We start from the raw sequence: 110,421 nt of genomic DNA on the forward strand, positions 1-110,421 counted from the left end.
AATGGTCCCTGAGCCTGCAGACCTTGATGCTGCTCAGCGCCATGGCCTTTCTGCCGGCCGTGCTGCTGATGATGACCGGCTTCACCCGCATCATCATCGTCCTTGGCCTGCTGCGCACGGCCATCGGCACCACCACGGCGCCGCCCAATCAGGTGCTGCTGGGGCTGGCGCTGTTCCTCACGTTCTTCGTGATGTCGCCGACGCTGGAGCAGGCTTATCAGAAGGCGTGGGTGCCTTTCTCGAAAGACGAGATGGGCGTGGAGCAGTTTCTCGATCAGGCCAGCCAGCCGTTTCACAGCTTCATGCTGGGGCAGACGCGCCAGACCGACCTCGCGCTCTACGCCCGTCTGGCGAAAGTCGGCGATCTGCAAAGCCCTGAGACGGTGCCGATGCGTGTCCTGCTGCCGGCCTTCGTCACCAGCGAGCTGAAGACCGCGTTCCAGGCCGGTTTCCTGATTTTCATCCCGTTTCTGATCATCGATCTGCTGGTGGCCAGTGTGCTGATGGCGCTGGGCATGATGATGGTGCCGCCCTCGACCATTTCCCTGCCCTTCAAGCTGATGCTGTTCGTGCTGGTGGACGGCTGGCAGTTGCTGCTGGGCTCGCTGGCCCAGAGTTTCTATCCAGGCTGAGCCTGCGAGGAGTGCCGTGATGACCCCGGAAATGGTGATGGACCTGGCCTACAAAGGCATGCGCATGAGCATGACCCTGGCGGCACCGCTGCTGTTGGTGACCCTGTGCATCGGCCTGCTGGTGAGCCTGTTTCAGGCCGCGACGCAGATCAACGAGTCGACCCTGTCGTTCATCCCGAAGATCGTCGGGGTGTGCCTGGTGCTGATTCTCGCCGGGCCCATGCTGATGGAAATGCTGGTGGACTACACGCGGGCGCTGTTCACCAGCCTGCCGTCGCTGATGGGCTGAAGCGCGTTGATCGAAGTCGGCTGGGACCAGTTGCAGCTCTGGGTAAGCGCCTTTTTCTGGCCGTTCTGCCGGCTGCTGGCGTTCTTCATGAGCGACCCGATTCTTGGCCACAAGAACGTCTCCAGCCAGGTGAAAGTCGGCCTGGCGATGTTGCTGGCCTTCCTGCTCACGCCCAACCTGCCGCCCATGCCGGATATCGCCTTGTTCTCCTGGGCGGGGCTGGGGGTGATTGTCGAGCAGGTGCTGATTGGCGTGACGCTGGGGATGGTCATGCGCATCACCCTGGCGGTGGTCGAAATGGCCGGGGAAATCTGCGGCATGCAGATGGGCCTGGCGTTCGCTTCGTTCTTTTCCGCCGACACCAGCACCAACAGCCAGGTGCTGTCGCGGTTTCTGAGCCTGGTGACGATCCTGATGTTCCTCGCACTGGATGGTCACCTGATGGTGCTGGAATTGCTGTCATCCACCTTCGTGCGCCTGCCGGTGGGGCAGGTTAGCTTCGACCCGCGGGCCTGGAACGCCGTGGCGCGCCACGGCTCGACCATCTTCCTCACCGGCCTGCTGCTGGCGCTGCCCATGGTCGGCGCCCTGCTGATCATCAACCTGGCGATGGGCATCCTCAACCGCGTCGCCCCGCAGCTCACCGTGTTCTCCGTCGGCTTCCCGGCGACGCTCAGCGTGGGCTTGCTGCTGCTCATGGTGCTGGTGGGCGACCTTGGGCAGTTCCTCGCCGGGTTGCTGTACCGGACGCTGGAGTTCATGGAGGTATTGATTGAGCACATGGGCCGGCGTTGAGCGCCCTGTGGGAGCGCTCAGATGTACTCGAACAACGACAACTGCTGCACGCTCGCAAACGTCTGCTGCGCCGCCTGCATCGAGACCTGCAGGGTCACGTAGCGGGAGACGGACTCGGTGTAGTCGGCATCCACCAGCCCGGACAAGCGCTCGGTATAGCTGAGCGCCAGGTCGTCTCCGATGGTGTCGAGCACTTCCACCTGGCTGAGCCGCGCGCCCACCGAGGTGATGACGGTCAGCACATTGTCCTGGGCATTGCTCAACTGGCGGCTGGCGGTGGACAGGGTGTTGCTCAGCGCCGCGCGGTCGGCCTCGTCTTCCACCGGTGTCTGCAAGGTGGAAATCAGATTCTTCAACGTGGCGAACAGATCAGGATCCGCCTCGGCAGCCGCGCTGACCGTCAGGCTGTCACCGTCGGCGGGCGTGCCGTTGAGCGTGAGGCTGAGCCCGTTGATGTCCAGGGTCTCGCCCTCGGTGTACGCCACCGGGTCCGCGCCGTCGATGCTGTACTGCGCAGTGCCGTCGGCGGCGGTGCTGAAGGTCAGGGTGAAGCCGCTGCCGTAGTTGGCATCGCCGGTGTCGGCAATATCAGGACCGTCGAACGTCAGGGTGCCCGCGTTATCGCCAGCCTCGGCGATAAAGCCGGCCGTGCTGCTCACCGACAGAAAGACCGTCGCGCCGTTGTCGCCGCTGGCCATGCTCTGGGTGGCGCTGACCTGCTGCGTCACCACGTTGCTGTCGCCCTGATAGACCATCTCGCCGTCGGCGTTCGCGGCGAAGGCCGGGCTCTGGCTCTGGTAGCCGGAGAACAGGTAGTTGCCGTTGCTGTCGGTGCTGTTGGCCAGGGTAACGAGGGTGTCGTAGATACCCTGCAGCGAGGTGGCGAGGGAGCCGCGGTCGGCATCGCTCAAGGTGCCGTTGCCCGCCTGGACCACCAGGGTCATGGCGCTGGTAATGGCGTCGTTGACACTGTCCAGAGTGCTTTCTTCCTGGGACAGCGACGTGGTGATGGCGGCCCGCGAATCGGCGTATTGCGCGTTGGCGGCGATCGACTGGCGCACAGTCACCGCTTGTGCGGCGGCGAGGGAGTCGTCGGACGGGTTGACCACCCGCGTGCCGCTGGACACTTCCAGCGCCGCCTTCTGGTACTCGCTCTGCTGGGCGAGCATGGAGTTGAGGTTCTGGTTGTAAATGGTCGCACTGCTCAGGCGCATGTCGGCTCTCCTTGGGCGGGCATCAATTGATGTCGAGAATGGTGTCGAGCACCGTGACGCCTACTTCGACGATCTTCGCGCAGGCCTGGTAGTACTGCTGGTAGACGATGAGGTTGGCCGCTTCTTCGTCGAGGTTCACCCCCGACTCCGATTGCTGCAGGGTGGTCAGTTGCTCGGTCAGCGCCGACTGGGTCGCCAACTGCCCGGCCACCCGGGTCGCGGTGCTGCCCACGCTGCTCACCAGCGAGGCATAGGACTCGCTCAGGGTGGACTTGCCGCCGACGATATCGCGGGTCTGCAGGTTGAGCATTGCCAGGGCGTTGGTGTTGTCGCTGCTGCCGCTGGAGGTGCCGGCGGCGATCTGCTCGCCTTCGCTGATCAGGGTGCTGAAGCTGCTGGCCGCGTTGCGGGTGGGCTGCACCAGGAAGCTGTCGCCGTCTGCGGCGGTGCCGCTGATGGTCAGGTCCATGCCGGCGAAGCTGAGGGTGCCGCTGCTGCTGTCGTAGGTCGCGGTCACGCTGGCGCCGGTGTCGTTGCGGCTGACGCTGAAGCCATCGGTGGCGGAGTAGCGGATGGTGTAGTCGCTGCTGCTCAGGGCGCTGACGTCGTCACTGAAAACGGCGCTGATGGTGGCGTCGCCGGTATTGCCGGTGCTGCCGTAGACCACCGGGTCCGCCACCGCGAAGAAGTCGGTGCCGGTATCGCCATTGAGGTCGATGCCCTGCGCCTGCAACGTGTTGAAGGCCTGGGTCAGGGACACGGCCATCAGGCCAAGCTGGTTCTGGGTGTCGGCCAGGGTGGTGTCGCGAAAGTCCAGCAGGCCGCCGAGCGAACCGCCGTCCAGCACGCTGTCGCCCAGAGCCACGCTGTTGCCGGCGGCATCGATGTAGCTGATGGCGGTTTTGCTCGGGTCGCTGGCCGAGGCACCGGCGGCGAGTTCAAAGCTGTCGTTGCCCGCGACCAGCGCCAGGCCGTTGCCGAGGGAGACGGTATAGCTGCCGTTGCTCTGGACCTTGACGTCCACGTCCACCAGTTCGCTGAGCTGGCTCACCAGCAGGTCGCGCTGGTCCAGCAGGTCGTTGGACGCTCCGCCGAGTGCTCCGGCCAGGCTGATCTTCTGGTTCAGCGTGGCGATCTGCGCGCTCAGGTCGTTGACCTGGGTGACCTGATCGTCGATCTGGGTGTTCACATCGTCAGCCATCTCGGACAGGTAGCCGCCCAACTGGTTGAACTGGCTGACCAGGGTTTGCGCAGCGCCCACCACTTCTTCGCGGGCGGCGGTGTCGCTGGCGTCGGAGGTGAGGGTCTGGATCGCCGAGAAGAAACTCTGCAACAAGGTGTCCAGGCTGGCGTCGCTGTCGGCCAGCAGACTGTCGATCTGGCTGACCTCGGTCTGGTAGGTCGACAGCGCGCTTTCGGCGCTGATGGAACCGTTGAGCTGGGTGGTGACGAACTGGTTGTACTGGCGGGCGACGCTGGAAATCTGCACGCCGCTGCCCGAGGTGGACTCGCTGAAGGTGGCCACCTGACGGGTATACCCGTCGGTGTAGGCATTGGTGGTGTTGTTGCTGCTGGTGCTGAGGGCGATCTGGGCCGCCGTGAGGCCGCTGACGCCAATCGAAACGATGCTCATCGGAATGCTCCTGGGCTACATGGTGCGCACTATCGGCCCGGCGCCAGGGCATCTTTACCGCAACCGCAGATTGTTTTGCGCTATCGGTCTTCGGCGAGTGTCACGGCCCCGCGCGGCGGCAAGGTGCCGATGGTGGCCATGACCGCGATCAGCTTGTCGGCATAGCGCGGATCGGTGGCGTAACCGCCCTGCTGCAAGGCCACGGCCGCCTGCGCGCTGTCGGCAGCGGTGCGCGCGGCGGCATAGCCGGGGCGACCGCGGATCAACCGTGCGTAGTCGTCGAACGCAGCTTGCGCGTTCGGGTAGACGCGGAAGCTTTCCTCCTGTTTTTGCGCCTCGCCGGCAACGTATTCGGTGGTCATTACCCGCGCCGTCTCGCCTTGCCAGCGTCCGCCAGCCTTGATGCCGAACAGGTTGTGGCTGTCCGCGCCGGTGGCGGTGGTGATACGCCGGCGCCCCCAGTCGGTTTCCAGCGCCGCCTGGGCCAGAATCAGCTCGGCAGGCACACCGCTGCTGCGCTCGGCGCGGCGGGCTGGGTCGGCGAGGCGGCTCACGAAGTCCTCGACATGGTCGGCGCGGTCCGGCTCGTCACCACGGACTTCGTGACGCTTCCAGGATTCGAAGGCGGGCGTCTGCCGGGTCAGGCTGCCAAAGGGTGATTCAGCGGCGGAATGCGCGGGCGTGATGTGCCCGGTCAGGCTGCGGGTCAACTGGTCGGCCAGGCCCATGCCGCGCCCCGCCAGGGTCTGGGCCCATTGCTGGTCCAGCAGTTCGGTGTAGAGCTGGGTCTGCGAGTCGCTGGACATCTCCGACTTGGGAATGGCCTCGCGCATGCTCTTGAGCATGGTCTGCAAGAACAGCGCCTCGAACTGCCGGGCGGCCTCTTTCAAGCCCGCCTCGCCATCGCGACCGGCCTGGCTGCGCAAGCGCTGCAAGCCCTGCACATCAAGGGCGAACCCGGCTGCACCTTCGGCCACGCTCATCAGATGATCTCCAGTTCGGCGCGCAGGGAGCCGGCGGCCTTGAGGGCCTGGAGAATCACCATCAGGTCCTGCGGCGTGGCGCCAAGGGCGTTGAGGCCCTTGACCACTTCCATCAGGTCGGCGCTGCCTTCCAGTACGCGCAACGCGCGGGATTGGGTCTGGATGGAAATGGTGCTGTTGGCGGTGGCGGCGGTCTGTCCGCCACTGAGGGCGCCGGGCTGGCTGATGATGTTGGTGGTGTCGATGGTCACCGAAAGATCGCCATGGGCCACGGCGGCGCGGAACAGTTTCACCGAGCCGTTGAGCACCACCGAGCCGGTGCGGGAATCGAGAATGACCTTGGGTCGCGCGTGCATCGGCAGCACTTCGAGGCTGTCGATGCGGGCCATGAAGTTGACCCGCTCGTTGGCCGAGAACGGCCCCTGGACCTGCACCAGACCGCCGTCCACCGCCGAGGCCACCGTGCTGCGCATTTCGCTGTTGATGGCGAACACCACCCGCTGCGCGGTGGCCGGGTCGGGCTCGCGCAGTTGCAGCTCGAGCACGCCGTGCTGGGCGCCGAGGTCCAGCGGCACGCTGTGCTCCACCACCGCACCGCGGCTGATTCGCCCGCCCGCCAACTGGTTGATCTGCACACTGCTGCCATTGGCCGAGGCGCCCGCGCCACCCACCAGCAGGTTGCCCTGGGCCATGGCGTAGACATCGCCATCAGCGCCTTTCAGCGGGGTCATCAGCAGCGTTCCGCCGCGCAGGCTGCGGGCGTTGCCGATGGACGACACGACCACGTCGATCTGCTGGCCGGGCCGGGTCAGGGGCGGCAGGTTGGCGGTGACGATCACCGCCGCGATGTTGCGCATCTGCATGTTGGCGTTGGCCGGCAGGGTCACGCCGAGCTGCGACAGCATGTTGGTCAGGCCCTGTTCGGTGAAGGGGCTCTGGGTGGTCTGGTCACCGGTGCCGTCCAGCCCGACCACCAGGCCGTAGCCCACCAGGTTGTTGGTGCGGATCCCGGCGAAGTCGGCGATGTCGCGGATCTGCTCGGCCTGGACGGCGCCGCCCAGCAGCAGCGCGCAGGCGCCGAGCAGGAGGCGCAGGAAGGTGGACAGGGACTCAGCCATGATTCACTCGCTAGAAAGGTGACAGGTTGAGAAGGACGCGATGGAGCCAGCCCATGCGTTGCGCCTCGTTGATATAGCCCTCGCCGACGTATTCGATGCGCGCCAGCGACACCTGGGTCGACAGCACGGTGTTGTCCCCGGTGATGGTGCGCGGGTTGACCACGCCGGAGAAGCGGATGAATTCGGTGCCTTGGTTGATCGCGATCTGCTTGTCGCCGCGCACCCGCAGGTTGCCGTTGGACAGCACCTGCATGACCGTCACCGAGATGGTGCCGGTGAATGAGTTGTTGGCCCGCGAGCCGCCGCTGCCGGCGAATTCATGTTCGGTCGAAGCGTTCAAGCCGTAGTTGCCGACCTTCGAATCGCGGTCGGAGGTTGTGGCGAACGCCAGGCCCATGCTGCCGGCCCGGTCGGCATTGGACGACGAGGTCTTGCTGGCGCTGACCTGCTCGTTGAGCTGGACGATCAGGGTGTCGCCCACCATGCGCGGACGGCGGTCCTCGAACAGCGGCTGCGAACCGCGTCGGCCCTGGTAGATCGAGCCATTGGCCACGCGCTCCGGCAAATACGGCGCCTCCATCGACTCGTCGGGCACCACCGGATCGCGTATCAACGGTGCACAACCCGAGGCCATCAGCATGCTGCTCAGCAGCAGCGCCACGCCGCCGCTTTTCAGGGGATGCCCGGCCATCAGAGCTGGGTCAGGCGCTGCAGCATTTCGTCGGAGGTCTCGACGGACTTGCTGTTGATTTCATACGCGCGCTGGGTCTGGATCATGCCGACCATTTCCTCCACCACGTTGACGTTGGAGGTCTCGACGTAGCCCTGGCTCAGGCTTCCGCCGCCGTTCAGGCCCGGCGTGGTTTCGGTCGGCGAGCCCGAGGCGTCCGTTTCCAGGTACAGGTTCTGGCCGGCGCTCTGCAGGCCCGCGCTGTTGACGAACAGCGCCAGGTTCAACTGGCCGACCTGGGTCGAGGTGGTGCTGCTGGGCTGGGTCACCGAGACGATGCCGTCGCTGCTGATGCTGATGGACGTGGCATTGGCCGGAATGGTGATGCCCGCCGTCAACTTGTAGCCGTTGGCGCTGACCATCTCGCCGTTGGCGTCGAGCTGGAAGCTGCCGTCGCGGGTGTAGGCGGTGGAGCCGTCGGGCATGTCGACTTCGAAAAAGCCCAGGCCATTGATGGCCAGGTCCTTGGAGTTACTGGTTTCCTCCAGGTTGCCCTGGGTGTGCAGGCGCTCGGTGGCCACCTGGCGCACCCCGGTGCCGACCTGCAAGCCCGAGGGCAGGCGGGTATCGGTGCTGCTCTGGGCGCCCGGCTGGCGCACGTTCTGGTAGACGAGGGCTTCGAACACCGCCCGTGAGCGTTTGAAGCCGTTGGTGCTGACGTTGGCCAGGTTGTTGGCAATGACGTCGAGCTGCCCTTGCTGGGCTTCGAGGCCGGTCTTGGCCGTCCATAGTGATCTGATCATCGAGCGGTTATCTCTTCATTCGGCGCCGGCTCAGCCCTGCAGGGAGAGCAACGCATTGGCGGTCTTGGCGTTTTCGTCGGCGGTGCTGATGGCCTTCATCTGCATCTCGTAGCGGCGGGCGTTGTCGATCATCGCGACCATGGCGCCGGTGGGGCTGACGTTGCTGCCCTCCAGCGCCCCCGGCGTCGGGCGCGGGCTGTCGTCGGCCGCCAGCGGCTGGCCGTTGCCGTTGGCATCGGCGGGCGCGCGGAACAACCCGTCCGTGCCCGCCTCAAGGGCGCCCGGCAGCGCCGACACCATCTTCAGCCGCCCGACCGGGCTGAGGCCGCGCGGCTCCATGCCCAGTTCGCGAACACTGAGGGTGCCGTCGCTGCCCAGGCTGACTTCACTGCCCAACGGCACGCTGATGGGGCCGCCATCACCGATGACGGGCAGGCCGGCCACCGTCACGGCGCCACTGCCGTCCACCTGCAAATCGCCGCGGCGGGTATAGGCTTCTTCGCCGTTGGCGGTCTGTACCGCGAGCATGGTGTTCTCGCCCAGGGCCACGTCGAGGTTGCGGTCGGTGTGGGTGATCGGTCCTTCGGTCCAGTCCACGCCCACGCCGCTGGCGTTGACCGACACCCGCGTGGGCAGGCCCTCGCCCGCCACCGGCGACGACTCCATTTGCACCAGTTGCGCACGGAAGCCCGGCGTCACGACGTTCGCCAGGTTGTTGGCGACCACCGCCTGTTGTTCCAGTGCCTGGTTGGCGCCGCTCATGGCGGTGAAGAGCATCCGGTCCATGGCGTCAGGATCCGATGTTCACGGCTTGCTGCAGCACTTCGCTCTGGGCGGTCACCGACTTGGCGTTCGCCTGGAAATTGCGCTGGGCGATGATCAGGTTCACCAGCTCGGCGGTGAGGTCGACGTTGGAGTCTTCGGTGGTGCCACTGAGGATCGAGCCCAGCGAACCGCTGCTGGCAACGCCCAACAGCGCCTGGCCCGACGAGGACGTCGCCAGCCAGGTGTTGTTGCCGTTGGATTTCAGGCCGTTTTCGTTGGCGAAGGTGGCGAGCTGGATCTGGTCGATTTCCTGGGTCTGGTCGTTGGAGTAGGTCGCGATCACAGTGCCCGTGTCATCGATGGTGAAGCTCACCAGGCTGCCGGAGGTGTAGCCGTTCTGGGCGATGCTCGACACCTCGGAGTCGTTGCCGAACTGCGTGGTGCCGGTCAGATCCAGCGTGAGGTTCATCTCGGCGGCGCCGTTGGCCGGGTCGTAGGTGTAGGCGCCGGTCGCGCCGCTGGTGATCAGCCCGCTTGAGCTAAAGCTCACCGACTGGGTTTCGCTCAGCAGGTTGCCATCGATGGCGGTGTGCACGTCCCAGGTGTTCACCGCGGACTTGGTGAAATACAGCGTCGAGGTGTGGCTGTTGCCCAGGGAGTCGTAGACCGTGGCCGTGGTCGAGTAGGAATAGGTCGACGCATTGGTGGCATCGAAGGCGGCGGTGACGATGCTCTCGCTGGCGTCGAGGTTCAGTTCCGCATCCAGTTCGGTGCTGGCGCTGGCCTGCATGCCGCTGGTGGGAATCTGGATCACGCCGTTGACGCCGAGCAACTGGTCGCCCGCCGCGTTCACCAGATAGCCTGCGGCGGTCAGCGTCAGTTGGCCGTTGCGCGAATAGACGGTCTGGGTGCCGTCGCTGAAGGTGAAGAAACCATCGCCGTTGATGGCCAGGTCCAGGCTGTTGTCGGTGGTGGTCAGGCTGCCGGCGCCGAAATTCTGCACGACGCCCGACACCGAGGTGCCCAGGCCCACATCGGCACCGGAATAGACGTCGGCGAACTGCACCGTCGAACTCTTGAACCCCACGGTCTGCGAGTTGGAGATGTTGTTGCTGACCACGTTGAGGTCGGTGGACGCGGCGGACAGGCCGCTCAGCGCTTGGGAAAAGGCCATGGTTGTTCTCCTGTTGAGCGAGCGAAGACGGCGCCGAGGGCGCGCCGGCCCGGCGTGAATAAGGTTCAGAGCACCAGCTTGATGTCGCTCAGGCCAACGTTGTCGTTGACCCCGCCGAGGTCGAGGGCGACCGCGTTGCTGCTGTCGGTGGTCACGCCGGTCACCCGCGCGTACTTCAGGGCCGTGGCGCTGACGGCCACGTCTTCGCTGGTCGCGCTGATGCTGAAGGTGTAACTGCCGTCGGCGGCGGTGCTGCCATCGGTCTGCACGCCATCCCAGTACAGCGACTGGGTGCCGGCACTCATGTCGCCGGCATCGAGGGTGGCGACCACGCTGCCGCTGCTGTCCTTGATGGTGACGGTGACGCTGTCGGCTGCACTGGCCAGGGTCACGCCGAAGGCGGTGGCGACGCCGCTGGCCACCTGGATGCTGTTGCCTTCGATCAATACACCGTTGCCCACCAGCGCCGAGGCCTGCAGGGTTTCGGCGGCGCTGATCTGGCTGGAGATGCCTTCCAGAGTGCTGGTCACGCCTTCGATGCTGCTGATGGTGCTGATCTGCGCGAGCTGGGTGACCATCTCGCTGTTGTCCAGCGGGTCGGTGGGGTCCTGGTTCTGCAACTGGGTCGTCAGCAGCGTGAGGAACTGGTCCTGAAGCTCTTGCGCACTGCTGCTGGAACTGTCGCTGGTACTGCTGGTGCTGTTCATGGTCGAGAGGACCGAACTTGCGATGGTGCTGGTCATGGTTACGCCTCGCCCAGGGTCAGGGTCTTGAGCATCAATTCTTTGCTGGTGGCCATGACTTCGACGTTGGCCTGGTAGGAGCGCGAGGCGGAAATCATGTTCACCATCTCCCCCACCGGCTCGACGTTGGGCATGGTCACGTAGCCCGATTCGTCGGCGAGCGGATCGCCAGGGCGGTATTCCTGGCGCATCGGCGAACCGTCCTCGACCACCTGGCTAACCCGCACGCCGCCCACGTCGCTGCCGTCCTGATACTGGGTTTCGAACACCACCTGACGGGCCCGATAGGCCTCGCTGTCCGGGCCGCTGGCGGTGTCGGCGTTGGCCAGGTTGCTGGCGGTCACGTTCATGCGCTCGGACTGGGCGCTGAGCGCCGAGCCGGCGATTTCGAAGATGCTGAACATCGACATGCTGTGTTCCCCGGGTTATTCGGACTGCATTGCGGTCTTGAGCGACTGCAGGCGGTTGGTCAGGAAGGTCAGGCTGGCCTGATAGCGGACGCTGTTGTCGGCGAACTGCGCGCGTTCGCGGTCCATGTCCACGGTGTTGCCGTCCAGGCTCGGCTGGTCGGGCACGCGGTACTGCAACTCACGCACCGCGCTGCCGCTGGACGAGGCCTGCAAGTGGCGATCGGAGGTGGTGGCCAGCGACAGGCCACGGCTGCCCGAGCGACCTTCGCCCAGGGAGCTGGCCAGTTCGGCGGCGAAATCGAAGTCACGGGCGCGGTATTCGGGCGTGTCGGCGTTGGCAATATTGTTGGCCAACACCTGCTGGCGCTCGGCACGCAGGCTCATCGCGTCTTGCTGAAAGCGCAGTTCGTTGTCGAGTTTGTCGATCATGCCGGCGGGCCCGTGCGTCTGTTGAACAGCCAGCAGAGTAGTGGCCGAGAACCTGCGGCAAAGACCGGAACACACCGCTATTTGGCGAGCAATTCGAGCTTTGCCCGCTCGACGAGCGCCCTAGAATGCTCCGCCTGAAACCCATCAAGCGGCGTCTTCCGGATGAAAGGTTCTCTCCCTCTTCATGCGCTGTTCGTGCGGCGTTGCCAGTCGCTGGGCGTGCTCTGCTGCCTGTTCCTGTCGAGTGTTGCCGGCGCTCAGGCCGACCTCTTGCAGGAGCGGGTCCGGGCGTTGGTCGAACAACGCCTGCCGGCTGACAGCCGCTTGAGTGACCTGATCGTCGGCCAGCCGGCGGCGCGCATCCGCGCCTGTGCCGAGCCCCGGCCGTATCTGGTGCACCCGCGCCGGCTGGCGGTCGGGCGCGTGGCCGTTGGCGTGCGTTGCGCCGACCAGGAGGAAGTGCTCGGTTTTTTGCAGGTCATGGTCGGCGCGCAGGGTTCCTATGTGGTGAGCGCCCGCAAGATCGAGGCGGGTGAAATCATTCAGGCCGACATGCTGGTCAGCAAGCGTGGCCCGCTGCAGGAACTGCCAAAAGGCAGCGCGTTGCGCGCCGATCAGGTGATCGGTCGGCAAGCCGCTCGCAGCATCGAGCGCGGCGCCGTGCTGGCGCTGAAGGCGGTCCGCGAGCGCTGGCTGGTGGAGCGCAACCGGCCCGTGGTGCTGCGGGCGCAAGGCACGGGATTCAGCCTCACCCGGGAGGGCAAGGCGCTGGACAACGGCGGCCTGGGCAACACGGTGCGGGTGGTCAGCGCCGACGGCCGGATGCTCAGCGCCCAGGTCATCGGCCAGAACGAATTGCTGCTGCGTTACTGATTTTTTCGTCGAAAGCCTATCGCCGGCCAAAGGTGGCCCTCACGAATGCCGATAGTGTTCCCACCACAGCCAACGAAGCCTCTATCGTGAAAATCATAAGCGCCCCGCCCAGCAGCCTTCTTCCCCAGACCGATAGCAGCCTGGCCGGCACCACCCCTTCGCGGGTCGCGCCCCAGGACCTGGAAATGCTCCCGGAAGACGCCGTGCAGATCTCCCGGATCAGCGACCTCAATGAGTCCGACCCGACTGCGGACGTCGACCTGGAAAAGGTCGCCACCCTGCGTCAGTCCATCGCCGATGGCAGCTTCCAGGTCGATTCAGAGGCGATCTATACCAGCCTGGTCGCCGAGGCCAGGGAAATGCTCGGCAGTGCGCCGACCTGAGCGCTGGCCAAGCCGGCGAGTCCTGAAAGTGGAGTGTTTATGAGTCTGGACAGGCACCTGGAGGTGCAACACCGGGTGGTTGAGCAGTTGCTGCAATTGCTTGAGCAGGAACGCGTCGCCCTGGCCCACGCCAGGGTCGACGCCGAACGCCTGCGTGAGCTGGTCGCCGGCAAGCAGGCGGCGTTGCTGCGGCTGGAGCAACTGGAAGCCATGCGCGCCGGTGCGCAACTGAAACTCGGCTACGGCCCAGGCCGGGAAGGCGCGGCGCGGGCGGCACGGGATGCCGACTGCCTGGCCACCTGGCGCCGCCTGCTGCAATCGGCGCTGCGGGCCAGGGCGCTGAATCGGGCCAACGGTGATGCGCTGAGTGTGCGGATGAAAGGCAATCAGCAGATTCTCGACTTCCTCGACCGCGTCACCGCCGACAGGCTGTACGGGCCGAACGGTCGGCCCTTGCCCAGCCTGTCCTGAAGCACGCAGCGCTGCCGTTCACTCGACCCGCTCGCCTTCGATCAGCCGCTCCGGGCCTTTGCCGTGCAGCGCCATGTAGCTGGCGAACTGGCCCAGCCGAACGTCCAGCGCCTGCAACAGACGGTTGCGGGTGGTGGTGACTTCGTTCTGGTTGAAGAAACCCGGCTCTTCCAGATAGATGCCGAACAACTGGTTGATCTGCACCGGATCGTGGATGACGAAGTGCTCTTCGGCGTTGTGGTTGTACAGCCCGATCATCTGCCCGGTCTGGGTGCCCGCCGGGTGCATGAAGACCATGCTCCCCTGCTGGCCTTCGCGCAGCCGCAGGCTGGCGTTGTTGATCTGGTAGCACGACTCCTTGCCGGTGTCGTCCCGGCGCCCCCAGAACTCATGCTCCTGCGGGCGGCTTGAGCTGATGTGCATGGACGACGACCTGCCGCTGATGTAGCCGGAGCCATTGGAAACATAGCCGCCACCGCCGCTGTGATGGTGGCTGGCGTTGAGCTGGGTGCTGGTGCGTTTCTCGGTGTCGAGCACCTGGCCGGTGATCATGAAAAAGCCGAACTGGCGATCGAAGTGATGGAAAGGCTCTTCGATGAAGTTGACGTCGCCGGGGCTGAGGGTGGTGTCGTACATGGTGCGGATCATTTCCGCGCGGGCCGCCTTGTCACGCTTGGCCTGCTCGCGCAGCTCGGCGCGCTTGACCTTGGCATCGTCGATCGCCTTGAGCGCCTGGGCCTTGAGGATCGGGGTCTTCTCCTGGGCGTAGGCTGCGGCCTTGCCGCCGGCTTCCTTGAGGATCGGCGCCGCCTTCTGACCGGCTTCCACCGCCATCTCCTTGGCCTTTTCCAGCGCCTGGGCAGCCTTGGCGGCCAGTTCCGGATTGGCGTCGATGGCTTTTTTCTTCAGGTCGTCCCACAGACTCATGGTTGTTGCTCCTTGCTCGGTGTGCCGCGGCACGGGTGGCGGCCGGGAAATACTGGCAATTTAACCTGCGATGCGTGCAAGCGCGAAGTGTACGTGGCGAATGCGGTCATTGCCTCGTGACACCTGAGCCACCCCCTGCAAACTTGCTGGAGGCGGTGGACCGTGCAGAAACGTTGATCCAGCGGGGGTAAGGCGACAAAAAAACCGGCGATGACGCTTTTCAATCGGGTTCATGCCGTTTTCGGCCTTGCCCCCTTGCCCCGCGTGCACGATTCTTGAGGGTATCTGGCGTTCCTACACCCAACCCCCATGCAGAGGGCGCGCAATGAAAACCGTGGCACAGCTATTGAAGTTGAAGTCCCAGCACGTTCAACAGGTCTACACCATCAAGCCTCACCAGACGGTGCTGGAAGCGCTGCTGGTAATGGCCGAGAAGAACGTCGGTGCGCTGCCGGTGGTCGAGGGCGGCAAAGTGGTGGGGATCGTCAGTGAGCGCGACTACGCGCGCAAGATGGTGCTCAAGGGCCGGTCCTCGGTCGGCACGGCGGTCAGCGAGATCATGAGTTCGCCGGTGATCACCGTGGATTCCCACCAGAACGTCGACACCTGCATGAACATGATGACCGACAGTCACCTGCGGCACTTGCCGGTGGTCGAAAACGGTGAACTGCTCGGCCTGCTGTCGATCGGCGACCTGGTGAAGGAAGCCATCGCCGAACAGGCCGACCTGATTCGTCAGTTGGAGCAGTACATTCGCGGCGAGTGAGCGCCCTTCAGCGGTATTCGCCCTCCAGCTCGTCGAGCTGGTGGTCGAAGCTGCGCAACCGCGCCGACCAGGTGTACACCAGCACTTCCAGGTCGCGGTTGAGCACCGCGCCGCCGCGCCGCTGGCTCTGTTGCGAATCGCACAGGTCGAGCTGGTAACGCTCGCGGGCCATGGCCGCCGCCACGCTGGACAGCTCGCGGGCATTGTTCAGCCAGTGGCGGTGGTGGGCGGGGATTTCCTGATCGAGTTCCTGGCCCTGCGCCTTGAGGGCTTCCAGGCTGCGTTCGAGCGGTGTGCCTTCGAGTTCGCCCATGACTTCCTGGAAAGTTCGCCCAGGTTGCCAATAACTCCCCCAGAAATAGCGATCGAACACGGTTTCGACCCGCCGCAGCGCCACCTTGGTGTTCCAGATGGCGACCATCGTCCGGCCCTGCTCCAACTGGCGTCGGCGCACCTTGAGCAGTTGCCAGCGAATCCAGGCCAACGCGCTCAAGGCGAGGGCCGCAATCAGACCGGCGGATCCGTAGAGGAACTGCCGGGCCTGATCGAGCTGGTGGACTTCCCTGACCCCGTAGAAATAACCGGCGGTCAGCAGGCCCAAGGCTGTCACGGCAGCCCAGAAGCCAACGGCGTAGGGGTCTTTCATTGGCGCTGTCCCCTTGTTGTTTTTTTCTGAGCATAGCAACGCCAACCGGGGACATAGGGTGCCGCTCAGCGTTTATTTCTGGCGCGGCCGTTCACGCCTCAGCGCCTCGTTGAGTTGGTCGACCATAACGATCCAATCGGAGTCCTGAATGAACTGTTCCTTGAGGAATTGCCGCTGCGACGGCGTCCAGAATGGCGCGTCGACCAGCTTGATTTCGTTCTTCAGCGGCGAGTGACTGGTGATGAACTGGTCGATGCCCTTCGGGTCATCGGGCAGGCCAAGCTGCTTGAACAGCTCGTGAAATTCGTGATTGGTCAATTCCATGGGGCACTCCTTGGGCTGGGGGGTTAAGGGATTGATCGCCTTGGGGAGTGAAAGTTTAGGTCAGGGAATGGTCGGTGCTGTTTTGCGGCTCAGAGGATCTGGTTATGGCACACCAAGTGCTAGCCGATAGTTCTTCAGCGCTTTCAAGATCGAGCGCCGCCGGCGCATCGCGAGCAAGCTCGCTCCTACGGAGGTTTGCAACGTACCTATGTCTGTCAGGTCATGGCACTTTGCATTCACTGTAGGAGCGAGCTTGCTCGCGATGCGCGGGCGGCGCTCGATCTCAAGGGCGTTGAAGACACCCCGCAAATCACCAAACCCCAATCTTCACCACACTGTCCTCCCGCGGTTCGCCATATCTGAACCACTGCCCCCGCCGTTCGATTTCGGCATGGCTGATGGTGGTCCGGCGTTTCAGCCCGCGCAGCCACTCCCACAGATACCCCTGATGTTCCTCGCGCACCGCCGCATAAGCCGGGTCACCCCCAAGATCATTCAATTCCCCCGGGTCATTTTCCAGGTCGAACAACTGCGCCCTGAAGCCGTCATACGCCAGGTATTTCCAGCGCTCGCTGCGCACCATGTTCATGCGGCAGCGGTCGATCGGCTGGCCCAGCCGCTCCCGCGCCGGTGACTGGAAGGCGTAGTCGTACTCGGCAATCGCGTAGCGCCGCCAGCTTTGTGCGGTGCCATGCAGCAGCGGCACCAGCGAACGGCCCTCCAGCCGGTGATCGGCAGGCGGCAAACCGAGGGCGTCGAGGAAGGTCGGCACGGCATCGATGGTTTCCACCAGCCGCTCATCCACCGTGCCCCGAGTGATATCCGCCTGCGCGCGCGGGTCGCGCACGATCAGCGGCACGCCCACCGCCGGCTCCAGCAAAAACTCCTTTTCTCCCAACCAGTGGTCACCCAGGAAATCCCCGTGGTCGCTGGTGAACACAATCAGCGTGTCGTCCCAGCGCCCGCTGCTTTGCAACTCATCAAACAGCCGGCCGAGCTGGTCGTCGATCTGCTTGATCAAGCCCATGTAGGTCGGGATCACCTTCAACCGCACGTCGTCGCGGGAGAAATTCACGCTTTCCTGATGCTGGCGAAACGCGGCATACACCGGGTGATCGCTGAGCTGCGCGCCCTCGGCGCGCACCGCCGGCTGCACCTGCGCGGCGCCATACAGCGCGTGATACGGCGCCGGGGCGATGTAGGGCCAGTGCGGTTTGATGTACGACAGGTGCAGGCACCACGGCTGCTCGCCCTGTTCGCGGATGAAGTCGATGGCGCGGTCGGTGGTGTAGACGGTTTCGGAGTACTGCTCCGGCAGCCGGGTCGGCAAATGGGCGTTGCGCATGTGCCAGCCGCTGAGCACCTCGCCGTTTTCGCCCTCGGCGGCGTTGGCCCAGGTGTGCCAGGGGTTGTCGCCGTCGAAACCGTGCTCGCGCAGGTAACGGGTGTAGGGCGCTGTCTCGCGTTTGTCGCTGAACAGCGGGTCATCGGGAAAGATGCCGTCATGCCGCACATAGGGCTCGAAACCCACCTCGTTGAGCTGCTCGACGGCCGCGCTGGCCGGGTCGAGGTGCAGGTGCTGCTGGGCGTCGAGGTTGGGCGTGGCGTGGGTCTTGCCCACCAGCGCGGTGCGGATGCCGGCCGGGCGCAGGTAGTCGCCGAGGGTCAGTTCTTCCAGCGGCAACGGTACGGCGTTCCACGCGACCTGATGGCTGCTGACATAGCGTCCGGTGTACGCCGACATCCGCGACGGCCCGCAAATCGTGCCCTGGGTGTAGGCGCGGCTGAAGCGCACGCCCGCCGCCGCCAGGCGATCGATGTTCGGCGTGTGCAGGTGCGGGTGGCCGTAGCAGGACAGGTAATCGCGACGCAGTTGGTCGCACATGATGTACAGCACGTTGCGCACGGGGGAAGGCTGGGGCATGGCAGTCACCGGATGAAAAGGCAGGCGACTGTTTTCGCCGCCACGGCGCCCGGCGACAAGCGCATTTGCCGAATACCGGTGATGCGTGCGGCGCAACGCCTTACACGGCCAGGCGCTCCAGGGCGGCGGCGTCGAGGTCTTCGTCGTTCTGGTCGGTGCGCACGATCTGCTCGATCATCGCCTCGGCCAGCGGCGCCAGGCGTTGGCGCGCGCGGCTGACGATGCCGTAGCGGGTGTAAAGCTCTTCACAGTCGTCGTTCAGGCCATCGATCTTCAGCCGCACCAGCGCGCCGGCCGCGCTGCGCAGGCTGTCGCTGTAGGTGCCGCAGATGCCGATGGCGTTGGAGTGCAGGACCACGGTGAGCAGGCTGTGGCTGTTTTCGCATTCGACATTGGCTTCCACGTCCGGGTGGCCGCTGAGGTCGGCGATGACCTTGCGCAGGTTCGGCGGGCGCAGCGTCACCGCCAGCGGGTACTGCAGCAGTTCCTCGGCGCTGACGCTGGCGCGCGCGGCCAGCGGATGCCCGGCGCGGCAGCAGAAATACCAGCGGCGCGGTTTCAGGCGCAGGGTCTGGTAGGTGGGATCGGCCTCGAAGCTACGGGTGTCGGCGACGAAGAACTCGAAGTCCTCGGCCAGCAGGCGGCGGTTCAGGCTCTGCCAGTCGTCCACTTGGAACTGCACCCTCGCCTTCGGATACCGCTCGATAAAGCCAGCGATGGCCCGCGGCACCAGCCCCGCAGCGGGCGCGGGGCCACAACCAAAGCGCAGTTCACCGGCTTCTAGGCCGTTGAACTGGCGAATCTCGTTGCTCAACTGACACGCACCGCTGACCAGCCGCCGCGCATGTTCCAGCACCACCAATCCCTGCTTGGTTGGCGGCAATTCCTTGTTCGAGCGATCCACCAACTGACACCCGGCACTGTGCTCCAGCGCCTGGATGCTGCGGCTGAACGCCGATTGCGAAAGACTCACCGCGCTCGCCGCGGCGACGAAGCTGCGGTGCTCGGCAAGGGCGATCAGATGGCGGAGTTGGCGAAGATCTATATGCATTTTTCACATGAAAAGTATCGGGCAAATGCATTTGCTCTGCCTCGGTTGCACTCCTTATAAAGGCAATCACTTATTCGGTAAACATATGTAAAAACATAAATAAATAACTTCAGGGAATAACGATTTCCTGAACAGGAGCCGCTCATGAGCCTGTCGTCTTCCGCTGCACCCTTGTCTTCACGGCGGCTCAAACGCCTGCCCCTGGCCTTGCTGCTGGCGGGGAGCGCGCACTGGCTGCCGGCCCAGGCCGCTGATGCGAGCCGCGCCGAATCCACCCCCGCCGCCAAGTCCGACAGCCAGTTGAAAACGGTCACCGTCACCGCTCGCCGCCGCGAGGAAAGCGCCCAGGACGTGCCGACCCCCATGAGCGTGCTCGACGGTCAGGCCCTGGAAAGCCAGCGCATTTACCGCATCCAGGACCTCCAGCAACTGGTGCCCAGCGTCAACGTCGCTTATATGCATGCGCGCCAGTCCAGCGTGTCGATCCGCGGCCTGGGCAACAACCCGGCCAGCGACGGCCTGGAAGGCAGCGTCGGGCTTTATCTGGACAACGTCTACCTCGGGCGTCCGGGCATGGCGGTGTTCGACCTGATGGACATCGAGCAGCTTGAAGTCCTGCGCGGCCCGCAAGGCACCTTGTTCGGCAAGAACACCACTGCCGGCGTCATCAACATCAGCACCCGCGCACCGAGTTTCACCCCGGAACGCAGCATCGAAACCTCGGTGGGCGAGGACGGTTATTTCCAGACCAAGGGCACGATTTCCGGCCCGCTCAGCGACACCCTCGCCGGGCGCTTCTCGGCCTACCGCACCCGCAACGACGGCGACATCAAGAACGAATACGACGGCCACACCCTCAACGGCGGCTCGCGCCAGGGCTTTCGCGGGCAACTGCTGTACAAGCCCAACGAGCGCTTCAACCTGCGCTGGATCGGCGACTACAACGAGGAAGATTCCAGCGCCGGCACCCGCGTGCTGTTCAGCACCGGGCCGACCATCAACGGCGTCAACCGCTACGAAACCCGCGCAGCGGCGGCGGGTGCGACGCTGGTCGACGGCAGCAAGCGCAAGGTCAACCTCGACAACGACCAGCACGTCACCGTGTTCCAGGGCGGCACCTCGCTGGAAGCCAACTGGACCCTCGACAACGACTTCACCCTGACCTCGGTCAGCAGCTACCGCTGGTGGGATTTCACCCCGCGCAACGACGACGGCCTCAACGTGCCGGCGGCGTACAACGCCGGCGTCTCGGTGCGGGATAAACAGTGGTCGCAGGAATTTCGCCTGGCCTCGCCCACGGGCGGTTTCTTCGATTATGTGCTCGGCGCGTACTACTTCGGCTCCGACCTGGATAACCGCTCCTTCAACTACTACGGCCCACGCGCCGACATCTGGAACGGCACGCCGACCGGCGCCCTGGCCAACGTCACCACCATCGGCAAAGGCCATATCGAGACCGACAGCTTCGCGCTGTTCGCCCAAGGCACTTGGCACCTCAGCGACCGCCTCGACTTCACCGCAGGCGTGCGCGGCACCTATGAAGAGAAGAGCGCCTGGGTCAACCGCAACGCCCCGCAGGGCGGCGCGGCCGTCGCCGGGGCGGTGGCCACTGCGCGCCAGGGCCGGGTCGGCGCCTACGAGTCGGGCGACCTGAACCAGTACAGCTCCAGCCCGTCGGGACTGCTCAACCTCAGCTATCGCTTCACCGATGACCTGCTCGGCTACGCCACCCTGTCCCACGGCGAGAAGTCCGGCGGGGTCAACCTCACGGTCGCCACCGCGCCCGTCGCCGGCGCCGACTCGCTGCTGGTCGGCACCGAGCGCGCCAACAACGCCGAACTGGGCTTCAAGAGCACGCTGTGGGACAAGCGCCTGCAACTCAACGCCAACCTGTTCTGGACCCAGGTCAACGCCTACCAGACCAACGCCTACGACGAAGCCAACCGCGTGCAGTACCTGACCAACGCCGGCTCGGTGCGCTCACGCGGGGTGGAATTCGAAAGCACCTTGGTGCCGGTGCGCGGGCTGACACTGAACGTCAACGGCTCCTACAACGACGTCCGCTACCTCTCCTACAAAGATGCCCCGTGCCCGCCGGAAGTGTCGCTGCAACCGGGCGCCCCGGCGTCCTGCGACCTCACCGGGCACCAGGTGGTCGGCGCCTCGAAATGGATCGCCAACGCCAACGGCCAGTACCAGTGGGACCTCGCCAACGGCCTGCAGCCCTACGTCACCGCCAGCTATGCGTTCCGCTCCAAAGCGGTGGGCGTGGTCGAGGATTCGGACTACGCGCGCATCCCCAGCTACGCCGTGGTCAACCTCTCCACCGGCCTGCGCGGCGACCTCGGCCAAGGCCAGTGGGATGTCTCGCTGTGGCTGAAAAACGCCTTCGACAAGACCTACTACACCACGCTGTGGAGCGCGGCCAACGGCGGCTATGAAGGCCTGCTCGGCACGCCGCGCACCCTGGGCGTGACCGGTCGCTACGACTTCTGAGGCGGTTTCCCCATGCCTTTGAGGAATATTTTTTATGCCGCAAAAGCATGGCGAAATGCCCGCATCGCTACAGCCCTTTAAATCCGTGGGCTGTAGCGATTCGGCAAAACCGCATATTCGAAAAAGTTCTATCCATAACTTTAAAGATTACTTTCAGAGATAAGCGTCTCGCCCCGATCATCCACCGCAAGCGAAGGCGCTTTTCATCCATAACCGACCGCCTTCGATGGAAATGCATTGAACCCCCAGGAGTCTATCAATGGGTAATGTCCAGACCGCCGCCAGCGCCCTCGATGTGCTGTGGCGCCCGGCGCCGGGCGAACTGGTCGATCTCGGCCGTCCGCACCGTGTTCCGCTGGCGCAGCAGCGCTTGCAGCGCACGCCGCGCAGCGCCCTGAACCGTCGTGAGAAAGTCCTGCTTGGGGTGTTTGCCCTGGTGTTGCATGGCGCGGCCGCGTACTGGATCAGCCAGGCGCCGACCCCGGTTCTGCCGGTCGTGCCGCCAGAAATTCCACCGATGACCATCGAATTCTCCCAGCCGGCGCCGCCGGTGGTAGAGCCGCCGCCGCCCGTGGTCCAGCCACCGCCGCCGGTCGAGCCGCCACCACCGGTGGAAGACGAACTGGCCGTGAAGCCGCCGCCGCCAAAGCCTGTGCCCAAGCCAAAACCTGTGCCCAAGCCCGTGCCAAAGCCGGTACCGCAGCCGCCGGTGCAGACACCGCCACCGACTCCGGCCCCGCCGGTCGCCGCGCCACAACCGCCGGCACCGCCCGCGCCCGCCCCGGTGACCCCGGCGTCGGCCAACGCGGCATACCTGAAAAACCCGGCGCCGGAATACCCGTCGCTGGCCCAGCGTCGCGGCTGGGAAGGCACGGTGCTGTTGCGGGTCAAGGTGCTCGCCAACGGTAAGCCGGGCGAGATCCAGATCCAGAAAAGCAGCGGACGTGAGCAGCTCGATGACGCCGCGCTGGCAGCGGTAAAGCGTTGGAGCTTCGTCCCGGCCAAGCAGGGCGATGTCGCCCAGGAAGGCTGGGTGAGCGTGCCCATCGATTTCAAGATTCGCTAACCCAAATTCGCGTAACCCGAGAGAGAACACATCATGAGCGTATTGGCCTCCCCACTTGAATCCATCGAAAGCGCGGTGATCTGGCTGCTGGTCGGCTTCTCCGTCGTCACCTGGGGCCTGGCCCTGGTCAAGACCGTGCAGTTTGTCCGCCTGAAGAACCAGGACAAACGCTTTCACAAACAATTCTGGGCCGCATCCAGTCTCGACTCGGCCGCCGACCTGGCGCAGACCCAGCCGGGCTCTGCTGCCCGCGTTGCCCAGGCCGGTTATGCCGCCATCGCTGTTGGTGAGCCAGGCCATGCCGCTGACCTGAGCCAGTCGATCAACCACCAGGACCGCCTGGAACGTGCCCTGCGCCAGCAAATCGTGCGTGAACGCCGCTCGCTGGAAACTGGCCTGGCTGTGGTCGCCAGTATCGGTAGCACCTCGCCGTTCATCGGTCTGTTCGGTACTGTCTGGGGCATCATGGAAGCCCTGAAAGGCATCAGCGCCGCAGGCTCGGCGAGCCTTGAAACCGTGGCCGGCCCGATCGGTGCGGCACTGGTCGCCACTGGCGTGGGTATCGCCGTCGCGGTCCCAGCGGTGCTGGTTTACAACTACTTCCTGCGCCGCCTGAAACTGACTGCGGCTGACCTGGATGACTTCGCCCACGACTTCTACAGCCTCGCGCAGAAGAGTGCCTTCCGCGTCATCGCCCACCCAACGCTGCACAAGGCCAACACCCAGGCCGGCCAGCCCGTGAAAGAGGCGGTGTGACATGGCTTTTTCGACCCAGGACAGTGATGAAGTACTGAGTGAGATCAACGTCACCCCGTTGGTGGACGTGATGCTGGTACTGCTGGTGGTGTTCATCGTGACCGCGCCGCTGCTGACCAACGCGATCCCGATCAACCTGCCCAAGACCGAGGCCGTGGCCCCGGTGGAACAGAAAGACCCGCTGGTGGTGAGCATCGATGGCGCAGGCAAGGTGTTTATCAACAAGGATGAAATCCAGCCGGATCTGCTGGAGATCAACTTGCAGACGGCCAAGGCCAAAGACCCGGATGTGCGGGTGCAATTGCAGGCTGATGACGGTGTGAATTACGGAGAAGTGGCCCGCGCCATGGCTTCCATCGAACGTGCGGGGATTACCAAGCTTTCGGTGATCACCGCCCGCTGAGCAACACGCAACTCAGGCAAACTTGAAGGCCGGTCCTGTGGCAGGGGCTGGCCTTTTTTTATTGTTGCAAGCGGCAGGTTCCACGAAGCCTTTGACCATCTGCTCGTGCAGGCGCTCGATGGCCGACCGAGATGATGGCGTCGAGTTATTGAATTGGTCGGTTTGGTAGAAAATTCGGAAATTCCGATTTTTCTCTTCATGCAGAGGAATCAGTTTGCCTTCTTCAAAGACGTTCCTGATGCGCTCGTTTATGGTTTGTGGCCTGCACACAAGGCCCGAATAACCCCGCGACGTATTCGATGGCTGTCACAGATTTCCAAACACAAACTTGCTGGCCGGGATCCGGAGTTGAGGGTTAGGGTGCGCGTTGTTCAGGCCCGCCCTTTATGGCGGCTGTGTGCGTGAGGCGTAATGGCCTGCCGGGTTTCTCCTTTCCCTCGGTTTTCCACCGCGCATGCAGCCGCCACCCTTTGTTGGATATTGGTATTTCGCGGCTGCATGCAGGCGATGAGGTGCATGCCGACGGGTTTTCAGGGGTCTCAAGATCGAGCGCCGCCCGCGCGGCGCATCGCGAGCAAGCTCGCTCCTACAGACAGAGGTTTGTAACGTACCTATGTCTATCAGGCCATGGTCTTACGACGCGGTATTGAGCCGACCTCAACAGCCTCCATGCGATTCATCGCCAACCGCCAAGGGCGGGCAACACCTCTCCGTCAGGCCATGGCACGTTGCAACCAATGTAGGAGCGAGCTTGCTCGCGATGCGCCGCGCGGGCGGCGCTCGATCTTGAGAGCGATAAATACTTTTCGGCATGCGCCTGGTGGCCCCGACGCGACCTCCAGACAGGCCCATTCCAGACACCTGCAAACACAAAGTTTGTGGAACCAAAAAATCCTAGGACGTACCCTACGCGGTCTGTCGGTCCTAGCTTCCTTGCCCGGGAAACCCACACCTTCTAGGCTTGCCCGGTCGCTGAAAATTCAGCGGCCGGGTGTGGAAACCCGAGCATTTTTGAGTAGCGACCGCTTTATGGCCGCTGTGCGCGGGAGGCTTTCGGGCCTGCCGGGTTCGCTATTCGCTCGGTTTTCCACCCCGCGTACAGCTGCCACCCTTTTGTGTGGAAACAGAGAGGTGGCGGCCCAACAGAGTAGCAAACCGATGAAAAAAATAGTCCCCGACCCACCCCATCCCCCACCTGCACCCGCCACTTCGGCGAATGCCCCGCCGACCACCCTCCGCTGTTTTCCGTGAACGCCGGCATCGACCCCCACAGCACCCTGGTTCACGCCTCGATGTTCTTGCGCTGCGCCTACTACTCCGCCCAGGAAGCGACCGGACAAGACGCCGGCCGAGCGAACTTCGTGTGGCTGGCGATGCACGGTGTGGAAGCCGCCAAGGCGCTGATCGATGCCCTGATCGACGGCATGGAAAAGGCCGAATGGCAGCGAGCCGCCGACTAAACGCGACCGGGACCGCACTGCGGTCCCTATCTATTTTTGGTTATTAACAAATAGCTTCTTATTCCTTTACGGATATAACCCCAGCGCTAATACTTGCCGGCATGCACGCAACCGCAGCAGGAGGCAATTCCCCATGCGCAACGAGTCGATCCGTTACCTGATTGTTCCCGGCTGGCAAGGTTCGCCAGACGAGCACTGGCAAAGCCATTGGCACAGCACGCTGCCCAATAGCGCCCGTGTCGAGCAGGCCGACTGGCTGACGCCGAAGCGCGAGGATTGGGTCGCCGCGCTGGAGCAGGCGATTGCCGCCGACGACGCGCCGGTGATCCTGATTGCTCACAGCCTCGGTTGCATCACGGTTTCTCACTGGGCCGCCCAGGCCAGCCCGGCATTGCTGCGGCGGGTACGCGGGGCGCTGCTGGTTGCGCCAGCAGATGTCGAGCGCCCAGCCTGCGCGCCGGCCCTGCGTAACTTCGCACCGATTCCCATGCAACAACTGCCGTTCCCGAGCCAGGTGGTCACCTCGGACAACGACCCGGCCGTCAGCGCCCCACGGGCGATGCAACTGGCCCGCGCCTGGGGCGCCGAAGCCGGCGTACTCGGCGGTGCCGGACACATCAACGTCAAATCCGGGCATCGCCGCTGGGAACAGGGTTTCGCCTACCTGTACCGCCTGCAAAGCCGTCTGGAACAAGGCGCCCTTCGCCGCGCCTGATTCCACCGCACCTTTTTTCTTTTTACTGCTTAACGCCCGGGCCAGGAGTGCCCGGGCGGGAGTTTTGCCATGACTGCACAAGACACTTTCGGCCAGCCGCTGCTGACCTTCCCCGAACTCGACAAGAGCCCACTGAGCATCCGCGCCAAGGCGCTGGTGTTCGTCGATCCGCGTTCGCGCCAGTTGCGCGAGGAGCTGGAGATTCTCGCGCCGCTGGCGCTACCCGTGCTGATCCGCGGCGAAACCGGTACCGGCAAGGAATTGCTAGCCCGGCAGATCCACCGCGCCAGTGATCGCAGCGGCCTGTTCGTCTCGGTCAACTGCGGGGCGATCAGCCCGACCTACGCCGATGCCGAGTTGTTCGGCTACGCCGCCGGGGCCCACAGCGGCACGGCCAGCAGCCGCGCCGGCTGGTTCGGTTCGGCCAACGGCGGAACCCTTTATCTCGATGAAATCGCCGACCTGCCGCTGGCGATCCAGGTCAAGCTGCTGGCGGCGCTGGAGAACCGTGAGGTGACCCGCGTCGGCGCGCAACAGGCGCATTCGGTGGACGTGCGCCTGGTCGCCGCCACCAGCATCGACCTGGCGCAGGCCGTGGCGGCCGGGCGCTTCCATCCGCGGTTGTACGATTACCTGCACGAAGGCCGCCTGGAACTGCCGGCGCTGCGCGAGCGGGTCGGCGACATCCTGCCGCTGGCCGAGTACTTCATTGGGATCTACAGCCCGCGCCTGAACCTGCCGGTGCCGCTGCTGAGCGAGGCGGCGCAGCGGGTGCTGGAACTGCACGACTGGCCGGGCAATACCCGCGAGCTGGAGAACGTCATTCACTTCGCCCTGTTGCTGGGCAGCGGTGACGAGATCCTGCCGGAACACCTGAATCTGCCGACGCCACTTTCGGCGCTGGCCGAACGGCTGGAGCACATCAGCAAACAAGGCGACGCCGCAGAGCGTCGTGCCTTGCAGAGCCTGCTGGAGAAGACGCTGTTGCGCCTCACGCAAGCAGCAGGCTAGAGCGTTGCGCGCCCTGCATGACGGGGTGCGAACAAAAAGGCATAACCAGCTAAGCAAAAGATATTGTTACGGAATAAAAAATCTCGGTATTGTCCGCCTCACGCCGGGCAATACGGGCCCGGCCAACCAACACTTACCGAGGCCCACGAGGCGCGGATACCAATAAGGACTGCACATGAAAAAGACGTTGTTGATGACTGCCCTGGCCGCCGCGCTGTCGGTTGCCGGTTTTGCCCACGCCGGTGAAAAACTGGTGGTTGCCGCGACTCCGGTTCCGCACGCCGAGATTCTCGAGCTGATCAAGCCGACCCTGGCCAAGGAAGGTGTGGACCTGGAAATCAAAGTCTTCACCGACTACGTGCAGCCCAACGTGCAGGTTGACCAGAAGCGTCTGGACGCCAACTACTTCCAGACCCTGCCGTACCTGAAGAACTTCAACGAAGGCAAAGGCACGAACCTTGTGACCGTGATCGGCGTTCACGTCGAACCGTTCGGTGGTTACTCGAAGAAGGTCAAGAGCCTGAGCGAGTTGAAGGAAGGCGCTACCGTGGCTATCCCGAACGAAGGCAGTAACAGTGGTCGCGCCCTGCTGCTGTTGCAGAAGGCTGGCCTGATCACCCTGAAGGATCCGAAGAACGCCCTGGCGACCCCGAAAGACATCGCCGAGAACCCGAAAAAACTGAAATTCCGCGAACTGGAATCGGCCATGCTGCCGCGTGTGCTGGACCAGGTGGACCTGGACCTGATCAACACCAACTACGCGCTGGAAGCCGGTCTGAACCCGGCGAAAGACGCGCTGGTGATCGAAGGCAGCGACTCGCCTTACGTGAACTTCCTGGTGGCCCGTCCGGACAACAAGGACAGCGACGCCATCCAGAAACTGGCCAAGGCCCTGACCTCGCCTGAGGTGAAGACCTTCATCGAGAAGAAGTACAGCGGTGCGGTATTGCCGGCGTTCTGATGCGTTGAGGCGCTAGGTCCGCGGCGGGGCTGCGAACCTAGCGCTAAGACCTCGAAGTTGAATTGAAAAAACCGCCTTTACGGTAGTGCCAGTCAGTTAGCGTTTCAGTACCTATGTTGGGGCTGCTTTGCAGCCCTTCGCGAGCGAGCTCGCTCCCACATGTGTCCCATGATTCAGGACCCTGTGGGAGCGAGCTTGCTCGCGAAGGGCCGCAAAGCGGCCCCAATCGGTTCAACTGACAGGCATTGCCCCAACGGCGGTTTTTCATTGCCTGCGAAAACGCTCATTCGGAAGGAAAATACTTCTCGACCAGCGCATACAGGATGGCCGCCGTTTCAGCATCCAGCAGCCCATCGTAATTGCGTTGGCGAAAATGCAACTGGAAGGCGCGGATCAGCACGCGGTATCCGCTCTCCGTGCTTGCCTGAGCAGTGTCGTATCCGTATTGGCCCAGCTTGGCGATCACCTCCGCCGGGGTCGGCAATGCCTTGATAAATTGCGCCAGATACCGCTGCTGGGTGGCGGTGTCGTACCAGGCCCCGATTCCGGCTTCGTAGAGTGCCTGCCAAGGGAACATCGCCCCCGGATCATTCTTCCTGCCGAGAGCGATATCGCTATGCCCAACGACCTGCGTCGGCGTGATATCCGGATAGCACCGGAGAATGTCCGCAACCAGTTCCTTGAGCACCTCGATCTGCTGCGGGTTATAGGCCACAAAGGTCAGTGTTCCCTCGTGATCGGTGGCCTGGTTGACCAGTTCGATGCCGATCGAGGTGTCGTTGAGGTTGGTGCGACCCGCCCATTGGCTGAGCCCGGCATGCCAGGCGCGCTCGCACTCATCGACCAGATTGAAGACCCGCATCCCGATGAAACCCGCCTGCTGATAACTCTGATCCGACGGATCGGGAACGAGATAGTGAGCGCTCGCGGCGCCCGTGAGCGCGCTGACCGAGGCCTGGAAATCCAGAGCGGTGTAGTGAATCACCAGAAAACGCACGCGCCGGTTGAAGCTTGTCGATCGATAGGTTTCACAGTCGAGTTCATACATGGAGATAGCCTGTTCAGAGCGAAGGGCTGTGAAAAATATCCGTCTGCGTGTCCCGGCTACCCATACCTATGTAGGTGACATGTAACTGAAAACTCCGCCCGGGATCCCCAGCGATTTCAGCAATATTCATATTCGATAAAAGTATTTAAATAATTATTTTTATACCTTTAGAGTCTTTCCCGAATGAGGCTTACCCGCCTCGCACTTGTCGTCAGCATCCGCCCGTCTACCCTCGGGCCGGTTCGGAAAAGACCCCGCGTTCATGACCTTCGATATCCCTTTCATCCTCAGCACCTTGCCGGCGTTTCTCAAAGCCGTCGGCGTGACCCTGCAGGTTGGCCTGATCGCTATCGCCACCTCGCTGGTGGTTGCGGTGATCAATGCGGCGATCCTGCTTTTCCGCACGCCGGTCCTGCATCGCCTGGTTTCGCTCTACGTCGAACTGGCCCGCAACACGCCGCTGCTGATCCAGTTGTTCTTCGTCTACTTCGCCCTGCCGACGCTCGGGGTGAAAATCTCCGGCTTCGCTGCGGCGATCATCACCATGACCTTCCTCGGCGGCGCCTACCTCACCGAGGTGCTGCGTGCCGGCGTCGAGGCGGTGCCGGCGGCGCAACTGGAATCGGGCCGCTCAATCGGTCTTTCCGAAGGCCAGTTGCTGCGCCATGTGATCCTGCCGCAGGCCGGCATCCTCAGCCTGCCGTCGCTGTTCGCCAATTTCATTTTCCTGCTCAAGGAAACTACCGTGGTCTCGGCGGTGGCGGTGCCGGAGATTCTCTACACCACCAAGAGCTACATCGCCCTCTACTACAAGACCTACGAAATGCTCGCGGTGATGACGCTGATTTGCGTCTTGCTGTTCCTGCCACTGTCGCTGCTGCTCAGCCGCCTGGAAAGGAGGTTGCAACATGGCCAGTTCGGGTCTTGAGCTGTTGCTGGTGTCCTTGCCGCAACTGGGCAAGGGCGCCGCGCAAACCCTGTCGATCTCGGCATTGGGGATTGTTTTCGCGACACTGGGCGGCGTGCTTTACGGCGTGCTGGCGACCCTCGGCAAACGCAGCGTGAATGTGCTGTTGCGCATTTACCTGGAGCTGTTCCGCGCCATTCCGGTGCTGGTGTGGTTGTACCTGTTGTTCTTCGGTCTGCCGATCTTCCTCGGTATCAGCCTGCCGAGTTTCTGGTGCGCGGTACTGGTGCTGGCGCTGTGGGGCGCCAGCGAGGTCGGCGAAGTGGTGCGTGGCGCGTTGCTGTCGCTACCCCGTGGCCAGCGCGAGGCGGGACTGTCGATCGGCCTGTCGGGCTGGCAGTTGTACGGTTACGTGCTGCTGCCTCAGGCGCTGAAGCGCATGACCCCGCCGACCATCAACATCTACACGCGGATCATCAAGACCAGCTCGCTGGCGGTGCTGATCGGCGTGGTGGATGTGATCAAGGTCGGCCAGCAGATCATCGAGCGCACCTATGAATCGGTACTGATCTACGGCGCGCTGTTCCTGTTTTTCTTCTTCATCTGCTACCCGCTTTCGGCGGCCTCCAGGGCCCTGGAACGACGCTGGACACACGCATGAGCGCATTGATCGAGTTTCAGGGCTTCAACAAATTCTTCGGCGAGCAGCAGGTGCTCAAGGACGTGGACCTGTCGGTGGAGACGGGCGAAGTAGTGGTCATTCTTGGCCCCAGCGGCTGCGGCAAAAGCACCTTGCTGCGCTGCCTCAACGGCCTGGAAAGCGCCCACAGCGGCAGCTTGCGGCTTGAGGGCCGCGAGCTGCTGAGCCCGAAGACCGACTGGCGCGAAATCCGCCAGCAGGTCGGCATGGTGTTCCAGAGCTATCACCTGTTTGGCCACATGAGCGTGATCGAAAACCTGCTGCTCGGCCCGCTCAAGGTGCAGAAGCGCGAGCGCAACGAAGCCCTGGCCCAGGCCGAGGCGCTGCTGGCGCGGGTTGGCCTGCTGGACAAGCGCGATGCCTATCCGCGCCAGCTTTCCGGTGGCCAGCAGCAACGCATCGCCATCGTCCGTTCGCTGTGCATGAACCCACGGGTAATGCTGTTCGACGAAGTCACCGCGGCCCTCGACCCGGAAATGGTCAAGGAAGTGCTGCAAGTGATCCAGGGCCTGGCCCGCGACGGCATGACCCTGCTTATCGTTACCCACGAAATGGCCTTCGCCCGCGCGGTGGCCGACCGAATCGTGTTCATGGAGGCCGGCAGGATCCTTGAACAGAGCCCACCCGAGAGCTTCTTTACGAACCCGCGGACCGCACGCGCGCAGCAGTTTCTGGAGAAATTTTCCTTCGTAGAAAGCCTGCCAGAGAGATCTCAAAAGGAACTGTCATGAAAACTGCCAAAACTTCGAAACTGCTGCTGTCACTGCTCGGTCTGGCGCTGCTGGCCGGCTGCAACAAGGCCGAAGAGCCGCCAAAACCTGCCGCCGCCACGCCTGCGCCGGCCACCACCAGCTACCTGGAAACCATCAAGGCCCGCGACAAGCTGATCGTCGGCGTATTCACCGACAAACCGCCGTTCGGCTTCGTCGATGAAAGCGGGCGCTATGTTGGCTTCGATACCGATATCGGCCGGGCATTTGCCAAGTCGCTGCTGGGTGATGAGAACAAAGTCGAGTTCGTCGCCGTCGAGCCGGCCAGCCGCATTCCGTTCCTGCAGAGCGACAAGGTCGACCTGATCCTGGCCAACATGACCGTGACCCCGGAGCGCAAGGAGGCGGTGGAATTCACCAACCCTAACCTGCGCGTTGCCGTGCAGGCGCTGGTAGCGGACGGCAGTGCGGTGCAGAAGCTCGATGACCTGGCCGACAAGACCACCATCGTCACCACCGGCACCACCGCCGACATCTGGCTGACCAAGAACCACCCGGACTGGAAACTGCTCAAGTTCGAGAAAAACAGCGAGTCGCTGCAAGCCCTGGCCAATGGCCGTGGCGATGCTTACGCGCAGGACAACCTGATTCTGTTCAGCTGGTCCAAGCAGAACCCGGGCTACCGCGTACTGCCGGAAAAACTCGGCGAAGAAGCGCCGATCGCACCGGCGGTGAAGAAGGGCAATATCGAACTGCGCGACTGGGTCAACGCCGAGCTGGCGCGCCTGGGCGAGGAGAAATTCCTGCTCAAGCTGTATGACCAATACGTGCGCAAAGAGCTGAGCGATGACACCAAGCCGGAGAGCGTGATCGTGGAAGGGGGCAAGTGGCAGGGTTGATTTGATGGGGTGATCTCAGGGGCCGAACCGCATTGCCAGGCCCCTGAGTTCACCGCCTAATCCGGCCAATGCCACACCGGCTCATCCAGCATCCCCTGACCCACCACCCGGGTCTGCCCCAGTTCTTTTTCCAGCACGATGGAATTGCAGGTCGCATCGCCTTCCAGCGCTTCCATCAACCCCCGCGAGTGCGACACCACCCACACCTGGCAGTGCTGCGACGCGCGGATGATCAGGCGTGCCAGCGCGGGAATCAGGTCCGGGTGCAGGCTGGTTTCCGGCTCGTTGAGGACCATCATGGTCGGCGGCCGGGGCGTCAGCAACGCCGCGACCAGCAGCAGGTAGCGCAAGGTGCCGTCCGACAGTTCTGCCGCGCTCAGCGGCCGCAACAACCCTTCCTGATAAAACTGCACCGCGAACAAGCCACCCGGCACCGCGTCAATCCCGAGCCGTGCGCCGGGAAAGGCGTCGGCGATGGTGGCCTGCAACGCCTCCGGGTCGCCCACTTCGCGGATGGTTTGCAAGGCTGCCGCCAGGTCACGGCCGTCGTGATGCAGCACCGGCGTGCGCGTGCCCAGTTGCGGCCGCCGCGCAGGGGCGCCGGCATCGGTGCGCAGGTGATCGTAAAAGCGCCAGCCACGGATCTGCTCGCGCAAGTGCAGCACCTCGGGCGAGGAACGCAGGTTGCCGACCTGGTCGAACAGGCTGTCGGCGCTGGACACATGCTGAGCCAGCACATCCCACTGGCGCCCTTCGCGCGCCTTGATCATCGGACCCTGGCGATCCACCAGCAGGCTGGCCGGGCGGTAGCTTTCGCCGGCCCAGAGGCTTTCGCGCTTGATCTGCGGGTCGAGGAAAAACTGCGTGCGGCTGTCCGGCTCCGGCAGGCCGAGGCCGATGGCGTAACCAAAATCCTCACCGGCAAACCCCAGTCGCAGCCGCCTCACGCCCGTTCGCGGCCCACCCTCGATCGGCACTTCGCCACGGCTCATGCGCCGGCTGATCTTTTCGGGCCCGGCCCAGAAGGTCGACTCCAGCCCACCCTCCGCCGCCAGCGCATTGACCACGCCGCCGCGAGCGGTTTCAGCCAACAGACGCAGCGCCTTATACAGGTTGGACTTGCCGCTGCCGTTGGGCCCGGTGATCAGGTTCAGGCGGCCGAGGGGCAGCACCAGGCGGTTGATCGAGCGGTAATTGGCGACGGCGAGGGTGGTGAGCATCACTGGCGTCCCGTGGAAATTGGCTGAGCAGTATCGTCTATTCAAAGGGTTTTAGACGTTGTTCACGAATTATGTAGGCCGGTTCCGATTGTTGTGTGAGCAGCTAGGGAACCCCTGATCTACGCTAACAGTCGCATTCACCATGTCGAACCGGCGCATGCAAGGAGCCAGCATGAAGTGGTCGCGTTCTTATTCGCTCGGCTGCATGGGCCTGATGCTCGTGTTGGCGGGCTGTGGCGAGAAGCCTGCCGTGGAGCCGCAACGCCCCAGGGTTGCGGTGCAGAAGGTCGAGCCTGGTGATTTCGCCGCCGCGGTGACGCTGACCGGCGACGTTCAGGCGCGGGTGCACAGTGACCTGTCGTTTCGGGTCGGCGGCAAGATCATTTCCCGCACAGTCGATGTTGGCGACCACGTCAGCGCCAATCAGGTGCTGGCGCGGCTCGATCCGAAAGACCTGCAGACCGGCGTCGACTCGGCCAATGCCGAAGTCCTCGCGGCGCGGGCGCGGGTGACCCAGAGTTCCGCCGCCTTCGTGCGCCAGCAGAAGCTGTTGCCCAAGGGCTACACCAGCCAGAGCGAATACGATTCCGCCGAAGCCGCGCTGCGCAGTAGCCAAAGCGCGCTGAAGGCCGCCGAAGCGCAATTGGCCAATGCCAAGGAACAACTCAGCTACACCGCGCTGGTGGCGGACGCGGCCGGGGTGATCACCGAGCGCCAAGCCGAGGTCGGCCAGGTGGTGCAGGCGACGGTGCCGATTTTCAGCCTGGCCCGAGATGGCGGCCGTGATGCGGTGTTCAACGTCTACGAGTCGCTGCTGCTGGCGCCGGCCAGCGCCGAGTCGATCACGGTAAGCCTGCTCGATAACCCGAAAATCCAGGCCAAGGGGCATGTCCGCGAGGTCACGCCCACGGTGTCGGCGCAGAGCGGCACGGTGCAGGTGAAGATCGCCCTGGACGAGGTGCCGGCCGGGATGGAATTGGGCTCGGCGGTCAGCGCTACCGGCAACCCGCAGGGACGGCCAGGCGTTGAACTGCCGTGGTCGGCACTGACCAAGGACCTGCGCGAGCCCGCCGTGTGGCTGGTGGATAAGGACAACAAGGTGCGCCTGCAAAAAGTCACCGTCGGCCGCTACCTCACCGGCAAGGTGGTGGTCAGCGACGGCCTGGAAAGTGGCGAATCGGTGGTGGTGCGCGGCGGGCAGTTGCTGCACCCGGGCATGCTGGTGGAAATCGCCGATAACGGTAAAGCCGGGGTGCAGCCATGAAGCCCGCGATCCTGATGTTGGGCTGCCTGTCGCTGGTGGCCTGTGGCGAAAAGAAGGAGGCGCCGGAGCCGATCCGCCCGGTGCTGTCGATGCAGGTACAGACCCAGGACCAGCTCGATCTCGGGCGTTTCGCCGGGACTATTCAGGCCCGTTATGAAAGTACTCTGGGCTTTCGTGTCGGCGGCCGCATCGCCCGCCGCGCGGTGGACGTCGGCAGCACGGTGAAGCCGGGCGATGTGCTCGCCAGCCTCGATCCCACCGACCAGCGCAACCAGGTGCGCGCCGCCGAAGGCGATCTGGCACGGGTCCAGGCGCAGTGGATCAATGCCCAGGCCAATGCGCGCCGCCAGCAGCAGTTGTATGACCGTGGCGTCGGCGCCCAGGCGCAACTGGACATCGCCCAGACCGATCTGAAAACCACCGGCGCCAGCCTTGAACAGGCCAAGGCGGCGTTGCAACAGGCCCGCGATCAGCTCGGCTACAGCGAGCTGCGCACCGATCACGGCGCGGTGGTCACCGAGTGGAAGGCCGAGGCCGGGCAGACCGTCAGCGCAGGTCAGGCGGTGGTGACGCTGGCGCGGCCGGACGTGAAGGAAGCCGTGATCGACCTGCCGACCCGCCTCGCCGACGAACTCTCCGAAGGCGTGGAATTCCGCGTTGCCGCGCAACTGGACAGCAACCTGAACACCACCGCCCAACTGCGCGAAATCGAGCCGCAGGCCGACGCCAGCACCCGCACCCGGCGCGCCCGGCTGACCCTGCACGACACGCCGGAAGGCTTCCGCCTCGGCACCTCCATCAGCGTCACCCTCAGTTCGGCGGTGAAGCCGCGCAGCGAAGTGCCGGCCAGCGCCATTCAGGAGGTGGACGGCAAAACCCGTGTGTGGATCGTCGATACCCAACAGAAAGTGGTCAACCCGCGAGACGTGAACGTGCTCGAACGAGGACCGGATGGGGTGCTGCTGGCCTCGGGGGTGCAGCCCGGCGAGCGGGTGGTCACTGCCGGCGTCAACAGCCTCAAGCCGGGGCAGAAGGTTTTGGTCGATGAGGACGAGTCCCGATGAAAGGAAGCTTCAACCTGTCCGAATGGGCACTCCGGCACCAATCCTTCGTCTGGTACCTGATGTTCGTCGCCTTGCTCATGGGGGTGTTTTCCTACCTCAACCTGGGCCGCGAGGAAGACCCGTCGTTCACCATCAAGACCATGGTGATCCAGACCCGCTGGCCGGGCGCGACGCAAGACGAAACCCTGTTGCAGGTCACCGACCGCATCGAGAAAAAACTCGAAGAGCTGGACTCCCTCGACTACGTGAAGAGCTACACCCGGCCCGGTGAATCGACGGTCTACGTCAACCTGCGCGACACCACCAAGGCCGGCGACATCCCGCAGATCTGGTATCAGGTGCGCAAGAAGATCCAGGACATTCGCGGCGAGTTTCCCCAGGGCATTCAGGGCCCCGGTTTCAACGATGAATTCGGCGATGTGTTCGGCTCGATCTACGCCTTCACCGCCGACGGTCTGAGCATGCGCGAGCTGCGCGACTACGTGGAGCGGGTGCGCGCGGAAATCCGCGAGGTGCCGAACCTGGGCAAGGTCGAGATGATCGGCACCCAGGACGAAGTGCTTTACCTGAACTTCTCCACCCGCAAGCTGGCGGCGCTGGGCATTGATCAGCGCCAGGTGGTGCAGGCCCTGCAGGCGCAGAACGCGGTGACGCCGGCGGGGGTGATCGAGGCCGGGCCGGAGCGGATTTCGGTGCGCACCAGCGGCCAGTTCGCCTCGGAAAAAGACCTCGCCGAGGTCAACCTGCGTCTCGACGACCGCTTCTACCGACTGGCCGATATCGCCGAGATTCGCCGGGGCTATACCGATCCGCCGACGGTGCAGTTCCGCTACAACGGCCAGCAAGCGATTGGCCTGGCCATCGGCATGAAGTCCGGCGGCAACATGCAGGTGTTCGGCCAGGACCTGCGCAAGAAGATGGACAGCGTCATTACCGAGCTGCCGGTCGGGGTCGGGGTGTTCACCGTGTCCGACCAGGCGGTGGTGGTGAAGGAGGCGGTCGGCGGCTTCACCAGCGCGCTGTTCGAGGCGGTGGTGATCGTGCTGCTGGTGAGTTTCGTCAGCCTCGGCCTGCGCGCCGGGCTGGTGGTAGCCTGCTCGATCCCGCTGGTGCTGGCGATGGTCTTCGTGTTCATGGAATACAGCGGCATCACCATGCAGCGGATTTCCCTCGGCGCGCTGATCATCGCGCTGGGCCTGCTGGTGGACGACGCGATGATCACCGTCGAGGTGATGGTCACGCGCCTGGAAATGGGCGAGAGCAAGGAGCAGGCGGCGACGTTCGCCTACACCTCGACCGCCTTCCCGATGCTCACCGGTACCTTGGTGACCGTGGCCGGGTTTGTGCCCATTGGCCTCAATGCCAGTTCGGCGGGCGAGTACACCTTCACCCTGTTCGCGGTGATTGCCGTGGCGCTGCTGGTGTCGTGGATCGTCGCCGTGCTGTTCGCCCCGGTGCTGGGCGTGCACCTGCTCAATATCAAACCCAAGGTGCATGAAGAAGAGCCGGGCCGGGTTGGCCGCGCCTTTGCCGGCGGTTTGCTGTGGAGCATGCGCCACCGCTGGCTGACCATCGGCGGCACCATCGTGCTGTTCGCCCTGGCGATTTTCTGCATGCGCTTCGTGCAGAACCAGTTCTTCCCGTCCTCGGACCGCCCGGAACTGCTGGTGGACATCAACCTGCCGCAGAACGCCTCGATCGAAGAAACCCGCAAGGTGGTCGATCGCCTCGAATCCACCTTCAAGGATGACCCGGATATTGCCCACTGGAGTACCTATATCGGCCAGGGCGCGGTGCGTTTCTACCTGCCGCTGGACCAGCAGCTGCAAAACCCCTACTACGCACAACTGGTGGTGGTGAGCAAAGGCCTGGAGTCCCGCGAAGCGCTCAAGGCGCGGTTGCAGAAACGCCTGCGTGACGAGTTCGTCGGCATCGGCAGCAACGTTCAGTCACTGGAAATGGGCCCGCCCGTGGGCCGGCCGATCCAGTACCGGGTCAGCGGCAAGGACATCGACCTGGTGCGCAAGCACGCCATCGAACTGGCGACCTTGCTCGACAGCAACCCGCACATCGGCGACATGATTTACGACTGGAACGAGCCGGGCAAAGTGCTGCGGATCGACATCGCCCAGGACAAGGCGCGGCAGCTCGGGTTGTCGTCGGAAGACGTGGCCAACGTGATGAACAGCATCGTCAGCGGCGTGCCGGTGACCGAGGTGCACGACAACATCTACCTGATCGACGTGGTAGCCCGCGCCGAAGACAGCGAGCGCGGTTCACCGCAGACCTTGCAGAACCTGCAGATCGTCACCCCCAACGGCACCTCGATTCCGCTGTTGGCGTTCGCCACCGTGCGCTACGAACTGGAGCAACCGCTGGTGTGGCGGCGCGACCGCAAACCAACCATCACCATCAAGGCCTCGGTGCGCGACGAAATCCAGCCGACCGACTTGGTGGCCCAGCTCAAACCGAAGATCGAAGAATTCGCCAGCAAGCTGCCGGTGGGTTACGAAGTGGCGACGGGCGGCACGGTGGAAGAAAGCGGCAAGGCCCAGGGCCCGATCGCCAAAGTCATACCGCTGATGCTGTTCCTGATGGCGACCTTCCTGATGATCCAGTTGCACAGCGTGCAGAAGCTGTTCCTAGTGGCGAGCGTGGCGCCGCTGGGGTTGATCGGCGTGGTCATCGCGCTGGTGCCGACGGGTACGCCGATGGGCTTTGTGGCGATCCTCGGGATATTGGCGCTGATCGGCATCATCATTCGTAACTCGGTGATCCTCGTGACCCAGATCGACGAGTACGAGGCCCAGGGCTACACGCCATGGGATGCCGTACTGGAAGCCACCAACCACCGCCGCCGCCCGATCCTCCTCACTGCCGCGGCGGCGAGCCTGGGCATGATCCCGATCGCCCGGGAAGTGTTCTGGGGGCCGATGGCCTACGCGATGATTGGCGGGATTATTGTCGCGACCTTGCTGACGCTGCTGTTCCTGCCGGCGCTGTATGTGGCCTGGTACAAGATTCGGGAGCCGGAGAAGGCTTGATTCGCCGTGAATGAAGCTATCGGCTGGCGACCCAGCCGATAGCATTGGAGATGCGTAGAGACCCAGGCTCATCGCTGGCAAACCAGCGATGAGGCCATAACCCCCCACCAGAATCCCCCACCAACAAACTGTTGATCCCCTGTTGCAACAGCAACACCCCTCTGTCTATCCATATTCCCAATCGTTAGTTCAGTAAATTTTTATAAACGATTACGGTATATGAACCGGACCACCGGACCCCACGTATCTTCAGTCGCTGTGCGCACGCGACGTTTTCCATAGATGAGGTCAGGTCATGTCCAATCTTGCCAATAACGCCGTTCACAGCGATCTGGATCACGCACCATTGCTGCTCCCCGCCAAGGTTCTGCGCAACGATGCCGAGGCCCTGCAGGCCGCCCACGAACTGGCCGCCGCCGCCCGCCCACAAGCCGGCAAACGCGACCAGCAGCGCAAGTTGCCCTGGGCCGAAGTCGAGCAGTTCACCCGCAGCGGCCTGGGCAGTATCAGCATCCCGCGTGAATACGGCGGTCCACAGCTTTCCTTCGTCACCATTGCCGAGGTGTTCCGCATCATCAGTGCGGCCGACCCGGCACTGGGGCAAATCCCGCAGAACCAGTTCGGCCTGCTGCAACTGCTGCGCGGCGCCGCCAACGACCGGCAGAAAGAAGTGCTGTTCGGCTCGGTAGTCGACGGCTGGCGGATCGGCAATGCCGGCCCCGAACGCGGCACCAAGAACACCCTCGAACTCAAGGCCAGGATCACCCGTCAGGGCGATGGCTATGTCATCAGCGGCCAGAAGTTCTATTCCACTGGCGCGCTGTTCGCCCACTGGGTGGCGGTCAAGGCGCTGAACGACGAAGGCCGCACGGTGCTGGCGTTCGTTCGCCGTGGCACGCCGGGCCTGCGCATCGTCGACGACTGGTCCGGCTTCGGCCAGCGCACCACCGCCAGCGGCACCGTGCTGCTCAACGAAGTGCCGGTGGACGCCGAGCTGGTCGTCGAGAGCTGGCGCCTCGCTGACACCCCGAATATCCAGGGCTCGGTCTCGCAACTGATCCAGGCCGCCATCGACGCGGGCATCGCTGAAGCCGCCGTGGAAGACGCCATCGCTTTCGTCCGCGAAAAGGCCCGCCCCTGGGTCGATGCCGGTGTCGAGCGCGCCAGCGACGACCCCTACGTGATCGCCGATATCGGCCGCCTGAAACTCGAACTGCACGCCGCCCAGGCGCTGCTGACGAAAGCCGCGCGGGTGCTGGATGAAGTCAACGCCGCGCCGGTCGACGCCGCTTCCGCCGCCCGCGCCTCCATCGCCGTGGCCGAGGCCAAGGTGCTGACCACCGAAATCTCCCTGCTGGCCAGCGAGAAGCTCCTGGAGCTGTCCGGCAGCCGCGCCACCCTCGCCGAGTTCAACCTCGACCGGCACTGGCGCAATGCGCGGGTGCACACCCTGCACGACCCGGTGCGCTGGAAATACCACGCCGTCGGCGCCTACCACCTCAACGGAACCCTGCCCGCCCGGCACTCCTGGATTTGACCAGACCACTGGAGCCCCTTATGAGCCTTCATTCGCAACCGCACGACGCCGTGACAGTCATCACCACTGACGCCGAGGCGCAGGCCATCGCCGAGCAGATCGCCGGCCAACTGCAACACGACAGCGCCCTGCGTGACCGTGAACGGCGCCTGCCGCACCCGGAGCTGGAGCTGTTCACCCGCTCCGGCCTGTGGGGCATCAGCGTGCCGAAAGCCTTCGGCGGCGCTGGCGTGTCCAACGTCACCCTGGCCAAGGTCGTCGCCCGCATCGCCCAGGCCGACTCGTCGCTGGGACAGATTCCGCAAAACCATTTCTACGCCCTGGAAGTGCTGCGCGTGAACGGCACACCCGAGCAGCAACAGCGCCTGTACGCCGAAGTGCTGGCCGGCAGACGCTTTGGCAACGCCCTGGCCGAGCTGGGCACCAAGACCGCCAATGAGCGCACCACCGCGCTGACCCGCGACGGTGACGGCTACCGCATCAACGGCCGCAAGTTCTACGCCACCGGCGCGATCTACGCCCAGCGCATCCCTACCTCGGTGGTCGATGAGCATGGCGTGCAGCAACTGGCCTTCGTCCCCGCCGACAGCGCCGGGCTGAAAGTCATCGATGATTGGAGCGGCTTCGGCCAGCGCACCACCGGCAGCGGTTCGGTGGTGTTCGATAACGTCCGGGTCGAGGCTGCGGATGTGGTGCCGTTCCAGAGCGCGTTCGAGCGGCCGACCCCGGTCGGTCCGCTGGCGCAGATTCTCCACGCCGCCATCGACACCGGCATCGCCCGCGCCGCCTATGAAGATGCCCTGCACTTCGTGCGCACCCGCACCCGGCCGTGGATCGACGCCAGCAGCGAAAAAGCCACCGAAGACCCGCTGAGCCTGAAGACCTTCGGCCACCTGGCGATTCGTTTGCACGCCGCCGAAGCCCTGCTGGAACGCGCCGGCGAATTCCTCGACCTCGCCCAGGCCGACACTAACGCCGACACCGTTGCAGCAGCCTCAATCGCCGTGGCCGAAGCCCGCGCCATCAGCACCGAGATTTCCCTGGCCGCCGGCAGCACCCTGTTCGAACTGGCCGGCAGCCAGGCCACCCTCGCCGAACACGGCCTGGACCGCCACTGGCGCAACGCCCGCACCCACACCCTGCACGACCCGGTGCGCTGGAAGTACCACGCCATCGGCAACTACTACCTCAACGATCAGAACCCACCGTTGCGGGGGACCATCTGATGGCCAAGAAAAAGATCCTGCTCAACGCCTTCAACATGAACTGCGTCGGGCATATCAACCACGGCCTGTGGACCCATCCGCGGGATACCTCCAGCGAGTACAAGACCCTCGAATACTGGACCGAACTGGCAAAGCTGCTGGAACGCGGGCTGTTCGACGGGCTGTTCCTGGCCGATATCGTCGGCGTCTACGACGTCTATCAGCAGTCGGTGGACGTGCCGCTGAAAGAGTCGATCCAGTTGCCGGTCAACGACCCGCTGCTGCTGGTTTCGGCCATGGCCGCCGTCACCCGCAACCTCGGTTTCGGCCTCACCGCCAACCTCACCTACGAGCCGCCGTACCTGTTCGCCCGGCGCCTTTCCACCCTCGACCACCTGAGCCGTGGCCGGGTCGGCTGGAACATCGTCACCGGCTACCTGGACAGCGCAGCCAAGGCCATGGGCCTGGACGCACAACCCGAACACGATCGCCGCTACGACCAGGCCGATGAATACCTGGAAGTGCTCTACAAACTGCTCGAAGGCAGTTGGGAAAACGACGCGGTGCTCAACGACCGCGAACAGCGCATCTACGCCCAGCCAGACAAGGTGCACAAGGTTCGTCACCACGGCGAGTTCTACAAGGTCGAGGGCTATCACCTCAGCGAGCCGTCGCCGCAACGCACGCCGGTGCTATTCCAGGCCGGTGCGTCGGAGCGTGGCCTGACCTTCGCCGGCAACCACGCCGAGTGCGTGTTCATCAGCGGCCAGACCAAGGCCGCGACCCGCGCCCAGGTCGACAAGGTGCGCGCCGCTGCCGTCGCCGCCGGGCGTGACGGTGACGCGATCAAGGTGTTCATGGGCATCACGGTGATCGTCGCCGCGACCGAAGAACTGGCCCGTGCCAAGCACGCCGAATACCTGCGCCATGCCAGCGCCGAAGCCGGCGTCGCGCATTTCTCCAGCTCCACCGGCATCGACTTCTCGGCCTACGAGCTGGACGAGCCGATCCAGTACGTGAAGAGCAACGCCATCCAGTCCGCGACCAAGCATCTGCAAAACAACGACTGGACCCGCCGCCGCCTGCTCGACCAACACGCGCTCGGCGGGCGCTACATCACCCTGATCGGCTCGCCCGAGCAGGTCGCCGACGAGCTGGAAAGCTGGATCGCCGAGACCGGTCTGGACGGCTTCAACCTGGCCCGCACGGTGACCCCGGAAAGCTACGAAGACTTCATCGATCTGGTGATCCCCGAGCTGCAACGCCGCGGCTCGTACAAGACCGCCTACGACAACGGCCCCCTGCGACAGAAGCTGTTTCCGCAGGGCACTGCCCACCTGCCCGCCGACCACCCCGGCGCCGGCTATCGCCACAACGCCCAACCGACCACGACCGCCCAACCGACCGGAGCGCTACAGCATGCTTAAGACCCTTTTCGGCCGCCCCGTCGCGGCACTCGCCCTCACCCTCGGCCTGATCGGCACCGGCCACGCCGCCGATGCCCCGCTGAAAGTCGGCACCACCGCCGCCTTCGCCATCCCGCTGGAAGCGGCGGTCGGTGAAGCGAAGAAACAGGGGCTGAACGTCGAACTGATCGAGTTCAGCGACTGGATCGCGCCCAACGTCAGCCTTGCCGCTGGTGACATCGACGTGAACTACTTCCAGCACATCCCGTTCCTGGAAAACGCCAAGTCCGCCGCCGGCTTCGACCTGGTGCCCTACGCCCCCGGCATCATCAACAACGTCGGCCTCTACTCGAAGAAGTACAAGAGCTTCGCCGAGCTGCCGGAAGGCGCCACCGTGGCCATCGCCAACGACCCGATCAACGGCGGTCGCGGCCTGCAACTGCTGGCCAAGGCCGGCCTGATCAGCCTCAAGCCGGGTGTCGGCTACAAGGCCACCGAGGACGACATCGTCGGCAACCCGAAGAAGATCAAGATCCTTCAGGTCGAAGCGGTGCAACTGGTTCGCGCCTATGAAGACGCCGACCTGGTCCAGGGCTACCCGCATTACATCCGCCTGGCCAACACCTTCGATGCCGGCTCCGCGCTGCTGTTCGACGGCATCGACCACAAGGAATACGTGATCCAGTTCGTCATCAAGCCGCAGAACAAGGATGACCCGCGTCTGGCCAAGTTCATCGACATCTACCAGCACTCGCCGGTGGTTCGCGCCGCCCTCGACAAGGCCCACGGCAAGCTGTACCAGCCGGGCTGGGAGAGCTGAGATGAGCACCGCCAACGCCCGTGTGGCGCTGGACTCGCCGAGCCTGCCGGAACCCCGGCAGACCCGGCAGCGGGCGCTGCATCCTGAACTGAACAGCGCCCATGTGCGCTTCGTCAGCCTGAACAAAACCTACCCGGGGCAGGACGCCTCGGCCCTGGCCGATATCGACCTGAACATCCAGCACGGCGAAATCTTCGGCATCATCGGCCGCAGTGGCGCCGGCAAGTCATCGCTGATCCGCACCATCAACCGCCTGGAACAACCCAGCAGCGGCCGCGTGCTGATCGACCAAGTGGACATCGCCGGGTACGACGAAGACAAACTGGTCACCTTGCGCCGACGCATCGGCATGATCTTCCAGCACTTCAACCTGATGTCGGCCAAGACCGTGTGGCAGAACGTCGAGCTGCCGCTGAAAGTGGCCGGCGTACCCAAGGCCGAGCGCCAGCGCAAGGTCACCGAACTGCTGGAGCTGGTGGGCTTGCAGGAGAAGCATCACGTCTACCCGGCGCAGCTTTCCGGCGGGCAGAAACAGCGCGTCGGCATCGCCCGCGCGCTGGTGCATGACCCGGCGATCCTGCTCTGCGACGAAGCCACCTCGGCGCTCGACCCGGAAACCACCGAATCGATCCTCGGCCTGCTGCGCGACATCAATCAGCGCCTCGGCCTGACCATCGTCCTCATCACCCATGAAATGGCGGTGATCCGCGATATCTGCCACCGCGTGGTGGTGCTGGAGCGCGGGCGTGTGGTCGAGCAGGGCGAAGTCTGGCAAGTGTTCGGTGACCCGCAGCACGACGTCAGCAAAACCCTGCTGGCGCCGTTGCAGCCGGCCTTGCCGTCGGCGCTGCTGGAACGTCTGCTGCCCACCGCACCGGATGCCCGCGCGACGCTGGTTTTGCGCTTGCGGGTCAGCGGCCAGGACCGCGACGCGCCGGACCTGTCGGCGCTGTTCGTGGCCCTTGGCGGCAAAGTCAGCCTGCTGCAGGGCGGCATCGAACCGATCCAGGACCGTGCCCTTGGCCAACTGGTGATCTCGGTCGCGGGCTCGCCCCACACCTACGACAGCATCATCGAACGGGCCCGCGACTGGGCCGCGCAGGTGGAGGTACTTGGCTATGTGGTTTGATCGCTTGTTGCAGGGCGTCGTCGACACCCTGCTGATGGTCGGCGTGTCCTCACTGATCGCGCTGCTGGCGGGCATTCCGCTGGCGGTGATCCTGGTCACCAGCGGCAAGGGCGGGATCTTCGAAGCGCCAAACGTGAACCGCGTGCTCGGCGTCTTCGTCAACCTGTTCCGCTCGATACCGTTCCTGATCCTGATGGTCGCGCTGATCCCCTTCACCCGGCTGATCGTCGGCACCACCTACGGCGTGTGGGCGGCGGTCGTACCGCTGACCATCGCCGCGACCCCGTTCTTCGCCCGTATCGCCGAAGTCAGCCTGCGCGAAGTCGACCACGGCCTGATCGAAGCGGCGCAGGCCATGGGCTGCCGGCGCTGGCATATCGTCTGGCATGTGCTGTTGCCCGAGGCGCTGCCGGGAATAGTGGGCGGTTTCACCATCACTCTGGTGACCATGATCAACTCTTCGGCCATGGCCGGCGCCATCGGCGCGGGCGGGCTGGGCGACATCGCCTACCGGTACGGCTACCAGCGCTTCGACACCCAGATCATGCTGACCGTGATCGTCATGCTGGTGGTGCTGGTGGCGTTGATTCAGGTGAGCGGGGATCGGTTGGCGCAGCGGTTGAACAAGCGGTGAATTTTTTGGTCCTGATCGCCGGATTGCCGGCGATTGCGGACTACCAGCCGCCGCCGAGTGCCAGGAACAACCCGATCTGCCCCATCGCCACCTGGGTATTGGCCGTCGCCAGTTGCGCGCGCATGTCGGTGTAGGTGCGGGTCGCTTCGAGGTCGGCGAGGAAGGACGCCCGGCCAGCCTGGTAGAAACGGTGAGTCTGATCCGCCGCCAGCCGCGCCGAGCGCTCTGCGTCTTGCAGTGCGTCGCGACGGTCCAGCAGGGCGCTGTACTGGGCCAGGCTGGTCTGGGTTTCGCGGATGGCGTTGAGCACCACGCCGTCGAAGTTGGCCAGCGCGGCCTGGGTGCTGGCCTCTGCTTCGCGAATCCGCGCCCGCGAGCCGTTGGTCGGTACGGTCCAGGTCAGCAACGGGCCGAAGCCCCAACGGTTGGTCGCCGGCTTGCCGAGGTTTTCCAGAATGCCGATGGTGCCGACCTGCGCGCCAATGCTGATATCCGGGTACAGCTGCCCCGTGGCCACGCCGATGGTCGCGGTGGCTGCCGCCAACTGGCGTTCGGCCCGCCGCACATCGGGGCGGCGCTTGAGCAGCGCAGCGCCATCGCCCACCGGAATCAGTTGGGCGATGTGCGGTAGCTCGGCGCAGTCGGCGGTGCCGACGGGCAACTGGTCGACCGGTTTGGCCAGCAGCATCGACAAGGTGTACAGGCCGGCCTCGCGGGCCGCCTGGTAGCGCGGCAGCTCGGCACGCAGGGATTTGAAGCGGGTTTCCGAGCGGGTCACCTGGGTGTCGTCGCCACGGCCGGCATCGCGCAGGCGCTGGGTCAGGCTGACGCCCTGCTCTTGCAGGTCCAGCGACTCGCGGGCGATGTGCAATTCCTCGTTGGCCGCGCACACCTGGGTGTAGGCGCGAACCACGTCGGCGACCACGGTGATGCGCGCGGTGTCCGCCGCAGCCTGGGCGGCGTCGGCATTGGCTTGGGCCGCTTCGACACCACGCTTGAGGGTGCCCCAGAGATCGAACTGATAGGACGCGCTGAGAATCGCCTCGCCGATATTCGCCACCGGCACCTTCTCCGGCTGCAAGAACGCTTCGCCCGACTCCTGCAAGCGCTGCGCCCCCAGCTTCACGCCGCCATTGAACCCACCCTGGGCCTCGGCTTCCTCGACCTGGGCGCGAGCGCGGGCGATGTTGGCCGCCGCCACGCGCAGCTCGCTGTTGGCCGCCAGCGCCTGATTGACCAGGGTATCCAGCCGCCCGTCACGGTACAGCCGCCACCAGTCACCCGGCACCGGTGCCGACACCACGCTGTCGGCATCGGCGCGCAGCGCACCTTGCAGGTCGCCACGGTTGACCGCCGCGTTGTCCGGCAGGTGGTAATCCGGCCCGACCATCTGGCAGGCCGAGAGCATCAGGCTGACGCCCAGCAGCGGCAGCTTTTTCATTGATGCGCGTCCTCGATGATCGACACGGTGGCGGTCCGCCCGGCGATCAGGCGGAAGTCCGCAGGCACGTCGTCGAAGGCAATCCGCACCGGAATCCGCTGCGCCAGGCGCACCCAGCTGAACGCCGGGTTGACGTTGGGCAGCAGGTTGGCGCCGCTGCTGCGGTCGCGGTCTTCGATGCCGGCGGCGATGCTCTGCACATGGCCGCGCAGGCGGGTGCTGTCGCCCATCACGCGGATGTCCACGGACTGGCCGATCTGGATACCGGACAGCTTGGTTTCCTCGAAGTAGCCATCGACGTGGTACGACTCGCTGTCCACCACCGACAGCACCGGACGGCCGACGCTGACGAACTCGTGGGCCCGCGGCGCGCGGTCGTTGAGGTAGCCGTTGACCGGGCTGCGCACCACCGAACGGTCGAGGTTGAGCTGCGCGGCGTCCACCGCCACCTGGGCTTCATCCAGCGCCGACTGGGCACGGGCCTGGCGCGACTGGCTCTCTTCCAGTTGCTCGGCCGCCACCAGGTTGCCGAGGCCCTTGTTGCGCTTGGTCTCGCGCTGCGCCTGGGCCAGGGTTTCCTTGCGCTCGGCGAGGGTCGCCTGGGCCTGGCGCAACGCCAGGTGGAAGCGGTCCTGGTCGATGGTGAACAGCACGTCGCCGCGCTTGATGAACTGGTTGTCGCGGACCTCGACCTGCTGGATCAGGCCGGAGACGTCCGGGGCGATCTGGATCACGTCGGCACGGATATGCCCGTCGCGGGTCCAAGGGGCGAACATGTAATACAGGACCATCTGCCAGACCAGCACGGTCGCCAGGGTCACTACCAGCAGCGTCAGGACCACACGGCCCAGGGTCAACAAAGGTTTTTTCATGGCAGCATCAGGCTTCGGCAAAAGTGGTCCACCGTACCGAGCAGCACGGCGTAGAGCGCAACGTTGAAGAGTGCCCGGTGCCAGACCAGGCGATAGAAATGCACGCGGTTGAGGACGGCATGCAGTGCGAGGAACAGCACATAGGTCAGCAGCATCATCACCAGCAGCGTGGGCAGGAACACCCCGCTGATATCCAGTTCACCGATCACAGGGGCGCTCCATCGATGCCATAAGGCAGTTGCGGTTGACGGTCGGCGGGCTCCAGCACCACTTCCACACCCGGCAGCAGCGCCAGGCGCAGGCCGCTGAGCGCGTGCAGCAAGTGCAGGCGCGCATCGCCGTGGCCGTCCATGGCCGCAATATTCAGGGCGCGGCGCGCCAGTTCCATGCTGCCCAGCAGCGCGGGCGGCGCGTGCAGGCGCTCGCGGGCATCGAGGCAGGCCTGGAAGTGCGCACCGACTTCCGCGATAACCTTTTCCAGCGCCGCCCGAGGCTGCGCCGACGCCCGCGGCAGGTACGCCAGCAGGTCGAGCAGGTTGAGGCCGACGCGCAGGTCACGCAGGGCGCTGCCGCTGTCCTGGCCGGTCTGGTTCAGGCGCGGCAGGTGCTGCATCAGGCGGTCGAGCATCTGCACGCCGAGGCGGCGATGCTCGGCGAGGGTCGCTGGCCGGGTCATGCCGACGATGTCGCGCCAACTGAAGCGGGTCAGGCGCTTGGCCGCCAGCTCGACGCCGAACGGACGCATCACCAGAGTCCAGAGGAAGGCGAACAGCAGCCCCACGGGCCCGGCGATGTTGGCGTTGACGAAGGCCAGGAAGTCGGCGTCGTAAGCACCCTGGATGCTGATGAACGACGCGGTATTGACGATGGTCAGCAGCGTGCCGAGGTAGAAACGCGGCTGCACGGTCAGGGTGCCGACGCAGATGAACGGGATGGCGAAGGCCAGCACCAGCATCGGGAAGTCATGCAGGTTCGGCAGCACCAAGAACAGGTAGAGGCTGGCGAACACCACCGACAGCGTGGTCCAGAAGAAGAACCGGTAGATCTGCGGCGCCGGGTCGTCCATCGCCGCGAAGAAGCTGCACGCCACTGCTGCGAGGATCACCGCGCTGGCGCCATCGGCCCAGCCCGTCAGGACCCACAGGGCGGTGGCGGCGAGGATCGCGGTGAAGGTGGAGAACACCGAATAGAGCATCAGGCCGCGGTCGAGGAATGGCGTCAGCCGGCCCAGCCGCCAGTGCCGGTACACGGCGCGCCAGGGCGAGAGGTCTTCGCGGGCGATGGCGTGTTTCAGGCTGCAGCAGTCCTGCCACAGATCGATCCACTCGCCGAGCCGATACAGCGCGTTGGACAGCAGCAGGCCGGGGCGTTCATCCAGTTCGGCAACGCTGGGTTGCAGGCGCTCGAGCTGTTCGCGCAGCGCCGACCAGCGTTCCACCGAGGCGTCATCGGCGCTGGCGCGCAGCCATTCGCGGGTGCTCGCCAGCAGCGGCTGCAACGCTTGCGCCTGCTGCGGCGCGCGGGCTTCGAGGGCGAGCAAGGCGTCGTCCAGCGCATCGATCACCGGCAGCAGGTGGATCATTCGGCCGCGCAGTTCGCGGGCGTTCTTCACCGTTTGCGGACGAGCGCCTTCATGGGAAAGCTGGCCGATCATCATTTCCAGCGAGTTGAAGGTGGTGACCATCGAGGCGCGCAGGTTGCCGACGGTGTCGGCGGCGGTGTCGCGGGCAAGGAAGGTGTCGCTGTAGCGGATCGCCTCGGCGAACCAGTTGCCAGTGGCGCCGACGAACACCGGGGTCAACCGGCGTGGCCAGAACATCGCACCGACCACCGCCGCGCAGACGATGCCGAGGCAGATTTCCTGGGCCCGCGACGAGGCGATATCGAACACCGCCAGCGGGTTGTCGACCACCGGCAGCGCAATCATCGGCAAGGTGTAGCCGGCCAGCATCAAGGTGTAGCTGTTGGCGGTGCGCAGGTGCAGCGAAAGGAACAGCAACGTGGCGGTCCACAGCGCGACGGCGATGGTCAGCAGCACCGGCGCCTGCACCAGCATCGGCACCAAAAACACCGCGCCGGCCGCACCGATCAGTGTGCCGACGGCGCGGTACAAGGCTTTGGAACTGGTGGGTCCGACGAACGGGCTGGAGACGATGTACACCGTGGCCATCGCCCAGTAAGGCCGCGGCAGTTGCAGCAGCAGGGCGATGTACAGCGCGATCATCGACGCGGCGAAGGTACGCACGCCGTAGAACCAGTCCCGCGCCGGAGGCATGGAGCTGAAGAAGTCTTTCACAGGGGCAGGCCCGGCGAGCGCTGGGCCGCCTCTTCGAAGGCCTTGATCACGCGCAGTGCGGCTTCGAGGTCGGCGGCGGGAATGTCCTTGAGCACGTCGCGGCGCAGGCGCACCAGTTCGCCTTCGATGGCCTCGGCCAGTTCCCGGCCCTTGTCGGTCAGGCTCAGAGCCTTGGCCCGGCGGTCGCCCGGGTCTTCGCTGCGGCAGACGAAACCGGCGCCGCACAACTGGTCCAGCAGGCGCACCAGCGACGGACTTTCCACCCCCACCGCCTGCGCCACGGCGACCTGATGCACGCCGTCGCCCAGGCGCAGGATCATCAGCAGCGGCACCGCGCAGGCTTCGGAAATGCCGAAGCGCGCCAGCGTGGTCTGGCAGATGCGCCGCCAGTTGCGGCTGGCCGCGACCATGCCGCTGCTGGTGTTCATTTGCAGTGCGTCGAGTTTCATGGGAACGGTAGTGACCATATTCATAGTTTGCTAACTATCAATGTTCTTCGATCACGCCCCCGAGCGTCAATAGCCTTTCGGCACGGCCCCGGTCGAGGGCCGCAGACTCCACATCAGATGCGCAACTGGGCTTCCAGTTTCATCGCCAGCGCCAGCGGGCTGCCGAGGCTGATGGCCTGGTCGCGCCAGAACAGATAACGCAGATCATTGCCGCTGGTGTTGAAGTGCAACGCCAGCTCTTCCGCCGCCTGCGCGACTCCGGCCACCGCCGCCAACTCCAGCCAGTACACCCCGGCACGGCTGTCGGCGGCGACCTGCTGACCATGCAGCAAACGATAGCCCACCTCGAAACGGCAGCGCGCATCGCCACGCTGGGCGCCACGGAAAAACCACTCGTAGGCTTTTTGCAGGTCCACCGACCAGAGATTGCCGCCGCCGTCGCAGACCTCTTCCTCATACAGATCGCCCAACGCTGCGGCAGCCTCGGCGAGCCCGGCCTCGAACGCGTGCCGGTAATACTCGGCGGCGTTGAGATAGGAAATCTCCACGCCCTTGCCGAAGTAGTGCTGCTGGCCAAGGTTGAACCACGCCACCGCACTGCCCTGCAACGCCGCCATGCGCAGCAGGTGTCCGGCGAGCGTCGGATCGGCGCGCCAGTAGCGGCCGTTGAGCCAGATCCAGCCCAGGTCGTTGAGCGCCGTGACACTGCCTTCCAGCGCCTGCCGCCGCAGATCGCCGTAGACCGCCAGCAAGTCCGGAGCCTCATCCAGCAGGCTGACCAGGCTGAAACGCTCCCCCAGCGCCGCTCGCTGCGCCGGCAGGCCGACGCCGGTGTACAGCCGCCTCACACGCAGACGGCCAGGCGCGGGCACGACACGCTCGGGCAAGAGGCGCCCGAGCAGAGAGTAGATATTGCTGGCAGCAGACATGTTCATCCTCACTGAACCGCCCTCCCTGGTTTCTGCGCGGGCGTTGAGGCGTGATTCTGCTGGGCGTCACGACAAAACCTGTCGCGGACACGTTGGTCGGGGCAATTCAACGGTTCATCCCTGAATGGGTAAATTAATGGCAAACTGCCATGCCTTCTGCTGGACATCATGCTTTCGCCGCAAGCCTAGACAAGGACTGACCGTTTTGCCCTCCGCCACCACCCGCGCCACCCTCAGCCGTCAATGGGAATTGCTGCGCCAGCTCCCCAGCCGCTCCCCCGGCATCACCAGCGCGGAGCTGGTCCTGCGCCTCAAGGACGCCGGCTTCAGCATCAGCAAGCGCAGCATCGAACGCGACCTCAACGAGCTGTCGCTGATCTTCCCGCTGGAGCGCAATGACCGCAGTATTCCCTACGGCTGGTACTGGGCGGCGAACGCCTACGTGGACTTGCGCGGCCTGAGCGTGGGCGAGGCGTTGAGCCTGGCACTGGTGGAAGACGCGGTTCGGCCCCTGCTCCCCGGCAGCATGCTCAAAGGGCTGGATGCGCGCTTCAGCCATGCCCGGCAAAAGCTCGAACACCTTTCGTCGGAGAACAAGGCAGCGCGCTGGCTCGACAAGGTCGCCAGCGTGCGGCCGGACATGAACATGCAGGCCCCGGAGGTCTCCGACGCCATTCTGGAAACGGTGCAAAAGGCCCTGCTTGAGGAATATCAGTTGCAGTGCCAGTACTACTCGGCGCACACCGACCGCACCGTCGAACTGACCCTCAACCCGCTGGCGCTGATTCAGCGCGGCCAGGTCGCCTACCTGATCGCCACCGCCCAACCGTTCACCGACACCCGTCAGTTCGCGGTGCACCGCTTCCGCCAGTTGAGCATGCTGGACAGCCCGGCCCAGGGCCTGGACGCCTTCGACCTGCAAAGCTACCTGCGCAGCGACGCCCTGCAATTCGGCAGCGCCGAGAAGATCGAATTGCACGCCTGGGTCAGCAGCAACCTCGCGCGGCTGGTGCGCGAGACGCCGCTGTCAGCGGACATGACCCTGACCGACCTGGAACACGGTCACCGGCTCCAGGCCACGGTCAGCAACAGTTGGAGCCTGCGCTGGTGGCTGCTCAGCCAGGGCGATGAACTGATCGTCGAACAGCCAACGGCGCTGCGCCAGTTGATCGCCAAGACCCTGACCAGCGCCGCGGCGCAGTATCAGGACGAGTGATTCAACGCTGCATCCCCCAGCGCCGCACCGTCACCCGCTCCAGCACATTGAACACCAGACTCTCCACCAGCAGACCGATCAGGATCACCACCGCAAGGCCGGCGAACACCTTGTCGGTGTACAGCTCGTTGCGGTTCTGGAAGATGTACCAGCCCAGCCCGCCCTTGCCGCTGGTGGCGCCGAACACCAGCTCGGCGGCGATCAGCGTGCGCCAGGCGAAGGCCCAGCCAATCTTCAGGCCCGAGAGGATCGACGGCAGCGCCGCCGGCACCAGGATGTGCACCACCAGCCGCAGTCCGCGCAGGCCGTAGTTGCGCCCGGCCATGCGCAGGGTTTCGTTGACGCCGAGAAAACCGGCGTAGGTGTTCAGCGCCAGGGCCCAGAGCACCGAGTGCACCAGCACGAAAATCAGGCTGTTCTCGCCCAGGCCGAACCACAGCAGCGCCAACGGCAACAGGGCGATGGCCGGCAGCGGGTTGAACATCGAGGTCAGGGTGTCGAGCAGGTCGCGGCCGATCTGCGTAGACACCGCCAGGCTGGTCAGGCCAAACGCCAGGACGATGCCCAGCACGTAGCCCTTGAGCAGCACCACCAGCGACACGCCGACTTTCTCCAGCAGCTCGCCACTGATCAGGCCGTCGTACAGCGCCTGGGCGGTTTGCAGAAAGGTCGGCAGCAGCAGGTCGTTGCCCTGATAGCGGGCCGCGGCTTCCCAGAGGATCGCCAGCACGATCAAGATCACGCTCTTGCGCAGCCAACGGTGCTGCCACAGGCGCTGGGGCAGCGGCAGTTCGCGCTCCAGGGCGATGCCGTCCCAGGGTTGCAGGGCGATTTCGTATTCCTGACGCGGGGAAGATGAAGTGGTCATGAGAAAGCTCCCGGTCAGTAGGCGATGCGAATGTCGTTGAAGCCCAGATCAGCCTCATCGGCCGGCGCCTGGCCGTCTTCGAACAACAGGTTGTGGATGCGCCGGGCGCTGGCCTGGAAGTCGGAACCGCCGAGGCTGTGCAGGTCGTATTGATGGCTGTGGATCTCGGCGCGGACCCGCCCCGGATGCGGCGACAACAACAGAATGCGGTTGCCCACCACCAACGCTTCCTCGATCGAGTGGGTGACGAACAACAGGGTGAAGCGCACCTCCTCCCACAACGCCAGCAGCTCTTCCTGCATCTTGCGCCGGGTCAGTGCGTCGAGCGCGGCGAAGGGTTCGTCCATGAGCAGGATCTTCGGCTGCATGGCCAAGGCCCGGGCAATCGAAACCCGCGCTTTCATGCCGCCAGACAAGGTGTGCGGATAGGCGTCGGCGAACGCCGCCAGGCCGACTTTCTCCAGGTAGTGCAACGCCCGCTGCTCGGCTTCGGCGCGCTTGAGGGTGCCGGACACCAGCAGCGGAAACATGACGTTCTGCTTCACGGTTTTCCAGGGCGGTAACTGGTCGAACTCCTGGAACACTACGATGCGATCGGGGCCTGGCCCATGCACCGCCTGACCTTGCAGGCGGATGCTGCCTTCGCTCGGTTGAATGAAACCGGCGACGGCCTTGAGCAAGGTCGACTTGCCGCAGCCGGACGGCCCGAGCAGGACGAAGCGGTCGCCCTTGTCCACATCGAAACTGACCTGGTGGGTGGCCCGCACCACGCGCTGTGCGGTGCGGTATTCCAGGCTGAGAGAATCCACCTGCAACAACGGTGGGGTGTCTACGGGGTTGAGCTTGCTGACCGTGTGGCCTTGCAATGGGGCGGTCATGAACTCAGCTCCCCTGCAACGGCTTGTCGTCCTGGAAGAAGTAGTCCTTCCACGATTCCGGCTTGTGCTTGATGGCGCCGACCCGGTACAGGAACTCGGCCAGCGGATAGGTGTTCTTCGGCGTGATGCTGAATTCGTACTTCGGGTTGTCGATGATTTTCAGCAATTCGTCGCGGCTGATCTTGGCCTTGGTCACGCGGATATAGGTGTCTGCCGCCGCGGCTTTGTCGTGTTGGGCGAAGTCCGCTGCTTCGGCGAGCGCGTCGACGAAGGCCTTGTAGGTCTTGGGGTTGTCCGCGCGGAATTTTTCGGTGGTGAACAGCACCGTCGGCGAGTTCGGGCCGAGCAGCTCGTAGGTGTCGAGCACGACGTGGACATCCTTGTTGGCCAGCGCCTGGTCCTGGAACGGCGGGTTGGAGAAGTGCGCGTTCAGCTCGGTGCCGCCGGCCAGCAGCGCTGCGGTGGCATCTGGATGCGGGACAGCCAGGCTGTACTTGTCGAGACGGTTGTATTCCTTGTCGCCCCACTGCTTGGCTGCGGCGTATTGCAGGAAGCGCGACTGCACCGAGACACCCACCGCCGGCAGGGCGATGCGGTCTTTTTCGGTGAAGTCGGCGATGGTCTTCACGTTCGGGTTGCTGCTCAGCAGGTAGTACGGGAAGTTGCCGAGCGACGCCACGGCCTTGACGTTCTGCCGGCCGTAGGTGCGGTCCCAGATGGTCAGCAGCGGGCCGACGCCGGCGCCGACGATGTCCACCGAGCCGGACAACAGCGCATCGTTGGTCGCGGCGCCGCCGGAGAGTTGGGTCCAGTCGACCTTGATGTCGAGGCCCTGCTCCTTGCCGTGCTTCTCGATAAGACCCTGGTCGCGGACGACGTTGAGCAGCAGGTAGACGATGCCGAACTGTTCGGCGATGCGGATTTCGCCTTCGGCCTGGGCCACGCTCGGGGCGACAAGGCTGCCGGCGATCAGGCTGGCGCCCAGGCCGATACTGGCCGCGAGGCGGCTGAATGAGTTACGCATGGTGAATTCCTCGACAGGTCAGAACGGGGCGTCGCCCTGGATGGTGGTGCGGTACAGCTTGCGGCGCAGGTGCGCCGGGCAGCCGGCGGCCAGGTGGATCAACGAGCGGTTGTCCCAGAACACCAGGTCGTGGGGGCGCCATTGATGGCGGTAGATGTTCTGCTCCAGCACGCTGTGGGCGTACAGCTCGGCGAGGATCTGCCGGCTTTCGTCTTCGGGCAGGCCGACGATACGAGTGGTGAAGCCTTCGCTGACGAACAGCGCCTTGCGGCCGTTTTCCGGGTGGGTGCGGACGACCGGGTGGATGACTTCCTGAACCTGCGCCAGTTGCTCGGCAGTCAAGGTCGGGCGCCAGTTGCCTTCGAATTTGGTTTCGCTGTAGCGCGCGGTGTAGGAGTGCGCCGCACTGCGGCCTTCGACCGCCTTGCGCAGGTGTTCCGGCAGGTTGTCCCAGGCTTTGTGCATGTCGGCGAACAGGGTGTCGCCGCCTTCGCTGGGCAGTTCCTGGGCGTGCAGCATCGAACCCAGGCTCGGCAGTTCCTTGTACGACAGGTCCGAATGCCAGAACTTGCCGGCATCGCCCAGGCCGACGTTCTGGCCGTTCTCGACGATGTTGGAGACGATGAGGATTTCCGGGTGATTGGCCAGCAGGAACTGCTTTAGCACATGGATCTGCAGCACGCCGAAACGGCGGCTGAACGCGATCTGTTGTTCGGGGGTTATGCGCTGGTCGCGAAACACCAGGACATGGTGGTCGAGGTGAGCCCGGTGGATGCGGGCGAAGTCTTCGCCGTTGACCGGAAGGGACAAGTCGAGGCCGATGATCTCGGCGCCGACTGCGCCGTTGAAAGGCTGAATATCGAAGGTTTGTTGCTGCGCGCCGTCGATGGACGACAAGACGTTAGAGGCCGCTGACATGATTCACTCCCACACAGAGCGCGCCCAACAGGTGCGCGCATCGATCAAGAAACTCACGGGTTTGCCGTGTTGGTTCGTGTTCGTGCGGCGCGCCGATTGGTCGGCGGGTACGCAGGGGACTGACTATAAAGGCATAAGAAAAATTATTTAAATACCTTTAGGAAATAAGAATATTCGGGTTTTTGGGGCCCGCACCTACGGTGCTCTGTAGGAGCGAGCTTGCTCGCGATGAGCCCTCAAACGTGCCCGCTCTCACCCGGCAAAACTCCCGGCCGTCGCCTGCAACCCCGCCAACAACAACCGCTGATACACCTCCTCCTTCAACCCATCCGGCTTCTCCAGCCCCATCCGCGCCAACTGCGCCGGATAGGCCTCCGGCGCCGGTGCATCCAGCGCCGCCTTGCCCAGCTCCAACGCCTCGCTCAGCTTGAACTTGCTCTTCAGCCAGTTCAGCGCCCGCAACAGATCCCGCTCCTCGGCAGTGAAATCACAGCCCAGCGGATACTCCGGAAACAGCCGCCCATGCCGCGCGCGCAGCGCTTCCAGGCGTTGCGGCGTGTTGTCGGTAAAGCGCGCATCGAGGACGAAATCCTCCGCCAGCTTGCCGGCCTTCTGCGCCTGGGCCTGCAACTGCGGCTGGAAACGCGAGTCGCTGATCGCCAGCAGGCGGGCGATGACTTCGGCGTCGGTCTGCCCGCGCAAATCGGCGATGCCGTATTCGGTAATCACCACGTCCCGCAGGTGCCGGGGAATGGTGCAGTGGCCGTACTCCCAGACGATATTGGAATTCACCTCGCCGCCCGCCTCGCGCCAGGAGCGCAGTAGCAGGATCGAGCGCGCGCCTTCCAGCGCGTGGCCCTGGGCCACGAAGTTGTATTGCCCGCCGACGCCGCTGAGCACGCGGCCGTCTTCCAGTTGGTCGGCAACACCGGCGCCCATCAGGGTCATGGTGAACACCGTGTTGATAAAGCGGGCATCGCGGCGCTGCAACCGCTTGAGCGCTTCCTGGCCGTACAGCTCGTTGATGAAGCTGATGGCGCCCATCGCGACCCGGGCGCGGCTCTCCATCGGCAGCTCGCGCAAGCGCTGGTAGAACGCCCGCGGCCCAAGGAAAAAGCCGCCGTGCACCAGCACGCCATCGCTGTCCGCCGCCGCACCGGCATTGGCCGCCTGCTGGCGTGCTTCATCGGCATACACCGGACGCCGGACGATGCCCGCTTCGAGCAACGCCAGCAGGCCGTTGACGAACATTTCGCTGCAACCGTAGAGGCCGTGGACAAAGGGCATGACCCCGCCTTCCCGCTCGATCAGCCCTTGCCACGGCGACAGGTCCAGTTCGCCCAGCAGCGCCTGATACCCCGGGTTATCCGCCTGCCGCGCCAGCAGTGCCGCGGTCAGCGCATCGCCCATGGCGCCGATGCCGATCTGCAGCGTGCCGCCGTCGCGCACCAGGGTGCTGGCGTGCACGCCGATCAGGTGCTCCTGGGTGCTGACCGGCATGTTCGGCGTGGAAAACAGCCGACACTGTTCCGGGGCGTCGATCAGCAGGTCGAAGTCATCCCGCGCCAGCTCCGCCGTGCCAGGCATGTACGGCAGCTCGGCGTGCACCTGCCCGAGCAGCAGGATGGTTTCGCCGGCGGCGCGGCGGCGCGCGACCATCGGCAGCAAATCGAGGGTGATGTCGGGGTTGCAGCTCAGGCTCAGGTGGTCGGGGCGGGGGTCGTCCTCGGCCACCAACTGCGCGATGAGGTTCAGGCCCTTGGCGTTGATATCGCGGGCGGCATGGCTGTAGTTGCTGCTGACGTAGTCCTGCTGCGCCTGCGGGCTGTGCAGCAGGCTGCCGGGCTGGAGGAAGAACTGCTCGACGCGGATGTTCGCCGGCAACCGGCTGGCGCGCAGGTCAGTGAGGTAGTCCAGCTCCTGATAATCGGCGAACACCCGCTCGACGAAGGGTTCGAGAAAACGCCGCTGCAGGCCGTCGCCGAGATCGGGGCGGCCGAGGGTCAGCGCGGTGTAGATGGTCAGACGCCGCTCCGGCAGTTCCCGCACCCGTGCATACAGCGCGTTGACGAACCGGTTGGGCTTGCCCAGCCCCAGCGGCAACCCCATGTGAATATGCGCCGGCAATTGCGCCAGCACCTGCTCCACCGCGTCTTCGATCGAATACCTGTGCACTGTGCCGTCTCCCCGTGGCGCCCGTGAGTACAACTTGGACCGGGCGGCTGTCCGAATTACTGCACGGTAGCCAGAAACGACGAAGCCCGCACAAGGCGGGCTTCGTTGCGGGGTTCGCGAGGCTTACAGGCCGGACATCTTCTTGATGGCGCCTTTCAGGTCGTCATCCGAGCAGTCGGCGCAGGTGCCTTTTGGCGGCATGGCGTTGATGCCGGTGATCGCCTTGGCGAGGATGCCATCGAGGCCACCCTGGTGGTCGGCACGCTCTTTCCAGGCTGCGGTATCGCCGACTTTCGGCGCGCCCAGCAGACCGGTGCCATGGCAGGCATTGCAGTGCTTGGCGATGATTTCATCCGGGGTCTTGGCACCGCCGCCGCCTGCGGAGGCAGCCACTTCCATTCCCTTGCATTCCTGACCCTGGACGCAGACCTGGCCGACGGGTTCCAGTCGCTTGGCGATCTCGTCGTTGGTCGTAGCCTGAGCACTGACTGCCCAAAGGGCCACTACGGTAGCTGGTACGGCCAGCATTTTCTTGATTAGGTTCACACGTACACCCTCATGGTGGCTAGTCACGCCCGCGGCCACGGATTCGCAGGCGGCGCAAGTATAGCGGGAACCCCGGCGCACCGAAACAGCCCTACAGACTAAAGGGGTTTAGCCGCGACAATCAGCCGCGCCACGCTCTGTTCGCAAGCCTCTGTTCAGAAGTTCGCCGGGGTGGCTGCGCTGATCAACCGTGCCGGCTCATCGTAGGGATTGCGGAAGCGGTGCGGCTTGGTGCTTTCGAAATAGTAGCTGTCGCCCGCCTCGAGGATGAAGGTTTCCATGCCCACCACGAGTTCCAGCCGACCTTCGAGCAAAATGCCGGTCTCTTCGCCGTCATGGGTGAGCATTTCTTCGCCGGTGTCGGCGCCTGGCGGGTAGATCTCGTTGAGAAAGGCGATGGCGCGGCTTGGATGGCCCTTGCCGACCAGCTTCATGGTCACGGCGCCGTCCGAAATGTCGATCAGTTCGTGGGCCTTGTAGACGATCTGCTTCGGGTTTTCCGGCAGCAGGTCTTCGGAAAAAAACTCCATCATCGACATCGGAATACCGCCCAGCACCTTGCGCAGCGAGCTGATGGACGGGCTCACGCTGTTTTTCTCGATCATCGAGATGGTGCTGTTGGTCACGCCCGCGCGCTTGGCGAGTTCCCGCTGAGACAGGCCCTTGAGCTTGCGAATGGCTTGTAGTCGTTCACCGACGTCCAATGCTGGAGCCCTCCTGACGAACGTATGGGGTCGAAATGTGCGCCATCATCGCAACAGCGTTCAGTATTTACAACACTTCGACCCGCAGCTCGTCAGTGATGGCGCGTCACTCTCCGGTATAGATCAGCGGCACCCGGCGCAGGTTGCAAAAGATTTGATACGGGATGGTATCGGCCTTCGCCGCCACCTCGCTGGCCAGTACCCGCTTGCCCCACAACTCCACCGGACTGCCGAGACCGGCTTGTGGCACGTCGGTAAGGTCGATGCACAACATGTCCATGGAAACCCGCCCAATCAGCTGGCTGCGCTGGCCGGCGACCACCACCGGCGTGCCGGTTGGGGCGTGGCGTGGGTAACCATCGGCGTAGCCCATGGCGACCACACCCACCCGCGTCGGACGTTGGCTGACAAAGCGCGCGCCGTAGCCCACCGGCTCACCGGCGGGCAATTCACGCACGCTGATGACGCGGGATTTGAGGGTCATCACCGGCTTCAAAAGGTCCGCCTCGGCGTGCGAGGTTTCGAACGGGGTGGCGCCATAGAGCATGATGCCCGGACGTACCCAGTCACTCGGAATCTGTGGCCAGCCAAGCAAGGCCGGCGAGTTGCGCAGGCTGACTTCGGCATCCAGGCCCTGACGTGCGGCCTGGAACACAGCCACTTGGTCGTTGCTGGCCTGGCTGTCCAGTTCGTCGGCGCGGGCGAAGTGGCTCATCAGCACGATCTTCGACACTTTGCCGCTGGCCTGCAGCCGCTGGTACGCGGGTTGATAGTCCTTCGGATGCAGGCCCACCCGGTGCATGCCCGAGTCGAGCTTGAGCCAGACCTGAATCGGCTTGGCCAACGCAGCCTTCTCGATCGCCTCCAGTTGCCACAACGAATGCACCACGCACCAGAAATCGTGCTGGACGATCAGCGGCAGTTCGTCGGCCTCGAAGAAGCCTTCCAACAGCAGCACCGGTGCCTTGATCCCCGCCTCGCGCAGCGCCAGCGCCTCTTCGATGCAGGCCACGGCAAAACCATCGGCCTCGGCTTCCAGCGCCTGGGCGCAGCGCACCGCGCCATGCCCGTAGGCGTCAGCCTTGATCACCGCCAGGGCGCGGGCCCCGGAGAGTTGACGGGCAATCTGGAAGTTGTGGCGGAGTGCTTGCAGGTCGATCAGGGCACGGGCGGGACGCATGACGGCAGCCTTCTGGCAGTCTGTTTGAGGAAAAAAGACCCGGTGCCTGAACGGCACCGGGTGAAGACGAGAGAGCGTTACGGAAGCGCGGCAACCACCGACATTTCAACCAGGATTTCCGGTTCGCAAAGCTTGGCTTCGACCGTGGCGCGGGCCGGCGCGACGCCTTTGGGCAGCCACTTGTCCCACACCGCGTTCATGCCCTGAAAATCGGCATCGATGTCTTTCAGGTAGATGGTCACCGAAAGCAGACGGTTCTTGTCGGTGCCTGCCAGGTCCAGCAGGCGTTCGATATTGCCCAGCGTTTCACGGGTCTGTTGTTCGATCCCGGCGTTCATGTCGTTGCCCACCTGGCCCGCCAGATACAGGGTGCCGTTGTGGGTGACGATCTGACTCATGCGCTCATTGGTGAGCTGGCGCTGGATTGCCATGCTTGGCGGTCTCCTGGTGTTGTCCGTAGCGTGAAATATCGAGGCCTTCGGCACTGATCTGCGGCTTTTTCCGCGCGATCAGGTCAGCCAGCAGACGGCCGGAACCGCATGCCATGGTCCAGCCGAGCGTGCCGTGACCGGTGTTGAGGAACAGGTTGCGGAACGGTGTGGCACCCACGATCGGCGTACCGTCCGGCGTGGTCGGGCGCAGACCGGTCCAGAATTCGGCCTCGCGCAGATTGCCGCCAAGAGGATAGAGATCGTTGACGATCATCTCCAGCGTTTCGCGCCGACGCGGGTTCAGCGACAGGTCAAAACCGGCGATTTCAGCCATGCCGCCAACGCGGATGCGGTTGTCGAAACGGGTGATCGCGACCTTGTAGGTCTCGTCGAGAATAGTCGAGGTTGGCGCCATGTCCGGGTTGGTGATCGGCACGGTCAGCGAGTAACCCTTGAGCGGGTAGACCGGCGCCTTGATGCCCAGCGGCTTGAGCAGTTGCGGCGAGTAGCTGCCGAGCGCCAGCACGTAGCGGTCAGCGGTTTCCAGCTTGCCGTCGATCCACACGCCGTTGATACGGTCGCCGGCGAAGTCCAGGCGCTGGATGTTCTGGCCGAAGCGGAACTCGACGCCCAGCTTGACCGCCATTTCCGCGAGGCGGGTGGTGAACAGTTGGCAGTCGCCGGTCTGGTCATTCGGCAGGCGCAGGGCACCGGCGAGGATATCGGAAACATTGGCCAGGGCCGGCTCGACGCGGGCAATGCCCTCACGGTCCAGCAGCTCGTAAGGCACGCCGGCCTGTTCGAGGACGGCGATGTCCTTGGCGGCGTTGTCCAGTTGCGCCTGGGTGCGGAACAGTTGGGTGGTGCCGAGGGAGCGGCCTTCGTAGGCGATACCGGTTTCGGCGCGCAGCTCATCGAGGCAGTCGCGGCTGTACTCGGACAGACGCACCATGCGCTCCTTGTTCACCGCGTAGCGATTGGCGGTGCAGTTGCGCAGCATCTGGGCCATCCACAGGTACTGATCGACGTCGCCCGTGGCCTTGATGGCCAAGGGTGCGTGGCGCTCCAGCAGCCACTTGATGGCTTTCAGCGGAACGCCCGGCGCGGCCCACGGCGAGGCATAACCTGGCGACACCTGGCCGGCGTTGGCAAAACTGGTTTCCATGGCCACCGCCGGCTGGCGATCGACCACCACGACCTCGAAACCTTGCCGGGCCAGATAGTAGGCACTGGCGGTTCCGATCACACCGCTACCAAGTACCAGAACGCGCATGTTGTATCCCTCGAAGCGGCGCACCGCCGACATTTATTGTGAAAGGCATGAATGCGCGCAGTGTAAAAAACTCGAGGCAGTGCATTTCACTATATAAAAACCTATATTTGGCGAGAATTCTCGGCAAAGTCGGCTTTTACAAAGGGGCATCCACTATGAGAACCCAGCACCAAAGCAAGCGTGAACTGGACAAGATCGACCGGAATATCCTGCGCATCCTGCAGACCGACGGGCGTATTTCCTTCACCGAGCTGGGCGAAAAGGTCGGGCTTTCGACCACACCGTGCACCGAGCGGGTCCGCCGCCTGGAGCGCGAAGGCATCATCATGGGCTACAACGCCCGCCTCAATCCGCAGCACCTCAAGGGCAGCCTGCTGGTGTTCGTGGAGATCAGCCTGGACTACAAGTCCGGCGACACCTTCGAGGAATTCCGCCGCGCCGTGCTCAAGCTGCCGCACGTGCTGGAATGCCATCTGGTCTCGGGGGATTTCGACTATCTGGTGAAGGCGCGGATTTCCGAAATGGCTTCGTACCGCAAGCTGCTCGGCGACATCCTGCTGAAGCTGCCGCACGTGCGCGAATCGAAGAGCTACATCGTCATGGAAGAAGTGAAGGAAAGCCTGAACCTGCCGATTCCCGACTGATTCCTACACCAGCACCTGACGGGTGCTGGCGATGAACTGATGAACCAAGTGCTCGGCTCCCGCATCGATCATCTCTTGCGGGCCGCGCCCGCGTGGGCACGGCAAGCGCGGGGTGGTGCCAAACAGCCGGCAGATCAGCGGCCGTTCCTCGTACACCGTGCAGCCCTGGGGCCCGAGGTGCACGCAGTTGAGTTCGGCCAGCGCGGCTTCCTGCTCCTCGGCGCTCTTGCGCGGCAGGCGCGCCATCTCCTCGCTGGAGGTGGTCACCGGCCCACAGCAATCGTGACAACCCGGGACGCAGTCGAAGGAAGGAATCTGGTCGCGCAGGAAGCGAATCTTGTGGCTATTACAGGACATCGAAAGGGGCACCGGAAAGGACGGGCAAGGAAAAACCCGGCCATTTTGCCTGACGGTTGCCCGGCCACGAAAGCGCGGCATATGCTGCGTCGACTTTTATGAATCCAGACTCAGGATACCCCCCATGAACGCCCGCGTTCAGCAGCCAACCTCACACACCGCTTCCTATTACACCGCCAGCAGCGTCCCACAGCCGGACTATCCGCGTCTGACCGGCGAACTGCGCTGCGACGTCTGTGTGGTCGGCGGCGGTTACTCGGGGCTGAACACTGCCATCGAACTGGCCGACCGCGGTTTCAGCGTGATCCTGCTGGAAGCCCGCAAGGTCGGTTGGGGTGCCAGCGGACGCAATGGCGGGCAACTGATCCGCGGCGTCGGCCACGGTCTTGAGCAGTTTCACTCGGTGATCGGCGAAGATGGCGTGCGCCAGATGAAGCTGATGGGCCTGGAAGCGGTGGAAATCGTCCGACAGCGCGTCGAGCGCCACGCCATCCCCTGCGACCTGACCTGGGGCTACTGTGACCTCGCGAACAAACCCGGCGAATTCGACGATTTCGCCGAAGAAGCCCAGGCCCTGCGTGACCTTGGCTATCGCCACGAACTGCGCCTGGTCCAGCCCGAGCAGATGCACAGCGTGATCGGCTCGGACCGTTACGCCGGCGGCCTGATCGACATGGGCTCCGGCCATCTGCACCCGCTGAACCTCGCCCTCGGCGAGGCGGCGGCGGCGACGCAACTGGGCGTGCAGATTTTCGAAGAGTCCGCAGTCACCCGCATCGACTACGGCCCGCAGGTAACGGTGCACACCGAGCAAGGCAGCGTCCGCGCCAGCACCCTGGTGCTGTGCTGCAACGCCTACCTCAACGACCTCAACCGCGAACTGGGCGGCAAGGTTCTTCCCGCCGGTAGCTACATCATCGCCACCGAGCCGCTGGGCGAAGAACGGGCGCGGCAACTGCTGCCGCAGAACATGGCCGTGTGCGACCAACGGGTAACGGTGGATTACTTCCGCCTGTCCGCCGACCACCGGCTGCTGTTCGGCGGTGCCTGCCACTATTCCGGCCGAGACCCGAAGGACATCGGCGCCTACATGCGGCCGAAGATGCTCAAGGTGTTCCCGCAGTTGGCAGATGTGCGCATCGACTTCCAGTGGGGCGGGATGATAGGCATCGGCGCCAACCGCCTGCCGCAGATCGGGCGACTGCGTGAGCAACCCAATGTGTATTACGCCCAGGCGTATGCCGGGCATGGACTGAATGCCACGCACCTGGCCGGGCGGATACTGGGTGAAGCAATCAGCGGCCAGCAGAGCGGGCGTTTCGATCTGTTCGACCGTGTGCCGCACATCACCTTCCCTGGCGGCAAACACCTGCGCTCACCACTACTGGCACTGGGCATGCTCTGGCACCGGCTCAAGGCACTGGCCTGATCTGTATCACGAGCGCCAGAACGGCTTGAGCCCTTCTTCCTGTGCGGCCTCGCGGCTCAGGCCGATGTCTTTCAACTGATCGGGCGTCAGGTCGAGCAGCGCCCGGCGGGTGCGCCAGCGGTGCAGCATCAGACCCAGGCGACCCATGCCGGTCGGCGTCTTGATCAGTGATTTGCGCTGGCCTTGCTCCAGTTCGCAGCCATACAACTTCAATCGCACATCACTCAGGCCGTTCATCGCGTCACTCCTTTCAGGGTGGGAAACCGTAGAGAAAGGATGCGCGTCGGGGAAAAAGCATTACAGATCCAACCAGCGACTATTATTTCCATACAGATTTCGCAAAATTCGCTCTGAATGCTGTATTTTTCCGACATCTGTACTGGTTATGTCCTACAGGTCTGTCTGGAGTACGCTCATGACCCTCTACCTCAACCTCGCCGAACTGCTGGGCGCCCGCATCGAACAGGGCCTATATCGCCCGGGTGATCGCCTGCCGTCGATACGCGCCCTGAGCCTTGAACACGGGGTCAGCCTGAGCACGGTGCAGCAGGCCTATCGAATGCTGGAAGACAACGGCCTGGTAGCACCGCGGCCCAAGTCCGGCTACTTCGTGCCGCAGCACCGCAACCTACCGGCACTGCCGGCGATCGGTCGCCCGGCGCAGCGGCCTGTGGATATCTCCCAGTGGGAGCACGTGGTGGAGCTGGTGCGCAGCGTGCCGCGCAAGGATGTGGTGCAACTGGGGCGCGGCATGCCGGATGTCGACAGCCCGACCCTGAAACCGCTGCTGCGCAGCCTGGCCCAGCTCAGCCGCCGCCAGGACATGCCGGGCCTCTACTACGACACCATCAGCGGCAACCTGGCCCTGCGCGAGCAAGTGGCGCGGCTGATGCTCGACTCCGGCTGCACGGTGGACGCCGCTGATCTGGTGATCACCACCGGCTGCCACGAAGCGTTGTCGGCGAGCATCCGCGCCGTGTGCGAACCGGGCGACATCGTCGCGGTGGATTCGCCGAGCTTCCACGGCGCCATGCAGACCCTCAAGGGCCTGGGCATGAAGGCCATGGAAATCCCCACCGACCCGCTCACCGGCATCAGCCTCGAAGCCCTCGAACTGGCGCTGGAACAATGGCCGATCAAGCTGATCCAGGTAACGCCAAGCTGCAACAACCCGCTCGGCTACATCATGCCCGAGGCTCGCAAGCGCGCCCTGTTGAGCCTGGCCCAGCGCTTCGACGTGGCGATCCTCGAAGACGATGTGTATGGCGACCTGGCCTACACCTACCCACGACCGCGGACGATCAAGTCCTTCGACGATGACGGACGCGTGTTGCTGTGCAGTTCCTTCTCCAAGACCCTCGCCCCCGGCCTGCGCATCGGCTGGGTCGCGCCGGGACGCTACTTCGAGCGGGTGCTGCACATGAAGTACATCAGCACCGGCAGCACCGCGCCGCAGCCGCAACTGGCGATCGCCGACTTCATCGAGGCCGGCCATTACCAGCCCCACCTGCGACGCATGCGCAGCCAGTACCAGCGCGGTCGCGACCAGATGATCGACTGGGTCACCCGCTACTTCCCGCAAGGCACGCGGGTCAGCCGGCCGCAGGGCAGCTTCCTGCTCTGGGTCGAATTGCCCGAGCACTTCGACACCCTGCGTCTGAATCGCGCCCTGCTCGGGCAAGGCGTACAGATCGCCATGGGCAGCATCTTTTCCGCCTCGGGCAAGTACCGCAATTGCCTGCGCATGAACTACGCCGCCCGGCCGAGCCCGGCGATCGAAGCCGCGGTGCGCACCGTCGGCGAAACCGCCATTCGTCTACTGGCCGAGGAGGTAATCGCCGGGTAACGTTGCGCCGCTTCGCGCGGTCTACAGTTCAACTGCCCCGCGACCACGGAATCCTCATTTGACCAGTCATCGGCTCCTGCCCTTTCTGCTCACCCTGCTGCTCGCCCTCAGTGGCTGTGCCAGCGTCAGCGTGCCGCGCGATGTCAGCCAGGCCCTGCCGGCCAGCGACTCGGCGTTCGGCCGTTCGGTGCAACGCCAGGCCGCGGCGTATGACGGGCGCTCCGGCTTTCGCCTGCTGCCCAACAGTAACGAAGCCTTCCGCGCCCGCGCCGAACTGGTCCGCAACGCGCAAAGCAGCATCGACCTGCAGTACTACATCGTCAACGACGGCCTCAGCACCCGCGCGCTGGTGCACGAACTGCTGGCCGCCGCCGACCGCGGCGTGCGGGTGCGCATCCTGCTCGACGACACCACCAGCGATGGCCAGGACACCCAGATGGGCGTACTGGCCGCCCATCCGAACATCCAGATCCGCGTGTTCAACCCGCTGCAACTGGGCCGCACCACCGGCGTCACCCGAGCCATGGGCCGGCTGTTCAACCTCTCGCGCCAGCACCGGCGAATGCACAACAAGCTGTGGCTGGTGGACAACAGCATGGCCATCGTCGGCGGACGCAACCTGGGCGACGCCTATTTCGACGCCGAGCCGAACCTGAACTTCACCGACATCGACCTGCTGGGTGTCGGCCCGGTCGCCGAGCAACTGGGGCACAGCTTCGACCAATACTGGAACAGTGCCCTGAGCCAGCCCATCGGTGATTTCCTCTACCGCCAGCCGGACGCCGACGACCTGCGCGCCAGCCGCCAGCGCCTGGAGCAGTCACTGATCGAGGCGCGGCTGCAGCACAAACAACTCTACGACCGGCTGATGGCCTACCAGACCCAGCCGCGCCTCGACCTCTGGCGCAACGAACTGATCTGGGCCCACAGCCAGGCCCTGTGGGATGCGCCGAGCAAGGTGCTGGCCGACGACGAGCCGGACCCGCAGTTGCTGATGAGCCAGCAACTGGCGCCGGATCTCAACAACGTGCGCCATGAACTGATACTGATCTCGGCGTACTTCGTGCCCCGCGAGCCTGGCCTGCTGTCCCTGACCGGCCGCGCCGACGCCGGCGTCTCGGTGAGCCTGCTGACCAACTCCCTGGAAGCCACCGACGTACCCGCCGTGCACGGTGGCTACGCGCCTTATCGCAAGGCGTTGCTGGAACATGGCGTGAAGCTCTTCGAATTGCGGCGCCAGCCCGGTGATCCTGGGCAACCGCGCTACAGCGTCAGGGGCGGCTCGGATTCGAGCCTGCACAGCAAGGCCATCGTCTTCGACCGCCAGAAGACCTTCATCGGCTCGTTCAACTTCGACCCGCGCTCGGTGCTGTGGAACACCGAAGTCGGGGTGCTGGTGGACAGCCCGGAACTCGCGCAATACACCCGCGACCTGGCGATCCAGGGCACGGCGCCAGCGGTGGCGTATCAGGTGAAATTGCAGGACGGAAAGCTGGTATGGGTCACCGAGGACAACGGCCAGCAACGTGTGCTGACCACCGAACCCGGCGGCCTGTGGCGACGATTCAATGCGTGGATCACCAAGGCTGTCGGGTTGGAGAAGATGCTCTAAGCCGCTGCCGGCTCGAACGCATTGGGACGGCGCGACAAAAGCACCAGGCCCAACGCCCCAATGGCCATGAACCACGGCAACGCATGTCCGCTGACCCACTGGCTACCCGCCCCCGCAGCCAGCGGCCCGATCAGGCAACCGATGCCCCAGAGCTGCGCCACATGGGCGTTGGCACGCACCAGCGCATCGTCGCGAAAGCGCTCGCCGATCAGGATCAGCGACAAGGTGAACAAGCCGCCGGCGCTGGCGCCGAACAACACCCACATCGGCCAGATTAGCGGCGTCTGCAACAGCAGCGGAATGGCGATGCTGGACAGCGCCAGAGTCAGCGCGCAGCCACTGAACAAGGTACGCCGGGAGATGCGGTCGGCCAGCGCGCCGATCGGCAGTTGCAGTACCGCATCGCCCACCACCACGGTGCTGACCATGAACAGCGCGACCTCGGCGGTGAAACCCTGTTGCAGGCAGTACACCGGCAACAGGGGCAGAATCATCGCCTCGAACGCGGCGAACAAGGCAATGGCCCAAGCGATCACCGGCAGGTTGCGGCAGAAGCCGAACAGGTCGCGGAACGTCACCGCACCGGCCTCGGTGCTCGGCGCGCCACTGCGCCCGAACAGCAACAGCGGCGACACCAGCAGCAAGCCGACGCCGATCCAGAAGCCCAGGTCATTCTCCGAACCGACCACGCCGAGCAGCAACGGCCCCGCGAGCTGGCTCAAGGCATAACTGCTGCCGTACAGCGCCACCAGGCGCCCGCGCCATTGCTCCACCACCAACTGGTTGATCCAGCTTTCGCCAAGGATGAACACGATGGTGAGGACCACGCCGATCAGCAAACGCAGCACCAGCCACACCGGATAGCTGGGCAACAGCCCCAGCGCACCGATCGACAGCGCGCCAGCCCACAGGCACAAGCGCATCAGCCCCGGCGTACCGAAGTAGGCCGCCAAGCGGCTGGACAGACTGGCGCCCAACAACACGCCAATCGCCGGCATCGCCGCCATCACACCGATGGCGAAGCTGCCGTAGCCCCAGCTTTCCAGGCGCAAGGACACCAGCGGCATGCTGACGCCCAGCGCCAGGCCGACACTGAGCACCGCCGCCAACACGGCGAAGTAAGTCCCCCAACGCATTTCACGCTCCTCGTAGATTTTCAGACGGCACAGACGACACAGCCGGGCCTGCTTTGCGGCAGGCCCGGCTGTGCGACCGGATCGGACGGGCGCGGCTCAAGGCCGCGCCTGTGCTGTTACAACTTGATCCAGGTGGCTTTCAGCTCGGTGTACTTGTCCAGCGCGTGCAGCGACTTGTCGCGGCCGTTTCCGGACTGCTTGAAGCCACCGAACGGCGCGGTCATGTCGCCGCCGTCGTACTGGTTGACCCAGACGCTGCCGGCGCGCAGCGCCTTGGCGGTCTGGTGGGCCTTGGTGATGTTCGCGGTCCATACACCGGCGGCCAGGCCGTACTGGGTATCGTTGGCGATGGCGATGGCTTCCTCGACGGTGTCGAAGGTGATGACCGACAGCACTGGGCCGAAGATCTCTTCCTTGGCGATGCGCATGGCGTTGTTCACGCCGTCGAAGATGGTCGGCTCGACGTAAGTGCCGCCGGTTTCTTCAAGGATGCGCTTGCCGCCCGCCACCAGCTTGGCGCCGTCGGCGTGGGCCGACTCGATGTAGCCGAGCACGGTGTTCATCTGCTGGGTGTCCACCAGCGCGCCGACGGTGGTCGCCGGGTCCAGCGGGTTGCCCGGTTTCCAGGCCTTCAGTGCTTCCAGCACCATCGGCAGGAACTGGTCCTTGATCGAACGCTCCACCAGCAGGCGCGAGCCGGCGGTGCAGACTTCGCCCTGGTTGAACGCGATGGCGCTGGCAGCAGCTTCAGCAGCGGCTTTCAGGTCCGGGGCGTCAGCGAAGACGATGTTCGGGCTCTTGCCGCCGGCTTCCATCCAGACGCGCTTCATGTTCGATTCGCCAGCGTAAATCATCAGTTGCTTGGCGATCTTGGTCGAACCGGTGAACACCAGGGTATCGACGTCCATGTGCAGGGCCAGGGCCTTGCCGACGGTGTGACCGAAACCTGGCAGCACGTTCAGCACGCCAGCCGGGATACCGGCATCTACCGCCAGTTGGGCGATGCGGATGGCGGTCAGTGGGGATTTTTCGGACGGCTTGAGGATCACCGAGTTACCGGTGGCCAGCGCCGGGCCGAGTTTCCAGCAGGCCATCAGCAGCGGGAAGTTCCACGGCACGATGGCGGCGACAACGCCCACCGGCTCGCGGGTCACCAGACCAAGCTGGTCATGCGCGGTCGGCGCGACTTCGTCGTACACCTTGTCGATGGCTTCGCCGTTCCAGGCCAGCGCGTTGGCGGCGGCCGGGATGTCGATGGTCGACGAATCGCCGATCGGCTTGCCCATGTCCAGGGTTTCCAGCAGCGCCAGCTCTTCTACGTTCTGCTTGAGCAGGTTGGCGAAGCGGATCAGGGTGGCCTTGCGCTTGGCCGGCGCCATGCGCGACCAGACACCGGAGTTGAAGGTGGCGCGGGCGTTTTCCACGGCGCGCTGGGCATCAGCTTCATCGCAACTGGCGATGTGCGCCAGGAGGCGTCCGTCGACCGGGCTGGAGCACTCGAACGTCGCGTTCGAGACAGCAGCGGTGTATTCACCATTGATGAAAGCACGGCCTTCGATCTTCAGTTGCTGGGCACGCTGTTCCCAGTCCGCACGCGTCAGGGTGGTCATACCAAACTCCTCCTGTTGTAGAGATGCAGCGCTGCACGTGAGGTCGGCGACGCTGTCGGAAAATTCTGCTGGAGCGGTCATCGCTCTACAGCATTCGACACCCTAAACTACTGACACACGCATTATCAATATATTTGACACTTTGCCGATAAATGCTTAGTGATGTTCAATTTATTTAACAATAAGGCGAGCCGCTTCATGAATATCCAGCAGATTGTCGATTTTTCCCACGCCCTGACCGAAGTCGAACGCTACCGCCCCGCCGCCGAAAAGGTGCTTAAGGGCGACCCTGAGCAGGCGGTCTACAACCACTACGCCAGCCCGTGTGGCCAATTTGCTGCTGGCGTGTGGGAAGGTGCGGAGGGGCAATGGACCGTCAACTACACCGAACACGAATACTGCGAAATCGTTTATGGCGTCTCGGTCCTGCGCGACGAACAGGGCCAGGCCAAGACGCTGCGGGCCGGTGATCGCTTCGTGATTCCCGCCGGTTTCAAAGGCACCTGGGAAGTGCTCGAGCCATGCCGCAAGATCTACGTGATGTTCGAGCAGAAATAGATAACTACCGCCGGGCGCAACCGGGGCGGGAGGAGCATGGCGCGGTCCATTTCGGACATCGACCCTACAAGGAAGACGCGCCATGACCAATGAAGAAGTGCTGGTAGTACTCCAGCACCTGATCGGCACCCCCTACCTCACGTGCACCAAGGCGCAGATCGGCGAACTGACCGGCCGCACTCGCATTGTCGCCTCTGGAGAAGCCACCACCCTGGACTACGACCTCGACCGTATCCATGTCTTCACCAGCGACAGCGGTGTGGTCGAAGGCTTCAATTTCGGTTGAACGCCCTGAAATGGAAAAACGCCCGGCACTGCGCCGGGCGTTTTTTTGCGCATAAAAAAAGCCCGTATCCGGAGATACGGGCTTTTTCTGAAAACCAGACCAATTACTTGATCTTGGCTTCCTTGTACGTCACGTGCTTACGGACGACCGGATCGTATTTCTTGATCTCGATCTTGTCCGGAGTAGTGCGTTTGTTCTTGTCGGTGGTGTAGAAGTGGCCAGTACCAGCGCTCGACACCAAACGGATCAATTCACGCATGACTTTCTCCCTTAAACCTTGATGCCGTTACGGCGAATTTCGACCAGAACGACGTCAATGCCGCGCTTGTCGATGATACGCATGCCTTTGGCGGAAACGCGCAGACGCACGAAACGCTTCTCGGACTCGACCCAGAAGCGATGATGCTGCAGGTTCGGCAGGAAACGACGACGGGTTTTGTTGTTTGCGTGGGAAATATTGTTCCCGGTTACTGGACCCTTACCAGTAACTTGACAGACTCTCGACATGCCTCAGCCCTCTAAAACCACATGCCCAACCCGGCATGGGTTGGCCGCTTAATCTCTCAGTCTTTGGCGCCAGGCGCCGTGATTCTTCGGGGTCTTACCGGCTACACCCGAGGATGCTACACACCGGGCCCCTAGAAAAGAGCGCTGCTTTATACCAGAAACACCAGAGCACAACAACACAAGATGTGAATTGCCCTCCCCGCTCCCGGGCCCGTCCTGCAAGCTACAGGGCCTGCGGGGCAGACAACCGCTCGTCGCGAAACTGCTGAAAAATCAGTTGGCGTTTGTAATCCAGCGCACTAGGGTAGGACTTTTCCAAACTGCACAGGCAGATGGGCCATCGTTCAGCCTGAGGAATTCCTATGCGTCCCGCCGTTCTACCCCTGTTGTTCGCCGCCCTGCTCGGTCCCGCCGCGGCACAGGCCGCCGCCCTCAGCGTGTGCACCGAGGCCAGTCCGGAAGGATTCGATGTGGTCCAGTACAACGCGCTGACCACCACCAACGCCTCCGCCGACGTGCTGATGAACCGCCTGGTGGAGTTCGATGCGGCCACCGGCAAGGTCGTGCCGAGCCTGGCCGAAAGCTGGACCGTCTCCCCCGATGGCCTGGTCTACGAGTTCAAGCTGCGCCCGGAAGTGAAATTCCACACCACCGCGTACTTCAAGCCCAGCCGCAACCTGAACGCCGACGACGTGCTGTTCAGCTTCCAGCGCATGCTCTACCCCGCGCACTCGTGGCACAAGATCGCCCAGAGCGGTTTTCCTCACGCCCAGTCCCTGCAACTGCCTGATCTGATCAAGCAGGTCGAGGCGCCAGACCCGCTGAGCGTGCGTTTCACCCTGAGCCACCCGGACGCGACCTTCCTCGCCACCCTGAGCATGGGCTTCGCCTCGATCTACCCGGCCGAATACGCCGATCAACTGCTCAAGGCCGGTACTCCGGAGAAGCTCAACAGCCAGCCAATCGGCACCGGACCTTTCGTCTTCACCCGTTTCCAGAAAGACGCCAGCATTCGCTACAAGGCCAACCCGGACTATTTCGCCGGCAAACCCGCCGTCGACCCGCTGATCTTCGCCATCACCCCGGACGCCAACGTGCGCCTGCAGAAACTGCGGCGCAACGAATGCCAGATCGCCCTCTCGCCCAAGCCGCTGGACATCGCTGCGGCGGCTGGCGATGCGAGCCTGAAGGTCGAAAAAACCGAAGCCTTCATGACCGCCTTCGTCGCCATCAATAGCCAGCACCCGCCGCTGGACAAACCCGAAGTGCGCCAGGCGATCAACCTCGCCTTCGACAAGGACAGCTACCTCAAGGCCGTGTTCGAAGGCACCGCCGTGGCCGCCAACGGGCCTTTCCCGCCGAACACCTGGAGCTACGACAAAACGTTGCCCGGCTACCCCACAGACCTGGCCAAAGCTCAGGAACTGTTGAAAAAAGCCGGCCTGCCCGACGGTTTCAGCACCACCCTCTGGACCCGCCCGTCCGGCAGCCTGCTCAACCCCAACCCGAGCCTGGGCGCGCAATTGCTGCAGGCGGACCTGGCGAAGATCGGCATCAAGGCCGAGATCCGCGTGATCGAGTGGGGCGAGCTGATTCGTCGGGCCAAGGCCGGCGAGCATGATTTGCTGTTCATGGGCTGGGCCGGCGACAACGGCGACCCGGACAACTTCCTCAGCCCGCAATTCTCCTGCGCCGCGGTCACCTCCGGGACCAACTTCGCCCGCTATTGCGACCCGCGCCTGGACCAGTTGATCAGCGCCGGCAAGACCACCAGCGACCAGAGCGTGCGCAGCCGGCTTTACCAGCAGGCCCAGGCGCAGATCCAGCAACAGGCGCTGTGGCTGCCGCTGGCGCACCCCACCGCCGCCGTGCTGATGCGCAGCGGCGTTGAGGGCTATCAGGTCAGCCCGTTCGGTCGCCAGGACTTCTCCGGGGTCAAAGTGGATCGCTGAAGAAACAGCCGTGCTCGCGCATCGACAGCGGCTCGCCGTCGCCGATGATGAAGTGGTCGAGCACGCGCACATCGATCATTTCGAGCGCGTCCCGCAGCCGCAAGGTCAGGCGAATATCCGCCTGACTCGGCTCGGGATTACCGGAGGGATGGTTGTGGCACAGAATCAACGCCGCCGCGTTGCGTGCCAAGGCCCGCTTGAGCACCTGCCGTGGATAAACGTTGGCGCTGTCGATCGAGCCATGGAAGAGTGCTTCGAAGGCCAGCGGGCGGTGCTTGGTGTCGAGGAAAAGGCAGCCGAACACTTCATGTTTCTCGTGCCTCAATTGCGCCTTCAGATAGGCCCTGACCCCCGACGGGTTTTCCAGCGCCGCGCTGTGGTTGAGGTGCTCGCCCAGATGACGCCTCGCCATTTCCATCACCGCCTGTAGCTGGGCGTACTTGGCCGGCCCCAGCCCCAGCTCCTTGTTGAAGCACGGCTGATCCGCTTCCAGCAACCCCCGCAGCCCGCCAAAGCGGCTCAACAGGTGCCGGGCCAAATCCACCGCACTGCGCCCTCGCACCCCCGTCCGCAGGAAAATAGCCAACAACTCCCCATCCGAGAGACTCGCGGCTCCTTGCCCCAACAGTCTTTCCCGTGGCCGTTCTGCCACGGGCCAGTCCCTGATACTCATGACAATTTCCCTCTGTCTGTCCGTTACTGCTCCCGGCGCTCTTGCAGGGAGCAGCCCTGTGATATCTTAGCGGCCACTTTTTGCGCAGCGATCCGGCCTGGGGAGGCGTTGGCGTTGCGCGCAAACCCTCATCAGAAAAAGGCAGGCCTATGCAGCGGCTGTATCGGAAACGCATCGTTCTCGGCGTCGGCGGCGGCATCGCCGCCTACAAGAGCGCCGAGCTGGTTCGCCGACTTCTGGAACACGGCGCCCAGGTGCGCGTGGTCATGACCCGTGGCGGTGCTGAATTCATCACCCCCCTGACCATGCAAGCCCTCTCTGGGCACCCCGTGCACATGGACCTATTGGATCCCGCTGCCGAAGCGGCGATGGGCCACATCGAACTGGCCAAGTGGGCCGTTCTGGTGCTGTTGGCGCCAGCCACCGCCGATCTCATCGCTCGCCTGGCCCAAGGCGTGGCCGACGATCTGCTGACCACCCTGGTGCTGGCCACCGACGCCACCGTTGCCGTGGCCCCGGCCATGAACCAGGCCATGTGGCGCGATCCGGCCACCCAGGCCAACCTCGAAACCCTGCAAAGCCGCTCGATCCAGGTCTTCGGCCCGGCCTCGGGCAGCCAGGCCTGCGGCGACGTCGGCCTGGGCCGCATGCTCGAGGCCAGCGACCTGGCTTGGTCCGCCGCCGAGTGCTTCCAGCGCCAGTCGCTGACCGGCAAGCACGTGCTGATCACCGCCGGTCCGACCCAGGAAAACATCGACCCGGTGCGCTACATCACCAACCACAGCTCCGGAAAGATGGGCTTCGCCCTCGCCGAAGCCGCGGCCGAAGCCGGCGCGCGGGTGACCCTGGTCACCGGCCCGGTGCACCTGCCGACGCCTGATCGGGTCACCCGGATCGACGTGGTCAGCGCCCGCGACATGCTCGCGGCCTGTGAAGCGGCGATTCCCTGCGACCTGTTCATCGCTTCGGCTGCGGTCGCCGACTACCGTCCGGAAGTCGTCGCCCCGCAAAAACTCAAGAAAGACCCTACGACCGGTGACGGCCTGCTGCTGCAGATGGTGCGCAACCCGGACATCCTGGCCACTATCGCCACCCGTCCGGACCGTCCGTTCAGCGTTGGCTTCGCCGCCGAGACCGAACACCTGCTCGATTACGCCGCACGCAAGCTCAAGGACAAGAACCTCGACCTGATCGTCGCCAATGACGTGGCCAACCCCAGCATTGGCTTCAACAGCGAGGAAAACGCCTGCAGCGTGATCGACCGTCAGCTCCATGAAACCCTGTTCGCGCAGACCAGCAAGGGCAAGATCGCCCGCCAACTGGTCGCCTTCATCGCCGAACGCCTCAACCAGGTTTGACCCCATGCACGCTTTGCAAGCCAAGATTCTCGATCCACGCATCGGCGGCGAATTCCCGCTGCCGCAGTACGCCACCCCAGGCTCGGCCGGTCTCGACCTGCGCGCCATGCTCAAGGAAGACACAGTCCTGGAGCCGGGCCAGACCCTGCTGATCCCCACCGGCCTGTCGATCTACATCGGCGACCCGGGCCTGGCGGCGCTGATCCTGCCGCGCTCGGGCCTCGGTCACAAACACGGCATCGTGCTGGGCAACCTGGTCGGCCTGATCGACTCCGACTACCAGGGCGAGCTGATGGTTTCCTGCTGGAACCGTGGCCAGAACGCCTTCACCATCACCGTCGGCGAGCGCATCGCGCAACTGGTTCTGGTGCCGGTGGTACAAGCTCATTTCGACATCGTCGAGGCCTTCGACGAGAGCCAACGCGGTGCTGGCGGCTTCGGTCACTCCGGTAGCCAATAATCCTCGTGATCGCCCCCGGATCCATGCCGGGGGCGAACTCTCCGGCAAAATGGCCGTCCAAGCGTTCCACACGCCCGAAAGCCATCGAGACTGGAGTTCCGTGATGAACGATATGGCCCAACTGATCTCCGCACTGCCTGACAGCATCTTCCGCGCCTACGATATCCGTGGTGTCGTGGGCGATACCCTGCACGCCGAAACGGCTTATTGGATTGGACGCGCCATCGGTGCACAGAGCCTGGCCCAGGGCGAACCGAACGTGTCGGTTGGCCGCGACGGTCGCCTGTCCGGACCGATGCTGGTGGAACGGCTGATCCAGGGCCTGGTCGATGCCGGTTGCCAAGTCAGCGACGTCGGCCTGGTGCCGACCCCCGCGCTGTACTACGCCGCCAACGTGCTCGCCGGAAAATCCGGGGTGATGCTCACCGGCAGCCACAACCCGCCGAACTACAACGGTTTCAAGATCGTCATCGCCGGCGACACCCTGGCCAACGAACAGATCCAGGCGCTGCTGACCCGGCTGAAAACCAACGACCTGAGCCGCGGCGAAGGCAAGGTCGAGAAAGTCGACATCCTCCCGCGCTATCACCAGCAGATCGTCGGCGACATCACGCTCGCCAAGCGCCTGAAAGTGGTGGTGGACTGCGGTAACGGCGCCGCTGGCGTCAACGCCCCGCAACTGATCGAAGCGCTGAACTGCGAGGTCATTCCGCTGTTCTGCGAGGTCGACGGCAACTTCCCCAACCATCACCCGGACCCGGGCAAGCCGGAAAACCTGGTGGACCTGATCGCCAAGGTCAAGGAAACCGGCGCCGACCTCGGCCTGGCCTTCGATGGTGACGGCGACCGCGTCGGCGTGGTGACCAACGCCGGCAGCATCGTCTACCCGGACCGCCTGCTGATGCTCTTCGCCCAGGACGTGCTGGCCCGCAACCCCGGCGCCGAGATCATCTTCGACGTCAAATGCACCCGCCGCCTGACCCCGCTGATCGCCGAATACGGCGGCCGTTCGCGGATGTGGAAGACCGGCCACTCGCTGATCAAGAAGAAAATGAAGGAAACCGGCGCGCTGCTGGCCGGTGAGATGAGCGGGCACATCTTCATCAAGGAACGCTGGTTCGGCTTCGACGACGGCATCTACAGCGCTGCGCGTTTGCTGGAGATCCTCAGCAAGACCGCGCTGGACGCCGAAACCCTGTTCGCCGGCTTCCCGAATGATATTTCCACACCGGAAATCAACATTGATGTGACCGACGAGAGTAAATTCGCCATCATTGATGCACTGCAACGCGACGCCGACTGGGGCAAAGCCGACCTGACCACCATTGACGGTGTCCGGGTCGATTATCCCCACGGCTGGGGCCTGGTCCGCGCGTCCAATACCACACCGGTACTGGTGCTGCGTTTCGAGGCCGACAACGAAGCCGAACTGCAGCGAATCAAGGCTGTTTTCCACGCGCAACTCAAGCGCGTGGCCCCTGACCTGCAACTACCGTTCTGACCGAACCACTTGTTCCAACTGGAGCCCTGCATGACCCTCGATCGCGATGCCGCTACCCATGTCGCCCAGGTACTGTCCGAAGCGCTGCCTTACATCCGACGCTTTGTCGGCAAGACCCTGGTGATCAAGTACGGCGGCAACGCGATGGAAAGCGAGGAGCTGAAAACCGGCTTCGCGCGCGACGTGGTCCTGATGAAGGCCGTCGGCATCAACCCGGTGGTCGTCCACGGTGGTGGCCCGCAGATCGGTGACCTGCTCAAGCGCCTGTCGATCGAAAGCCGTTTCGTCGATGGCATGCGCGTCACCGACGCCCAGACCATGGACGTGGTGGAGATGGTCCTCGGCGGCCAGGTGAACAAGGACATCGTCAACCTGATCAACCGTCATGGCGGCAGCGCCATCGGCCTGACCGGCAAGGACGCTGAGCTGATCCGTGCGAAAAAGCTCACCGTCACCCGTCAGACCCCGGAAATGACCACGCCGGAAATCATCGACATCGGCCACGTCGGCGAAGTCGTTGGCGTCAACACCGACCTGCTGAACATGCTGGTCAAGGGTGATTTCATTCCGGTCATCGCGCCTATCGGCGTAGGCCCGAACGGCGAGTCCTACAACATCAACGCCGACCTGGTCGCGGGCAAAGTCGCCGAGGCCCTGAAAGCCGAGAAACTGATGCTGCTGACCAACATCGCCGGCCTGATGGACAAGCAAGGCACCGTACTGACCGGCCTGAGCACCGAACAGGTCGATAGCCTGATCGCCGACGGCACCATCTACGGCGGCATGCTGCCGAAGATCCGTTGCGCACTGGAAGCGGTCCAGGGCGGCGTGCACAGCTCGCACATCATCGACGGTCGCGTACCGAACGCGGTCCTGCTGGAAATCTTCACCGACAGCGGCGTGGGCACCCTGATCACCAACCGCAAGCCACGTCAGTAATACCTTTCACTGAAAAGCCCGCTTCCAGGCGGGCTTTTTCATGATCGCTTGAACCGACTTTCTGTGTTTATTTGGGAGAAACAGCGTGAAATATGCTTCACATGGACTCGTGCTGGCAGCCGCCATCGCTTTCGGGTCGCTGGCAGGTTGTGCAACAGAAACGTCCCGAGCCGTCGCCGTACAGCAGGTCGAGAGCGTCAGCCGCCCCTACAGCGGTGTGCGTGCGCCTATCGCGGTCGGCAAGTTCGATAACCGCTCCAGCTACATGCGCGGCATCTTCTCCGACGGCATCGACCGTCTCGGCGGTCAGGCGAAAACCATCCTGATCACCCACCTGCAGCAGACCAATCGCTTCAACGTGCTGGACCGCGACAACATGAGCGAGATCCAGCAGGAAGCCGCCATCAAAGGCCAGGCCCAGCGCCTGAAAGGCGCGGACTACGTGGTGACCGGTGATGTGACCGAGTTCGGTCGCAAGGAAGTCGGCGACCATCAGCTCTTCGGCATCCTCGGCCGCGGCAAGACCCAGATCGCTTACGCCAAGGTTGCGCTGAACATCGTCAACATCAGCACCTCCGAAGTGGTCTATTCCAGCCAGGGCGCGGGCGAGTACGCCCTGTCCAACCGCGAAATCATCGGTTTCGGCGGTACTGCCAGCTACGACTCGACGCTTAATGGCAAGGTGCTCGACCTGGCCATGCGCGAAGCCGTGAACAAGCTGGTCGATGCCGTGGAAAGCGGCGCCTGGAAGCCTGTCACCCCTTAAAGACTCTACGCACAAGGACGAACCGTAATGAGTACGGCAACCCTGAGCTGGCGCGCAGCCGCCGGCGTCTTGCTGGGCAGCATCCTGCTGTCCGGCTGCACCGGGCCAAAAACCCTGTACCAGTGGGAAAGCTACCAACCGCAGGTCTATCAGTACTTCAAGGGCGAATCGAAAGAAGCCCAGGCCGAAGCACTGGAAGGCGATCTGCAGAAAATTCGCGCCAAGAACGGCGCCGTTCCTCCGGGCTACCACGCCCAGCTTGGCCTGCTGTATTCGAGCCTGGGCAAGGATGATCAGATGGTCCAGCAGTTCCAGACCGAGAAGGCGTTGTTCCCCGAGTCGGCGGCCTACATGGACTTTCTGCTGAAAAACGCACGGCAGGGAGTGGCCAAACAATGATCCAGCGTCTGTTAAAACTGGCGGCGAGTGCCTGCATCCTTGCGCTGTTCGCCGGCTGCGCCAACCAGCAGAAGAGCGTCGATTACTCGGAGTACAAGCAGGCCAACCCGCGTTCGATCCTCATCCTGCCGCCGCTGAACGAGTCGCCGGATGTGAAGGCGACCTACAGCATGCTGTCGAGCGTGACCTACCCGCTGGCAGAAGCCGGGTATTACGTGCTGCCGGTGGCGCTGGTCGATGAAACCTTCCGCCAGAACGGCATGACCACGCCGAGCGACATCCACCAGTTGCCCACCAACAAGCTGCACGACATCTTCGGCGCGGACGCGGCGCTGTATGTCACCGTGAGCGACTATGGCACCCGCTACATGGTCATCAGCAGCGCGACCATCGTGACGGCCAAGGCCAGCCTGGTCGACCTGCGCAGCGGCAAGACCCTGTGGACCGGTGCGGCCACGGCGTCCAGCCAGGAGAACCAGAACAACAGCGGTGGCGGGCTGATCGGCCTGCTGATCACCGCTGCGGTCAATCAGATCATCAGCAGCGTCCAGGACGATGCCGGCTACCCGATTGCCGGGATCACCGGGGCCCGTCTGCTGACACCGTACAAGAACGGCGGAATCCTCTACGGACCCCGCTCGCCGAATTACGGAAAAGACTAAGCCAAATGAAAACGGGCCGCTTGAAGCGGCCCGTTTTCATTTCAGACGCCGAATTGGGCGCGGTAGGCTTCCACTGCCGGCAGGTGCTGCTTGAGCGCCGGATCGTCGGCGAGGAACTCAAGGACCTGGGTCAGCGAAACGATGCTGACCACCGGAATGCCGAAATCGCGCTCCACTTCCTGGATCGCCGACAGCTCGCCGTTGCCGCGCTCCTGGCGGTTCAACGCGATCAGTACGCCAGCGGCCTTGGCCTGCTGGCCCTGGATGATCTGCATGACTTCGCGGATCGCGGTGCCTGCGGTGATCACGTCGTCGATGATCAGCACGTCGCCCGTCAGCGCCGCGCCCACCAGGCTGCCGCCTTCGCCGTGGTCCTTGGCTTCCTTGCGGTTGAAGCACCATGGCACGTCAAGCTGATGCTGCTCGGCCAGGGCCACCGCAGTCGCCGCAGCGAGGGGAATACCCTTGTAGGCCGGGCCGAACAGGACATCGAACGGAATCTTGCTGTCGACGATCGCCGCCGCATAGAAACGTCCGAGCTGGGCCAGGGCCGAGCCACTGTTGAACAAGCCGGCATTGAAGAAATACGGGCTGGTACGACCCGACTTGAGAGTGAACTCACCGAAGCGCAGAACCCCGCGATCGATGGCAAAACGAATGAAGTCGCGCTGATACGGCTGCATGAAGAGTCCCGGATTACCACGGATTTAGCTAATTGAGTAGAGCTCGGGTATCATACACGCACGTGATTTTTGGGGCCATTTATGCGGATCATCAGTGTGAACGTTAATGGCATTCAGGCTGCGGTCGAGCGTGGTTTGCTCAGCTGGCTGCAAGCTCAGAATGCCGACGTCATCTGCCTTCAGGATACCCGCGCCTCGGCCTTTGAACTCGACGACCCGGCTTTTCAGCTAGATGGCTACTTCCTTTATGCCTGCGACGCAGAAGTACCCGCCCAAGGCGGCGTGGCACTTTATTCGCGGTTGCAGCCCAAGGCAGTCATCAGCGGCCTGGGCTTCGAGACAGCCGACCGCTACGGACGTTACCTGCAGGCCGATTTCGACAAAGTCAGTATTGCAACCCTGTTGCTGCCTTCCGGGCAGAACGGCGACGAAGACCTGAACCAGAAGTTCAAGTTGATGGACGACTTCGCCAAGTACCTGGACAAGCAACGTCGTAAACGCCGCGAATACATCTATTGCGGCTCGCTGTACGTGGCGCAGCAGAAGCTCGACATCAAGAACTGGCGCGACAGTCAGCAGTCGCCAGGCTTCCTCGCCCCGGAACGCGCGTGGATGGACGAGATCGTCGGCAACATGGGCTATGTCGATGCCCTGCGCGAAGTCAGCCGCGAAGGCGACCAGTACAGCTGGTGGCCAGATAACGAACAAGCCGAGATGCTCAACCTGGGCTATCGCTTCGACTACCAGTTGCTGACCCCCGGCCTGCGCCGCTTCGTACGAAGCGCACGCCTGCCGCGCCAGCCGCGCTTCTCGCAACACGCGCCGCTGATCGTGGATTACGACTGGACGCTGACGATCTGATCGCCAGCCACAAAAAAGCCGACCCTTGGGTCGGCTTTTTTATTGGGCGATGGCTCAGTCAGCCAGCGACACCTTTTGCAGCTCGAACAGATCGGTCATGCCTTTCTGCGCCAGCTCCAGCATGGCGTTGAGTTCGTGCGGCTGGAACGGCGCGCCTTCAGCGGTGCCCTGAACTTCGATGAAACCGCCAGCGCTGGTCATGACCACGTTCAGGTCGGTTTCGGCTGCGGAGTCTTCGAGGTAATCCAGGTCCAGCACCGGCTCGCCCTGGTACATGCCCACCGAAACAGCAGCGATCATGTGTTTGAGCGGGTCGCCGCCTTTCAGGCCGCCACGTTTCTTGACCACACGCAGCGCATCGACCAGGGCAACCATGGCGCCGGTGATGGACGCGGTGCGGGTGCCGCCGTCAGCCTGGATCACGTCGCAGTCGACGTACAGGGTGATGTCGCCCAGTTTGCTCATGTCCAGCGCGGCGCGCAGGGAGCGGCCGATCAGGCGCTGGATTTCCAGGGTGCGGCCACCCTGTTTGCCACGGCTGGCTTCGCGCTGGTTACGCTCACCGGTGGAGCGCGGCAGCATGCCGTACTCGGCGGTCAGCCAGCCTTGGCCCTGGCCTTTCAGGAAGCGTGGAACACCATTTTCGACGCTGACCGTGCAGACGACTTTGGTGTCGCCAAACTCAACCAGTACCGACCCTTCGGCGTGCTTGGTGTAGTTGCGGGTGATGCGGATCGAGCGGAGCTGATCGGCAGCGCGACCACTTGGACGTTTCATAGGGGATACCTGTACTGGGTTCGAATCTGCCGAGCATTATAGAGCGCCAGGCCGCGACTGGACATGCCTGAGCGCGAAAGGCCGGCCCGCCGCCCGTCGCACGGCTCAAACCCCGCCCCCAGCGGGCGCCGGCCGGTTTTTGTCGAGGTTCACGGCGGTGTTTGTCACATCCGTTGATGGGAGCCGGCAGCGCACTGCGTTACAATCCTGCGCCTTTGCGGCCTGTCGGCTTTCCCTTCATTTATCTGCGAGGTACTTCCCATGGTGCACAGCATGACCGCCTTTGCTCGTGTCGAACGAGCCGGGACCCAAGGCACACTGATATGGGAACTGCGCTCGGTCAACCATCGTTACCTCGAACCGCACCTGCGCCTGCCGGAAGCCTTCCGCGATCTTGAAGGCGCCGTACGCGAGTCGCTGCGCCAGGGGATTTCCCGCGGCAAGGTCGAGTGCACCCTGCGCTTCAACGAAGAAAACGCCGGCAAGCCGTTGCAGGTGGACCGTGAGCGCGCCGCACAACTGGTGGCCGCCGCCGAAACCGTGGCCAGCCTGATCAAACAGCCGGCACCGCTCAATCCCCTGGAAGTACTGGCCTGGCCCGGCGTGCTGGTCGCCGATGCCAACGACCCGCAAGCCTTGAACGTCGAAGCCATCGAGCTGTTCGACGCGGCGCTCCAGGAGCTGAAAAATGGCCGTAACCGCGAAGGCGCGGAGCTGGCGCGGCTGATCAACGAGCGCCTGGACAACATGAGCCAGGAAGTCACCACCCTGCGCGCGCTGGTGCCGCAGATGCTCGCCGCCCAGCGGCAGAAGATCCTCGACCGCTTCAGCGACATGCAGGCCGAACTCGACCCGCAACGCCTGGAGCAGGAAATGGTCTTGCTGGCACAGAAGAGCGATGTTGCCGAAGAACTCGACCGCCTCAGCACGCACGTCACCGAAGTGCGTCGGGTGCTCAAGTCCGGCGGTGCAGCGGGCCGGCGCCTGGACTTCCTGATGCAGGAGCTCAATCGCGAAGCCAACACCCTGGGCTCCAAAGCCTTCGACCCACGCAGCACCCAATCGGCGGTCAACCTCAAGGTGTTGATCGAACAGATGCGTGAACAAGTACAGAACATCGAGTAAGGCCACCCCCATCATGAAACACAGCAGCGGCACCCTGTACATCATTTCGGCCCCGTCCGGCGCGGGCAAGACCAGCCTGGTCAAGGCCCTGACCGACGACCTGAACCACATCCGCGTGTCGGTTTCCCACACCACGCGGGCCATGCGTCCAGGCGAGCACGACGGGGTGAACTACCACTTCGTCGATCGCGCCGAGTTCGACCGCCTGAACGCCCAGGGCGACTTCCTCGAGCAGGCCGAAGTCTTCGGCAACTGCTACGGCACCTCGCGCAGCGCGCTGCAGCAGACCCTAGATGAAGGCCATGACCTGATTCTGGAAATCGACTGGCAAGGCGCGCAGCAGGTGCGTGATCAGATGCCGGGCACGCGCTCGATCTTCATCCTGCCGCCGAGCCAGCAGGCCTTGCGCCAGCGCCTGACCAACCGTGGACAGGACAGTGACGAGATCATCGAAGGCCGGATGCGCGAAGCGGTCAGCGAAATGGAGCACTACCACGAGTACGAGTTCGTCATCATCAATGACGACTTCGCCACCGCGCTGGATGATTTGAAAGCGGTGTTCCGCGCCAATCGCCTGCAGCGCGAAGGCCAGCAACAACGCCACGGCGAGCTGCTCAAGCAACTGCTGGCTTGAGCCCTCGCCGTCCCGGCCGCCTCAGCGGCGGCTCGGGATGGTTGCGTGACGACGCAGCGTCATGCCAAGGAAGAACGCCGGCGCACGCAGGCGCGAGAGCAGCATCAGGACGATGCCCAGCAGCAGGATGATCATCGCGATCACGAACACCAGCCCCAACCCGCCCACATGCGAACCGCTGCCGAACGACGGCGAGGCGCTGTCGATCGCGGTCTGAACGAAGATCACCGAAAGAATCCCGCCGCCCAGCAACGGGCACACGCCTCTCATCATGAAGTGCCGCGCGCTGTCCATCAGGCTGTGGCGGAAGTACCAGACACAGGCGAATGCCGTCAGCGAATAGTAGAAGCAGATCATCATGCCCAAGGCCGTGATGGTGTCCGCCAGCACGTTTTCGCTCAAGGTGCGCATAGTCACGTAGAACACACCGGCGGCGATGCCGGCGCAGATGGTGGCGTAACGCGGAGTCTGCGAACGCGGGCAGATGCGCGCGAAGCGCTCTGGCACAGCGCCGTAGTAACCCATGGCGAGCAGGGTGCGGGCCGGGGAAACGAAGGTCGATTGCAGCGACGCGGCGGTACTCGCCAGCACGGCGATGGACATCAGGATTGCCAGCGGGCCCATCACGGGACCTGCGAGGTGAGCGAAGACGTTTTCCTGAATCCGTGGATTGCCCAGGCCCAGCCCTACTTCGCTGATACCGGCAAATTGCAGCGTGGCGATAGCGGTGACCAGGTACAAGCCGAGAATCAGCAGCACGGTCAGGGTCGCGGCGCGGCCAGGCACTTCATCGCTGCCCACCGACTCTTCGCTCATGGTCAGGCACACGTCCCAACCCCAGAAGATGAAGATCGACAACGACAGACCGGCGGTAAAGGCCGAGAAGGACTCGACGCCGAAAGGGTTGAACCAGTCCATCTGGAAGTTCATCGGCGGTTGCTCGGGAGTCGAGCCGCCGAACGCCGCGATGGCGAAGCCTATCAACACCAGTAATTGCAGGGCCACCAGACCGTACTGCACCGCCATGGTCGTGCCGATGCCACGACAACAGATCCACACCGCCATGGCGATGAACACGCAACAGGTGATGACGTTGATCAGCAGGTTGTCGCTGAGCGCAGCCACCTCGTGGCTGCCAGTGAGTTGCCCGAGGAAGAGATAGAAGAAGTCCACCGCCACACCGGCCAGGTTGGACAACACGATGGTCGTCGCCGTGACCAGGCCCCAGCCGCCGATCCAGCCGATCATCGGGCCAAAGGCGCGAGCCGACCAGGTAAAGGAGGTGCCGCTGTCCGGTTCGGCCGCGTTCAGCTCGCGATAGCCGAGGGCTACCAGCAGCATCGGCAGGAAGCCGACGATGAACACCGCCGGCAAGTGCGCGCCAACTTCGCGGACCGTTGGACCCAGCGCTCCGGTGAGGGTGTACACCGGGGCGATGGTGGAAATGCCGAGCACGATACTGGCGAGCAGTCCGAGCCGGCCCTTGGCCAGCCCCTTGGATGCTCCGGATGTGCCGGCGCTTGCGCGAGCCTGCCCCGCCGTACTCGGGGTCAGGCTTGCCTGGAAATCGCTCATGAGTAGTTGCCGTCGCTATTGGTATTGTTTTTCAGGGCATCAATTGATGCCCGCACTCAATGAATCTGCCGGATCGGCCTGGGCGCAAACGTCGCTCCCGAGGCGTTACAGGCTCGCCTCGCGGTAGCGCTGACCACCGGCGTAGGCATTACAGGCTGCACGGAACGCCTGAAAAAGACGCAACGAAACCGGGTTTTCGGCATAACGCCATTCCGGATGCCACTGCACTCCGACCACAAAGCCGGGCGCATCCTCCATGGAAACTGCTTCGATCAACCCGTCCGGGGCCAATGCCTCGACACGCAAGCCATCAGCCAGGCGGTCGATGCCCTGGCTGTGGAGCGAGTTGACCATGAACTGCTGCGGTAACCCCAGACGCTCGAATTTCCCATCGGGTTCGACCGTCACCAGGTGACGCGGGCTGTACTGTTCTTCGAGCGGGGCGTCCTGCGGCTCGCGGTGGTCCAGATAGCCGGGCAGCTCCTGGACACGCTGGTGCAAGCTTCCGCCCAGGGCCACATTGAGCTCCTGGAAACCACGGCAAATGCAGAACACCGGCACACCGGCGGCAATCGCCGCCTGCAGCAACGGCAGGGTCAGCCGGTCACGAAACACGTCGTGCCGGGTGCCTTCGGCGCTGGGGGCGCCATTGTAATGATGCGGCTCGACATTTGAAGGCGAGCCGGTAAAAAGAATGCCGTCGAGGCGCTCCAGCAAGCGCTGCGGGTCCAGCGCCTCGGTGAGCGCCGGCAGGATCAGCGGCACGCCGGCAAACGCGGCGGCCTCGACGTATTTGTCGCCCACGGTGTGGGAGGCAGTGTTGCCCAGCATCTGACGGCATGCAGTGACGCCGATCAAAGGCGTCTTGCGCAAATCCTGCTTCATCGATCCAGCCTCCCTTAGAGCTTGATCCAGGTCGCCTTGAGTTCGGTGTATTTGTCGAACGCGTGCAGCGACTTGTCGCGGCCGTTGCCCGACTGCTTGAAACCACCGAACGGCGCAGTCATGTCGCCGCCGTCGTACTGGTTGATCCAGACGCTGCCGGCGCGCAGGGCGCGAGCGCTGCGATGGGCCTTGGAAAGGTCCGAGGTCCACACCGCCGCGGCCAGGCCGAACGGCGAGTCGTTGGCGATGGCGATGGCTTCTTCGGCGCTGTCGAAGGTGATGACCGACAGCACCGGACCGAAGATTTCCTCGCGGGCGATGCGCATGACGTTGTTCACTCCATCGAAGATCGCCGGCTCGACGTAGACGCCGCAGGTGTCTTCAAGCACACGGCGGCCACCGGTGACCAAGGTGGCGCCATCGGCCTTGCCGGCCTCGACGTAGCCAAGCACGGTGTCCAGTTGAGTGGTGTCGACCAGCGCACCGACGCGGGTTTCCGGCTCCAGCGCATGGCCTGGCTTCCAGGCCTTGAGCGCCTCCACCACCATCGGCAGGAACTGGTCCTTGATCGAGCGCTCCACCAGCAGGCGCGAACCGGCGATGCAGACCTCGCCCTGGTTGAACGCGATAGCGCTGGCGGCGGCTTCAGCCGCGGCCTGAAGGTCCGGCGCGTCGGCGAAGACGATATTCGGGCTCTTGCCCCCCGCTTCCAGCCAGACCCGCTTCATGTTCGATTCGCCGGCATACACCATCAGTTGCTTGGCGATCCGGGTCGAACCGGTGAACACCAGGGTGTCGACGTCCATGTGCAAGGCCAGGGCCTTGCCGACGGTGTGGCCGAAACCTGGCAGCACGTTGAGCACGCCGGCCGGAAGGCCGGCTTCCACCGCCAGTTGGGCGATGCGGATGGCGGTCAGCGGGGATTTTTCCGACGGCTTGAGGATCACCGAGTTACCGGTGGCCAGGGCCGGGCCGAGTTTCCAGCAGGCCATCATCAGCGGGAAGTTCCACGGCACGATGGCGGCAACCACACCCACCGCCTCGCGGGTCACCAGGCCAAGCTGGTCAGGCGCGGTCGGCGCGACTTCGTCGTAGATCTTGTCGATCGCCTCGGCGTTCCAGCGGATGGCGTTGGCCGCCGCGGGAATGTCGATGCTCAGCGAGTCGGCGATCGGCTTGCCCATGTCCAGGGTTTCCAGCAACGCCAGCTCGCGGGCGTTGGCCAGCAGCAGGTCGGCGAAGGCGATCAGCACGCGCTTGCGCTGGGCCGGCGCCTGCTGCGCCCAAACGCCGCTGTCGAAACTGCGACGCGCGGCAGCGACAGCACGCTCGGCGTCGGCGGCATCGCAACTGGCGACGGCGGCCAGGGCGCGACCGTCCACCGGGCTGATGCAGTCGAAGGTCTCGCCGGAGGCGCTTTCGAGGTATTCACCGTCGATGAAGGCGCGCCCCTCGATGCGCAGTTGCTGGTAGAGGGTTTCCCATTGTTCGCGGGTCGGAATTGTCATTGTTCTGTTCTCCGGGCATCACACGGTATGCAGGTACCAGTTGTATTCGAGGTCGGAAATCGACACCTCGAACTCCGCCAGTTCGCTTTCCTTGCAGGCGACGAAAATATCGATGTAGTCGGGGCTGATGTACTGGTTCAGGACTTCGCTGTCGTCCAGTTCGCGCAGGGCATCGCGCAGGTTGTTCGGCAGGCTCTGTTCCAGTTGCTCGTAGGAATTGCCTTCGATGGGCGCGCCCGGTTCGATCTTGTTGGTCAGCCCGTGGTGAATACCGGCGAGGATCGCCGACATCATCAGGTAAGGGTTGGCGTCGGCGCCGGCCACGCGGTGCTCGATGCGTACGGCGTCGGCGCTGCCGGTCGGTACACGGACGGCCACGGTGCGGTTGTCCAGGCCCCAGCTCGGCGCGTTGGGCACATAGAACTGCGCGCCGAAACGGCGGTAGGAGTTGATGTTCGGGCAGAGGAAGGCCATCGACGCCGGCATGGTTTCCAGCACGCCGCCGATGGCGTGGCGCAGGGCGTCGTTCTGCTCCGGGTCTTCGCTGGTGAAGATGTTCTTGCCGGTGGCCTTGTCCAGCAGCGAAATGTGCACGTGCAGGCCATTACCGGCCTGGCCCGGATAGGGCTTGGCCATGAACGTGGAGTCCATTTCATGGTCGTAGGCGACGTTCTTGATCACCCGCTTGAGCAGCAGCGCGTAGTCACAGGCTTTCAGCGGATCGGCGACGTGGTGCAGATTCACTTCGAACTGCGCCGGGGCGCTTTCCTTGACGATCGCGTCGGCCGGGATGTCCTGTTCCTTGGCGGCTTCGAGGATGTCCTGCAGGCAATCGACGTATTCGTCGAGGTCGTCGATCAGGTAGACCTGGGTCGATTGCGGGCGTTTGCCGGAAATCGGCGAACGCGGCGGTTGCGGGCGACCGTTCAGGTTGTCCTGGTCGATCAGGTAGAACTCAAGCTCGAACGCGGCGCAGATGGTCAGGCCCAGGGCGTCGAACTTCTCGATCACGCCACGCAGCACTTCGCGCGGGTCGGCGAAGAACGGCTTGCCGTCCATCTCGTGCATGGTCATCAGCAGTTGCGCGGTGGGGCGCTTCTGCCAGGGCTCGAAGCTCAGGGTGCCGGGGATCGGGTAGCAGATGCGGTCGGCGTCGCCGATATCCAGGCCCAGGCCGGTGCTTTCCACGGTCGAGCCATTGATGTCCAGGGCGAACAGCGACGCGGGCAGGTTGATGCCCTTTTCGTAGACTTTGACCAGGCTCGCCCGCTCGACGCGCTTGCCGCGCACCACTCCGTTCATATCGGCGATCAGCAGATCGACGAACTGCACCTCAGGGTGGGCCTTGAGAAATTCGCCCATTTCGTCAACAGGGATGGCGCACGGAGAGACCGACGTCATGGCTAGGCATCCTTTAGAGTTTTTATTGGGGCAGCGATGTAGGGGGGTAATGCGGGTATTCGGGGCGGCGATGGCTGGCTTTTATTCTCGGGATTTCCATCGTGGGGAACGGCTGGCGCGTCATCTATCGGACGAGCGTTCCAGGTTCTGCGGCATCACGCCTTGCTAGACGGCCACCGTCGCACTATAGAATGGCCCCCACGCAACAGACATTGGCATTTTGGCAAGCAAAGAGTGCATCGATGCAATATCAGATCAGCCATGCCGACCTCTCCCTGGTTCTCGCTCTGGTCCGCGGACGCTCCCTGGCCAAGGCGGCAGAACTGCTCAAGGTCGACGTTTCCACGGTGTTCCGCTCGATCCGGCGGATGGAGGCCGCGCTCGGCACCGCGTTGTTCGTTAAAAGCCGCAAGGGCTACATCCCCACCGGCACCGCCCAGGCCCTGGCCGAACAGGCCGAACGTGCCGAGCAGGCGCTGGACGCCGCACGCGTGGCGCTGGCCCATGGCGAACAGGTGGTCAGCGGCACCGTGCGCCTGACCTGCACCGACGCGGTATTGCACAGCCTGCTGCTGCCGGCGCTGGCCGAGTTCATGCCGGCTTACCCGGCGCTGTCACTGGAGCTGGCGACCTCCAACACTTTCGCCAACCTCAGCCGCCGCGATGCCGACCTGGCCTTGCGCCTGACCAACTCGCCGCCCGAGCACCTTGTAGGACGCTGCCTGGGTTCGGCTTCTTATGTCGTGTGCGGCCGCGAGGAATTTCGCAGCCGCTTGACCGAAGCGCCCGCCAGCGTGCCATGGATCTCGCCGGACGATTCCATGCAGGACCATCCCACGGTGGTCTGGCGCAGCGAAAAGCTGCCCGGTGTGATGCCGCGCTACCGCTGCAGCGGCATTTCGTCCATCGCCCAGTTGGTCAGCGCCGGCCTCGGTGTGGCCGCGCTGCCGGACTATATGGCGCACACTCTGCCGGGGGTCGAGCAACTGAGCGACGCGCTGCCCGGTTGCGATACCCAATTGTGGCTGCTGACCCGCCCGGATTGCCGGGCATTGCGCTCGGTCCAGGCACTGTTCGACGAACTGACCCCGCGTTTGCGCAATGCGTTGATCTGACAGGTCGCGCAAGACAGTTGTAATAGACGCTTACAAGTAGGTATCGTCGGCATATCCGGGGCTCGAACCGAAATCAGCGCTTCCCTAACGGCTGGTGATTTTTTAAACTATCGAGTCCGCTCGCCCATTTGGGCAGAACACCGCATTCGCTATTTGAGGAACACCATGGCCCGCGTAACCGTTGAAGATTGTCTAGACCACGTGGATAACCGCTTTGAGCTGGTCATGCTGTCCACCAAGCGTGCCCGCCAACTGGCCACCGGCGGCAAAGAGCCGAAAGTGGCGTGGGAAAACGACAAGCCTACCGTCGTTGCCCTGCGCGAAATCGCCGAAGGCTTCATTACCAATGAGTTCCTCGCCGCAGAAGATATCGTCACTGAAGACCCGGTCTTCACTGCGTTCGACGAAGAGGCCAACGAGGCCGTCTAAGTCTATGCCTGGTCGACGTTGTGCGGCGCGGGTCCCTTATCCTCGGCAGGAGGTCGTATCTTGCCGAGCATAGATGCCCTCGCCGATCGTCTGTCGACCTACCTCGGGCCCGACCAGGTCAATCTGGTCCGCCGAGCCTATTTCTACGCTGAACAAGCCCACGACGGCCAACGCCGCCGCAGCGGCGAGGCGTACGTCACGCATCCGCTGGCCGTCGCCAGCATCCTCGCCGACATGCACATGGACCATCAGAGCCTGATGGCGGCCATGCTGCACGACGTGATCGAAGACACCGGCATCGCCAAGGAAGCCCTCAGTTCACAGTTCGGCGAAACCGTCGCGGAACTGGTCGATGGCGTCAGCAAGCTGACCCAGATGAACTTCGAGACCAAGGCCGAGGCCCAGGCGGAAAACTTCCAGAAGATGGCCATGGCCATGGCCCGGGATATCCGGGTGATTCTGGTCAAGCTGGCCGACCGTCTGCACAACATGCGCACCCTTGAAGTGCTGTCCGGCGAAAAACGCCGGCGCATCGCCAAGGAAACCCTGGAAATCTACGCCCCCATCGCCAACCGCCTCGGCATGCACAGCGTGCGTATCGAATTCGAGGACCTGGGTTTCAAGGCGATGTACCCGATGCGCTCGGCGCGCATCTACCAGGCCGTCAAACGTGCGCGCGGCAACCGCAAGGAAATCGTCAACAAAATCGAAGAGTCGCTCAGCCACGCCCTGGCGGTGGACGGCATGGAAGGCGAAGTCAGCGGTCGGCAAAAGCACATCTATGGCATCTACAAGAAGATGCGCGGCAAGCGTCGCGCCTTCAACGAGATCATGGATGTCTACGCGTTCCGCATCATCGTCGACAAGGTCGATACCTGCTACCGCGTGCTCGGCGCTGTGCACAATCTGTACAAGCCGCTGCCCGGCCGCTTCAAGGACTACATCGCGATCCCCAAGGCCAACGGCTACCAGTCGCTGCATACCACGCTGTTCGGCATGCACGGGGTACCCATCGAAATCCAGATCCGCACCCGCGAGATGGAAGAGATGGCCAACAACGGCATCGCGGCCCATTGGCTGTACAAGTCCAGCGACGACGAACAGCCCAAGGGCACCCACGCCCGCGCACGGCAGTGGGTCAAAGGCGTGCTGGAAATGCAGCAACGCGCCGGCAACTCCCTCGAATTCATCGAGAGCGTGAAGATCGACCTGTTCCCGGACGAGGTCTACGTCTTCACGCCCAAGGGCCGCATCATGGAGCTGCCGAAAGGCTCCACTGCGGTCGACTTCGCCTACGCGGTACACACCGACGTCGGCAACAGCTGCATCGCCTGCCGGATCAACCGCCGCCTCGCGCCGCTGTCCGAACCGCTGCAGAGCGGCTCGACGGTCGAGATCGTCAGCGCTCCGGGCGCCCGACCGAATCCAGCGTGGCTGAACTTCGTGGTCACCGGCAAGGCCCGTACGCACATCCGCCACGCCCTCAAGCTGCAGCGCCGTTCCGAGTCCATCAACCTGGGCGAACGCCTGCTGAACAAGGTGCTCAACGGCTTCGACAGCGCCCTGGACAAGATTCCGCCAGAGCGCGTGCAGGCCATGCTCGCCGAGTACCGCCTGGAGCTGATCGAAGACCTGCTCGAAGACATCGGCCTGGGCAACCGCATGGCCTACGTCGTGGCCCGCCGCCTGCTCTCCAGCGAAGGCGAGCAGTTGCCAAGCCCGGAAAGCCCGCTGGCCATCCGCGGTACCGAAGGCCTGGTGCTGAGCTACGCCAAATGCTGCACGCCGATCCCGGGCGACCCCATTGTCGGCCACCTCTCGGCCGGAAAAGGCATGGTGGTGCACCTCGAAGGCTGCCGCAATATCAGTGAAATCCGCCATAACCCGGAGAAATGCATCCAGCTTTCCTGGGCCAAGGACGTCACCGGCGAGTTCAACGTCGAACTGCGCGTCGAACTGGAGCACCAGCGCGGCCTGATCGCCCTGCTCGCCAGCAGCGTCAACGCCGCCGACGGCAACATCGAGAAAATCAGCATGGACGAGCGTGATGGCCGCATCAGCGTCGTCCAGCTTGTGGTCAGCGTGCACGACCGCGTACACCTGGCCCGTGTGATCAAGAAACTGCGCGCGCTGACGGGGGTCATCCGTATCACCCGCATGCGCGCGTAGCCCTTCCCTTGCAAGGAGTCACCATGAGCAAGACCGTCATCACCAGCGACAAGGCCCCAGCCGCGATCGGCACCTACTCCCAGGCGATCAAGGCCGGCAATACCGTCTACATGTCTGGCCAGATCCCGCTCGATCCGAAAACCATGGAACTGGTTGAAGGCTTCGAAGCCCAGACCGTCCAGGTGTTCGAAAACCTCAAGGCCGTGGCCGAGGCTGCTGGCGGCTCCTTCAAGGACATCGTCAAGCTGAACATCTTCCTGACCGACCTGAGCCACTTCGCCAAGGTCAACGAAGTCATGGGCCGCTACTTCGAGCAACCGTACCCGGCTCGCGCGGCCATTGGCGTTGCCGCCCTGCCACGCGGCTCGCAGGTCGAGATGGACGCGATCCTGGTTCTCGAGTAATACCCCGCGGCGAGCCTGAGGGTTCGCCGCTTTTCCTCCCCTGAAGGACCCCGTAATGCGCAACGCGCTTGCCCTTTCGCTGCTTGCCGCACTGCTCGGCGGCTGCGCGAGCCACAAACCCGAAGACTACAACGGTGTCTGGATCAACCAGAACGCCATCGATGCTGCGTCCAAAGGCACTGGCCTGCGCTACGCACTCGAGCGCCACGGGCCGAACTTCGAATGGAAGGTCAACGTCGCCGCCGGACAAGCCAGCTACAGCAACGGCTTCGAGCTGGTGGAAGGCCGCCTGAAGGCCATCGATGAAGACCACTGGCAAGTAGAACTCGACGGCGATCAGGTGGAAAACCTCGAACTGGATGGCAAGGAACTGGTGCAGGCCACCAGCGACTGGGCCCCGGAACAGCGTTTCCAGCGCAGCAGCGACACGATAAACCCCGATATTCCCCCAGGCGCCGCCTTCGAGCAGGCCCTGTATGGCGCCTACCTGAAAGGCAACTGGAAAATTCTCGAAGGCCCGGGCCAGGGCGGCACCGTGCGCTTTCGCGACAACGGTGCCCTCGACGGCCTGCCCAATCTGGACCGCTACGCCCTTTGCCTGGCGGGCGATTGCGCCAGCATGACCGGCAAATTCGACAGCCTGTGGCTTGAGCGCAACCAGCAAGGCAATCCGTGGATCTTCAAGCGCGACGGCAAGCAGATGGAAATCTTCCAGTCCATCAACGACTCCCAGCCTGACGAAATGCCATCGCTGCGCCCCGGCGCTCGCCGCTGGCTGCTGGAACAGAAATAACGGACGGGCGCGTCAGCCGCGCCCTTCAAGAATCGCCGCATAGCCTTCGCGATAACTCGCAAATGCGGGCGTCCAGCCCAGGGCCCGAGCCCGGGCGTTGCTGCAGCGCTTGCTGCCGGTGCGGCGCACGCGCTGCTCCTCGGACCACTCGGTAACCCCCATGTACTCGCGCAACCAGGCCACCACCTCGGCCAGCGGCGCGGGCGCATCGTCCACACCGATGTAGCAATTCTCCAGCGCCCGCCCGTCCCTATCCGCCTGCAGCAGGAACGCCAGCAGGCCGGCGGCATCCTCGGCATGGATGCGGTTGCCGTACAGCGGCGGTTCCTCGGTGACCCGATACCCTTGGCGCACCTGGCTGAGCAGCCATTCGCGGCCCGGCCCGTAGATCCCGGTCAGGCGCACCACGCTGGCGGGCACGCCGCTCTGCAACGCCAGGCGCTCCGCCTCCAGCATCACCCGCCCGGAATACTCGCGTGGCGCGGTTTCGGCGGTTTCATCAATCCACTCGCCGCCCTGCTGGGCGAAAACACTGCTGCTGGAAACGAACAGCAGCCGACGCGGCTTCTGCCCTCGCTCGGCCAGCCAGCCCAACACGTTGCGCAGCCCTTCGACATACGCCGAGCGATAGCCCGGTTCGTCATGCTGGCTAGCGGCCACGCTGTAGACCAGATAATCAGGCGCCACCACCGGCCAATCGGCCGGACATTGACCTTGTTCGAGATCGGCTTTGATGCCCGTGACCCCCTCCGGCAAAGCGCCAGTATTCCTGCGCAAGCCGCTGACCGCCCAGCCAGAAGCCAGCAATTGCCTGGCCAGGCGACCACCCACATCGCCACAGCCGACGATCAGAACTGAAGGTAAAGACATGCCAAAACTCCCATAACCAAAGACCGAACTATTTCGCCAAAATCGATAGGCGGCTAGCCATCGCTGTAAAAAAAGCTACTTTATTACTTCTGCTAACAAGAATTACTTGCAATAATGGCCGCCCCTTTTTTCTGTTCTCGGCCTGTTTCGAGGCCTTGAAGACCATTCACGCATCCTCTTCATCAGGTCCGGCCAGCATGACACGCATCCAACCTTCCGCTTCGCCAACCACGTCGCGCGCCTTGCGCGCCATCGCAGCGCTGATGCTCAGCCTGACGCTGGCACCTGCCGCGATGGCAGAAGAACCCGCCGCAGCCACCGCCACTCCAGCAGCAGCGGTCGCACCTGCGACGCCAGCCGCTGAAGGCACCGCTGCCGCACACGGCGCAGAGCACGCAGCCGCTACTCCGGTAGACCCGGCCGCCGCGCCAGTCGAAGCGTCGGTGGAAGGTCCCCTGAATGCCGACGGCGAACCGCTCGCAGACGACCCAACCCTGGGCCTGGGCCACGACCTGTCGCCATGGGGCATGTACCAGAACGCTGACGTCATCGTCAAAACCGTCATGATCGGCCTGGCCATCGCCTCGATCATCACCTGGACCATCTGGATCGCCAAAGGCTTCGAGTTGCTGGGGGCCAAGCGCCGCCTGCGTCGCGAAATCGGCCTGCTGAAGAAGTCGGTCAGCCTCAAGGACGCCAGCGACAATACCAACGTCCCCGGCACCCTGTCACACACGCTGGTCCATGACGCGCTGGAAGAAATGCACCTGTCGGCCAACGCCCGCGAGAAAGAAGGCATCAAGGAACGCGTCAGCTTCCGCCTTGAACGCCTGGTTGCCGCCAGCGGCCGCAACATGAGCAGCGGCACCGGCGTGCTGGCTACCATCGGTTCCACCGCACCGTTCGTCGGTCTGTTCGGTACCGTCTGGGGCATCATGAACAGCTTCATCGGCATCGCCAAAACCCAGACCACCAACCTTGCCGTCGTTGCCCCGGGTATCGCCGAAGCACTGCTGGCCACCGCGCTGGGTCTGGTTGCCGCGATCCCGGCGGTTGTCATCTACAACGTCTTCGCCCGCTCCATCGCCGGCTACAAGGCTCAGGTGTCCGACGCCTCCGCACAGGTACTGCTGCTGGTCAGCCGTGACCTGGACCACCAGCCTGGCGAGCGCACCGCGCAGCCGCACATGGTGAAAGTGGGGTAAGCCATGGGCCTGCATCTTAACGAGGGCGGCGACGATCTCGCCGAAAACCACGAAATCAACGTTACGCCGTTCATCGACGTAATGCTGGTTCTGCTGATCATCTTCATGGTGGCAGCGCCGCTGGCGACGGTCGACATCAAGGTCGACCTCCCGGCCTCGACCGCGAAACCCGCGCCGAGGCCGGAAAAGCCTGTGTTCCTGAGCGTCAAGGCTGACCAGAAGCTTTACATCGGTGAAGACCTGGTCCAGCAGCCCGATCAACTCGGGCCGATGCTGGATGCCAAGACCAAGGGTGACAAGGAAACCACGATCTTCTTCCAGGCCGACAAGGGCGTGGACTACGGCGATCTGATGGAAGTCATGAACACATTGCGCGCCGCCGGCTACCTCAAGGTCGGTCTGGTCGGGCTTGAGACGGCAGCCAAGAAATGATCGAGACCCGGTACAAGCTGGGGCGTTACGGCGGTAGCCTGTTATTCGTACTGGCAGTGCATGCCATTGCAATCGTGTTGGCGCTGAACTGGTCGGCACCGCAGGCCATCGAACTGCCACCCGCAGCAATGATGATCGAAATGGCTCCGATGCCTGAGCCGGCGCCGCCACCACCGCCCAAGGTCGTGACGCCGCCGCAGCCGCCCGCACCGGTAGAAGAACCGCCGTTGCCGAAGCTGGTTGAAGCACCGAAGCCGAAAATTGCTATTCCGAAACCTGCCAAACCCAAGGCCAAGCCCCAGCCGCCAAAGCCGGAGCAAAAGCCTGATCCGCAGGAGAAACCGGTCGAGCAGGACGTCGTCGATACCCCGCCGAGCAACGCGCCGGCGCAAAAATCGGCTGCACCGGCACCGAGCATCGCCAGCAACAGCAATGCATTGCCGACCTGGCAGAGCGACCTGCTGCGTCACCTGGGCAAGTTCAAACGCTACCCGGAAGACGCGCGCCGTCGTGGCCTGCAGGGCATCAACCGCTTGCGCTTCGTGGTCGATGGCGAAGGCCGGATCCTGTCCTACTCGCTGGCCGGAGGTTCGGGCAGTGCCGCGCTGGACCGCGCGACCCTGGAGATGATCCGCAAGGCACAGCCAGTGCCGGCGCCACCCAAGGAGCTGCTCAACAACGGCAGCATCGAAGTGGTTGCACCGTTCGTCTACTCGCTGGACAAGCGCTAAGGCTGGAAAAAAGACGGCGACCCTCGGGTCGCCGTCTTCCTTTATGAAGCCTGGATCATTGTTTCTGTCGCCCCGATGCAAGTCTGATAACGTGCTTCTATCGGTTGCAGCCGCTATGCTGGGGCCGCTACTTCATGGACGCATGTTATGACCCTCACAGAATTACGCTACATCGTCACTCTCGCTCAGGAACAGCATTTCGGCCACGCCGCCGAACGCTGCCACGTCAGCCAGCCGACCTTGTCGGTGGGCGTGAAAAAGCTTGAGGACGAGTTGGGCGTACTTATTTTCGAGCGCAGCAAAAGCGCGGTGCGCCTGACTCCGGTCGGCGAAAGCATCGTCGCCCAGGCGCAGAAAGTCCTCGAACAGGCCCAAGGTATCCGCGAACTGGCCCAGGCTGGCAAGAACCAGCTGACCGCGCCGCTCAAGGTCGGAGCCATCTACACCGTCGGTCCGTACCTGTTCCCCCACCTGATTCCACAACTGCACCGGGTCGCCCCGCAGATGCCGTTGTACATCGAAGAAAACTTCACCCACGTGCTGCGCGACAAACTGCGCAACGGCGAGCTGGACGCGGTGATCATCGCCCTGCCGTTCAATGAAGCCGACGTGCTGACGCTGCCGCTCTACGACGAGCCGTTCTATGTGCTGATGCCCAGCGGCCACCCCTGGACCCAGCAGGAAACCATCGACGCCAGCCTGCTCAACGACAAGAGCCTGCTGCTGCTGGGCGAAGGTCACTGCTTCCGCGACCAGGTGCTCGAGGCCTGCCCGACCCTGGCCAAAGGCAGCGACGGCACCAAGCACACCACGGTGGAATCCAGCTCGCTGGAAACCATCCGCCACATGGTCGCCTCTGGCCTCGGCATCTCGATCCTGCCGTTGTCGGCGGTGCACAGCCATCACTACGCGCCAGGCGTGATCGAAGTTCGTCCGTTGAGCCCGCCCGTGCCATTCCGCACCGTGGCCATCGCCTGGCGGGCCAGTTTCCCGCGGCCGAAGGCCATTGAGATCCTCGCTGATTCGATCCGTCTGTGCTCGGTGGCCAAGCCACCCGCGGACCAATAGGTTTTCGCCATGACCGAGTTGTCCCAGGTGTCGGTCACCGCATTGAAAGGCGTCGGCGAAGCCATGGCCGAGAAGCTCGCCAAGGTCGGCCTGGAAAACCTCCAGGACGTGCTGTTCCACCTGCCCCTGCGCTATCAGGACCGCACCCGCGTAGTGCCCATCGGTGCGCTGCGTCCTGGCCAGGATGCGGTCATCGAAGGCGTGGTCAGCGGCGCCGACGTGGTGATGGGCAAACGCCGCAGCCTGGTCGTGCGTCTCGGTGATGGCAGCGGCGTGCTGAGCCTGCGCTTCTATCACTTCAGCAACGCCCAGAAAGACGGCCTCAAGCGTGGCACCCACCTGCGTTGCTACGGCGAGGCCCGGCCCGGCGCCTCGGGGCTGGAAATCTACCACCCCGAGTACCGCGCCCTTACCGGAGACGAGCCGGCGCCGGTGGACCAGACCCTGACACCGATTTACCCGACCACCGAAGGCCTCACTCAACAGCGCCTGCGCCAGTTGAGCCAGCAGAGCCTGGCCATGCTCGGCCCGCGCAGCCTGCCGGACTGGCTGCCCGAAGAACTGGCCCGCGACTACCAGCTCGGTCCGCTGGACCAGGCCATTCGCTACCTGCACCAGCCGCCCGCCGATGCCGATGTCGATGAGCTCGCCGAAGGCCAGCATTGGGCCCAGCATCGCCTGGCCTTCGAAGAACTGCTCACCCACCAGCTTTCACAGCAACGCCTGCGGGAAAGCCTGCGGGCCCTGCGCGCGCCGGTGCTGCCCAAGGCCAAGCGGCTGCCGGCGCAGTTCCTCGCCAACCTGGGCTTCCCGCCGACCGGCGCGCAGCAGCGGGTCGGCAACGAGATCGCTTACGACCTGAGCCAGCCCGAGCCCATGTTGCGTCTGGTGCAGGGCGATGTCGGCGCGGGCAAGACCGTGGTGGCCGCGCTCGCTGCGCTACAGGCGCTGGAAGCCGGCTACCAGGTGGCGCTGATGGCGCCCACCGAGATTCTCGCCGAACAGCACTACATCACCTTCAAGCGCTGGCTCGAACCGCTTGGCATCGAAGTCGCGTGGCTGGCCGGCAAGCTCAAGGGCAAGGCCCGCACCGCGTCGCTGGAGCAGATCGCCAGCGGCACGCCCATGGTGGTCGGCACCCACGCGCTGTTCCAGGAAGAGGTGAAGTTCCACAACCTCGCCCTGGCGATCATCGACGAACAGCACCGCTTCGGCGTCCAGCAGCGCCTGGCCCTGCGCCAGAAAGGCGTGGGCGGCCGTTTCTGTCCGCACCAGTTGATCATGACCGCGACCCCGATCCCGCGGACCCTCGCCATGAGCGCCTACGCCGACCTCGACACCTCGATCCTCGACGAGCTGCCGCCCGGGCGTACCCCGGTGAACACTGTACTGGTGGTCGACAGCCGACGCTTCGAAGTGGTCGAACGGGTGCGTGCCGCCTGCGCCGAAGGGCGCCAGGCCTACTGGGTGTGCACCCTGATCGAAGAATCCGAAGAGCTGACCTGCCAGGCCGCCGAAACCACCTTCGAGGAGCTTTCCAGCGCCTTGGGCGAACTGCACGTGGGGCTGATTCACGGGCGCATGAAGCCTGCGGAAAAGGCCGCGATCATGGCCGAGTTCAAGGAAGGCCGCCTGCAACTGCTGGTGGCGACCACCGTGATCGAGGTCGGCGTGGATGTGCCAAACGCCAGCCTGATGATCATCGAAAACCCCGAGCGCCTGGGTCTGGCGCAGTTGCACCAGTTGCGTGGCCGGGTCGGCCGCGGCAGCGCCGTGAGTCATTGCGTGCTGCTCTATCATCCGCCACTGTCGCAGATCGGCCGCGAACGCCTGGGGATCATGCGCGAAACCAACGACGGCTTCGTCATCGCCGAAAAGGACCTGGAACTGCGCGGCCCGGGCGAAATGCTCGGCACGCGCCAGACTGGCCTGCTGCAGTTCAAGGTCGCCGACCTGATGCGCGATGCCGACCTGCTGCCCGCCGTTCGCGACGCCGCCCAGGCGCTGTTGGCGCGCTGGCCCGATCACGTCAGCCCGCTGCTCGAACGCTGGCTGCGTCACGGCCAACAATATGGCCAGGTGTGACGTGATCCACGCAATTGGATCCAGCCACCCGGTCAAGCTGGGTATACTCTGCCTCTGTAAAAAATTTGGATACAGACCATGATTGAAGTTGCCCTCGATACAGCAACCCCACAGGTTCCGTCTGTTATCCGGCTGCTGCTCGACAAGCTCGGCGTCGCCTATCGCGAAGTGCCCGAACACCCGCAGTTGCCGCCCGAAGCCCGTGTTATGGCCGTCCTGCTGGACGACTCGGTCGGCGCGCTGATGGTGCTGTTCCCGCAGAGCCAGTTGCTCGACCTCAGCCGTCTCACCGAACTGACCGGGCGCAAGCTGGCCGCGGTGCCGCTGGAGCGTCTGCAACAGATGCTCGACAAGCACGGGCTGAAGATCCTGCCGGCCATTCCGGCGCTGACCAGTTCGCCGTGCCTGTACGAAGAAAGCGTGCTGCAGCCGGAGCGTCTGTTGGTGCAGTCCGGTGAAGCAGGCCTGCTGCTGGAAATCGAGCGCGATGACTTCAAGAAAATGCTCAGCAAGGCCAGCGCCGGCAAGTTCGGCGAGCTGCTGAGCCAGATCCGCCCGAACCTCGACCGACCCGCTGACGACAGCGAGGAAATCACCCAGGCCGTTCAGGTTTTCACCGCGCGTCGAATCCAGCAGCGTCTGGAAGCGACCATCGAAATCCCGCCGCTGGCCGAAACCGCGCAGAAAATCATCAAGCTGCGGGTAGACCCCAACGCCACCATCGATGACATCACCGGCGTGGTCGAAACCGACCCGGCGCTGGCCGCCCAGGTGGTCAGTTGGGCGGCCTCGCCCTACTACGCCTCACCCGGCAAGATCCGCTCGGTGGAAGACGCCATCGTCCGCGTGCTCGGCTTCGATCTGGTGATCAACCTGGCGCTGGGCCTGGCGCTGGGCAAGACCCTCAGCCTGCCGAAGGATCATCCGCAACAGACCACGCCGTACTGGCAGCAATCGATCTACACCGCTGCGGTGATCGAGGGTCTGACGCGCGCAATGCCGCGGGCTGAACGCCCGGAAGCGGGGCTGACCTATCTGGCGGGGCTGCTGCACAACTTCGGCTACCTGCTGCTGGCCCACGTGTTCCCGCCGCATTTCTCGCTGATCTGCCGACACCTGGAGGTCAACCCGCACCTGTGCCACAGCTATGTCGAGCAACACCTGCTGGGCATCAGTCGCGAGCAGATCGGCGCCTGGCTGATGCGTTTCTGGGACATGCCGGAAGAGCTGGCCACCGCCCTGCGCTTCCAGCACGACCCGCATTACGCCGGCGACTACTCGGCCTTCCCCAACCTGGTGTGCCTGTCGGTGCGCCTGCTGCGCGCTCGCGGTATCGGCTCCGGGCCAGACGAGCGTATTCCGGACGAGCTGCTGGAACGCCTGAGCATCACTCGTGAGAAGGCTGAAGACGTGGTCCACAAGGTGCTGGAAGCGGAAACCATGCTGCGCGAACTGGCCTCGCAGTTCAGCCAGCACTGAGTCCGGCTGTAGCGGCTGTCGCGAAAAAAGCCTGGCCCCTTGGGGTCAGGCTTTCTTTTTGGGCTTCAGGTACTTCATCAGGCCCTGGAACCACATCACCAGGGCCGGGTTGCCCTTGATCTGAATGGTCTTGTCCTGGATTCCCTGCATGAACGCCAGTTGCTTGTTCTTCGCCTGAAGGGTCTCGAAGCCGAACACGGCGTCCTTGAAGGCAATGGCGAAGGCCGGGGTCGGATAGGTGCCGCCGCTGCTGCTGATGCGGTTGTCTTTGACGACGAAGTGGCGGGCGACCTTGCCGTCCAGCGTCTGTAGCTGGAACACCAGATCCTTGCCCTGCAACTGCTGCTGGAAAGCCGGATTCTTGCGGCTGGCCCGGGACATCAGCAGCCCCATGGCCCAAAGGAGAAAGCGGAACTTCATGAATGCGCCTCGGCGAAAAAGTGACTGGCGCGCGCAGTTTATCCTTTTAGTGAACGATTGCTACTGGTCGCCCTGCTTTTGCTGTACCGATCACCCCAAGCAAAACGGGCATCCCTTGGGATGCCCGTTCTCACTGCATTCGATGAATCACGCTCTCAAGGATTGACGCTGTCCTTGAGGAACTTGCCTGGCTTGAACGCCACGGTATTGCTGGCCTTGATCTTTACCGGCTCGCCGGTTTGCGGGTTTTTGCCGGTGCGGGCACCGCGGTGACGCTTCTCGAACGTGCCAAAGCCTACCAGGGTCACTCCGTCCCCTTTGTGCAGGGCAACCGTGATTTGTTCGAGCACGGCATTCAGGACACGGCTGGCCTGCTCTTTGGTGAGATCGGCCTTTTCAGCGATGGCTGCGGCGAGTTCGGGTTTACGCATGGTGAAGCCCCTTTGACGGAATTTTTTGTTGTTATGCCGTGCCGCCTCAACAGGCAGCGCCTAAGGCACCGCAGGCTCTAAACTGCGGCAGACGGGAGTGAGGATGGCACGCCACCAAGGGCCGCGCCAGTCTCTGGGCGGCCATTGTGGTAGCAATGGAGGGGTAAATCCGACAGAACGTCTGTTATTTACGCCATCAGGGGCGGAAGCTGGCGATTCAGTGCCAGCTTCTCCATCACCGCAGTACCGGTAAGGGCATAGCCGAGCAGTTGGCCCGCAGCATCGTGGCAGAGCACTTTCAGGTCGGCGCCCTGCCCTTCGACTGTCCACTGCCCCTCTTGCCCGAGCGGTGGCGGCGACACCACCAGCGGGCAGACCGGGGTTTTCACCGTGATAGGCATCGGTCCATAGCTGACCGCAGTCGGGTTGCCGGCCAGCGTTTGCGACAACGCCCGGGCCCCGCCCATCAGCGGCATCACGTAGAGCAGGTTGATCCCGTCCACTTCGGCGCAATCGCCCAAGGCGTAGATATTGGCGTGGGACGTGCGCAGGTGGCGGTCAACGACCACCCCGCGATTGGTCCTCAAACCGGCTGCCGAGGCCAGGTCGGTGCGGGGTTTCAGGCCGACCGCAGAAACCACCAGATCGCAGGCGATCACGGAGCCGTCCGACAGATGCGCCTCAAGCCCGTCCGCCACCCGCTGCAAGCGGTTCAGCACCGGCCCCAGGTGGAAGCGCACACCCAGCCCTTCAAGCCCGGCCTGGACCGCTGCCGCGGTAGCCGGATGCAGCAGGGTCGGCATGACCTGCTCGCACGGCGCCACCAGCTCAACCTCGAAGCCGCCCAGGCTCATGTCATTGGCGAACTCACAGCCGATCAGGCCAGCCCCGAGGATCAACACCCGACGCTTGCCCGCCGCCGCCGCGCGGAAACGCGCGTAGTCCTCCAGGTCATTGATCGGGAACACCAGATCGGCAGCGTCGCCTTCAAGCGGTACGCGCACGGTTTCTGCGCCCCAGGCCAGCACCAGGTCACGGTAGCGCACCTGCTCTTCGCCGATCCACAGCCGCTTGTGGCCGGGATCGATGCCGCTGATGCGGGTGTGGGTGCGGATCTCGGCCTTCAACTGCTCAGCCATGGCGCCCGGCTCGGCCATGCACAGGCCGTCGGCGTCCTTGTTCTTGGCAAAACCGGTCGAGAGCATCGGCTTCGAATAGGAGCGGCCATCGTCCGCGGTAATCAGCAATAACGGCGTCTCGCCGTCGAGCTTGCGAAATTCGCGGGCGAGGTTGTAACCCGCCAGTCCGGTGCCGATTATCACGACGGGATCGGTCATGCCTTGCGTGTCCTTCAAAAAGGGTGAAAAAAGATCAGCCGATGGCGATCATCTCGAAATCCATCTTGCCGACGCCGCAGTCCGGGCACAGCCAGTCTGCCGGAACGTCTTCCCAACGGGTGCCGGGCGCGATGCCGTCATCCGGCCAGCCCTCGGCCTCGTCGTAAATCAGGCCGCACACCACACATTGCCACTTCTTCATCGTTGATCTCCTTACATTCAGGCCAGGCGCGATCGTTATGCGTCGATCGTCAGCAGGGCTTTGTACTGAGGCTGGCCAGGCGATGCAAGTTGCCTGGGGCAAACATGCTAAGCTCGCCGCCTCTCTGGCCTGTAACCGCTGATCTACCGTGCCATACGAATCCTCGCAATTTCCGGCTGCGCAATGGACGCAGCACACACCGCAGCTCGCCGCTAAAACGCCTGCGCTGCCCCGGACTGGCTGTTCGACCAGGGCTCCCTGACCCGCCGTTTGACCCGCCTCTCTGCTGAGCATTTCTCCGTGACGCCCCTTTATGAAGGCTGGCAGACCCTGCGCGCCGACGAGTGCCAGGCCCTCGGCCTGACGCCAGGCAGCGAAGGCTGGGTGCGCGAGGTTTACCTGCGCGGCCATGGCGAACCCTGGGTGTTCGCCCGCAGCGTTGCCGGCCGCGAGGCCCTGCTCAACGATGGCCTTGATCTGGAAGCGTTGGGCAGCCGGTCACTGGGCGAGTTGCTGTTCTGTGATCGCGGCTTCGCCCGTCAGGCGATCGAAGTCTGCCACTACCCGACGGATTGGCTGCCGCCCGAGCAGGACAGCGAAGGTCTGTGGGGCCGACGTTCGCGTTTCGACCGTGGCGCGCTGGGCCTGCTGGTGGCGGAGGTGTTTCTTCCCGCGCTGTGGCAAGCCACCGAAGCTTTCCAGGAGGTCCGCTGATGTACCTGAGCCTGCTCAAGTCGCTCAATCGCCTGCATCCCCGTGCGTGGGATTTCATTCAATTGAGCCGCATGGACAAGCCGATCGGCATCTACCTGCTGCTCTGGCCAACCTTGTCGGCGGTCTGGATCGCCGGCAAAGGCTCGCCGACCCTGGCCAATGTGCTGATCTTCCTGTTCGGCGTGGTGCTGATGCGCGCGGCGGGCTGCGCCATCAACGACTTCGCCGACCGCAAGGTGGACGGACACGTCAAACGCACCGCCGAGCGGCCACTGGCCAGCGGCAAGATCAGCGGTCGGGAAGCCCTGGCCTTGTTCGGGCTGCTGGTGGGCCTGAGCTTCCTGCTGGTGCTGTGCACCAATGCCACCACGGTGTACCTGTCGTTCGGCGCGGTAGCGCTGGCGGCCTGCTACCCGTTCATGAAGCGCTACACCTACTACCCGCAGGTAGTTCTGGGGGCGGCGTATTCGTGGGGCATTCCGATGGCCTTCACCGCGGCGAACGGCGAGCTGCCGGCGATCGCCTGGCTGCTGTACATCGCCAACCTGCTGTGGACGGTGGGGTATGACACCTATTACGCGATGGTCGATCGCGACGACGATTTGAGGATCGGCGTGAAATCCACCGCGATCCTGTTCGGCGAAGCCGACCGCATCATCATTCTGTCGCTGCAGGTCGGGTCGCTGCTGTGCCTGCTGCTGGCCGGCAACCAGTTCGACCTGGGCGGCTGGTTCCATCTCGGCTTGCTGGGCGCGGCGGTGTGCTTCGCCTGGGAGTTCTGGTCCACCCGCAGCCTGGCGCGGGAAGCCTGCTTCAAGGCGTTCCTGCACAACCACTGGGCGGGTTTGATCATCTTCATCAGCATCGTGATCGACTACGCGACCCGCTGATTCGAACGCTGTGAGCGCTGGCCTGGCGGGGCACCGACAAGCCAGCGCTCACAACAGCTCATCTTTATGGCTCAGGGCTTGGCGACGTGCCAGACGTCCTTCATGCCATCACCGGTCATGTCTCCGCCCTTCTTGTCCTTGACGAAGGTGTACAGTGGTTTGCCGTCGTAGGCCCACTGCATGCTGCCGTCGGCACGCTTGATCTGCGTCCATTTGCCTTCGGCCTTCTCACCGGCCTTGGCCGCCAGGGGTGGCCAGTTCTTCGCGCAGTCGTCGTTGCACATGGACTTGCCGCCAGCGTCCTTGTCGAAGGTGTAGAGCGTCATGCCGTTGTGATCCACCAGCATGCCGTCCTTCTCCATGGCATGGTCGGCCAGGGCCACCCCCGGTAAGGCGAGAGCTGCGCAGAGCGTCATCCAGTTCAGCGTATGTCGTGTCATTGGATTCACCGTTAAATCTCGGGAGTGGGATTTAAAGCCTAGCCCAGTAACAGAATGTTGCTGCAACGGCCCCCGACCTGTCACACGACTGCAATAATTCCGTTATCTAATGCGGGCCAAGACACCAGAAGCTGGGAGAGGTTTGAGCATGGTTGGCAGGAACATTCTGATCGTTGACGACGAAGCGCCAATTCGCGAAATGATCGCCGTTGCATTGGAAATGGCTGGCTATGACTGCCTCGAGGCCGAAAACTCGCAACAGGCCCACGCCATCATCGTGGACCGCAAGCCGGACCTGATCCTGCTCGACTGGATGCTTCCGGGCACTTCGGGCATCGAGCTGGCCCGCCGCCTCAAGCGCGACGAGCTGACCAGCGACGTGCCGATCATCATGCTCACCGCCAAGGGTGAGGAAGACAACAAGATCCAGGGCCTGGAAGTCGGCGCCGACGACTACATCACCAAGCCGTTCTCGCCGCGCGAGCTGGTCGCCCGCCTCAAGGCCGTCCTGCGCCGTGCCGGCCCGAGCGATGGCGAAGCGCCGATCGAAGTCGGCGGCCTGCTGCTCGACCCCATCAGCCACCGCGTGACCATCGACGGCAAACCTGCCGAGATGGGCCCGACCGAATACCGCCTGTTGCAGTTCTTCATGACCCACCAGGAACGTGCCTACACTCGCGGGCAACTCCTCGACCAGGTCTGGGGCGGCAACGTCTATGTCGAGGAGCGTACCGTCGACGTGCATATCCGGCGCCTGCGCAAGGCACTGGGTGAAGCCTACGAAAATCTGGTACAAACCGTTCGCGGCACGGGTTACAGGTTTTCAACCAAGGGTTGAATGCAGTTTCACGTTTGAAGCTGCAAGCCTCAAGTAGAAGCAAGAGCCGATCTGCTTCCACTTGATGGCTGCAGTCACCCAGTCTCACGAAGAGCGAAAGCATTAGACGATCCGCTTCAATCTTGCAGCTAACAGCTTGCAACTTGGGGCTGGTCCGCAAGGATCCCGAAGTGAACCAGAACTGGCACGGCACCCTCATTCGCCACATGCTGCTGCTGATTACCGTCTGCCTGCTTGTCGGGCTGATCAGCGGCCACTATGGCTGGAGCCTCGCGCTCGGCCTGGCTGTCTACCTGGGCTGGACCCTGAAACAGATGCTGCGGCTGCACCAGTGGCTGCAAGAGCACAAATCCGACGAGGCACCACCGGACGGCTACGGCCTGTGGGGCGAGATCTTCGACAGCATCTATCACCTGCAGCGCCGCGACCAACGGGTCCGCGGGCGTCTGCAAGCAGTGATCGACCGCGTCCAGGAGTCCACCGCCGCGCTGCGAGATGCGGTGATCATGCTCGACAGCGAAGGCAATCTGGAGTGGTGGAACCGCGCCGCCGAAACCCTGCTGGGCCTCAAGACCCCGCAAGACAGCGGCCAGCCGGTGACCAACCTGGTCCGCCATCCACGCTTCAAAGAGTATTTCGAGCAGGAAAACTACCTGGAGCCGCTGGAGATCCCGTCGCCGATCAGCGACCGCCTGCGCATTCAGTTGCACATCACCCGCTACGGCAACAACGAGCACCTGATGCTGGTGCGCGACGTCACCCGTATCCACCAGCTCGAACAGATGCGCAAGGATTTCGTCGCCAACGTCTCCCACGAATTGCGCACACCGTTGACTGTGATTGCCGGCTACCTGGAAACCCTGCTGGACAACGTGGAGGACGTGAATCCGCGCTGGACGCGGGCACTGCAGCAAATGCAGCAACAGGGCGGACGCATGCAGACGCTGCTCAACGACCTGCTGTTGCTGGCCAAGCTGGAAGCCACCGATTACCCGTCGGACAACCTTCCGGTCGCCGTCGACACCCTGCTGCACTCCATCAAGGGCGACGCCCAGGCGCTGTCTGGCCAGCGTAACCAGCGCATCACCCTGGAAGCCGAGCCCGGCCTGCGCCTGAAAGGCAGCGAGGCGGAACTGCGCAGCGCCTTCTCCAACCTGGTGTTCAACGCCGTGAAGTACACCCCGGACGAGGGCAATATCCGCATCCGCTGGTGGGGCGACGAACACGGCGCGCACCTGAGCGTGCAGGACTCGGGCATCGGTATCGACGCCAAGCACCTGCCGCGCCTCACCGAGCGTTTCTACCGGGTCGACTCCAGCCGCGCCTCCAATACCGGCGGCACCGGCCTGGGCCTGGCGATCGTCAAGCACGTGCTGCTGCGCCATCGCGGTCGCCTGGAAATCAGCAGCGTTCCCGGCCATGGCAGCACCTTTACCTGCCACTTCGCCGCCGTTCAGATCGCCGCCCGCAAGGTTCAGTGATCCAGCGCACTTTGCATTTGAGTTTTCAGCCGCTACATTGGCGGACGGGTGCCAGCATGAGCTGGC

Annotated in this window: 112 protein-coding genes and 2 pseudogenes (1 of these 114 cut by a window edge); 61 read left to right on the plus strand and 53 right to left on the minus strand. The window is 63.9% G+C overall.

What is annotated here, in order from left to right:
- The 3 genes in view from fliP to fliR are tightly spaced (at most 19 nt apart) and all read left to right on the plus strand, a layout consistent with a single transcriptional unit that may run on beyond the window.
- On the plus strand, positions 1-632 hold the 3' portion of the coding sequence (fliP, locus tag HWV67_RS23425; RefSeq protein WP_175652982.1) for a flagellar type III secretion system pore protein FliP. It extends 115 nt beyond the left edge of the window; the window shows 632 of its 747 coding nt (coding positions 116-747); the start codon falls outside the window, past its left edge; it ends in the stop codon at positions 630-632.
- Between the two features lie 19 nt (positions 633-651).
- On the plus strand, positions 652-921 hold the full coding sequence (gene fliQ / locus HWV67_RS23430) for a flagellar biosynthesis protein FliQ (protein WP_175652983.1): 270 nt from the start codon (positions 652-654) through the stop codon (positions 919-921).
- Positions 922-927: 6 nt separating this feature from the next.
- On the plus strand, positions 928-1,716 hold the full coding sequence (fliR, locus tag HWV67_RS23435; RefSeq protein ID WP_175652984.1) for a flagellar biosynthetic protein FliR: 789 nt from the start codon (positions 928-930) through the stop codon (positions 1,714-1,716).
- 17 nt (positions 1,717-1,733) lie between these two features.
- On the opposite strand, the gene flgL is transcribed toward fliR, so the two are convergent.
- The 11 genes from flgL to flgB form a co-directional block, all read right to left on the minus strand.
- On the minus strand, positions 1,734-2,930 hold the full coding sequence (flgL, locus tag HWV67_RS23440; protein WP_175652985.1) for a flagellar hook-associated protein FlgL: 1,197 nt from the start codon (positions 2,928-2,930) through the stop codon (positions 1,734-1,736).
- 22 nt (positions 2,931-2,952) lie between these two features.
- Entirely contained in the window at positions 2,953-4,563 is a 1,611-nt protein-coding gene (gene flgK / locus HWV67_RS23445; protein ID WP_175652986.1) for a flagellar hook-associated protein FlgK, read from the minus strand.
- An 80-nt stretch (positions 4,564-4,643) separates the two neighbouring features.
- Entirely contained in the window at positions 4,644-5,546 is a 903-nt protein-coding gene (flgJ, locus tag HWV67_RS23450; RefSeq protein ID WP_175652987.1) for a flagellar assembly peptidoglycan hydrolase FlgJ, read from the minus strand.
- Positions 5,546-6,664: a flagellar basal body P-ring protein FlgI gene (locus tag HWV67_RS23455; RefSeq protein ID WP_175652988.1), complete on the minus strand. Its 1,119-nt coding sequence runs from the start codon at positions 6,662-6,664 to the stop codon at positions 5,546-5,548. Before HWV67_RS23455 ends, flgJ begins: the two co-directional genes overlap by 1 nt.
- 10 nt (positions 6,665-6,674) lie before the next feature.
- A complete protein-coding gene (locus HWV67_RS23460; RefSeq protein ID WP_175652989.1) occupies positions 6,675-7,355 on the minus strand; it encodes a flagellar basal body L-ring protein FlgH in 681 nt (226 codons plus the stop codon).
- The gene (flgG, locus tag HWV67_RS23465; protein ID WP_175652990.1) at positions 7,355-8,137 is read right to left on the minus strand and encodes a flagellar basal-body rod protein FlgG; all 783 of its coding nucleotides are present in this window, start codon (positions 8,135-8,137) and stop codon (positions 7,355-7,357) included. The genes HWV67_RS23460 and flgG overlap by 1 nt, the downstream gene beginning before the upstream one ends.
- A gap of 30 nt (positions 8,138-8,167) precedes the next feature.
- Positions 8,168-8,923, minus strand: coding sequence for a flagellar basal body rod protein FlgF (locus HWV67_RS23470; protein WP_218585616.1), 756 nt, complete (start codon positions 8,921-8,923; stop codon positions 8,168-8,170).
- Positions 8,924-8,927: 4 nt separating this feature from the next.
- A complete protein-coding gene (flgE, locus tag HWV67_RS23475) occupies positions 8,928-10,076 on the minus strand; it encodes a flagellar hook protein FlgE (RefSeq protein WP_175652991.1) in 1,149 nt (382 codons plus the stop codon).
- 65 nt (positions 10,077-10,141) lie between these two features.
- On the minus strand, positions 10,142-10,819 hold the full coding sequence (locus HWV67_RS23480; protein ID WP_175652992.1) for a flagellar hook assembly protein FlgD: 678 nt from the start codon (positions 10,817-10,819) through the stop codon (positions 10,142-10,144).
- Positions 10,820-10,821: 2 nt separating this feature from the next.
- Entirely contained in the window at positions 10,822-11,229 is a 408-nt protein-coding gene (gene flgC / locus HWV67_RS23485) for a flagellar basal body rod protein FlgC (protein ID WP_175652993.1), read from the minus strand.
- A gap of 15 nt (positions 11,230-11,244) precedes the next feature.
- Positions 11,245-11,658, minus strand: a complete 414-nt coding sequence (gene flgB / locus HWV67_RS23490) for a flagellar basal body rod protein FlgB (protein WP_175652994.1) — start codon at positions 11,656-11,658, stop codon at positions 11,245-11,247.
- 162 nt (positions 11,659-11,820) lie between these two features.
- Between flgB and flgA the strand changes: the two genes are divergently transcribed.
- The 3 genes from flgA (at position 11,821) to flgN (ending at position 13,385) form a co-directional block, all read left to right on the plus strand.
- Positions 11,821-12,531: a flagellar basal body P-ring formation chaperone FlgA gene (flgA, locus tag HWV67_RS23495; RefSeq protein ID WP_175652995.1), complete on the plus strand. Its 711-nt coding sequence runs from the start codon at positions 11,821-11,823 to the stop codon at positions 12,529-12,531.
- A gap of 86 nt (positions 12,532-12,617) precedes the next feature.
- On the plus strand, positions 12,618-12,914 hold the full coding sequence (locus tag HWV67_RS23500) for a flagellar biosynthesis anti-sigma factor FlgM (RefSeq protein ID WP_256680187.1): 297 nt from the start codon (positions 12,618-12,620) through the stop codon (positions 12,912-12,914).
- Positions 12,915-12,953: 39 nt separating this feature from the next.
- A complete protein-coding gene (flgN, locus tag HWV67_RS23505) occupies positions 12,954-13,385 on the plus strand; it encodes a flagellar export chaperone FlgN (RefSeq protein WP_175652996.1) in 432 nt (143 codons plus the stop codon).
- 18 nt (positions 13,386-13,403) lie between these two features.
- On the opposite strand, the gene HWV67_RS23510 is transcribed toward flgN, so the two are convergent.
- Positions 13,404-14,312 carry a hypothetical protein gene (locus HWV67_RS23510; RefSeq protein ID WP_175652997.1) on the minus strand — a complete coding sequence of 303 codons (909 nt, stop codon included), beginning with the start codon at positions 14,310-14,312 and terminating at the stop codon, positions 13,404-13,406.
- Positions 14,313-14,637: 325 nt separating this feature from the next.
- Here HWV67_RS23510 and HWV67_RS23515 point away from each other — a divergent pair, with 325 nt between their 5' ends.
- The gene (locus tag HWV67_RS23515) at positions 14,638-15,078 is read left to right on the plus strand and encodes a CBS domain-containing protein (protein WP_095159432.1); all 441 of its coding nucleotides are present in this window, start codon (positions 14,638-14,640) and stop codon (positions 15,076-15,078) included.
- A gap of 7 nt (positions 15,079-15,085) precedes the next feature.
- Here the strand turns inward: HWV67_RS23515 and HWV67_RS23520 are convergent, their stop codons facing one another.
- The 4 genes from HWV67_RS23520 to HWV67_RS23535 form a co-directional block, all read right to left on the minus strand.
- Complete coding sequence (locus tag HWV67_RS23520; protein WP_175652998.1) at positions 15,086-15,724, minus strand: NADH:ubiquinone oxidoreductase subunit N; 639 nt, start codon at positions 15,722-15,724, stop codon at positions 15,086-15,088.
- Positions 15,725-15,796: 72 nt separating this feature from the next.
- On the minus strand, positions 15,797-16,048 hold the full coding sequence (locus tag HWV67_RS23525; protein ID WP_175652999.1) for a DUF2789 domain-containing protein: 252 nt from the start codon (positions 16,046-16,048) through the stop codon (positions 15,797-15,799).
- A 310-nt stretch (positions 16,049-16,358) separates the two neighbouring features.
- Positions 16,359-17,972, minus strand: a complete 1,614-nt coding sequence (locus HWV67_RS23530) for an alkaline phosphatase family protein (RefSeq protein WP_175653000.1) — start codon at positions 17,970-17,972, stop codon at positions 16,359-16,361.
- Between the two features lie 100 nt (positions 17,973-18,072).
- Positions 18,073-19,023 carry a LysR family transcriptional regulator gene (locus HWV67_RS23535; protein WP_175653001.1) on the minus strand — a complete coding sequence of 317 codons (951 nt, stop codon included), beginning with the start codon at positions 19,021-19,023 and terminating at the stop codon, positions 18,073-18,075.
- Between the two features lie 144 nt (positions 19,024-19,167).
- On the opposite strand from HWV67_RS23535, the gene HWV67_RS23540 reads away from it, so the two are divergent.
- The 8 genes from HWV67_RS23540 (at position 19,168) to HWV67_RS23575 (ending at position 27,891) form a co-directional block, all read left to right on the plus strand.
- A complete protein-coding gene (locus HWV67_RS23540; protein WP_175653002.1) occupies positions 19,168-21,519 on the plus strand; it encodes a TonB-dependent receptor in 2,352 nt (783 codons plus the stop codon).
- Between the two features lie 259 nt (positions 21,520-21,778).
- The gene (locus tag HWV67_RS23545; RefSeq protein ID WP_175653003.1) at positions 21,779-22,585 is read left to right on the plus strand and encodes an energy transducer TonB; all 807 of its coding nucleotides are present in this window, start codon (positions 21,779-21,781) and stop codon (positions 22,583-22,585) included.
- Positions 22,586-22,618: 33 nt separating this feature from the next.
- Positions 22,619-23,341 (plus strand): MotA/TolQ/ExbB proton channel family protein, encoded by a 723-nt coding sequence (locus HWV67_RS23550; RefSeq protein ID WP_095159425.1) that lies wholly within the window; start codon positions 22,619-22,621, stop codon positions 23,339-23,341.
- A gap of 1 nt (position 23,342) precedes the next feature.
- Positions 23,343-23,744: an ExbD/TolR family protein gene (locus tag HWV67_RS23555; RefSeq protein WP_095159424.1), complete on the plus strand. Its 402-nt coding sequence runs from the start codon at positions 23,343-23,345 to the stop codon at positions 23,742-23,744.
- A 1,247-nt stretch (positions 23,745-24,991) separates the two neighbouring features.
- Positions 24,992-25,204 (plus strand): DUF3077 domain-containing protein, encoded by a 213-nt coding sequence (locus tag HWV67_RS23560; RefSeq protein WP_256680188.1) that lies wholly within the window; start codon positions 24,992-24,994, stop codon positions 25,202-25,204.
- Between the two features lie 133 nt (positions 25,205-25,337).
- The gene (locus tag HWV67_RS23565) at positions 25,338-25,919 is read left to right on the plus strand and encodes an alpha/beta hydrolase (RefSeq protein WP_095159422.1); all 582 of its coding nucleotides are present in this window, start codon (positions 25,338-25,340) and stop codon (positions 25,917-25,919) included.
- Positions 25,920-25,988: 69 nt separating this feature from the next.
- Entirely contained in the window at positions 25,989-26,930 is a 942-nt protein-coding gene (locus HWV67_RS23570) for a sigma 54-interacting transcriptional regulator (RefSeq protein ID WP_175653004.1), read from the plus strand.
- Between the two features lie 175 nt (positions 26,931-27,105).
- Positions 27,106-27,891, plus strand: coding sequence for a MetQ/NlpA family ABC transporter substrate-binding protein (locus HWV67_RS23575; RefSeq protein ID WP_110971678.1), 786 nt, complete (start codon positions 27,106-27,108; stop codon positions 27,889-27,891).
- 283 nt (positions 27,892-28,174) lie between these two features.
- Here the strand turns inward: HWV67_RS23575 and HWV67_RS23580 are convergent, their stop codons facing one another.
- On the minus strand, positions 28,175-28,939 hold the full coding sequence (locus HWV67_RS23580) for an N-acetylmuramoyl-L-alanine amidase (RefSeq protein WP_175653005.1): 765 nt from the start codon (positions 28,937-28,939) through the stop codon (positions 28,175-28,177).
- Between the two features lie 262 nt (positions 28,940-29,201).
- Here HWV67_RS23580 and HWV67_RS23585 point away from each other — a divergent pair, with 262 nt between their 5' ends.
- From HWV67_RS23585 to HWV67_RS23600, 4 genes are read left to right on the plus strand one after another with little or no spacing between them, the layout of a single operon-like run.
- Positions 29,202-29,867, plus strand: a complete 666-nt coding sequence (locus tag HWV67_RS23585) for an amino acid ABC transporter permease (protein ID WP_110971677.1) — start codon at positions 29,202-29,204, stop codon at positions 29,865-29,867.
- Positions 29,848-30,507, plus strand: a complete 660-nt coding sequence (locus HWV67_RS23590) for an amino acid ABC transporter permease (RefSeq protein ID WP_110971676.1) — start codon at positions 29,848-29,850, stop codon at positions 30,505-30,507. Before HWV67_RS23585 ends, HWV67_RS23590 begins: the two co-directional genes overlap by 20 nt.
- Complete coding sequence (locus tag HWV67_RS23595; protein ID WP_175653006.1) at positions 30,504-31,277, plus strand: amino acid ABC transporter ATP-binding protein; 774 nt, start codon at positions 30,504-30,506, stop codon at positions 31,275-31,277. The genes HWV67_RS23590 and HWV67_RS23595 overlap by 4 nt, the downstream gene beginning before the upstream one ends.
- On the plus strand, positions 31,274-32,155 hold the full coding sequence (locus tag HWV67_RS23600) for a transporter substrate-binding domain-containing protein (RefSeq protein WP_175653007.1): 882 nt from the start codon (positions 31,274-31,276) through the stop codon (positions 32,153-32,155). The genes HWV67_RS23595 and HWV67_RS23600 overlap by 4 nt, the downstream gene beginning before the upstream one ends.
- 56 nt (positions 32,156-32,211) lie before the next feature.
- Here the strand turns inward: HWV67_RS23600 and HWV67_RS23605 are convergent, their stop codons facing one another.
- A complete protein-coding gene (locus HWV67_RS23605; RefSeq protein WP_175653008.1) occupies positions 32,212-33,375 on the minus strand; it encodes an AAA family ATPase in 1,164 nt (387 codons plus the stop codon).
- A 172-nt stretch (positions 33,376-33,547) separates the two neighbouring features.
- On the opposite strand from HWV67_RS23605, the gene HWV67_RS23610 reads away from it, so the two are divergent.
- From HWV67_RS23610 to HWV67_RS23650, 9 genes are all read left to right on the plus strand, one after another.
- Complete coding sequence (locus tag HWV67_RS23610; protein WP_175653009.1) at positions 33,548-34,639, plus strand: efflux RND transporter periplasmic adaptor subunit; 1,092 nt, start codon at positions 33,548-33,550, stop codon at positions 34,637-34,639.
- Positions 34,636-35,703, plus strand: a complete 1,068-nt coding sequence (locus HWV67_RS23615; RefSeq protein ID WP_175653010.1) for an efflux RND transporter periplasmic adaptor subunit — start codon at positions 34,636-34,638, stop codon at positions 35,701-35,703. Before HWV67_RS23610 ends, HWV67_RS23615 begins: the two co-directional genes overlap by 4 nt.
- Positions 35,700-38,747, plus strand: a complete 3,048-nt coding sequence (locus HWV67_RS23620) for an efflux RND transporter permease subunit (RefSeq protein ID WP_175653011.1) — start codon at positions 35,700-35,702, stop codon at positions 38,745-38,747. Before HWV67_RS23615 ends, HWV67_RS23620 begins: the two co-directional genes overlap by 4 nt.
- A 295-nt stretch (positions 38,748-39,042) precedes the next feature.
- Positions 39,043-40,284: an SfnB family sulfur acquisition oxidoreductase gene (locus tag HWV67_RS23625; protein WP_175653012.1), complete on the plus strand. Its 1,242-nt coding sequence runs from the start codon at positions 39,043-39,045 to the stop codon at positions 40,282-40,284.
- 20 nt (positions 40,285-40,304) lie between these two features.
- Complete coding sequence (locus HWV67_RS23630) at positions 40,305-41,510, plus strand: SfnB family sulfur acquisition oxidoreductase (protein WP_175653013.1); 1,206 nt, start codon at positions 40,305-40,307, stop codon at positions 41,508-41,510.
- On the plus strand, positions 41,510-42,916 hold the full coding sequence (locus HWV67_RS23635) for an LLM class flavin-dependent oxidoreductase (protein ID WP_175653014.1): 1,407 nt from the start codon (positions 41,510-41,512) through the stop codon (positions 42,914-42,916). Before HWV67_RS23630 ends, HWV67_RS23635 begins: the two co-directional genes overlap by 1 nt.
- The gene (locus HWV67_RS23640; RefSeq protein WP_175653015.1) at positions 42,909-43,715 is read left to right on the plus strand and encodes a MetQ/NlpA family ABC transporter substrate-binding protein; all 807 of its coding nucleotides are present in this window, start codon (positions 42,909-42,911) and stop codon (positions 43,713-43,715) included. Before HWV67_RS23635 ends, HWV67_RS23640 begins: the two co-directional genes overlap by 8 nt.
- A 1-nt stretch (position 43,716) precedes the next feature.
- Positions 43,717-44,844, plus strand: a complete 1,128-nt coding sequence (locus HWV67_RS23645) for a methionine ABC transporter ATP-binding protein (RefSeq protein WP_175653016.1) — start codon at positions 43,717-43,719, stop codon at positions 44,842-44,844.
- Positions 44,834-45,478, plus strand: a complete 645-nt coding sequence (locus HWV67_RS23650; protein WP_095159000.1) for a methionine ABC transporter permease — start codon at positions 44,834-44,836, stop codon at positions 45,476-45,478. The genes HWV67_RS23645 and HWV67_RS23650 overlap by 11 nt, the downstream gene beginning before the upstream one ends.
- Positions 45,479-45,518: 40 nt before the next feature.
- Here the strand turns inward: HWV67_RS23650 and HWV67_RS23655 are convergent, their stop codons facing one another.
- From HWV67_RS23655 to HWV67_RS23680, 6 genes are all read right to left on the minus strand, one after another.
- On the minus strand, positions 45,519-46,919 hold the full coding sequence (locus tag HWV67_RS23655; RefSeq protein WP_175653017.1) for an efflux transporter outer membrane subunit: 1,401 nt from the start codon (positions 46,917-46,919) through the stop codon (positions 45,519-45,521).
- Positions 46,916-47,791 (minus strand): efflux RND transporter periplasmic adaptor subunit, encoded by an 876-nt coding sequence (locus HWV67_RS23660; RefSeq protein WP_175653018.1) that lies wholly within the window; start codon positions 47,789-47,791, stop codon positions 46,916-46,918. Before HWV67_RS23660 ends, HWV67_RS23655 begins: the two co-directional genes overlap by 4 nt.
- Positions 47,788-48,000 carry a DUF1656 domain-containing protein gene (locus HWV67_RS23665; protein ID WP_095158997.1) on the minus strand — a complete coding sequence of 71 codons (213 nt, stop codon included), beginning with the start codon at positions 47,998-48,000 and terminating at the stop codon, positions 47,788-47,790. The genes HWV67_RS23660 and HWV67_RS23665 overlap by 4 nt, the downstream gene beginning before the upstream one ends.
- Positions 47,997-50,087 carry an FUSC family protein gene (locus tag HWV67_RS23670; protein WP_175653019.1) on the minus strand — a complete coding sequence of 697 codons (2,091 nt, stop codon included), beginning with the start codon at positions 50,085-50,087 and terminating at the stop codon, positions 47,997-47,999. The genes HWV67_RS23665 and HWV67_RS23670 overlap by 4 nt, the downstream gene beginning before the upstream one ends.
- Positions 50,084-50,536, minus strand: coding sequence for a MarR family winged helix-turn-helix transcriptional regulator (locus HWV67_RS23675; RefSeq protein WP_110971708.1), 453 nt, complete (start codon positions 50,534-50,536; stop codon positions 50,084-50,086). Before HWV67_RS23675 ends, HWV67_RS23670 begins: the two co-directional genes overlap by 4 nt.
- A 113-nt stretch (positions 50,537-50,649) precedes the next feature.
- Positions 50,650-51,465, minus strand: a complete 816-nt coding sequence (locus HWV67_RS23680; RefSeq protein WP_175653020.1) for a tetratricopeptide repeat protein — start codon at positions 51,463-51,465, stop codon at positions 50,650-50,652.
- Between the two features lie 205 nt (positions 51,466-51,670).
- On the opposite strand from HWV67_RS23680, the gene HWV67_RS23685 reads away from it, so the two are divergent.
- On the plus strand, positions 51,671-52,681 hold the full coding sequence (locus tag HWV67_RS23685; RefSeq protein WP_175653021.1) for a helix-turn-helix transcriptional regulator: 1,011 nt from the start codon (positions 51,671-51,673) through the stop codon (positions 52,679-52,681).
- A 1-nt stretch (position 52,682) separates the two neighbouring features.
- Here the strand turns inward: HWV67_RS23685 and HWV67_RS23690 are convergent, their stop codons facing one another.
- From HWV67_RS23690 to dadA, 10 genes are all read right to left on the minus strand, one after another.
- A complete protein-coding gene (locus tag HWV67_RS23690; protein WP_175653022.1) occupies positions 52,683-53,549 on the minus strand; it encodes an ABC transporter permease in 867 nt (288 codons plus the stop codon).
- Positions 53,550-53,563: 14 nt separating this feature from the next.
- Positions 53,564-54,427 carry an ABC transporter ATP-binding protein gene (locus HWV67_RS23695; protein WP_175653023.1) on the minus strand — a complete coding sequence of 288 codons (864 nt, stop codon included), beginning with the start codon at positions 54,425-54,427 and terminating at the stop codon, positions 53,564-53,566.
- A 4-nt stretch (positions 54,428-54,431) separates the two neighbouring features.
- Positions 54,432-55,451: an ABC transporter substrate-binding protein gene (locus tag HWV67_RS23700; protein WP_110971712.1), complete on the minus strand. Its 1,020-nt coding sequence runs from the start codon at positions 55,449-55,451 to the stop codon at positions 54,432-54,434.
- Positions 55,452-55,469: 18 nt separating this feature from the next.
- Positions 55,470-56,369 (minus strand): TauD/TfdA dioxygenase family protein, encoded by a 900-nt coding sequence (locus HWV67_RS23705; protein WP_175653024.1) that lies wholly within the window; start codon positions 56,367-56,369, stop codon positions 55,470-55,472.
- Positions 56,370-56,621: 252 nt separating this feature from the next.
- Complete coding sequence (locus tag HWV67_RS23710; protein WP_175653025.1) at positions 56,622-58,544, minus strand: acetyl-CoA hydrolase/transferase family protein; 1,923 nt, start codon at positions 58,542-58,544, stop codon at positions 56,622-56,624.
- 123 nt (positions 58,545-58,667) lie between these two features.
- Positions 58,668-59,072, minus strand: coding sequence for a c-type cytochrome (locus tag HWV67_RS23715; protein WP_095159010.1), 405 nt, complete (start codon positions 59,070-59,072; stop codon positions 58,668-58,670).
- A 173-nt stretch (positions 59,073-59,245) separates the two neighbouring features.
- A complete protein-coding gene (locus HWV67_RS23720; protein WP_110971715.1) occupies positions 59,246-59,794 on the minus strand; it encodes a cupin domain-containing protein in 549 nt (182 codons plus the stop codon).
- Between the two features lie 106 nt (positions 59,795-59,900).
- On the minus strand, positions 59,901-60,974 hold the full coding sequence (gene alr / locus HWV67_RS23725; protein ID WP_175653026.1) for an alanine racemase: 1,074 nt from the start codon (positions 60,972-60,974) through the stop codon (positions 59,901-59,903).
- Positions 60,975-61,051: 77 nt separating this feature from the next.
- Entirely contained in the window at positions 61,052-61,405 is a 354-nt protein-coding gene (locus tag HWV67_RS23730; protein WP_095158986.1) for a RidA family protein, read from the minus strand.
- Positions 61,377-62,678, minus strand: coding sequence for a D-amino acid dehydrogenase (dadA, locus tag HWV67_RS23735; RefSeq protein WP_175653027.1), 1,302 nt, complete (start codon positions 62,676-62,678; stop codon positions 61,377-61,379). The genes HWV67_RS23730 and dadA overlap by 29 nt, the downstream gene beginning before the upstream one ends.
- 155 nt (positions 62,679-62,833) lie before the next feature.
- On the opposite strand from dadA, the gene dadR reads away from it, so the two are divergent.
- Positions 62,834-63,322, plus strand: coding sequence for a transcriptional regulator DadR (dadR, locus tag HWV67_RS23740; RefSeq protein WP_042121505.1), 489 nt, complete (start codon positions 62,834-62,836; stop codon positions 63,320-63,322).
- A 3-nt stretch (positions 63,323-63,325) separates the two neighbouring features.
- Here the strand turns inward: dadR and HWV67_RS23745 are convergent, their stop codons facing one another.
- Positions 63,326-63,679, minus strand: coding sequence for a YkgJ family cysteine cluster protein (locus HWV67_RS23745; protein ID WP_110971717.1), 354 nt, complete (start codon positions 63,677-63,679; stop codon positions 63,326-63,328).
- Between the two features lie 124 nt (positions 63,680-63,803).
- Here HWV67_RS23745 and HWV67_RS23750 point away from each other — a divergent pair, with 124 nt between their 5' ends.
- Positions 63,804-65,108, plus strand: a complete 1,305-nt coding sequence (locus tag HWV67_RS23750; RefSeq protein ID WP_175653028.1) for an NAD(P)/FAD-dependent oxidoreductase — start codon at positions 63,804-63,806, stop codon at positions 65,106-65,108.
- A 6-nt stretch (positions 65,109-65,114) separates the two neighbouring features.
- Here the strand turns inward: HWV67_RS23750 and HWV67_RS23755 are convergent, their stop codons facing one another.
- Positions 65,115-65,345 carry a DUF1127 domain-containing protein gene (locus tag HWV67_RS23755; protein ID WP_110971719.1) on the minus strand — a complete coding sequence of 77 codons (231 nt, stop codon included), beginning with the start codon at positions 65,343-65,345 and terminating at the stop codon, positions 65,115-65,117.
- A gap of 178 nt (positions 65,346-65,523) precedes the next feature.
- Here HWV67_RS23755 and HWV67_RS23760 point away from each other — a divergent pair, with 178 nt between their 5' ends.
- Positions 65,524-66,954: an aminotransferase-like domain-containing protein gene (locus HWV67_RS23760; protein ID WP_175653029.1), complete on the plus strand. Its 1,431-nt coding sequence runs from the start codon at positions 65,524-65,526 to the stop codon at positions 66,952-66,954.
- 58 nt (positions 66,955-67,012) lie between these two features.
- On the plus strand, positions 67,013-68,566 hold the full coding sequence (locus tag HWV67_RS23765; protein WP_175653030.1) for a phospholipase D family protein: 1,554 nt from the start codon (positions 67,013-67,015) through the stop codon (positions 68,564-68,566).
- On the opposite strand, the gene HWV67_RS23770 is transcribed toward HWV67_RS23765, so the two are convergent.
- Complete coding sequence (locus HWV67_RS23770) at positions 68,563-69,702, minus strand: MFS transporter (protein ID WP_175653031.1); 1,140 nt, start codon at positions 69,700-69,702, stop codon at positions 68,563-68,565. The genes HWV67_RS23765 and HWV67_RS23770 overlap by 4 nt on opposite strands.
- Positions 69,703-69,818: 116 nt before the next feature.
- Complete coding sequence (locus HWV67_RS23775) at positions 69,819-71,312, minus strand: aldehyde dehydrogenase (RefSeq protein WP_175653032.1); 1,494 nt, start codon at positions 71,310-71,312, stop codon at positions 69,819-69,821.
- Positions 71,313-71,510: 198 nt separating this feature from the next.
- On the opposite strand from HWV67_RS23775, the gene HWV67_RS23780 reads away from it, so the two are divergent.
- On the plus strand, positions 71,511-71,870 hold the full coding sequence (locus tag HWV67_RS23780; protein ID WP_095158972.1) for a cupin domain-containing protein: 360 nt from the start codon (positions 71,511-71,513) through the stop codon (positions 71,868-71,870).
- 82 nt (positions 71,871-71,952) lie between these two features.
- Complete coding sequence (locus HWV67_RS23785; protein ID WP_175653033.1) at positions 71,953-72,156, plus strand: hypothetical protein; 204 nt, start codon at positions 71,953-71,955, stop codon at positions 72,154-72,156.
- A 103-nt stretch (positions 72,157-72,259) separates the two neighbouring features.
- Here the strand turns inward: HWV67_RS23785 and rpmG are convergent, their stop codons facing one another.
- Together rpmG and rpmB are read right to left on the minus strand one after the other, a co-directional pair.
- Positions 72,260-72,415, minus strand: a complete 156-nt coding sequence (rpmG, locus tag HWV67_RS23790; RefSeq protein ID WP_021702025.1) for a 50S ribosomal protein L33 — start codon at positions 72,413-72,415, stop codon at positions 72,260-72,262.
- Positions 72,416-72,426: 11 nt separating this feature from the next.
- Positions 72,427-72,663, minus strand: coding sequence for a 50S ribosomal protein L28 (gene rpmB / locus HWV67_RS23795; protein ID WP_095158970.1), 237 nt, complete (start codon positions 72,661-72,663; stop codon positions 72,427-72,429).
- 362 nt (positions 72,664-73,025) lie between these two features.
- Between rpmB and HWV67_RS23800 the strand changes: the two genes are divergently transcribed.
- Positions 73,026-74,615: an ABC transporter substrate-binding protein gene (locus tag HWV67_RS23800; protein WP_175653034.1), complete on the plus strand. Its 1,590-nt coding sequence runs from the start codon at positions 73,026-73,028 to the stop codon at positions 74,613-74,615.
- Here HWV67_RS23800 and radC read toward each other — a convergent pair.
- On the minus strand, positions 74,599-75,288 hold the full coding sequence (gene radC / locus HWV67_RS23805) for a RadC family protein (RefSeq protein ID WP_175653035.1): 690 nt from the start codon (positions 75,286-75,288) through the stop codon (positions 74,599-74,601). The genes HWV67_RS23800 and radC overlap by 17 nt on opposite strands.
- A gap of 149 nt (positions 75,289-75,437) precedes the next feature.
- Here radC and coaBC point away from each other — a divergent pair, with 149 nt between their 5' ends.
- From coaBC to HWV67_RS23840, 7 genes and pseudogenes are all read left to right on the plus strand, one after another.
- Positions 75,438-76,646 carry a bifunctional phosphopantothenoylcysteine decarboxylase/phosphopantothenate--cysteine ligase CoaBC gene (gene coaBC, locus HWV67_RS23810; RefSeq protein ID WP_175653036.1) on the plus strand — a complete coding sequence of 403 codons (1,209 nt, stop codon included), beginning with the start codon at positions 75,438-75,440 and terminating at the stop codon, positions 76,644-76,646.
- A gap of 4 nt (positions 76,647-76,650) precedes the next feature.
- Positions 76,651-77,106, plus strand: a complete 456-nt coding sequence (gene dut, locus HWV67_RS23815; protein WP_095158966.1) for a dUTP diphosphatase — start codon at positions 76,651-76,653, stop codon at positions 77,104-77,106.
- A gap of 133 nt (positions 77,107-77,239) precedes the next feature.
- Positions 77,240-78,607: pseudogene (locus HWV67_RS23820) on the plus strand (phosphomannomutase/phosphoglucomutase); the annotation flags it as partial.
- Positions 78,608-78,637: 30 nt separating this feature from the next.
- Positions 78,638-79,546: an acetylglutamate kinase gene (gene argB, locus HWV67_RS23825; RefSeq protein WP_095158964.1), complete on the plus strand. Its 909-nt coding sequence runs from the start codon at positions 78,638-78,640 to the stop codon at positions 79,544-79,546.
- A gap of 85 nt (positions 79,547-79,631) precedes the next feature.
- Complete coding sequence (locus HWV67_RS23830) at positions 79,632-80,312, plus strand: CsgG/HfaB family protein (protein ID WP_095158963.1); 681 nt, start codon at positions 79,632-79,634, stop codon at positions 80,310-80,312.
- Between the two features lie 27 nt (positions 80,313-80,339).
- Positions 80,340-80,711 carry a DUF4810 domain-containing protein gene (locus HWV67_RS23835; protein WP_175653038.1) on the plus strand — a complete coding sequence of 124 codons (372 nt, stop codon included), beginning with the start codon at positions 80,340-80,342 and terminating at the stop codon, positions 80,709-80,711.
- A complete protein-coding gene (locus HWV67_RS23840; protein WP_175653039.1) occupies positions 80,708-81,373 on the plus strand; it encodes a DUF799 domain-containing protein in 666 nt (221 codons plus the stop codon). The genes HWV67_RS23835 and HWV67_RS23840 overlap by 4 nt, the downstream gene beginning before the upstream one ends.
- 41 nt (positions 81,374-81,414) lie before the next feature.
- Here HWV67_RS23840 and pyrE read toward each other — a convergent pair whose 3' ends face one another.
- On the minus strand, positions 81,415-82,056 hold the full coding sequence (gene pyrE / locus HWV67_RS23845; protein WP_175653040.1) for an orotate phosphoribosyltransferase: 642 nt from the start codon (positions 82,054-82,056) through the stop codon (positions 81,415-81,417).
- An 81-nt stretch (positions 82,057-82,137) separates the two neighbouring features.
- On the opposite strand from pyrE, the gene HWV67_RS23850 reads away from it, so the two are divergent.
- Positions 82,138-82,917: an exodeoxyribonuclease III gene (locus HWV67_RS23850; protein WP_095158959.1), complete on the plus strand. Its 780-nt coding sequence runs from the start codon at positions 82,138-82,140 to the stop codon at positions 82,915-82,917.
- A gap of 54 nt (positions 82,918-82,971) precedes the next feature.
- On the opposite strand, the gene rph is transcribed toward HWV67_RS23850, so the two are convergent.
- Complete coding sequence (gene rph, locus HWV67_RS23855) at positions 82,972-83,694, minus strand: ribonuclease PH (RefSeq protein WP_110969775.1); 723 nt, start codon at positions 83,692-83,694, stop codon at positions 82,972-82,974.
- 261 nt (positions 83,695-83,955) lie between these two features.
- Here rph and HWV67_RS23860 point away from each other — a divergent pair, with 261 nt between their 5' ends.
- Positions 83,956-84,819 (plus strand): YicC/YloC family endoribonuclease, encoded by an 864-nt coding sequence (locus tag HWV67_RS23860; RefSeq protein WP_110969776.1) that lies wholly within the window; start codon positions 83,956-83,958, stop codon positions 84,817-84,819.
- 13 nt (positions 84,820-84,832) lie between these two features.
- Positions 84,833-85,453 carry a guanylate kinase gene (gmk, locus tag HWV67_RS23865; protein ID WP_175653041.1) on the plus strand — a complete coding sequence of 207 codons (621 nt, stop codon included), beginning with the start codon at positions 84,833-84,835 and terminating at the stop codon, positions 85,451-85,453.
- 21 nt (positions 85,454-85,474) lie between these two features.
- On the opposite strand, the gene HWV67_RS23870 is transcribed toward gmk, so the two are convergent.
- The 4 genes from HWV67_RS23870 to HWV67_RS23885 all read right to left on the minus strand — a co-directional run bounded on the left by HWV67_RS23870 (position 85,475) and on the right by HWV67_RS23885 (position 90,822).
- Positions 85,475-87,028, minus strand: coding sequence for an APC family permease (locus tag HWV67_RS23870; protein WP_095158955.1), 1,554 nt, complete (start codon positions 87,026-87,028; stop codon positions 85,475-85,477).
- A 105-nt stretch (positions 87,029-87,133) separates the two neighbouring features.
- Positions 87,134-87,913, minus strand: a complete 780-nt coding sequence (locus HWV67_RS23875; protein ID WP_175653042.1) for a gamma-glutamyl-gamma-aminobutyrate hydrolase family protein — start codon at positions 87,911-87,913, stop codon at positions 87,134-87,136.
- A 14-nt stretch (positions 87,914-87,927) separates the two neighbouring features.
- The gene (locus tag HWV67_RS23880) at positions 87,928-89,421 is read right to left on the minus strand and encodes an aldehyde dehydrogenase (protein ID WP_175653043.1); all 1,494 of its coding nucleotides are present in this window, start codon (positions 89,419-89,421) and stop codon (positions 87,928-87,930) included.
- A gap of 18 nt (positions 89,422-89,439) precedes the next feature.
- On the minus strand, positions 89,440-90,822 hold the full coding sequence (locus HWV67_RS23885) for a glutamine synthetase family protein (protein WP_110969781.1): 1,383 nt from the start codon (positions 90,820-90,822) through the stop codon (positions 89,440-89,442).
- Positions 90,823-91,064: 242 nt separating this feature from the next.
- Here HWV67_RS23885 and HWV67_RS23890 point away from each other — a divergent pair, with 242 nt between their 5' ends.
- The 5 genes from HWV67_RS23890 to HWV67_RS23910 all read left to right on the plus strand — a co-directional run bounded on the left by HWV67_RS23890 (position 91,065) and on the right by HWV67_RS23910 (position 95,732).
- Positions 91,065-91,937, plus strand: coding sequence for a LysR family transcriptional regulator (locus tag HWV67_RS23890; RefSeq protein WP_175653044.1), 873 nt, complete (start codon positions 91,065-91,067; stop codon positions 91,935-91,937).
- A 165-nt stretch (positions 91,938-92,102) separates the two neighbouring features.
- A complete protein-coding gene (gene rpoZ / locus HWV67_RS23895) occupies positions 92,103-92,366 on the plus strand; it encodes a DNA-directed RNA polymerase subunit omega (RefSeq protein ID WP_095158950.1) in 264 nt (87 codons plus the stop codon).
- 60 nt (positions 92,367-92,426) lie between these two features.
- A complete protein-coding gene (spoT, locus tag HWV67_RS23900) occupies positions 92,427-94,535 on the plus strand; it encodes a bifunctional GTP diphosphokinase/guanosine-3',5'-bis pyrophosphate 3'-pyrophosphohydrolase (protein ID WP_110969783.1) in 2,109 nt (702 codons plus the stop codon).
- Positions 94,536-94,558: 23 nt separating this feature from the next.
- Entirely contained in the window at positions 94,559-94,939 is a 381-nt protein-coding gene (locus HWV67_RS23905) for a RidA family protein (protein ID WP_095158948.1), read from the plus strand.
- Between the two features lie 55 nt (positions 94,940-94,994).
- Positions 94,995-95,732, plus strand: a complete 738-nt coding sequence (locus HWV67_RS23910; protein ID WP_095158947.1) for a hypothetical protein — start codon at positions 94,995-94,997, stop codon at positions 95,730-95,732.
- 12 nt (positions 95,733-95,744) lie between these two features.
- Here the strand turns inward: HWV67_RS23910 and HWV67_RS23915 are convergent, their stop codons facing one another.
- A complete protein-coding gene (locus HWV67_RS23915; RefSeq protein WP_175653045.1) occupies positions 95,745-96,602 on the minus strand; it encodes an SDR family oxidoreductase in 858 nt (285 codons plus the stop codon).
- A 197-nt stretch (positions 96,603-96,799) separates the two neighbouring features.
- Between HWV67_RS23915 and exbB the strand changes: the two genes are divergently transcribed.
- The 6 genes from exbB (at position 96,800) to HWV67_RS23945 (ending at position 103,602) form a co-directional block, all read left to right on the plus strand.
- Complete coding sequence (gene exbB, locus HWV67_RS23920) at positions 96,800-97,807, plus strand: tonB-system energizer ExbB (RefSeq protein ID WP_175653046.1); 1,008 nt, start codon at positions 96,800-96,802, stop codon at positions 97,805-97,807.
- Between the two features lie 3 nt (positions 97,808-97,810).
- Positions 97,811-98,239: a TonB system transport protein ExbD gene (exbD, locus tag HWV67_RS23925; protein WP_110969787.1), complete on the plus strand. Its 429-nt coding sequence runs from the start codon at positions 97,811-97,813 to the stop codon at positions 98,237-98,239.
- Positions 98,236-98,970 (plus strand): energy transducer TonB, encoded by a 735-nt coding sequence (locus tag HWV67_RS23930; protein ID WP_175653047.1) that lies wholly within the window; start codon positions 98,236-98,238, stop codon positions 98,968-98,970. The genes exbD and HWV67_RS23930 overlap by 4 nt, the downstream gene beginning before the upstream one ends.
- Positions 98,971-99,117: 147 nt before the next feature.
- On the plus strand, positions 99,118-100,038 hold the full coding sequence (locus HWV67_RS23935) for a hydrogen peroxide-inducible genes activator (RefSeq protein ID WP_175653048.1): 921 nt from the start codon (positions 99,118-99,120) through the stop codon (positions 100,036-100,038).
- A gap of 9 nt (positions 100,039-100,047) precedes the next feature.
- Positions 100,048-102,123, plus strand: a complete 2,076-nt coding sequence (gene recG / locus HWV67_RS23940) for an ATP-dependent DNA helicase RecG (protein ID WP_175653049.1) — start codon at positions 100,048-100,050, stop codon at positions 102,121-102,123.
- A 78-nt stretch (positions 102,124-102,201) separates the two neighbouring features.
- The gene (locus tag HWV67_RS23945; RefSeq protein ID WP_175653050.1) at positions 102,202-103,602 is read left to right on the plus strand and encodes an aminoacyl-tRNA deacylase and HDOD domain-containing protein; all 1,401 of its coding nucleotides are present in this window, start codon (positions 102,202-102,204) and stop codon (positions 103,600-103,602) included.
- A gap of 45 nt (positions 103,603-103,647) precedes the next feature.
- Here the strand turns inward: HWV67_RS23945 and HWV67_RS23950 are convergent, their stop codons facing one another.
- The 4 genes from HWV67_RS23950 to HWV67_RS23965 all read right to left on the minus strand — a co-directional run bounded on the left by HWV67_RS23950 (position 103,648) and on the right by HWV67_RS23965 (position 105,992).
- Entirely contained in the window at positions 103,648-104,022 is a 375-nt protein-coding gene (locus HWV67_RS23950) for an SCP2 sterol-binding domain-containing protein (protein WP_175653051.1), read from the minus strand.
- Positions 104,023-104,177: 155 nt separating this feature from the next.
- On the minus strand, positions 104,178-104,453 hold the full coding sequence (locus HWV67_RS23955) for an HU family DNA-binding protein (protein ID WP_175653052.1): 276 nt from the start codon (positions 104,451-104,453) through the stop codon (positions 104,178-104,180).
- Between the two features lie 188 nt (positions 104,454-104,641).
- Positions 104,642-105,790 carry an NAD(P)/FAD-dependent oxidoreductase gene (locus HWV67_RS23960; RefSeq protein WP_175653053.1) on the minus strand — a complete coding sequence of 383 codons (1,149 nt, stop codon included), beginning with the start codon at positions 105,788-105,790 and terminating at the stop codon, positions 104,642-104,644.
- 34 nt (positions 105,791-105,824) lie between these two features.
- A complete protein-coding gene (locus HWV67_RS23965; RefSeq protein ID WP_095158936.1) occupies positions 105,825-105,992 on the minus strand; it encodes a rubredoxin in 168 nt (55 codons plus the stop codon).
- A 148-nt stretch (positions 105,993-106,140) separates the two neighbouring features.
- Here HWV67_RS23965 and HWV67_RS23970 point away from each other — a divergent pair.
- Positions 106,141-106,706, plus strand: a pseudogene (locus tag HWV67_RS23970) (chorismate lyase).
- Entirely contained in the window at positions 106,706-107,596 is an 891-nt protein-coding gene (ubiA, locus tag HWV67_RS23975; protein WP_175653054.1) for a 4-hydroxybenzoate octaprenyltransferase, read from the plus strand. Before HWV67_RS23970 ends, ubiA begins: the two are co-directional and overlap by 1 nt.
- A gap of 71 nt (positions 107,597-107,667) precedes the next feature.
- On the opposite strand, the gene HWV67_RS23980 is transcribed toward ubiA, so the two are convergent.
- Entirely contained in the window at positions 107,668-108,036 is a 369-nt protein-coding gene (locus HWV67_RS23980; RefSeq protein WP_110969795.1) for a COG4315 family predicted lipoprotein, read from the minus strand.
- Between the two features lie 148 nt (positions 108,037-108,184).
- On the opposite strand from HWV67_RS23980, the gene phoB reads away from it, so the two are divergent.
- Positions 108,185-108,874 (plus strand): phosphate regulon transcriptional regulator PhoB, encoded by a 690-nt coding sequence (gene phoB / locus HWV67_RS23985; RefSeq protein ID WP_095158932.1) that lies wholly within the window; start codon positions 108,185-108,187, stop codon positions 108,872-108,874.
- Between the two features lie 206 nt (positions 108,875-109,080).
- Complete coding sequence (phoR, locus tag HWV67_RS23990) at positions 109,081-110,355, plus strand: phosphate regulon sensor histidine kinase PhoR (protein ID WP_256680195.1); 1,275 nt, start codon at positions 109,081-109,083, stop codon at positions 110,353-110,355.
- Positions 110,356-110,421: the final 66 nt, after the last annotated feature.

Origin of the sequence: Pseudomonas sp. Marseille-P9899, assembly GCF_903166565.1 — a bacterium.
Lineage (GTDB): Bacteria > Pseudomonadota > Gammaproteobacteria > Pseudomonadales > Pseudomonadaceae > Aquipseudomonas > Aquipseudomonas huaxiensis.

Excerpts from the sequence above, each read along its gene's own strand:
- fliQ (WP_175652983.1), top strand. The coding sequence starts at position 652 with ATGACCCCGGAAATGGTGATGGACCTGGCCTACAAAGGCATGCGCATG.
- flgL (WP_175652985.1), bottom strand. The coding sequence starts at position 2,930 with ATGCGCCTGAGCAGTGCGACCATTTACAACCAGAACCTCAACTCCATG.
- flgK (WP_175652986.1), bottom strand. The coding sequence starts at position 4,563 with ATGAGCATCGTTTCGATTGGCGTCAGCGGCCTCACGGCGGCCCAGATC.
- flgJ (WP_175652987.1), bottom strand. The coding sequence starts at position 5,546 with ATGAGCGTGGCCGAAGGTGCAGCCGGGTTCGCCCTTGATGTGCAGGGC.
- HWV67_RS23455 (WP_175652988.1), bottom strand. The coding sequence starts at position 6,664 with ATGGCTGAGTCCCTGTCCACCTTCCTGCGCCTCCTGCTCGGCGCCTGC.
- HWV67_RS23460 (WP_175652989.1), bottom strand. The coding sequence starts at position 7,355 with ATGGCCGGGCATCCCCTGAAAAGCGGCGGCGTGGCGCTGCTGCTGAGC.
- flgG (WP_175652990.1), bottom strand. The coding sequence starts at position 8,137 with ATGATCAGATCACTATGGACGGCCAAGACCGGCCTCGAAGCCCAGCAA.
- HWV67_RS23470 (WP_218585616.1), bottom strand. The coding sequence starts at position 8,923 with ATGGACCGGATGCTCTTCACCGCCATGAGCGGCGCCAACCAGGCACTG.
- flgE (WP_175652991.1), bottom strand. The coding sequence starts at position 10,076 with ATGGCCTTTTCCCAAGCGCTGAGCGGCCTGTCCGCCGCGTCCACCGAC.
- HWV67_RS23480 (WP_175652992.1), bottom strand. The coding sequence starts at position 10,819 with ATGACCAGCACCATCGCAAGTTCGGTCCTCTCGACCATGAACAGCACC.
- flgC (WP_175652993.1), bottom strand. The coding sequence starts at position 11,229 with ATGTCGATGTTCAGCATCTTCGAAATCGCCGGCTCGGCGCTCAGCGCC.
- flgB (WP_175652994.1), bottom strand. The coding sequence starts at position 11,658 with ATGATCGACAAACTCGACAACGAACTGCGCTTTCAGCAAGACGCGATG.
- flgA (WP_175652995.1), top strand. The coding sequence starts at position 11,821 with ATGAAAGGTTCTCTCCCTCTTCATGCGCTGTTCGTGCGGCGTTGCCAG.
- flgN (WP_175652996.1), top strand. The coding sequence starts at position 12,954 with ATGAGTCTGGACAGGCACCTGGAGGTGCAACACCGGGTGGTTGAGCAG.
- HWV67_RS23510 (WP_175652997.1), bottom strand. The coding sequence starts at position 14,312 with ATGAGTCTGTGGGACGACCTGAAGAAAAAAGCCATCGACGCCAATCCG.
- HWV67_RS23515 (WP_095159432.1), top strand. The coding sequence starts at position 14,638 with ATGAAAACCGTGGCACAGCTATTGAAGTTGAAGTCCCAGCACGTTCAA.
- HWV67_RS23520 (WP_175652998.1), bottom strand. The coding sequence starts at position 15,724 with ATGAAAGACCCCTACGCCGTTGGCTTCTGGGCTGCCGTGACAGCCTTG.
- HWV67_RS23525 (WP_175652999.1), bottom strand. The coding sequence starts at position 16,048 with ATGGAATTGACCAATCACGAATTTCACGAGCTGTTCAAGCAGCTTGGC.
- HWV67_RS23530 (WP_175653000.1), bottom strand. The coding sequence starts at position 17,972 with ATGCCCCAGCCTTCCCCCGTGCGCAACGTGCTGTACATCATGTGCGAC.
- HWV67_RS23535 (WP_175653001.1), bottom strand. The coding sequence starts at position 19,023 with ATGCATATAGATCTTCGCCAACTCCGCCATCTGATCGCCCTTGCCGAG.
- HWV67_RS23540 (WP_175653002.1), top strand. The coding sequence starts at position 19,168 with ATGAGCCTGTCGTCTTCCGCTGCACCCTTGTCTTCACGGCGGCTCAAA.
- HWV67_RS23545 (WP_175653003.1), top strand. The coding sequence starts at position 21,779 with ATGGGTAATGTCCAGACCGCCGCCAGCGCCCTCGATGTGCTGTGGCGC.
- HWV67_RS23550 (WP_095159425.1), top strand. The coding sequence starts at position 22,619 with ATGAGCGTATTGGCCTCCCCACTTGAATCCATCGAAAGCGCGGTGATC.
- HWV67_RS23555 (WP_095159424.1), top strand. The coding sequence starts at position 23,343 with ATGGCTTTTTCGACCCAGGACAGTGATGAAGTACTGAGTGAGATCAAC.
- HWV67_RS23565 (WP_095159422.1), top strand. The coding sequence starts at position 25,338 with ATGCGCAACGAGTCGATCCGTTACCTGATTGTTCCCGGCTGGCAAGGT.
- HWV67_RS23570 (WP_175653004.1), top strand. The coding sequence starts at position 25,989 with ATGACTGCACAAGACACTTTCGGCCAGCCGCTGCTGACCTTCCCCGAA.
- HWV67_RS23575 (WP_110971678.1), top strand. The coding sequence starts at position 27,106 with ATGAAAAAGACGTTGTTGATGACTGCCCTGGCCGCCGCGCTGTCGGTT.
- HWV67_RS23580 (WP_175653005.1), bottom strand. The coding sequence starts at position 28,939 with ATGTATGAACTCGACTGTGAAACCTATCGATCGACAAGCTTCAACCGG.
- HWV67_RS23585 (WP_110971677.1), top strand. The coding sequence starts at position 29,202 with ATGACCTTCGATATCCCTTTCATCCTCAGCACCTTGCCGGCGTTTCTC.
- HWV67_RS23590 (WP_110971676.1), top strand. The coding sequence starts at position 29,848 with ATGGCCAGTTCGGGTCTTGAGCTGTTGCTGGTGTCCTTGCCGCAACTG.
- HWV67_RS23595 (WP_175653006.1), top strand. The coding sequence starts at position 30,504 with ATGAGCGCATTGATCGAGTTTCAGGGCTTCAACAAATTCTTCGGCGAG.
- HWV67_RS23600 (WP_175653007.1), top strand. The coding sequence starts at position 31,274 with ATGAAAACTGCCAAAACTTCGAAACTGCTGCTGTCACTGCTCGGTCTG.
- HWV67_RS23605 (WP_175653008.1), bottom strand. The coding sequence starts at position 33,375 with ATGCTCACCACCCTCGCCGTCGCCAATTACCGCTCGATCAACCGCCTG.
- HWV67_RS23610 (WP_175653009.1), top strand. The coding sequence starts at position 33,548 with ATGAAGTGGTCGCGTTCTTATTCGCTCGGCTGCATGGGCCTGATGCTC.
- HWV67_RS23615 (WP_175653010.1), top strand. The coding sequence starts at position 34,636 with ATGAAGCCCGCGATCCTGATGTTGGGCTGCCTGTCGCTGGTGGCCTGT.
- HWV67_RS23620 (WP_175653011.1), top strand. The coding sequence starts at position 35,700 with ATGAAAGGAAGCTTCAACCTGTCCGAATGGGCACTCCGGCACCAATCC.
- HWV67_RS23625 (WP_175653012.1), top strand. The coding sequence starts at position 39,043 with ATGTCCAATCTTGCCAATAACGCCGTTCACAGCGATCTGGATCACGCA.
- HWV67_RS23630 (WP_175653013.1), top strand. The coding sequence starts at position 40,305 with ATGAGCCTTCATTCGCAACCGCACGACGCCGTGACAGTCATCACCACT.
- HWV67_RS23635 (WP_175653014.1), top strand. The coding sequence starts at position 41,510 with ATGGCCAAGAAAAAGATCCTGCTCAACGCCTTCAACATGAACTGCGTC.
- HWV67_RS23640 (WP_175653015.1), top strand. The coding sequence starts at position 42,909 with ATGCTTAAGACCCTTTTCGGCCGCCCCGTCGCGGCACTCGCCCTCACC.
- HWV67_RS23645 (WP_175653016.1), top strand. The coding sequence starts at position 43,717 with ATGAGCACCGCCAACGCCCGTGTGGCGCTGGACTCGCCGAGCCTGCCG.
- HWV67_RS23650 (WP_095159000.1), top strand. The coding sequence starts at position 44,834 with ATGTGGTTTGATCGCTTGTTGCAGGGCGTCGTCGACACCCTGCTGATG.
- HWV67_RS23655 (WP_175653017.1), bottom strand. The coding sequence starts at position 46,919 with ATGAAAAAGCTGCCGCTGCTGGGCGTCAGCCTGATGCTCTCGGCCTGC.
- HWV67_RS23660 (WP_175653018.1), bottom strand. The coding sequence starts at position 47,791 with ATGAAAAAACCTTTGTTGACCCTGGGCCGTGTGGTCCTGACGCTGCTG.
- HWV67_RS23675 (WP_110971708.1), bottom strand. The coding sequence starts at position 50,536 with ATGAAACTCGACGCACTGCAAATGAACACCAGCAGCGGCATGGTCGCG.
- HWV67_RS23680 (WP_175653020.1), bottom strand. The coding sequence starts at position 51,465 with ATGTCTGCTGCCAGCAATATCTACTCTCTGCTCGGGCGCCTCTTGCCC.
- HWV67_RS23690 (WP_175653022.1), bottom strand. The coding sequence starts at position 53,549 with ATGACCACTTCATCTTCCCCGCGTCAGGAATACGAAATCGCCCTGCAA.
- HWV67_RS23695 (WP_175653023.1), bottom strand. The coding sequence starts at position 54,427 with ATGACCGCCCCATTGCAAGGCCACACGGTCAGCAAGCTCAACCCCGTA.
- HWV67_RS23700 (WP_110971712.1), bottom strand. The coding sequence starts at position 55,451 with ATGCGTAACTCATTCAGCCGCCTCGCGGCCAGTATCGGCCTGGGCGCC.
- HWV67_RS23705 (WP_175653024.1), bottom strand. The coding sequence starts at position 56,369 with ATGTCAGCGGCCTCTAACGTCTTGTCGTCCATCGACGGCGCGCAGCAA.
- HWV67_RS23715 (WP_095159010.1), bottom strand. The coding sequence starts at position 59,072 with ATGCTGGCCGTACCAGCTACCGTAGTGGCCCTTTGGGCAGTCAGTGCT.
- alr (WP_175653026.1), bottom strand. The coding sequence starts at position 60,974 with ATGCGTCCCGCCCGTGCCCTGATCGACCTGCAAGCACTCCGCCACAAC.
- HWV67_RS23730 (WP_095158986.1), bottom strand. The coding sequence starts at position 61,405 with ATGGCAATCCAGCGCCAGCTCACCAATGAGCGCATGAGTCAGATCGTC.
- dadA (WP_175653027.1), bottom strand. The coding sequence starts at position 62,678 with ATGCGCGTTCTGGTACTTGGTAGCGGTGTGATCGGAACCGCCAGTGCC.
- dadR (WP_042121505.1), top strand. The coding sequence starts at position 62,834 with ATGAGAACCCAGCACCAAAGCAAGCGTGAACTGGACAAGATCGACCGG.
- HWV67_RS23745 (WP_110971717.1), bottom strand. The coding sequence starts at position 63,679 with ATGTCCTGTAATAGCCACAAGATTCGCTTCCTGCGCGACCAGATTCCT.
- HWV67_RS23750 (WP_175653028.1), top strand. The coding sequence starts at position 63,804 with ATGAACGCCCGCGTTCAGCAGCCAACCTCACACACCGCTTCCTATTAC.
- HWV67_RS23755 (WP_110971719.1), bottom strand. The coding sequence starts at position 65,345 with ATGAACGGCCTGAGTGATGTGCGATTGAAGTTGTATGGCTGCGAACTG.
- HWV67_RS23760 (WP_175653029.1), top strand. The coding sequence starts at position 65,524 with ATGACCCTCTACCTCAACCTCGCCGAACTGCTGGGCGCCCGCATCGAA.
- HWV67_RS23770 (WP_175653031.1), bottom strand. The coding sequence starts at position 69,702 with ATGCGTTGGGGGACTTACTTCGCCGTGTTGGCGGCGGTGCTCAGTGTC.
- HWV67_RS23775 (WP_175653032.1), bottom strand. The coding sequence starts at position 71,312 with ATGACCACCCTGACGCGTGCGGACTGGGAACAGCGTGCCCAGCAACTG.
- HWV67_RS23780 (WP_095158972.1), top strand. The coding sequence starts at position 71,511 with ATGAATATCCAGCAGATTGTCGATTTTTCCCACGCCCTGACCGAAGTC.
- HWV67_RS23785 (WP_175653033.1), top strand. The coding sequence starts at position 71,953 with ATGACCAATGAAGAAGTGCTGGTAGTACTCCAGCACCTGATCGGCACC.
- rpmG (WP_021702025.1), bottom strand. The coding sequence starts at position 72,415 with ATGCGTGAATTGATCCGTTTGGTGTCGAGCGCTGGTACTGGCCACTTC.
- rpmB (WP_095158970.1), bottom strand. The coding sequence starts at position 72,663 with ATGTCGAGAGTCTGTCAAGTTACTGGTAAGGGTCCAGTAACCGGGAAC.
- HWV67_RS23800 (WP_175653034.1), top strand. The coding sequence starts at position 73,026 with ATGCGTCCCGCCGTTCTACCCCTGTTGTTCGCCGCCCTGCTCGGTCCC.
- radC (WP_175653035.1), bottom strand. The coding sequence starts at position 75,288 with ATGAGTATCAGGGACTGGCCCGTGGCAGAACGGCCACGGGAAAGACTG.
- coaBC (WP_175653036.1), top strand. The coding sequence starts at position 75,438 with ATGCAGCGGCTGTATCGGAAACGCATCGTTCTCGGCGTCGGCGGCGGC.
- dut (WP_095158966.1), top strand. The coding sequence starts at position 76,651 with ATGCACGCTTTGCAAGCCAAGATTCTCGATCCACGCATCGGCGGCGAA.
- argB (WP_095158964.1), top strand. The coding sequence starts at position 78,638 with ATGACCCTCGATCGCGATGCCGCTACCCATGTCGCCCAGGTACTGTCC.
- HWV67_RS23835 (WP_175653038.1), top strand. The coding sequence starts at position 80,340 with ATGAGTACGGCAACCCTGAGCTGGCGCGCAGCCGCCGGCGTCTTGCTG.
- HWV67_RS23840 (WP_175653039.1), top strand. The coding sequence starts at position 80,708 with ATGATCCAGCGTCTGTTAAAACTGGCGGCGAGTGCCTGCATCCTTGCG.
- pyrE (WP_175653040.1), bottom strand. The coding sequence starts at position 82,056 with ATGCAGCCGTATCAGCGCGACTTCATTCGTTTTGCCATCGATCGCGGG.
- HWV67_RS23850 (WP_095158959.1), top strand. The coding sequence starts at position 82,138 with ATGCGGATCATCAGTGTGAACGTTAATGGCATTCAGGCTGCGGTCGAG.
- rph (WP_110969775.1), bottom strand. The coding sequence starts at position 83,694 with ATGAAACGTCCAAGTGGTCGCGCTGCCGATCAGCTCCGCTCGATCCGC.
- HWV67_RS23860 (WP_110969776.1), top strand. The coding sequence starts at position 83,956 with ATGGTGCACAGCATGACCGCCTTTGCTCGTGTCGAACGAGCCGGGACC.
- gmk (WP_175653041.1), top strand. The coding sequence starts at position 84,833 with ATGAAACACAGCAGCGGCACCCTGTACATCATTTCGGCCCCGTCCGGC.
- HWV67_RS23870 (WP_095158955.1), bottom strand. The coding sequence starts at position 87,028 with ATGAGCGATTTCCAGGCAAGCCTGACCCCGAGTACGGCGGGGCAGGCT.
- HWV67_RS23875 (WP_175653042.1), bottom strand. The coding sequence starts at position 87,913 with ATGAAGCAGGATTTGCGCAAGACGCCTTTGATCGGCGTCACTGCATGC.
- HWV67_RS23880 (WP_175653043.1), bottom strand. The coding sequence starts at position 89,421 with ATGACAATTCCGACCCGCGAACAATGGGAAACCCTCTACCAGCAACTG.
- HWV67_RS23885 (WP_110969781.1), bottom strand. The coding sequence starts at position 90,822 with ATGACGTCGGTCTCTCCGTGCGCCATCCCTGTTGACGAAATGGGCGAA.
- HWV67_RS23890 (WP_175653044.1), top strand. The coding sequence starts at position 91,065 with ATGCAATATCAGATCAGCCATGCCGACCTCTCCCTGGTTCTCGCTCTG.
- rpoZ (WP_095158950.1), top strand. The coding sequence starts at position 92,103 with ATGGCCCGCGTAACCGTTGAAGATTGTCTAGACCACGTGGATAACCGC.
- HWV67_RS23905 (WP_095158948.1), top strand. The coding sequence starts at position 94,559 with ATGAGCAAGACCGTCATCACCAGCGACAAGGCCCCAGCCGCGATCGGC.
- HWV67_RS23910 (WP_095158947.1), top strand. The coding sequence starts at position 94,995 with ATGCGCAACGCGCTTGCCCTTTCGCTGCTTGCCGCACTGCTCGGCGGC.
- HWV67_RS23915 (WP_175653045.1), bottom strand. The coding sequence starts at position 96,602 with ATGTCTTTACCTTCAGTTCTGATCGTCGGCTGTGGCGATGTGGGTGGT.
- exbB (WP_175653046.1), top strand. The coding sequence starts at position 96,800 with ATGACACGCATCCAACCTTCCGCTTCGCCAACCACGTCGCGCGCCTTG.
- exbD (WP_110969787.1), top strand. The coding sequence starts at position 97,811 with ATGGGCCTGCATCTTAACGAGGGCGGCGACGATCTCGCCGAAAACCAC.
- HWV67_RS23930 (WP_175653047.1), top strand. The coding sequence starts at position 98,236 with ATGATCGAGACCCGGTACAAGCTGGGGCGTTACGGCGGTAGCCTGTTA.
- HWV67_RS23935 (WP_175653048.1), top strand. The coding sequence starts at position 99,118 with ATGACCCTCACAGAATTACGCTACATCGTCACTCTCGCTCAGGAACAG.
- recG (WP_175653049.1), top strand. The coding sequence starts at position 100,048 with ATGACCGAGTTGTCCCAGGTGTCGGTCACCGCATTGAAAGGCGTCGGC.
- HWV67_RS23945 (WP_175653050.1), top strand. The coding sequence starts at position 102,202 with ATGATTGAAGTTGCCCTCGATACAGCAACCCCACAGGTTCCGTCTGTT.
- HWV67_RS23950 (WP_175653051.1), bottom strand. The coding sequence starts at position 104,022 with ATGAAGTTCCGCTTTCTCCTTTGGGCCATGGGGCTGCTGATGTCCCGG.
- HWV67_RS23955 (WP_175653052.1), bottom strand. The coding sequence starts at position 104,453 with ATGCGTAAACCCGAACTCGCCGCAGCCATCGCTGAAAAGGCCGATCTC.
- HWV67_RS23960 (WP_175653053.1), bottom strand. The coding sequence starts at position 105,790 with ATGACCGATCCCGTCGTGATAATCGGCACCGGACTGGCGGGTTACAAC.
- HWV67_RS23965 (WP_095158936.1), bottom strand. The coding sequence starts at position 105,992 with ATGAAGAAGTGGCAATGTGTGGTGTGCGGCCTGATTTACGACGAGGCC.
- ubiA (WP_175653054.1), top strand. The coding sequence starts at position 106,706 with ATGTACCTGAGCCTGCTCAAGTCGCTCAATCGCCTGCATCCCCGTGCG.
- HWV67_RS23980 (WP_110969795.1), bottom strand. The coding sequence starts at position 108,036 with ATGACACGACATACGCTGAACTGGATGACGCTCTGCGCAGCTCTCGCC.
- phoB (WP_095158932.1), top strand. The coding sequence starts at position 108,185 with ATGGTTGGCAGGAACATTCTGATCGTTGACGACGAAGCGCCAATTCGC.
- phoR (WP_256680195.1), top strand. The coding sequence starts at position 109,081 with ATGCTGCTGCTGATTACCGTCTGCCTGCTTGTCGGGCTGATCAGCGGC.